Here is a 115,343-nt window from a genome sequence, read left to right on the forward strand (position 1 = left end):
CTCGAACCCGCGCAGGAGACTGATCGCAGTGCGTGAAACGCCCGTCAAAGCGCTTTGACCAGCGGCGCAGCTAGTGCTGACCAGCATTGTGGGATGAGTAATAGCGAAGAAGCCCTGTTGCAGAAATCGCGGCTCAGGTGTAGGCGACGTGGACGCCGTGGATGTGCCCCTCGAAAGGGAAGGGGGCCCGTTCTCGGTAGTCCAGCGAGACCGGCGATCCCAGACATATCCCGATGTCGAAGCAGTCGTTGGCGGTGAACAGCAGCGGAGCGCTGATGGGCACCTGTCCCTGTCCTACCATCTCGCCGTTGACGCGCAGCGCGACGTCGAGCGGGCCCGCGGGCCGCTGCTCGGCGTAGCGGGTTTCTACGACGATCGTCGCGGTTCCCGCGGGCAGCTTCGTCGCCGAGCGGATCTTTGTGCGCTGCAGGATGAACAGGTTGTATTCGTAGCAGAGGTAGCCATCGTCCAGATAACACGTCAGCCCGCCGGAGGCCGCCCCGAGTGCGTACAGCACACCGTTCGCGCTGTCGGGCAGATCGGCCCCGATGGTAACGGTGTTGTTCTTGTTTCCCAATGCGGGCGCGCAGAATTCGGGCATTCGGACGGTGTCGCCGGAGAACTCCCATTCCCGGTAGGGCGGCGCGATGCGTAACTCGGGGTGGTAGACGGGGACCCACAGCCCGCCGCCGATGGGCAGCACCGAGTTCCGGGCGGCCTCGATCGCGAACATCTCCCGCATCTGGAGCAGTTTGTCGGGGTGTTGCTCGGCGAGGTCCGCCGCTTGTGACCAGTCTTCGTCCAGATGGTAGAGCTCCCACGTGTCGTTGTCCGGGGTCCACGTCTCGATGCCCTCGGGCGTACCGGGCACCCACGGCAGCCGAGGACCGCGCGCGGACGCGAGCCAGCCGTCGTGGTAGATCGCCCGGCTGCCCATGATCTCGAAGTACTGGGTCGGCTTCCCGCCGAAGGCGGCACGGTCGACCAGCGTGCTGGCGAAGCTTGCCCCGGCTATCGGAATCTGCGGTTCTCCGTTGACGGTGCGCGGCGGAACGATGCCGATGACGTCGTAGACGGTCGGCACGACGTCGTTGCAGTGCAGGAACACGTCACGAGGCGTCGGGTCGGGGTCGACTTTGGCCGGCCACTTGACCGCCATCGGATTGCGGGTGCCGCCGAGGTGCGATGCCAACAGCTTCATACCCTTGTACGGCGTGCTGCCCGCCCACGCCCATGCCGCGTGGTACTGGTTGTCAACCAGCGGCGACCCCAGCACGTCCAGGCCGCCCAGTTGCTCGAGGGCGTCGATGTGCTGGCGAACGGTGGTCGGAATGCCGTTCTGCGCCAGCAACTCTGCGATGGTGCCGTTCTGTCCCTCGCCGGACGAGCCGTTGTCACCCCAGATGTAGAAGAAGAGCGTGTTGTCGCCGTAGCCGAGCCGGTCGAGCTCGTCGGCGATGCGTCCGACCTGTACGTCGACGTGCTCGGCGTAGCCCGCCGCCACCTCCATGAGCCGACGTTGAAAGGGCTTCTCGTCGTCGGGGATGCTGTCCCACGAGGCCAGCGTGGCGTCGCGCTCGGTGAGTTGGCAGTCCTGCGGGATCCAGCCCTTCGCCTTGGATCGGGCAAAAACCCGCTCTCGGTACGCGTCCCAGCCGTCGTCGAACTTGCCGGCGTAGCGGTCGGCCCACTCCTTCATAATGTGGTGCGGTCCGTGCAGACAGCCGCTGGCCCAGTACATGAAGAACGGCTTGTCGGCGTGGAAGGCCTTGTGCCGCCTCAGCCAGCTTATGGCGTCGTCGGCCAAATCCTCGGACAGGTGGTAGCCCTCTTCCGGTGTCTTCGGGGGAGCGACCACGGTGGTGTTGCGCACCAGATGCGGCTCGTACTGCGACGCCTCACCGGCGAGGAAGCCGTAGAAGTACTCGAATCCCAGTCCGGTGGGCCAGTTTTCGAACGGACCGGCCGCCGTCGTCTCTTCGGCCGGGGTGTTGTGCCACTTGCCGAATGCCGACGTGGCGTAGCCGTACTGCTTGAGCACCTCGGCCATCGTCGCGCTGCTGCGCGGGATCTTGCCGGCGTAGCCGTCCCAGTCATTGGCCAGCTCGGCGATCTGACCGTTGCCGATCTCGTGGTGGTTGCGCCCGGTCAACAGCGACGCCCGGGTGGGCGAGCACATCGCGGTGGTGTGAAACCGATTGTAGGACACACCCTCCGAGCAGATTCTGTCCATGGTTTCGGTGCGGACCTCGCCGCCGAACGTGGTGGGCAGGCCCGGACCTGCGTCGTCAATCAGCACGATCACCACGTTCGGCGCTCCGTCGCCAAGTCGCCGCGGGACGACGCGCTGGGCGTAGGTGGATTCCTGCAGTGTGCGTCCGGCAACACTAGCCGAGGGCACGGGCGCGAACGGCAGGGTCTCACCGCCCGGCAGTTTCGGAGCTACCACATCGTTGGTCATCGTCGTCCCTTCGCGGTGTTCGGGTGCGTTGTCACTGTAGGGAAGTGACATGGCGTCGTGGTGTCAGTCGAGGAAGGGATTGTGTGACGGAAGCGGCTTGATCAGTGGATCGAGCAGTTTTGCCGACTGCTCGGCGTTGAGGACGTCGCCGGGCTGCAATGGGATGATCTCGCGCACCGTCTCGTCGTACTCCCAGACGTCCTCGCCGATCAGCCGACCCCGGTCGTCGTACGGCCAGATCATGTGCTCGGCGGTCTTGACCAGGTAATACCCATTGGGGTCGACAGGCACGCCCTCAGCTGCCAACACGTGGCCAGGCGTCTGCTGGTAGATCAGCGAAGTGGACACGATCATGTGGTCGCTCACGGCCAGCTTTTCGTCCTCGGCGTAGAAGATGCACTGTGCGGATTCGGACCATTCGTGATACACGGCCTTGACGGCCTCGGCGCCGCTGAGAGTGAGGGTCTTGCCCAGCATGTTGAAGTGATAGACGGGCTGTTCGACGGTCATGTCGGGCGCGAAGATCTCTTGATAGCGGCCGGCCATCTCCAGGTAGCGGTGCCGGTTGTAGGCGTGCAACAGATAGAGGTGGCGGGGGTTCTCGATCGTCTCGATCAGGTGCTCCACCGCGCGGTTCGTCTTGGTGATGTCAAATGTGTTCATTTCGGTTCCTTTCATGCTGTCGCGAACATCGTTCGCAGTTCGGATTTCTTGAATTTGCCTGTGGCAGAGCAGGGAAGCGCTTCCATGAACTCGAAGCGATCGGGCAGTTGCCACTTGGCGAACTCCTTGGCGAGGTGTTCGCGCAGTTCTTCAGACGACGCCTTCGCGTTGTCCCGTAGCACCACGACCGCGAGCGGACGCTCGCCCCACCGGTCGTCGGGCACCGCGATCACGGCGGCCTGAGCGACCGAGGGGTGTGACATGAGCTGGTTCTCCAGATCCACTGATGAAATCCACTCACCGCCGGATTTGACGAGATCTTTTGAGCGATCGCAGATGCGGATACAACCGTGCCTATCGATGCGCACCACGTCGCCGGTGCGGAACCAGCCATCGTCGGTGAAGTTCTCGGCACCACGACCGCCGTGGTAGCGGGCCGCAACCCAAGGTCCGCGCACTTCCAGTTCACCCATCGCCGCGTCGTCCCAGGCGATCGTGTCGCCGTCGTCATCGCGGGCGCGGATCTCGAAGAATGGGCTGGCGACGCCCTGGCGCATGCGGTAGCCGTACCGCTCCTCCTGGTCACACGTGTCCCGGTGCTCGGGTTGCCGACAGACCGCTCCCAGGGGTGCGGTTTCGGTCATTCCCCATGCCTGCACGACGGTCAGCCCGTGGCGGTCGAATCCCTCCAACATCGACTGCGGAACCGCCGCACCCCCGACGATCAGCCGGTCCAATTCTGGCAGTTTCCACCGGTCAGGCTCGGCGTCGAGCGCGGCGAGCATGCCCATCCAGACGGTAGGAACGCCAGCTGTCATCGTCACGTGCTCGGTTGCACACAAATCGAGCACGCTCTCGGGATCGAGCCGCGGGCCTGGTAATACCAGCCGAGCTCCGGCGAGTGCCGCGGCGTACGGCAGGCCCCAGGCGTTGGCGTGGAACATCGGTACAACCGGGAGGACGGTGTCCCTGGCCGACACCGCCAGCTGGTCGGGCAGCGCGGCGACAAGGGAATGCAACACCAGGGCGCGGTGGGAGTACACGACACCCTTGGGGCGACCTGTGGTGCCGGAGGTGTAGCACATTGCCGCCGGTTGACGCTCGTCGAGGGCAGGCCATTCGACCGGCTCCGCGTTCGCCAGCAGCGACTCGTAGTCCAGCGTTCCGGCAGGTGCCTCGCCGGTGTGTGTGACGACGACGATATGGGCTAAATCTGTTGTAGCGCAGAAGCTGTCGAATATTTCCAGTAGCGATTCATCGATGACGAGTACTTTGTCTGCGGCGTCGTTGACGATGAAGCCGAGCTCGTCGGGGAAGAGCCGCGGGTTGAGGGTGTGGATGACAGCGCCCATTGCGGGCACTGCGAAATACAGTTCCAAGTGCTCGCTTTGGTTCCACATCAGGGTGGCAACCCGGTCGCCGTCGCCGACGCCCAGCGAGCGCAGCGCGCCTGCGAGTCGGCGAGCGCGTGAAGCGCAATCACCGATGGTGGTCCGACTCACCGCACCGGATGGCCGGCGCGAGATCACCGCTCGATCGGCGTGGAACCGCTCGGCCCGTTCAACGATGCCGGTCAGTGTGAGCTGGTGGTCGTCCATGCTTCCGCTGGCGATGTGGGAGGTCATGAGCTGGCCTTTCTGCGGGTCGACGCTGTGGTGTGCGAGGCGGTGACTTCCGGCGGTGCGGTGTGCGCGGATGCGAGTTCGGCGAGTTCGGCCAGTCCGGCGCGAAGCGCGTCGAGGATCGGCCAGGCGTCGTCGACCAGTTCGCGGTCGACGACGATGCCGAACTCAAGCGAGTCCTGGTAGCTCATCACGGTGATGTTGATGCCGATTCCGTCGAGCACACCGGACACCGGGAATTGGGCGTTCTGGCGGGCGCCACCCAGATACAGCGGAGTCGACGAACCGGGAACGTTCGAAATCATCACGTTCGCAGGCTGATTCAGCCCGCGCACACCCGCCAACCGCGAGGTTGCGCGGGCGGCTTGTGCGAGCAGTGCGGGCGGGATGAAGTGGTTTGCGTCCTGCAACAACGACGCCGGCAACGCGCGGTGACGCTCCTTCGCCGCCCGCATCGCGTTGCTGATGCGGGTCAACCGCTGCAGTGGGTCGGCCTCATCCGTCGGTAGCTCGGTCAGCAGCACTGACACTCGATTGCCGAAGGTGCCCTTCTGCTCCGGGGTCCGCACCGACATCGGCACGAACCCGGCGAGTGGCTCGGCGGGCAGTTCATCGTGCTCGTTCAGCCAGGAGCGCAGTCCCGAGGTGCAGATCGCGATGACGACGTCGTTGACCGTGCAGCCGAATGTGTTCTTGATCGCCTTGACCTCGTGCAGCGACATCGACCCGAACGCAACGCGGCGGTGCGGGGAAACACGCGCCTGGAATCGGGTGCGGGGCGGCGCGATGTCGCTACCGGGTACCGGCAGCGCGTTGGACGAGGCCGGCAATGCGCGTTTGATCGCCCTGCTGGTGCGCGCGACGAGCTTCACGCCAGGCAGGTGCCGGATGGTCGGGACGTCGTCGAGGTGCGGCAGCGCGGTTGGACCTGCGCGCATCACCCGCAGCGGCTGGCACATGAGACCGACCAGCCCGCGGCCGAGCATGTGAAGATCGGAGGGGAACGGCTCGGCGACCACGGGAGGTACCGGATCGCGTTCGCTGTCGGTGCTGTCGTCGAGCAGGATGCTCATGACCTCGGCGCCCGACACCCCGTCGACAGCGGCGTGATGCATCTTGGTCAGCACGGCCACCCGGCCATCGTCGAGTCCCCCGATGACGTAGACCTCCCACAGTGGCCGCGCCCGGTCGAGCTGACGGCCGATGATCCGGGCCACCTGTTCGGCAAGCTGTCGGTCGTTTCCGGGCGCCGGCAGCGCGAGTTCCCGGACGTGATACTCGATGTCGAAGGTCCCATCGTCGACCCAGTACGGGTAGTCGAGGGACAGCGGTACCTGCGCCAGCCGCCAGCGGAACGTGGGCAACAGGTGCAGGCGCCGGCTGATCAGCTCACGGACGAGCGCCGCGTCGAGCGGGCGGCCAGAAACTGTCTGGGCGTCGTAGATTCCGAGAACGCTGACGTGCCCTTGGACCCGATCGTTCTCCATGGCCAGGAACTGAGTGTCGAGGCTGGTCAGTTGTCGCATGCATTAATGGTCTGCGAGAAGACGCCCCCTTTTCTTGTCTGTGATCGCCAACGCTGTGGCCGGCTGTTGTCGAATATCCGCACTGCTTCCGAAGCCGCGGCGCTACCGTGCAGATCATGGAGCCGAGCTGGGACGGTGTCCGAGGTGAAGACGAGCGTCGCTTGTGGGTGACGGTGCTGCGGCCGGCGGCCGCCGAACTCGCTGAGCGCGCCGGGGAGATCGCCGCCGTGGCGAACGAGCACACCAGTGCACGGCTGCCCGAGCTGCTCGCGAGTCCAGAGGCGCTCGAAGTCAACCGCGCGAGCACCGAGGCCAGCATCCGCGACTTCGCCGCGGTGCTCATCGACGGAGCCGATCCGGCCAATGCCGCCGACCTGCCCGCGCCGACTCTCGCCTACGCCCGCGACGGCGCACAACATGGCGTCGAACTGACCACCTTGATGCGCAGCTATCGGCTCGCCCACGCCGTCACCGCGCGCTGCTTCAATGAGATCCTCGATGCGCACGCGGACAACGCCGACGATCGAAGACTGGCCGCGGAGTTGGGCTCGGCGTGGATGTTCGCCTACGTCGACGCCGCCTTATGCCAGGCCGAGCAGGTCTACACCGCCGAACGGGACCGTTGGGTACGCAGCGCGGCGGCCAGCCAAGTCGATACGATCACCACGATCCTCGCCGGCCAACCCATCGACACCGACGTGGCTACGCGCCGGCTGCGCCACGAAGTCCGCCGCTGGCACGTCGCCGCTATCGCCTGGCTCGATACCCACGAGGAGGGAAGCAATACGCAGGCGATGCTCGAAGCGGCCATTCGCGACATCGCCTCCGCGGTCGGCAACCAGAACCCGTTGCTGTATCCCCTGGGCATCCTGTCGGTCGCGGCGTGGGTCAGCTCGCACAGCGAGATTCCGTCAAAGGTGTTGGACGAGTTGCGCATTCGCACCACTGCCGCGCCGGGCGTCCGAGTTGCGATAGGGGAGCCCGGCAGCGGGGTGGCGGGTCTGCGGTCCAGTCACGTCGAAGCGCTCGAAGCGCAACGGATCGCCCGGCTCGCGCGGCGGCCGGTGGGTACGGTGACGCGGTATCAGGCCGTCGCATTGCGCGCTATCGCCACGGTCGACATCGAGCAGTCGCGAACGTTCGTGAGACGCGAACTCGGTCGGCTCGGCGAGGCGGACGAAACCACCCGCCGGCTGGCCGCCACCGTGCGCGCGTTTCTCGACGAGAACTGCAGCCGGGGCCGGACCGCAAAACGGCTGCACGTCCACGAGAACACCGTCGCCTACCGGATCCGACAGGCAGAGGAGCTGCTGGGCCGGTCCGTCGACAAGCGCACGCTCGAACTCCGCGTCGCGCTGGCGCTCGCCGACCTGATCCAGGACCAGACGACGGCCAAGCGATTATCGGTAGCCGAAAACGGCTCGCGCGCAACCCGACTCGGTTCGGCTATGCCGACGTCCTAGTCAACCGACTCCCGATTCAGCATCGCATCGCGGACCCGGCCCGCCCCGGCCCACCGCGCGAGGTCGCCGATGAACAGGGGTGCCACCGCGCCGATGCCCACCAGCATCCGCAGGCCGGCCGATGCGACGGTCGTCTCCGTCTTGCCGCGCTCGACCGCATCGGCTACCGCGCGGGCGACATCCTCCGGTGAGCTGGTGCCGAAATATCGCGGAAGGGATACTCCAGTGTCGGCCAGCATGCCCGCGTCGCGCACCGGTCCGGGGAAGACTGTCGAGACACCGACACCCGAGCCACGAAGTTCGTGCCTGAGAGCCAGCCCGAGTCCACGCAGGCCCCACTTGGTGGCCGTGTACATAGTGCCGTTCCCCGGTGTCGCAATGAGTCCGGCGCCCGAGGAGATGAACACGATGTGGCCGCGGCCGCGCTCGCGCATCGGCTCCATCGCCGCGCGAGCGAGGGCGGCGGGGGCCAACAGATTGACGCGGACCGCGTGTTCTATCTGTGCGTCACTCAACATGCCAAGATCCTCCGGAATGCCCACGCCGGCGTTGGCCACGAGCACGTCCACCGGACCAGCTCGGCTTACCAGATCACGTACTTCGCCGAGGTCGGTGAGATCGGCGGTCAGCGCACGTACGGACGGACCGAGCGATTCGGCCAGCAGGCGCAATTCCGGTTCCCGCCTACCCGTGACCGTGAGACGGCAACCCCGCGAAGCCAATTCGTGGGCAATGGCGTGGCCGATGCCGCCGGTCGCGCCTGTGACCAAGACACTACGTCCGTAGAGCTTCATTGTTGATACCTCATCACTTGGAAGTCACTTCGAAAGTTCCGCGAGCCGGGTGGCCGCCCAGCGGGCCACCGGCGGGGCGGCGCGCGAGAGCAGATACATCAGATGGGCCTCGGCCGCGATGGGCGCGACTGACCGGTCCCTGTCAACCGCACGAAGAATGTTGCGTGCGACACGCTCTGGCGAGTAGCCGCGCTTCTGATATGTCGACGTCAGACGGTTGCGCCGTTGCTCAGCGTCGCCGTCGCCGCGGATAGGACTGTTCTGTGTGATAGCGGTGTTGATGACGCCGGGGCATACGGCAGTGACACCGATGCGGTGCGGTGCCAACTCCATGCGCAACGCCTCAGACAACCCCAGCACTGCGAATTTCGTTGCGCTGTAAGCAGTCAACTGCGGATTGGCCAGCAGACCCGCTGCCGACGACAGATTGACGACGTGACCTCCGCGGCCGGCGTCGATCATCGTCGGCAAGAAGGCGTTGCAGCCGTGCACCACGCCCATCAGGTTGATGCCAACCAACCAGTCCCAATCCTTGACGCTGGTATCAAGGAATTCACCGACCAGACCTACACCGGCGTTGTTGATTAACAGGTCCACCGCACCGTAATGGTCGAGCGTGTCCTGCGCGAAGCTCGACATCGCCTCGGAGTCAGAGACATCGACGCGCCCGGTCAACACCCGGCCACCGAAGCTTCGCACCGTCGCGGCGGTGTCGGCCAGACCGTTGTCGTTGATATCGCATAGGGCCAGGTCGGCGCCGCGTCTTGCACATAGAAGCGCCAGCTCGCGGCCGATGCCGCTGCCTGCGCCGGTGATCACCGCGACTCGGTCGGTGAGATTCGCGGTTCGTAACCGAGGTGAATTTTTGGGCATGCGGAAAACGTACGGCTGGACGATGTGGTGCCGCTCGTGTGAAAGCGCCAACACCGTCCACGCCTGTTGTGCATTCGCGACAGAAGCGCATGGTGCGCCGCTCATTTCAGGAACTGAAAGAGGTGAGCGCCGATCATGCGCATTGCCGCGTGCGCCGAGGCGGCCTGAGATCGGGTGAACCCATGGTCGATCGAGGGCAGACGGTGGTGGGTCACCGCAACCCCCCGGCCGGCCAGGTCGTATGCGGGTGCGTGGGTCGGTGTTGGCTTGTCTCGTGTAGACGAGACGATGAGGCCCCGTTGTGGTGGACGCACAAGGAGTGGCCGGCGTTGAGCTGTCCGACGCCGCGTGTGTGCCGGCGTTCGAGGAGCTGAGGTGGTGAAACGACGGGATCGGCATTCGCTATTGCACGGTCCGTCGCATCGACCCGGAAACGAACACCGCCCCACCTGCGAATTCGCAGGTGGGGCGATGGTTTCAGTCGGGGTGGCTGACGGGACTCGAACCCGCGACAGCCAGGATCACAACCTGGTGCTCTACCAACTGAACTACAGCCACCATCGCCGCTCGCGCGGCCTGTCGATATTAGCCGCTCGGACGCTCTGCGGCCGAATCGATACCCGCAGACTCGCCGTTGGCCGCCCCCAATTGCTCGGCGACCGCGGCGATATCACTGGTCGACGGCCCAGGCGGCGGGACGAAGGCGGTCTGGCGGTAGTACTTCAGCTCGCGGATCGACTCGTGGATGTCGGCCAGCGCACGGTGCGCCAACCCCTTCTCGGGTTGGCCGAAGTAGATCCGCGGATACCAGCGGCGGCACAGTTCCTTGATGGAGCTGACGTCGATCATCCGGTAGTGCAGGAACTCGTCGAGCTTGGGCATGTCCCGCGCGATGAACCCCCGGTCCGTGGCGATCGAGTTGCCGGCCAGGGGAGCGGTCTTGGCCTGCTTCACGTGCGTGCGGATGTAATCGAGGACGAGTTCCTCGGCGGCCGCCAGGTCGACCGTCGACGCGCGCACCTCCTCGGTCAGGCCCGACCGATTGTGCATGTCCTTGACCACGTCGATCATCGACGACAACGCCTCGTCGTCGGCGTGGATCACCACGTCGATGCCGTCACCCAGGATGTTGAGGTCGGCGTCGGTGACGAGCACCGCGATCTCGATCAACCGGTCTTTCGACAGGTCGAGGCCGGTCATCTCACAGTCGATCCACACGAGTTCGTCACGCACAGCGCTCACAGTACTGTTTTCGACCATGACCACCGACTCGAGCGCCCAGCAGATCGCCGCCGGTTATGCCGTCGAGGGTCAGGCACTGGACCTGGGGTCCGTTGTCGTCGATGGCGTCTGCGATCCGGCCGCGCAGGTCCGCATTCCCCTGGCCACCGTCAACCGGCACGGCCTGGTGGCGGGCGCCACCGGTACCGGTAAGACGAAATCGCTGCAGGTGATCGCCGAGCAGCTCTCCGCCGCCGGGGTGCCGTGTCTGATGGCCGACGTAAAGGGGGACCTGTCCGGGCTGTCGCGGCCGGGCGAGCCCGGCGACAAGACCCAGCAGCGGGCCGTCGACACCGGTGACGACTGGGCACCGACGGCCTACCCGGTGGAGTTCCTGTCGCTCGGCACCGACGGCATCGGCGTTCCCGTGCGGGCCACCGTCTCCAGCTTCGGCCCGATCCTGCTGTCAAAGGTATTGGGGCTCAATCAGACTCAGGAGTCCACGCTGGGACTGATCTTCCACTGGGCGGATCAGAAGGGCCTGCCGCTGCTGGATCTCAAGGATCTGCGGGCGGTGATCCAGTACCTGACCAGCGACGAGGGCAAGCCGGAGCTGAAGGCGCTCGGCGCGGTGTCCAAGACCACCGCCGGCGTCATCCTGCGGGCGCTGGTCAATCTCGAGGCCGACGGCGGCGACACGTTCTTCGGTGAGCCCGAGCTGGAGCCCGAGGATCTGATGCGTGTCGATGCGCAGGGCCGCGGCATCATCACCCTGCTCGAGGTCGGTGAGCAGGCCGCGCGGCCGGTGATGTTCTCGACGTTCCTGATGTGGGTGCTCGCGGATCTCTTCACGTCGCTGCCGGAGGTGGGCGATCTCGACAAGCCCAAGCTGGTCTTCTTCTTCGACGAGGCCCACCTGCTGTTCTCCGACGCGTCGAAGGCGTTCCTGGAGCAGGTCGAGCAGACCGTCAAACTGATCCGGTCCAAGGGCGTCGGGGTGTTCTTCTGCACCCAGTTGCCCACCGACGTGCCCAACGCCGTGCTGTCCCAGCTGGGCGCGCGCATTCAGCACGCACTGCGCGCCTTCACGCCCGACGACCAGAAGGCGCTCTCGAAGACGGTGCGCACCTACCCGAAGACCGACGTCTACGACCTGGAGGAGGCGTTGACGTCGCTGGGCATCGGCGAGGCGATCGTCACCGTGCTTTCGGAAAAGGGCGCGCCCACACCCGTGGCGTGGACGCGGATGCGGGCGCCACGGTCGCTGATGGACACCATCGGGCCCGAGGCGATCGGCGCGGCTGCGAAGGCCAGCCCACTGCAGGCCGAGTACGGCCAGACCGTCGACCGCGAGTCCGCCTACGAGCGGCTGTCCGCACGGCTGGAGCCGCCGCCGCCCGCACCGCCGCCCGCCGCGGACCCGCAGCTGCCGCCACCGGTGCCGGTCGATGTCGGGGGAGCCACAGCCGCGGGTGGGGTGAAGAGCCGCGGCGCCGCCGAGCCCGGGATGCTCGAGAAGGTGATGGACAGTCCGGCGTTCAAGAGTGCGATGCGCTCGGCGGGCACCGTCATCGGCCGCGAGATCACCCGCAGCATCTTCGGCACGGGCCGCCGTCGCCGCAGGCGCTAAACCCACCCGCTGCGAAATAGCATTCCGGGTCGTGATTTCTCGTGGATCACGACCCGGAATGCTATTTCGGCGCAGCAGAAGGCGCTAGCCGCCGCCGAGCTTCTTGTAGACGGCGCCGACGATCGGCGTCACGACCGCCCGCGGGGTGTAGCCGGCGGCCACCGACATCGCCTTGCTGGTGACGCCGGGGACGATCCGCATCTTGTTGCGCTCGAGCCCGTCCAGCGACAGCTTGGCGGTGTACTCGGTGGAGATCCACAAGAAGTCGGGAATCAGCTTCTCGACCAGCGACTGTTCGTGCTCGGCGGGCAGCGTCTCGCGCACCGGCCCCGGCGCGAGCAGCGTCACGTGCACCCCGACCCGTTTGAGCTCACTGCGCAGCGACTCGCTGAATGTGTTGACGAACGCCTTGCTGGCCGCATAGGTGGCGTTGTTCGGGATCGGCGAATTGCCCGCGGCGGAACCCGAAATCAGAATGCCGCCGGCCTTGCGCGACACCATGCCAGGAAGCACGGCGAGTACGAGGTCGTGCACGCCGAGCACATTGAGCTGTACCTGAGCCTGCTCCCCGGCGGGATCGAGCGACGCCACCGGACCGAACGTCGCGGTGCCCGCATTCGCGCACAGGATCGAGATGTTGCGGTCCGCCAGCTCCTCACACAGTTTCCCGCGTTCGGCCGGGTCGGCGAGGTCGACCGGACGCACCTCGACGGTCACGCCGTACTGCCCGGTGATCCGGTCCGCCAGCGACCGCAACACCTCTTCGCGACGTGCGGTGATGATCAGGTGGTGCCCGCGGGCAGCGAGCTCGAGGGCGAGCGCCTCGCCGATGTTCTGCGACGCGCCGGTGACGACCGCACGGGCATCCGCGCTGGGAGCGGGTACTGGCATGGGCCGGACTATATCGTGGGCCAGCATGAGCGAACTGCGGTCGTCCGCACCAGCCGCGAGGCGGTCGCAGATCGTGTCGTGGGCGCTGTGGGACTTCGGCTCGACGGGGCTGAACGCGGTCGTGGTGACCTTCGTTTTCTCGATCTATCTGACCAACGCCGTGGGCGACGGGCTGCCCGGTGAGACCACTCCGACGAGCTGGCTCGGGTGGGCGCTGGGCGCCGCCGGCCTGGTGGTCGCCCTGCTGGCGCCGGCGACGGGGGTGTGGGTCGACGCCCCGTGGCGGCGCCGCAACACGCTTGCCGCGCTGAGCGCGACGTCGGTCGCCTTGACGGTGGCGATGAGCGTGGTCCGCGAGGACTACCGCTACCTGGCGCTCGGTCTGCTGCTGGTGGCTGCCGTCTCGGCATGCAACGACCTGGCCGCTGTGCCGTACAACGCGATGCTGCGCCAGCTGTCCACGCCGCAGACGTCGGGCCAGATCTCTGGAATCGGCTTCGGGGCAGGCTATTTCGGCAGCGTCGTCTTGTTGCTCGTCGTCTATTTCGGATTCGTGTCCGGCGATGGCGACCACACCGGTCTGTTGAATCTTCCTGCTGCCGACGGTCAGAACGTCCGTACCGCCATGGTCTTCACGGCGGTCTGGTTCGCACTGTTCGCATGCCCGCTGCTCTTCGCCGTGCCCGTCGCGAAGCCGGAATCCGCGGCGCCTGCGGCGGTCGGGTTCTTCGGCGGATATCGCAAGTTGTGGCACGAGATCCGCAGCGAATGGCGCCGCGATCACAACGTCGTCTACTACCTGATCGCAAGTGCGGTTTTCCGCGACGGGCTCACGGGTGTGTTCGCCTTCGGCGCGGTGCTTGGGGTCAAGGTCTACGGCGTCTCGTCGGGGGATGTTCTGCTGTTCGGGGTGAGCGCCAGCGTCGTCGCCGCCATCGGGGCGATCATGGGGGGTCTGCTGGACGATCGGTTCGGCGCCAAGCCGGTGATCGTCGGCGCGCTGACGTTGATGATCGTGGTCGGCCTGGTTCTCATGGCCTTGTCCGGCGTTCTGGCGTTCTGGATCTGCGGGCTCCTGCTCTGCCTGTTCCTCGGCCCCACGCTGTCCGCCGCGCGCACTCTCATGCTGCGAATGTCGGCAGATGGAAAGGAGGGTGTCGCCTTCGGGCTCTACACCACCACCGGACGGGCGGTGTCGTATCTCGCTCCCGTCATGTTCTCGACGTTCATCGCGATCTTCGGCACCGATCGCGCCGGCATCGGCGGGATCATCGTCGTACTGCTGGCCGGACTACTGGGCATGCTGGCGGTGAAGACGCCGGGCCGGGTGGCCGCCGCCTAACCCACCGCGGTGCAGATCGTCAGCCCTGCGCCGGTGCGCTGCTCCACCGTGACACCGTTGACGGAGATCGAACAGTTCACCTCGCGGCCCACGTTGATGATGCTGATGCTCGCGGAAGCGTTTGCAGGCTCGGGCAATTCGACTTCCTTGCTCCACGGAAGCAGGACGTTGAACTCCGTCTGTAGCAGTCCGCCGTTGTCGACATAGGTGATGTTGATGGCCCGCCCCGACCCGTCGACGGTATAGACCACCGTCTCCGTCGCGCGGGGCTCGGTCGGGCTGGTGGTCGGCGGCGTCGTCGGCCGTGTCGGAATCGGAAGCACCGGGGTCGAGGGGGTGCGCGACGTCGTCGTGGGCGGCCGGGTGGGGGAGGCCTCGGGTAGCGACGGTGGCGGCGCGACGACGGTCTCCTGACGGGCGCTGTTGTCGTAGACGATGACCAATGCGATCACCAGGCCGATGACAGCAAGCACCGCGGCCGTCGCCAGTATCCACAACCAGCGGGGCGGCTTCGACTCGTCGGGCGGCGGCTCGCCCTGGCCCTCGGGCGGGTACTGTCCGCGGCCGTACTCGCCGGTCGCGTACGGGTCATAACCGTACGGCGAATAGGCAGGCAGCTGCTCGGTCGGCGGCGGCGCGGCGGGGGCCTGGTAGGTGGTGCCGTAGGGGGCCTGGCTGGCGTAGGCCGGGTCGTTGTAGCCCGGGTAGGCATTACCCGGCGGTTGCGACGGAGCCGGCCCGTCGCGGTAGCCCGATTGGTCGTCACGCCCGCGGTGCGGTGAATCGGTCATGCCCACCTCATGGCTGCGAGGGTACCTGTGCAGGCGCTCAGCCGACCCCGGCGACCGGTATTGCGCCGGTCACGTGTCACCGTCGCCACGTTTACCGCCTACGACCTCGGTTTACCCTTGGTCCGATGGCTGAGCAGGTTCGCCGCGTCTACGGCGCATCGATGTCGCCGGACGCCACCGCGTTCGCGCATCTCGTCGACGACGGCGGATACCCCCGCGCGGTGCAGCGGTTCCTGCGCGGGTGGCGAGCCAGTAGCTCCCGGGACGTCGAACTGCCCATCGAGGGACCGGTCAACCGCGTCATCCACTCCGCGGACGGTCATTGGCTCGCGTGTGAAGTGGCGCCTGAAGGCGGCAGCCGAAGCCAGATCTGGGTGGTGACAACCGATCCCGACGACCGCGACGCGCGCCGTATCGACACGTGGCCGCCCGGAACACCCGAGGGCACAGCGGAATTGATCAGTTGGGACGGTACCCGGGTCGCGGCGATCCTCACGGGTGACGACGGCGTCGGAAGCTCGTGCCTGATCGATCCCGCCGACGGCACAACCGTGGTGCTCGACCGGCGTTCCGGCGGCAGGCTGGTCGACGCGTGGGCGGGAGTGGCCCTCGTGCGGGTGGGGCCACGCGGCTACCGAGACCTCATCATGCTGCGCGGGCAGACCGAAATCGCCTTGCTGCCCTACGATCCCGGCTCGACCACGGACAACGGGATCATCCTCGACGACCACAGTCCCCGCCGTCTGCGCGCCGGTCTGGAGGGGGAGTCCTACGAGCTGTATCAGCCCGCGAGCGAGTATGGCGTCAACAGCACCGAAGGATATGTGCGTGCACTGATCCGCAGTGAGAACGGTGCCGAGCATGCTCGGCTGCTCGAGGTCACCACCACCCCGGATGGGGTGGCCTACCAGGTGATCGCCGAACGGCCGGGCTACGAACTCGACGAGTTCACCGTAAGCGATGACCTCTCGACGGTGGCGATCCTGTGGAATCTCCACGGCGCCAGTGAATTACAGATCATCGAGCTTGCCGACTACACGGCCTATCCGCCGATCCCGCTGCCCGGAATGGTGGCAAGTCAGCTGAGTATCAGCGCCGGCGGTTCGATGTTGGCGCTGACGGTGGAGAGCCCGTCGATGCCGCCGACGGTCGAACTCGTCGATCCCCGTACGGGCGAATGGGAACACGTCGACCGCGAACCGAGCCTGGGTCCGGTATCGGCCGACCCGACGCTGGAGACCATCACGGCACGTGACGGACTGACGTTCACCGGGTGGCTGTTCCGGCCTCCCGAGGGTGTCGAGCAGATCGGCGCGATGCTGTTTCTGCACGGCGGGCCCGAAGGGCAGGGCAGGCCCGGGTACAACGAGTTCTTCCCGCCACTGCTGGAAGCGGGCATCGCGGTATTCCTACCCAACGTGCGCGGTTCCGGGGGGTTCGGCCGCTCGTTCATGCACGCCGACGACCGGGAGAAACGATTCGCCGCCATCGACGACGTCGCCGATGCCGTGAACTTCCTCGCCGACAACGGTCATGCGCACCGTGAGCGCATCGCGTGCTGTGGCTGGTCCTACGGCGGCTACCTGACCCAGGCGGCACTCACCTTCCATCCGGATCTGTTCGCGGCAGGCATCAGCATCTGCGGCATGAGCGACCTGAATACCTGGTATCGCACCACCGAACCATGGATCGCCGCTGCCGCGTACCCGAAGTACGGCCATCCCGTCAGTGATCGCGACCTGCTCGAGCAGTTGTCGCCGCTGCAACGGGTGGAGGCGTTGACGGCTCCGCTGCTTCTGGTGCACGGCGCCAACGACACCAACGTCCCGCCGGACGAGTCATTGCAGATGTTCACCGCCCTGCGAGAACTCGGGCGCACCGTCGAACACCTGGTCTTTGAGGACGACGGTCACGAAATCGACAAGCGGGAAAACCGCGCCGTGCTGGTCAAGGCGATGCTCGAATGGCTACTCACGGCTTTCGCGGCACGTCAGCCGTCGTAGCCCGATCGTTGCCCAAAGTCAGGTTTGAAGAATTGTCTGCCGGGTAAACACGCTGCGTGCGCACCGATTTGGGGCGCAATTGAAGATGGAGGCGCAGCATGCGAGGCGGTGGGCTACTCGGCGTTTTAGTGCTCATCTGGTTGCTGATCGGCGCGTTTGCGGCGTATCAGCGCGGTTACTTTGAAACTGGCGCAACCAACTGCGCGACAACGGGAAGTATTGCTCTCACCGTGGTCGTCGGCCCGCTCAACTATGCGGGCGTCAATCCGAAGGTAACGGACTGCAACATTCCGCAACCCAGTCAATAGCCCACTGGCAGTTGGCATTTCACAGAATGGAGTCACGATGATCATCCTTGGAGTCATCCTCGCCGTGCTCGGCTGGATCCTCGGTATCAGCGTTCTCACGACGATCGGTGTCATCCTGGTCGTCATCGGTGCCGTCTTCTGGATCCTCGGATCCGTCGGACGTCCCGTCGGTGGCCGCCGAGCCTGGTACTAGCCGCTCACGGTCCCAGTGGCCGAGGTCAACGCAGCAACCGTCATCGCGCGAAGGATGGCACGCTCGTTGACCTCGGCCTTCTTGGTGGCATTGGGCTTCACCGAGTGTGGAGTCGAATTCAGTAGTCCGAACGTCGCGTGCGCCATCATGCGGGCATCGTCTTCGGCTAGCGACGGGTGCAACTGACGCAACACATCGACCCAGATCTCGACGTATTGTCGTTGCGCCTTGCGGACCTGACGTTTGGCCGTCGGAGGCAGATGGGGAAGGTCGCGATCCTGGATACGGATCAGATCCGATTCGCCGAGTGCGAAGTCCAGATGGAAGTCGATCAGTCCGTCCAAGGCCGAACGGGGATCGTCTGCATGTGCGACGACGTCCGTGGCGCCGGCCAACAGTCGAGTGCTGATTCCGACCAGCAGCTCGACCAGCATCGCCTCCTTGTTGGGGAAATGGCGGTAGATCGCCGGTCCGCTGACGCCTGCCGCGGCCCCGATGTCCTCCAGTCGTACCGCCAGGTAGCCGCGTTCGGCGACCAGGCGTTCGGCCGCAGCGATCAGTTGCGACCGCCGGTCGGATTTGGCCCGGCTGCGGCGCGTTGCGGCGATGACAGGCTCCGAAGTGGAGGACATATGCACACTCCAAACGGACTGGTGGACATTTCGGTTAATCGTGACTAACATACCACGAGTTAGTCGTCATTAACTCAACCGAACGGGTTTTCTGCGATGACAACGCGGACGTCGTATCGCGAGGAGCACCTCGAGCTGGTGACTCAACTGCGCGCCAAGCTTGCCGCTGCGGCGCTCGGGGGCCCGGAGCGTGCCAGGGAACGTCATGTCAGCCGGGGCAAGCTGCTTCCGCGCGATCGTGTCGACGGCCTCCTCGACCCGGGCAGCCCATTTCTCGAGCTGAGCCCGCTTGCAGCCAACGGCATGTACGACGACGAATGCCCCGGCGCGGGGATGATCGCCGGTATCGGGCGCGTCTCGGGACGCGAGTGCGTGATCGTGGCGAACGATGCGACCGTCAAGGGCGGTACCTACTACCCGATCACTGTCAAGAAGCACCTCCGCGCCCAGGAGGTCGCCGGGCAGAACCGGCTGCCGTGCATCTATCTGGTCGATTCGGGTGGCGCATTCCTGCCGCGCCAGGACGAGGTGTTCCCCGACCGCGAGCATTTCGGACGGATCTTCTATAACCAGGCCAACCTGTCGGCTGCGGGTATCCCGCAGATCGCGGCGGTGCTGGGTTCGTGTACCGCCGGTGGGGCGTATGTGCCCGCCATGAGCGACGAGGCGGTGATCGTCCGCAACCAGGGCACCATCTTCCTTGGCGGACCACCCCTGGTGAAGGCCGCGACCGGTGAGGTCGTGACCGCCGAAGAACTCGGCGGCGGCGATCTGCACTCCCGAACCAGCGGTGTCACAGACCATTTGGCGCACGACGACCGCGACGCCTTGCGCATCGTCCGGCGCATCATCGGCACACTGGGTCCGCGCGAGAAGCTGCCATGGGATGTCAGGGCGACGGTCGACCCGGTCGCCGATCAGACCGAACTCTATGACGTGGTGCCCATCGATTCCCGCGTACCGTACGACGTCCACGAGGTGATCACCCGCATCGTCGACGGCGGCGAATTCGCCGAGTTCAAGGCCGAATACGGCAACACGCTGGTGACCGGGTTCGCGCATATCCACGGTCATCCGGTCGGCATCATCGCCAACAACGGCGTGCTGTTCAGCGAGTCCGCCGTCAAGGGTGCACATTTCATCGAACTCTGCGACAAGCGCAATACACCGCTGCTGTTCCTGCAGAACATCTCCGGTTTCATGGTCGGCCGCGACTACGAGGCGGGCGGGATCGCCAAGCACGGAGCGAAGATGGTCACCGCGGTCGCGTGCGCCAGGGTGCCGAAGCTAACCGTGGTGATCGGCGGTTCGTACGGTGCGGGTAACTACTCGATGTGTGGGCGCGCGTATTCCCCGCGCTTCCTGTGGATGTGGCCGAATGCCAGGATCTCGGTGATGGGTGGTGAACAGGCGGCCTCGGTGCTCGCGACGGTCCGGGGCGAGATGACTCCCGAAGAGGAGGAGACGTTCAAGGCGCCCATCCGAGCGCAGTACGAGGACCAGGGCAACCCGTACTACTCGACCGCACGATTGTGGGACGACGGCGTCATCGATCCGGCCGACACCAGAACCGTTGTCGGGCTGGCACTTTCAGTCGTCGGCCAGGCTCCGCTCGAGCCGGTCTCCTACGGCGTGTTCCGGATGTGATGACGTGACCGTATTCGACACTGTCCTCATTGCCAACCGTGGCGAGATCGCGGTGCGCGTCATCCGCACATTGCGCGCGATGGGCATCCGCTCGGTCGCGGTTTTCAGCGACGCCGATGCCGGTGCCCGCCACGTCGCGGAGGCCGACGTCGCCGTCAACATCGGACCCGCCGCGGCGAGGGAGAGCTATCTCAACATCGATGCCGTCGTAGCTGCGGCGCGGCGCACCGGTGCTCAGGCGGTTCATCCGGGGTACGGATTCCTCTCGGAGAACGCCCAATTCGCTGCTGCATTGGATGCGGCGGGCATCGTGTTCATCGGTCCACCGGCCGCCGCGATCGAGACCATGGGCGACAAGATCGCCGCGAAGGCCGCGGTGTCGGCCTTCGGAGTCCCGGTGGTGCCCGGTGTGTCCCGCCCGGGCCTGACCGACGCCGATCTGATCGCCGGCGCGGAAGAGGTCGGGTATCCGGTTCTCGTCAAACCGTCTGCCGGAGGCGGCGGCAAAGGGATGCGCGTCGTCCATGAGCCCTCGGAGTTGGCGGCCGCCCTCGCCAGCGCGCGCCGCGAGGCCGGTGCGGCTTTCGGTGACGACACCTTGTTCCTCGAGCGCTTCGTGCTGAACCCGCGACACATCGAGGTTCAGGTGCTGGCCGACGGTTTCGGCAACGTCGTACATCTCGGCGAGCGCGAGTGCAGCCTGCAGCGCAGGCACCAGAAGGTGATCGAAGAAGCGCCCTCGCCGCTGCTGGACGCGGCGACGAGGGAGCGGATCGGTGCCGCGGCCTGCAACACGGCCCGTAGCGTGGACTACACCGGCGCAGGCACAGTCGAATTCATCGTGTCCGCTGACCGGCCCGACGAATTCTTCTTCATGGAGATGAACACCCGGCTGCAGGTGGAGCATCCGGTGACCGAGATGGTCACCGGTATCGACCTCGTCGAGCAGCAGGTGCTCATCGCCGCAGGTCACAAGCTGCCGATCACGCAAGATGACGTCAGCCTGAACGGGCACGCGATCGAGGCGCGGGTGTATGCCGAGGATCCGGGCCGCGGCTTCCTGCCGACGGGCGGCACCGTGCTCGATCTTTCCGAACCCGCCGGATCCGAGGTCCGCGTGGACTCCGGGCTCGCCCGGGGCACGGTCGTCGGAAGCGACTACGACCCGATGCTGTCGAAGGTCATCGCGCACGCGGACGACCGTGCCGGCGCCATCCGCGCCCTCGATACGGCGTTGGCGCAAACCGCGGTCCTGGGTGTCACCACGAACATCGAGTTCCTTCGGTTTCTGCTGGCCGATCCCGACGTCATCGCCGGCGACCTCGACACCGGACTGCTCGACCGTCGCCTGCCCGACTTCACGTCCGCCGAACCGGCTGATCGCGAGCTGATCGCTGCGGCGGCGTACAAGTGGCTGCGCAAGTGGCCGGACCCCGTCACCGATCTGTGGGCGGTGCCGTCGGGATGGCGGATGGGGCAACCTGCGCCGGCGACGTTCCGGTTGCATTCCGGCGACCGAACCGACCACGTGTATCTCACGGGCACGCCGACCGCCGCGACCGCCGAGGTCGAACATGGCGAAACCCATTCGGTAGCAGCGGCTCTGGACGGTGACGTGCTCGCGCTCACCCTGGATGGGTTGCGGACAGAGTTCCGGGTCGCGACCTCCGACGGACAGATCTGGTTGTCCGGCGCCGGACTCACCACCGTGATCGACGAAGTCCGCGAGGCCCCGGTGCGGCCCGACGACGAACTGGGCGGCGATGCCGAACTGACCAGCCCCATGCCGGGTTCGGTTGTCGCGGTCGGTGTTTCCGATGGACAGCAGGTCGACGCGGGAACCGTGGTGGTGACCGTGGAGGCGATGAAGATGGAACACGCCCTCACCGCACCCGTCGACGGCGTGGTGGAACTACTCGTCGCCGTGGGCGACCAGGTCAAGGTGGGTCAGCCGTTGGCGAAGGTCATCGTGGCGGCCACCCCAACGCAGGAGGAAGAGTCATGACGGATTTTCTCGCGACGGGCATGTTGCCCGATCACTATGAGCAGCTTGCCAAGACTGTTCGCGACTTCGCCCAGTCCGTGGTCGCCCCGGTCGCGGCCAAACACGATGAGGAGCATTCCTTCCCGTACGAGGTCGTCGCGGGCATGGCCGACATGGGGTTGTTCGGCCTGCCCTTCCCCGAGGAGTACGGCGGCATGGGCGGCGACTACTTCGCGCTGTGCCTGGCGCTGGAAGAACTCGGCAAGGTCGATCAGAGTGTGGCGATCACGCTGGAGGCCGGCGTTTCGCTGGGCGCCATGCCCGTTTACCGCTTCGGCAACGAGGAGCAGAAGCAGGAGTGGCTGCCGCTGCTGGCGAGCGGTAAGGCGCTCGGGGCGTTCGGCCTGACCGAGGCGGGGGGCGGCACCGACGCGGGCGCGACCAAGACGACGGCGAAACTCGACGACGGGCACTGGGTGATCAACGGCTCAAAGCAGTTCATCACCAACTCGGGTACCGACATCACCAAGCTGGTGACCGTCACCGCGGTGACGGGCGAAACCGACGGCAGGAAAGAGATCTCGTCGATCCTGGTTCCCGTTCCCACACCGGGATTCACCGCCGAGCCGGCCTACAACAAGGTCGGATGGAATGCGTCGGACACCCACCCGCTGAGCTTCGACGACGTTCGCGTGCCGCAGGAAAACCTGCTGGGTGAGCGCGGTCGCGGCTACGCCAACTTCCTGCGCATCCTCGACGAGGGCCGGATCGCCATCGCCGCGTTGTCGGTCGGTGCGGCGCAGGGCTGCGTCGACGAATGCGTGAAGTACTCCAAGGAGAGAGAAGCGTTCGGCCAGAAGATCGGCGCCTACCAGGCGGTCTCGTTCAAGATCGCTCGCATGGAGGCACGCGCGCACGCCGCGCGCACCGCGTACTACGACGCGGCCGCGCTGATGTTGGCGGGCAAGCCGTTCAAGAAGGCCGCGGCCATCGCCAAATTGGTGGCCAGTGAGGCGGCGATGGACAACGCCCGCGATGCGACGCAGGTGTTCGGCGGCTACGGCTTCATGAACGAGTACTCTGTCGCCCGTCATTACCGCGACAGCAAGATTCTCGAAATCGGTGAGGGGACAACGGAAGTGCAGCTGATGCTGATCGCCAGGGAGGCCGGGCTGTGAGCGGAGCGAACGATTCAGCTTCGGTGAGCGACAAACGCGTCGTCGTCCAGCGGGGCCTCTGGTTCGAGGAGTTCGAGACCGGAGTGCTGTACCAGCACCGTCCGGGCCGCACCATCACCGAGGCGGACAACGTCCTGTTCACCACCCTGACCATGAACACCCAGGCGCTGCACCTCGATGCGGCGTTCTCCGATGCTCTACCTCCGTTCAACCAGCGGCTGGTGAATTCGATGTTCACGTTGTCGACTCTGGTGGGTCTGTCGGTCGCGCAGCTGACGCAGGGCACGATCGTCGGGAATCTCGGATTCGGTGAAGTCGCTTTCCCGAAGCCGCTTTTCCACGGCGACACGCTCTACGCCGAGACGGAGGTCACCGACAAGCGGGAATCGAAGAGCAGGCCGGGGGAGGGCATCGTCACCTTCTCGCACATCGGCCGCAACCAGCACGGCGACATCGTCGCGACGGCGTCCCGCAAGACCATGGTGCGCAAGCGGCCTGAGGGGACGGCCTGACATGTCGTTGGGGAACAACGGTCCGGCCTGGCTGTTCTGCCCGGCGGACCGGCCGGAGCGATTCGAAAAGGCTGCCGCCGCAGCCGATGTCGTCATTCTCGACCTCGAGGACGGGGTTGCCGCCAAGGACAGGCCCGCCGCGCGCCAGGCACTGATCGACACGTCGCTGGACCCTGCCCGCACCGTGGTACGGATAAACCCGAGCGCGACGCCCGACCATCAGCTCGATCTTGACGCGCTGTCTCGCACTGACTACAGCGTGGTGATGCTGGCGAAGACCGAATCGCCAAGGCAGGTGCGCGACCTCGCGCCGCGCGAAGTGGTCGTCCTGATCGAGACTCCGCTGGGCGCGATCGAAGTCAACGAGTTGGCGCGGATGGAGAATGCGTTCGCGGTGATGTGGGGGGCCGAGGATCTCTTCGCCGCCACCGGCGGCACCGCCAACCGCTGGCCAGACGGCAGCTACCGCGATGTGGCCAAGCACGTGCGGTCGCAGAGCCTGCTGGCTGCGAAGGCGTTCGGCAAGTTGGCGCTCGATTCTGTGTATATCGACATCAAGGAACTCGACGGGTTGCGGGCCGAGAGCGACGATGCCGTCGCCGTCGGGTTCGACGCCAAGGTCGCCATCCATCCGACGCAGGTCGCGGTGATCCGGTCGGCATACGCACCGACCGATAAAGAGGTCGACTGGGCGCGCCGGGTGCTCGAAACCGCGGGGTCGCAGCGCGGCGTGTTCCAGTTCGAGGGGCAGATGGTCGACATGCCGGTGCTGCGGCGGGCCGAACGCATCATGGCCCTCGCACCGCACAATCCCGCCTAACTCGGGCGACTTGTGTGCGTTTAGGAGCGCTCACCGCGACACATCGCACACAAATCGCAAGGGTCTCGACACGGCTCGCAGTCAGCCCGGTGTCCTCCAATCCGAAGGCATAATGGTGGTTGCCCCAGTGCTGGGGCGAGCAGAGCGCATCGTCGCGTTAGCGCCACACCCCGGCCGCTAGCGAACGAGCCTCCCACCAGGGGTCTTGCTCTGATCGCCTTCGTGCTGAGCACCTCAGTCGCCTGACGGCGTGATCCGCCGCCAGTGACCCTAGGAGGCGGTATGGCAGGGATCGAAGCGACCCCGCGCACGTCAGAGTCACAATCTGGCGTCGAGCTGGATCCGATACAGCTGGTGGCCCCGGATGGGACGGCCACCGCCGAAACCCGGTACCGAAGAGACCTCCCTCCCGAGACGCTGGCCTGGCTCTACGAGTCGATGGTCGTCACCCGCGAACTCGACACCGAGTTCGTCAACCTGCAACGGCAGGGTGAACTGGCGCTGTTCGCATCGTGCCGAGGTCAGGAAGCCGCGCAGATCGGCCCGGCGGCGTGCCTACCCAAAACCGACTGGTTGTTCCCGCAGTACCGCGAGATCGGTGCGTTTCTGCTGCGCGGACTCACTCCGGCGCAGATCGGCGCCGTGTGGCGGGGCAAATGGCACGGCGGCCTGGGTTATACCGAAAAGCGTGTCGCACCCATCTCGATCCCGATCGGCACCCAGGGCCTCCACGCGGTCGGCGCAGCGATGGCGGCGCAACGCCTTGGCGAGGACTCGGTGACTCTGACGTTCATGGGCGACGGCGCGACCAGCGAAGGCGATGCGCACGAGGCGCTGAACTTCGCGGCGGTGTTCGGGGCGCCGTGCGTGTTCGTCGTACAGAACAACCACTGGGCGATCTCGGTTCCGGTCAGCAAGCAGCTGGCCGCGCCGTCCATCGCGCACCGCGCCATCGGATACGGCATGCCCGGCATCCGGGTGGACGGCAACGACGTGCTGGCCTGCTACGCGGTGACGGCCGAGGCCGCCAAGCGCGCCAGGGAGGGCGGCGGCCCGACGCTGATCGAGGCCATCACCTACCGGATGGGACCACACACCACCTCCGACGACCCCACCCGGTACCGCTCCGACGACGAACTCGAGTTCTGGGCGGCACGCGATCCCATTCAGCGCTACCGCACCTACCTGCAGACGGTGGGCGTATGGAGCGAGCGGCTCGAGGAACGTGTCGCCGCCAGGGCGAAGCGATTACGCACCGAGCTGAGGGAGTCGGTCGTCGGCGCCGACGACTTCGCCGTCACGGATGTGTTCGACACCGTCTACCACGACATCACCCCAGATCTGTTGGCGCAGCGCGACCAGGTGCTGGCAGAAATCGCGAAGGAGGCCTGAGCATGACGCAGATCATCGAGCGGCCGACACTCCACGACGACGACGAACCGCCGCGCGGCCCACTGCTGACCCCCATCCCGCCGAGCCCACCGCCTGCTGTGCAGGCACCGACGCTGACCATGGCGCAGGCGATCAACAGGGCGCTGCACGACGCGATGGCGGCCGACGAACGTGTGCTCGTCTTCGGCGAGGACGTCGCCACACTCGGCGGTGTCTTCCGGGTGACCGAGGGGCTGACCGAAAGATTCGGCGAGCAAAGGTGTTTCGACACACCGCTGGCAGAGTCAGCGATCATCGGCATTGCGATCGGCATGGCGATCCGGGGGCTCGTGCCCGTTCCGGAGATCCAGTTCGACGGCTTCGCCGCGCCGGCGTTCGACCAGATCGTCAGTCATCTGGCGAAGTACCGGATGCGGACCCGCGGTGATGTCGAGATGCCGGTGACGGTGCGGATTCCGTCGTTCGGCGGTATCGGCGCGGTCGAGCATCACTCCGAGTCGACGGAGAGCTACTGGCTGCACACCGCGGGGCTGAAGGTGGTGTCGCCGTCGACTCCCTCAGACGCGTATTGGCTGCTGCGACAGTCGATCACCTGCCGCGACCCGATCATCTACCTGGAGCCCAAGCGACGGTACTGGACCCGCGAACCCGTCGACACGGTCACGCCGGGTCTGCCGATCGGGCGAGCGGCGATTCGCCGTAGCGGCGATGACGTCACGGTGGTGACGTACGGCCCGCTGGTCGCGACGGCGATCAGCGCGGCAGAACTGGCCGCCGAGCAGTACGGGTGGAGCATCGAGGTCATCGATCTGCGGTCGCTGAACCCGCTCGACTTCGACACCGTCGCCGAATCCGTCTGCAGGACCGGCCGTGTGGTGGTCATGCACGAAGGTCCAAAAACATTGGGCTTCGGCGCGGAGCTCGCCGCGCGTATCCAGGAGGAACTGTTCTACGACCTCGAGGCACCAGTCCTGCGCGCCACCGGATTCGACACACCGTTCCCGCCGGCGCGACTCGAGAAGCTGTGGCTACCCGGAGTCGACCGGCTGCTGGACTGTGTGGAACGGACGCTGGAGCAGCCATGAGTGAACAAGTGCGGGACTTCTTGGTGCCCGATCTCGGTGAGGGGCTCGAGGACGCGATGATCACCAGCTGGAACGTCGCGGTGGGCGACACCGTCGAACTGAACCAGACCCTGTGCACCGTCGAGACCAACAAGGCCGAAGTCGAGATCCCCAGCCCGTACGCCGGACGCATCACAGAGCTCGGCGGTGCCGAAGGGGAGACGCTGAACGTCGGTGCGGTGCTGGTCCGTATCGCGACGGACGCCTCCGAGTCGGCGCCCACGAAGCGCAAGCCGGTGCTCGTCGGGTACGGCACCGACGACGAGATGGACGACAGCAGGCGGACCGCTCGGCCCGCGTCGACCCGACCGCGGGCGAAGCCGCCGGTGCGAAAGCTGGCGGCAGAGCTGAACGTCGATCTCAACGAGCTGGCGGGCTCCGGCCCCGACGGTGTGATCACCCGTGAGGACGTCCTGTCGTCGGCGGGCCGGTCAGCTCCCAGCCCGGACATGGTGGCGGTGCGCGGTGTGCAGGCGGAGATGGCACATCGAATGTCATTGTCGCGCAGGGAGATACCGGACGCCCATGCAAGTGTGCAGGTCGATGCAACGAGTCTCTTGAGGCTGCGTGACCGAATCCGCGCCCAGGCCGGCGATGACGCGACAATCACGCCCTTCGTTCTCACGTTGCGGCTGTTGACGATTGCGCTGACACGCCATCAGAAACTCAATGCGACGTGGGTCGACACCACCGCGGGCCCGCAGATACATCTCCATTCGGCGGTGCATCTGGGATTCGGTGTGGCCGCACCGCGCGGCCTGCTGGTGCCCGTCGTCAAGGATGCGCAGGACAAAACCACCCGCGAGCTCGCCGACGTGGTCGCCCGGCTGATCCGCGATGCCCGCGCCGGCACGCTGAAACCGACCGAACTGCAAGGCTCCACGTTCACGGTGTCCAACTTCGGCGCGCTGGGGCTCGACGAGGGCGTCCCCGTCATCAACTATCCCGAGGCGGCGATCCTGGGCATGGGTGCACTCAAACCGCGACCCGTTGTGGTGGACGGAGAGGTTGTCGCGCGGCCGACGATGACACTCACGTGTGCGTTCGACCATCGCATCGTTGACGGTGCGCAGGCCGCGGAATTCTTGACCGAACTCCGTGACCTCGTCGAGGCGCCGGAACTGGCGCTCCTCGACCTCTAGATCACCTGCGCTTGGCGGCCTCGAGCCGACGCGCGAATTCCGGCGATTCGATCGACCTGGCCTGCGGACCGAGTTCGGTGTCGACCGCGATGCGGTGCTGGTCGCTGTCGACGAACCCGGGGTTGGCGGTCGCCCGCATCGAGGCCTTCGTCGCGATGACCACCTCGCGTGGCGCGCCGGCCGGACCAGCGGCCAACTCGCGAGCGGCGGCGACCGGATCCTCGGCGACCTTGAGCGCCAGTCCGTGCCGTACCGCCTCATCGGCGTCGAAGCTCATGCCGAACAGCAACGACGCACGCGCGAGCTGGGGGCCGACCGCGCGCTGCAGCATCCACGTGGCGCCGCCGCCGGGGTGGATGCCGAGCTTCTGAAAGCGCGGATCGAAGAGCGCCTTCGGGCCGGCGATGCGCACATCCGCGGCGAGCGCGAGGTTCAGTCCCGCGCCGACCGCAGGGCCGTTGACGGCCGCGATCGTCGGCAGCGCGCAGTTGGCGACGGCCAGGAAGCCGTCGTAGATCACGCGTAGGCCGTCCTCGGTCGCCTCGCCCAGCGCTGTCAGGTTCGCCCCGGCGCAGAACGCCTTGCCCGCGCCGGTGACGATCAGCGCGTGCACGTCGGTGTTGGCCTCGGCGGCGTCGACCGCGGCGCGCAACGCCGCCGAAATCTCGGCGGTGACCGCGTTCCGGCGGTCGGGGTCGTTGATGGTGATGACGGCGACGTTGTGGTCGACGTGGACCAACACGAGTTCAGACACGCGGCTCAGCCTAGTGACCGCCCTCGGACGGGGGTCAGGCGATGGTCAAGGTGACGTTGTTCAGCGACACCGCGACATCGGTGGGCAGGATGTCGACGAAGGTGGGAGCGTCGCGCACGGCGGGTCCGGATGCGATGACGTTGGCCGGAAAGCTGGGGCTGCACGGGAAGTTGTTGCACCGATACCAGAAGCCGGGCGCACTTTGATACGGGAACATGCTCGGCGCCTGATCCACGCGATAGCGACCGGGCTGGATGAATGCCGTCGCCCACCCGTCTCGAGGGTTGGTGGCCACGTTGAAGACGCCATTACTGCCGTAGCTCGGCGGGCTCGCGTACGCCGGGGCGGCAAGCGTAACCGCCACTAATGCGGCGGCCGCTGTCGCCGCGACCTTCGTTTTCACGACGTGGAGTCTATCGAGCAGCGCGCGCTCCGGAAGCGGATCGCGAAGGCGAGCACCCGCTATGCCGCCGCAGCGCCGCTGTTGTCGTTGTTGTTGTTGTTGTTGTTGTTGTTGTCGTTCTTATCGGCGTCGTTCTTGTCTTTGTCGTTGGGCCCGGCGTTCGTTCCGGTACTGCTTCCCGTGCCGGTGCTGGTCGTCGTCCCGGTGGTGGTGCCCGTGCTGGTGCTGGTCGTCGTCCCGGTCTTGGTATCGGTGTCGGTCCCCGTGCCGGTGCCTGTGCGGGTTCCTGTGCCCGTGCCTGACTCGGCGTCGACGTTCGTATTCGTGTCGACGTCGGTGTCTGTGTCGGTGTCGGTGTTCTTGGGGTTGTCGGTGTCGGTGTTCGTAGTGCTGTTCGTCGGGCCCGTCTCGGTGCGGGTTCCCGCGCCCGTCAGCTGGTTCTGCGAAAGGTCCGTCTGTTGGCCGCTGCCTTGACCGTCGCCCTGCGGTTCCGGTCCTGAGTCGGTGGTGCCGACGGTGCCGTCGTCTCCAGTGCCGTCATCGCCACCATCGCCGTCGGGCACCGTGTCAAGGCCGTCACCCGTGATCGACATCTGCCGCGCGTTGAGGCCGTCCAGATTCGAGTCGGTCGTCGTGCCGACGATCTCGTCGGGCGGCGCGGACTGTCTGGCCACCGAAACGGGTTGTGCCGCCTTCGGAAGGAACGGCGAGAAGATCGCCGCGATGGTTTCCAGGATCGCGCCGGGAAGTTTGACCAACGCCGTCAGCATGTCGCCGATCGACGGAATGAACCGGCCGGGGCGGTACGCGCTCGGGTCCGAGGGAATCGGATTGCCGCCGTAGTAGCCGGCGTCGACCGCCCATTTCAACAGCGGCGCAGTGATGTTCGCGATGTAGTCACCGAAGATGCCGCGGATCAGCGTGGTCAGCGGCAGCTCCCTGGCCGTGTAGGTGACATACGTCGTGTTACCCCGCGTCGTGACGTACGCGCTGATCCGGTCGCCGACCGGCGAAATGCACCTGGCGTCGGGACACGCGAGCACGGCGCCGTTGTCGGTGAGCGCGCAGGTGTTCGCAGAGCATGTGACATTCGGGGTGCCATCTGCGTTCACGGGCAGATCGACATCGTCCTGGCTCAGGCGCGTCGTGAACCATGAGGCCAGCGAGTTGAGAGCGGAGAACGGGTTGAGCACGTAGCCGGGCGCGTTCGAGTTGTAGTCGTACTCGTAGCCGGTGTTGACGACTCGCAATGCGCCCGTCTGACTCGGCGTGGGGTACGGGTTCACCCCGATGAGGGCGAACAACGGATAACGGGTGCCGAAACCGCCGTCTGGCCGGGCGACGTCGTTGTCGAGGATGAACACGGTCCTGCTCAGATCAGTGTCGTTCCTCAGCAGCAGCAAACTCGTGTTCGCGGCGCCCCAGCCCGACGCGATGACGGCGTTGTCCTCACCGGCGTTGGCGTCGAGGGCCGCCTGGATGCCGGTCGGGCCGTCCCAGAAGTTGACGTGGACGATGTCGTCGAGATCGGGCCCGGTGTAGGTCGGGTCATCGCGGAACTTTCGTCCGTAGAAGTCCTCGACACCCGCTCCGCTCGGGTGCGTTGAACTGCCCACGACGATGAGGGCGGTCAGATCGACGAGGGATGCGGAGATGGAGGCGGGCTGCGTGGCCGCAACGCATGCGACGCTGGTGGCCATCCCGATAGCGGCGGCCCCAAACGCGACCTTGACCGCGGGCTTTCTCTGTGGCCCGGCCATGCTTTGCCTCTCGCGAAAGGATTTCCAGCAAACCCTAACTTTGACGGGCATGCTACGCGAGATGGCAGGGTGACGTAAGCGCCCCGGACCAACTCGAACCCTGCGGCCGCCGTGTTGCGCAAAGCTTTGCCCAATCGGGTCGATCGTGAGCGTGCTTCGGCAGTCGTGGATCAGAACGTGTGTCTGAGCCATTAGCAGGAGTCGAAGTCGGCAAAGCATGGTCGGCTGAACGTTCCTCGCTTGCTTTCCAATAACACTCGGGCATTCGGCATACCGCAACGGGAGCGTCCTGTGCCTGGTGTGACGGGTGGGGCGGTAGATCAGTCTGGCAAGCCGTTTGGCTGACCAACATTGCGAATAACGGATTCCCCCACCCCTCGCGGAGTAGTACGGATCTGTCGGAGGCGTCAATATCAAAAAAGGGAAAGACGTCCAGCTCGGAAGTACCGTCGATGTCGGGGCGCGTTCGCTGGGCGCTCCGATGTTCAGTCCCGACGGCACCCATGTGCTGCTCTACACCGGCGGGACCGCGCTCACCAAGATCACTGTTATACCCATTTAACGCCTACGACTTAACAGACAAATCCACGCTTCCTGCTTCTGGTTTCGCTTCGGCAATTTTCCATCGCCTTGCGCCGACGCACCAGGTTGCCGTGCTCGATGTACGAGCGTGCGCGGCTTGAGGCGCGACTTGGAGTGGGTGTCGATTCATGTTGCCGAGGTTGGCTTTGTCTCAGACGACCACATCTCCGTCATCAACGACGCCAGGAGAAGGCTCGCGACACTCCACCCTCGACCCCACAAGGGACTACCAACCCACCGGCGCACCAAAGGCCCAAACGGAAAAAACCGCAGACCTAAAGTAGGTCCACGGTTATTCCGATGTCTTGCGACATCACAAAGCGCCCCCGACAGGATTCGAACCTGCAACCTACGGAGTAGAAATCCGCTGCGCTATCCGTTGCGCCACGGGGGCAAGATCACATCACGCGACCCAGAAACTACACCCTCGCCAAATTCCCGCAAACCGATGGATGGGTCAGCTTTTATTCTGGGATCGATGGCGAGACATCACACGAAGGACAAAGGCGATCTAGGCATCGGCAAAGCCCACGCCGACTTGGTGAGCAAAGGTTTCACGGTCTTGTTCCCCGCAACGGAACATGCGCCGTTCGATCTTGTTGCATATGCGGCAGGAGAGTTCCACCGCCTTCAGGTGAAGTACCGGTCCGCACGCGCGGGTGCCGTCAGCGTTATGTTCCGGTCTATGTGGGCCGATCGTAATGGGACGCATACGACGCGGATGGATAAGGGGGCAATCGATACGGTTTGCATCTACTGCCCCGAGACCGACGAGTGCTACTACGTTCGGCCGGACGCACATGGCGCGTCGGTCGCGCTTCGGATTTCGCCGAGCAGAAATGGTCAGCAAGCAGGAGTTCTGCATGCGACAGCGTTCCGCGAACTGCCAAAACCAGGTGTCCGCGACAGCCACTAAAGGCACTTCGCACCACCGCGCAGCGGACTAGCGTGGTGAGGGCACGAAGGTGGCGGGACCGGAAGGAGAGCGACGACCTATGAGCGATGTGCCGGACCTCGATGCGGACGGGCTCCCGGAGGAACTCAGCGCATTCGATCAGATCCTGCATCGCGGTGAGGCCAACCCGCGCACCCGCTCGGGGATCATGACCCTGGAGGTCCTCGACACCAACCCGGACTGGGAGAAGTTCAGGCGTCGGTTCGACTACGCCTCGCGCAAGGTGCTCCGGCTGCGGCAGAAGGTCGTCACGCCGACGCTGCCGACCGTCGCGCCCCGGTGGGTGATCGATCCCGATTTCAACCTGGACTTCCACGTCCGCCGTATCCGGATCTCCGAACCGGGAACTCTGCGCCAGGTATTGGATCTCGCGGACGTTTTGGCGCAATCCCCGCTCGACATATCCCGTCCGCTGTGGACCGCGACGCTCATCGAAGGACTGGAGGGCGGGCGCGCAGCGATCATGATGCACCTCAGCCACGCCGTCACCGACGGTGTCGGAGCTGTCGAGATGTTCGCCAACATCTACGACCTGGAACGCGATCCTCCGCCGCAGCCCATTCCGCCGCTGCCGATCCCGCAGGATCTGTCGCCCAATGACCTGATGCGCCAAGGGATCAGCCGCCTGCCCGGCACGATCGCCGGCCGGGTGCGCGGTGTCGTGTCCGGCGCCGCACACGTGGTGGGGGAGGCGATCCGCGACCCGATCTCGCGCATGGGCAGCATCATCGACTATGCAATGTCGGGGGCTCGGGTGATGGGACCGGTCGCTGAGCCGTCACCCGTGCTGCGTCGACGCAGCCTGTCTTCGCGCAGCGAGGCCATCGACATCGAGTTCGGACACCTGCATCGCGCGGCGAAGGCCGCCGGCGGCTCCATCAACGACGCGTACCTGGCCGGCCTGTGCGGCGCGCTGCGTCTCTACCACGACGCCAAGGGCGTTCCCATCGACGCGTTGCCGATGGCGGTTCCGGTCAACCTGCGGTCGGAAGCGGATCCCGCCGGTGGAAACCGGTTCGCCGGCGTCAATCTCGCCGCGCCGATCGGGCTGGCGGATCCCGAGGTGCGGATCAAAGACATCCGATCGCAGATGACGAGCAAGCGTGAAGAACGCGCGATCGACATGGTCGGCGCCATCGCCCCCGTCGTCAGCCTGCTGCCCGATTCGGTGCTCGAGTCGATGGCAGCATCGATCGTCAACTCGGATGTGCAGGCCAGTAACGTGCCCGTCTACGCCGGCGACACATTCATCGCCGGCGCTAAGATCCTGCGGCAGTATGGAATTGGTCCGCTGCCGGGAGTTGCGATGATGGTGGTGCTGATCTCGCGGTCCGGGTACTGCACCATCACCACTCGCTACGATCGCGCCGCCATCGATGACCCAGACCTATGGGCGCGCTGCCTGCTAGCGGGTTTCAACGAAGTGTTGGCTCTGGGCGGCGACGGGCGCGCTGAACCGGCGTCGTTCTCGGTAGAGACGTCCGAACCCGTCCACATATCACCGAACGGAAGTGCGCTGCAATGACTTCGGGAAACGGTCAGGCTTCGCAAGCCATCCGCAGGACCATGCGGCTGCCGGGCTCGGTCGCCGAGATCCAGGCGAGCCCGCCCGGGCCCGAGGTCGGCGCGTTCTTCGATCTCGACGGCACCCTGGTCGCCGGCTTCACCGGTGTGATCATGACGCAGGACCGACTGCGTCGGCGCCAGATGTCGGTGGGCGAGTTCATCGGGATGGTGCAGGCCGGCCTGAACCATCAACTCGGCCGTTCCGAGTTCGAGGATCTCATCGGCAAAGGTGCCCGCATGCTGCGCGGAAACTCCCTGGCGGACATCGACGAATTGGCCGAGCGACTGTTCGTGCAGAAGATCGTCTCGCGCATCTACCCCGAGATGCGTGAACTCGTCCGGGCCCACATGGCGCGCGGCCACACCGTGGTGCTCAGTTCGTCGGCGTTGACGGTGCAGGTCGAACCCGTCGCGCGGTTCCTCGGCATCGAGAACGTGCTGAGCAACAAGTTCGAGACCGATGAGAACGGCCTGCTCACCGGCGAGGTGCTCACTCCGATCATCTGGGGCCCCGGAAAGGCCAGAGCGGTGCAGGAGTTCGCCGCCAAGAACGGCGTCGACCTGTCGAAGAGCTACTTCTATGCCGACGGCGACGAGGACGTCGCCCTGATGTATCTGGTCGGAAATCCGCGGCCCACCAACCCGGCGGGCAAGCTCGCGGCCGTCGCCGCCAAGCGTGGTTGGCCGATATTGCGATTCAGCAGCCGCAGCGGCAGCAGCCCGGTGTCCCAGCTGCGCACCGCGGCGGGCATCGCGACGATGATGCCGGTCGCCGCCGGCGCGATCGGCATCGGGCTGCTGACCCGCAGCAAGCGCACCGGTGTCAACTTCTTCACGTCGACGTTCGGCCGCACGCTTCTCGGGGCCATCGGCGTCGAGCTCAATGTGCTCGGCAAGGAGAACTTGACCGCCCAGCGGCCTGCGGTGTTCATCTTCAATCACCGAAACCAAGCGGACCCGCTCATCGCGGGCCGATTGGTGGAAACCAATTTCACGTCGGTCGGTAAGAAGGAATTGGAGAAGGACCCGATCGTCGGCACCATGGGCAGGATCCTGGATGCCGCGTTCATCGACCGCGACGATTCGGAGAAGGCCGTCGAGGGCCTCAAGAAGGTCGAGGAACTGGCACGCAAGGGTTTGTCGATCCTCATCGCGCCCGAGGGCACCCGGCTGGATACCACCGAGGTCGGCCCGTTCAAGAAAGGCCCGTTCCGGATCGCGATGTCGGTGGGAATTCCCATCGTTCCCATCGTGATTCGCAATGCCGAGGTCATCGCTGCCCGCGACTCGAGCACCTTCAATCCGGGAATCGTCGACGTGGTGGTCTATCCGCCGATCCCGGTGGATGACTGGACGCACGAGAACCTGCCCGAACGCATTGCCGAGGTGCGCCAGCTCTACCTCGACACGTTGAAGGACTGGCCGCAGGACGAGTTGCCGACACCGGACCTGTACAAGCGCAACGCCCCCAAGAAGGCGGCCAAGAAGGCGTCACAGAAGAAGGCGTCACAGAAGAAGGCGGCAGCGAAGAACACCGCAGCGAAGAAGACGTCAAAGAAGGCGACCGCCAGCAAGGCGTCCACCAACAAATCAACGACCAAGAAAGCGGCGGCGACGAAGGCCCCTGCCGAGAAGGCAGCCGCGAAAAAGGCTGTGCAGAAGGGTCGGCCGTGAAAATCTCCACGGATTACTACGCGCCGTTCACCGCGACTGACGACGCGCTCGTGCTGGCGTCGGTGTCGTCGCCCGCCGAAGAGGAACTGCTCAACGACTGGTTGGAGCAGCAGCGCCGAGAGCATCCGGACTCCAAGGTCGACGTTCTGCGACTGCCACACGACGATCCTCCGCCCGCGGTCCTGGCCCAGCTTGTGGCGGAACTGGAGGCCGACGAGGACCGGTCGGTCGTACCGGTGCGGGTGTTCTGGGTGCCGGGCGGCCTCCCGACACGCTCGAAAGTCGTTGCGCTGCTGTCGGGTCGCGACACCTACCGGCCGCCGGAGATCATTCAGCGACGGATTCTTCGCCGGGACCCGGCCCGCGCAAGGGTGGTCGCCGGTGAGCCCGCGAAGGTGTCAGAGCTTCGCCAGCAGTGGGCCGACACGACGGTGGCCGAGAACTCGCGCGAGTTCGCGCGATTCGTCATCCGCCGCGCCGTCCTCGCGATCGAACGGGTCGAGCTCCGGTTGCTCGGACCGGAATACAAATCTCCGCGACTGATCAAGCCCGAGATACTGGCATCGTCGCGGTTTCGTGAAGGCCTGGAACAGATTCCGGATGCAACCGTCGCCAAAGCGGGGGAGATGCTCGATGAACTCTCCACCGGATGGAGTCGGTTCTCGGTAGATCTCATCCCGTCCCTGGGCCGCGCCATATTCAGTCGCGGGTTCGATCCGAACATCGACTATGACCGTGACGAGGTCGAGGCGATGCGCCGCAACCTGGAGAACCATCCGGCGGTGCTGCTGTTCTCGCACAGGTCATATCTCGACGGTGTGATCGTGCCGGTGGCGATGCAGGAGAACCGGTTACCCCCGGTTCATACGTTCGCGGGCATCAATCTGTCCTTCGGGTTCATGGGTCCGTTGATGCGCCATTCGGGCGTCATCTTCCTGCGCCGCAAACTCGACGACCCGTTGTATAAGTATGTCTTACGGCAGTTCGTCGGTTACATCGTCGAGAAGCGGTTCAACCTCAGCTGGTCGATCGAAGGCACGCGGTCGCGAACCGGCAAGATGTTGCCACCCAAGCTGGGTCTACTCGCCTACGTCGCCGATGCGTATCTCGACGGCCGCAGCGACGACATCCTGTTGCAGCCGGTATCGATCAGCTTTGACCAGCTACACGAGACCGCCGAGTACGCCGCCTATGCCCAGGGTGGTGAGAAGACGCCCGAGGGTCTGTCGTGGCTCGTCAATTACATTCGGGCGCAAGGGGAGCGCAACTACGGCAAGATCTACGTCCGGTTCCCCGAGGCCGTGTCGATGCGTGAGTACCTCGGCGAACCCCACGGCCCGATGGTCGAGGACGAGGCCGCCAAGCGGCTCGCGATGCAGAAGATGGCGTTCGAGGTGTCGTGGCGGATCCTGCGCGCGACCCCGGTCAACGCGACCGCGCTGGTGTCTGCGCTCTTGCTGACCGCGCGCGGCGTCGCACTCACGGTCGATCAGCTGCACCACACGCTGCAGGATTCACTGGATTACCTGGAGCGCAAGCAGACTCCGATGACCAACAGCGCGCTGCGACTGCGCACGACCGACGGCGTGCGCGCCGCGCTCGATGCGTTGTCCAACGGCCATCCGGTCACATGCGTCGACAGTGGCCGGGAACCCGTGTGGCGGATCAAGCCGAGCGACGAGCACGAAGCGGCGTTCTACCGCAACACCCTCATCGACGCGTTTCTGGAAACCTCGATCGTGGAACTGGCCCTCGTGTACGCCGCGCGATCGGAAGGAGATCGCTTGGAGGCGTTCTGGAATCAGGCGCTGCGGCTGCGCGATCTGCTCAAGTTCGACTTCTACTTCGCCGACTCCGCCGCCTTCCGCGAACACCTCATGGAGGAGTTGTCGTGGTTCGACGACTGGGAGGGTGCCGTCGCTGCAGGCAGCGCGACGATCGACCAACTGCTCCGCGCGAAGCGGCCGATGATTGCGGGCGCGTTGCTGCGCCCGTTCTTCGAGGCCTACGAGATCGTGGCGGATGTGCTGCGCGATGCACCAGCCGAGATCGATGAGAAGGACCTGACCAAACGGGCGTTGGGTCTCGGCAACCAGTACGTCGCGCAGGGCCGCGTCCGCAACAACGAGTCGGTGTCCGCGTTGCTGTTCGCGACGGCCCGTCAGGTCGTCGCCGACCAGAACCTGCTCACGCCCGCGGCCGATCTGACCGAACGGCGCACTGCGTTCCGCGACGAACTACGCGGCATCCTGCTCGATATGGACAAGGTCGATCAGATCTCCCGCGACCAGTTCTTCCAGCGCGAAGCGCTGCGCCGAAAAGCCCGCAGGGAATCGGCCTAGCCTCGACCACACCGATTTCGGGCGGTCAGCTGCTGCCCCATACGCTGGACCCATGACGACGACTGCCTCTGGCCTGCGCAGCAGCGCGGTGTGGCCGGTGCTCGTCGGGGTGGCGGTGTTGGCCGGCGCGGTTGCGGCAGGGCTGGCTGCGTTGTCGATCACAGATGCGTTGACGGCGACCGGGCTGCCCGATCCCGGCCCGGTCACCACCTATGGCCTGCCGTTTGTGCGCGCGGCGGGCGAGATCGCGGCCGTCGTCGCCGTCGGATCCTTCCTGCTTGCCGCGTTCCTGGTGCCGCCGCAGACCAACGGTGTGCTCGATGCGGGTGGCTACCGTGCGCTGCGACTCGGCACCGTCGCCTCCGGAGTGTGGACCGTCTGTGCCGCGCTCCTGGTACCGCTGACCGTGTCCGACATCACCGGCCAGCCGCTGACGTCGCGCCTCGATCCGATGGCGATCTGGTCGGTGGCGAGCCTGGTCGACATCGCCGGCGCGTGGCGATGGACCGCGTTTCTGGCCGCCGCCGTGACCATCGCCAGCATCCCGGTGCTGCGCTGGTCGCCCACACCGCTGCTGTTCGCCGGTTCCCTGATCACCCTGCTGCCGCTTGCGCTCACCGGACATTCGTCCTCGGGTGGTTCGCACGACCTGGCCACCAACAGTCTGCTCATCCATCTCGTGGCCGGTGCGCTGTGGGCGGGTGGCCTGCTGGCGCTGCTGGTGCACGCGCTGCGTGGCGGCGAACATGGCTACCTGGCCGCGCGCCGGTTCTCGGTGGTCGCGTTGTGGTGCTTTGTTGCCATGGCGCTCAGCGGTGTCGTCAACGCGCTCGTTCGGGTGCGCCCGGCGGACCTGCTGGACACCACCTATGGATGGTTGATCCTGGGCAAGGCGGCGGCGTTGTGCGTGCTCGGGGTGATCGGCTGGCTGCAACGACGTCGCGGTGTCGCGGCCCTGAAAGCGGATCCCGGCGCGCGCGGCGCGCTGATCAGGCTGGCGCTCGTCGAGGCTGTCGTCTTCGGGCTGACGTTCGGTATCGCCGTCGCGTTGGGCAGGACACCACCTCCACCCCCGCCGGTCTTCAATCCCTCGATCCCGGCGATCGAGATCGGCTACGACCTTGCCGGGCCCCCGACGGTCGCGCGCCTGTTGTTCGACTGGCGCTTCGACCTGATATTCGGCACGGCCGCAATCGTATTCGCGATCATGTATGTGCTCGGCGTGATCCGGCTGCGACGCCGCGGCGACGCATGGCCCGTCGGCCGGACCGTGGCGTGGCTCCTGGGATGTCTGGTACTGCTGCTGGCCACATCTTCGGGGGTCGGTCGATACATGCCTGCCATGTTCAGCATGCACATGGCAGCGCACATGCTCCTGTCGATGCTCGCACCGATCCTGCTGGTGCTCGGCGCTCCGGTCACGCTCGCGCTGAGGGCATTACCCGCCGCAGGTCGCGGCGATCCGCCCGGTCCGAGGGAGTGGCTGCTCGCCGCCCTGCATTCCCGGGTGTCGCGCGTGCTGACCAATCCGTTGGTCGCGACGGTCATCTTCGTCGTCGGGTTCTACGGCCTGTACTTCGGCGGGATCTTCGATGCAGCGGTCGACAGTCATCCGGCGCACCTCGCCATGAATCTGCACTTCCTGCTGTCCGGCTATCTGTTCTATTGGGTCGTGATCGGGGTGGATCCGACACCGCGCCCGATCCCTCCGCTGGGCAAGGTCGGAATGGTGTTCGCGTCGTTGCCCTTCCACGCCTTCTTCGGCGTCGTGTTGATGAGCACCAACACCGTTCTGGGAGAACCGTTCTACAAGTCTTTGCAGCTGTACTGGCACACCGACCTGCTGGGTGATCAGCGGTTGGGCGGTGGAATGGCTTGGGCCGCAGGGGAGGTACCGCTCGTCATCGTGATGATCGCGCTGCTGATCCAGTGGCGCCGCACTGACGAACGCACCGCCAAACGGCTTGACCGCGCTGCCGACCGTGACGACGAGGCCGACCTCGCGGCGTACAACAGGATGCTCGCCGAACTCGCCCGCCGGGACGAGCGCTAGACCGCCCGCGCCTCGATCGCTGCCGGCCAGCTGCCGTAATCGCTGATATCGGGCCCGGTGGCGGCCGAGGCATCGCAACCGAAACCGGTGCGCCAGGTGCCGTCGTCGAACTCGACCTTGCCGAGCTGCATCGGCGGCGGCAACGCGTCGAGAAACCGCCCGAGCGCGCTCGGGGACAGCAGCCATCGATGACCCATCAGCGACGCGCCGGATGTGCCATCGGGCACACGGGTGACCGCCGGTTTGGCCGGCTCGGTCGGCAGGACGGTCATCCGGTACCGCGGTGCGGTTCTGATCTCGCCGGCCCACCGCGCACCGAGGTCCGTGAGTTGGTGCGCCAGCGGCCCGCCGCGCAGGTGCGCGCCGAACACCACCAGCTCCAGATCCTCGCTCATGCCGTTCAACTTACGGCGAGCGGTCATGGGACGGCGGCTGTCCACAACCGCCGATTCATCCACAGCCGTCGGCGCCCGGGCGGGTTCTCCGGATCGGCTGTCAGTGATCCGACGGCCAATGGGGGTGTCACCGACGAGCCGCGTCCCGGCTCGTCGCCACCAATGAAAGGAAGCATCATGTTCGAGACGCCCTTCCATATCGTCGGCAACGTCGTCACCGATCCGATCCACCGCCAGGTCGGCGAGCAGGAGATGGTCAGATTCCGCGTCGCCAGCAATTCACGCCGTCGCACCGCCGAAGGAACATGGGAGCCCGGTAACTCGTTGTTTGTCACGGTGACCTGCTGGGGGCGCGCGGTGGCCGGTGCCAGCGCCGCCCTGGTCAAGGGCGATCCGGTGATCGTGGTCGGCCACGTCTACACCAGTGAGTACGAGGACCGGGACGGCAACCGTCGCTCATCGGTCGAGGTACGGGCGACATCCGTCGGCCCCGACCTGGCCCGCTGCGACGCACGAATCGACCGCAAGCAACGGGCCGAAGCGCGGGTCACCAGCCTCGGCGACGAGGCTATCGCCAACGACGAAGCCGCCGACAGCGCTGCTGACAACGACGACGAAGCGGACCAGTCCGGCGAGGCGCTGCCACTGACGGCGTAGGCGCAGGTACACGGTCGAATCAGCCGCTGGAACACACAGTCGGCTCGGCCGAGGGGGCCACGCCTAGGATGGTCGGCGGCGATAGACGCGGATACACGCGGATACACCCGATAGACGACTGAACCATCTTGGAAAGGCAACACCACGGCATGGCCGAATTCATCTATTCGATGCGGAAGGTCCGCAAGGCGCACGGCGACAAGGTCATCCTTGACGACGTCAGTCTGAACTTCCTTCCAGGCGCGAAGATCGGCGTTGTCGGTCCGAACGGGGCGGGCAAGTCGAGCGTCTTGCGGATCATGGCCGGACTCGACACCCCCAACAACGGTGATGCGCTGCTTCAGCCAGGCGCGACCGTCGGGATTCTGCAGCAGGAACCGCCGCTGGATGAGACCAAGACGGTCCGCCAGAACGTGGAGGACGGCGTCGCGATCAAGGCGAAGCTCAACCGCTACAACGAGGTCGCCGAGCTGATGGCCACTGACTACTCCGACGAGCTGATGGAGGAGATGGGCAAGCTCCAGGAGGAGCTCGACGCCGCCGACGCGTGGGACATCGACTCCCAGCTGGAACAGGCGATGGACGCGCTGCGCTGCCCGCCTGCCGACGAGCCCGTCACCCACCTTTCGGGTGGTGAGCGTCGCCGCGTCGCGCTGTGCAAGCTGCTGCTGTCCAAGCCCGACCTGCTGCTACTGGACGAGCCGACCAACCACCTCGACGCCGAGAGCGTCCTCTGGCTGGAACAGCACCTCGCCGAGTACAAGGGCGCCATCCTGGCGGTCACCCACGACCGCTACTTCCTGGACAACGTCGCCGAGTGGATCCTCGAGCTGGATCGCGGACGCGCTTACCCGTACGAGGGCAACTACTCCACCTACTTGGAGAAGAAGGCCGAGCGCGTCGCCGTGCAGGGCCGCAAGGACGCCAAGCTGCAGAAGCGGCTGCAGGAGGAGCTGGCCTGGGTCCGGTCCGGCGCCAAGGCGCGCCAGGCGAAAAGCAAGGCCCGCTTGCAGCGCTACGAGGAGATGGCCGCAGAAGCGGAGAAGACGCGCAAGCTCGACTTCGAGGAGATCCAGATCCCGACGGGCCCGCGGCTGGGCAGTGTCGTCGTCGAGGTCGAGCATCTCGACAAGGGATTCGAGGGACGCACCCTCATCAAGGACCTGTCGTTCACGCTGCCGCGCAACGGCATCGTCGGCGTCATCGGCCCCAACGGTGTCGGTAAGACCACGCTGTTCAAGACCATCGTCGGCCTCGAGCAGCCCGACAGCGGCACCGTGAAGATCGGCGAGACGGTCAAGCTGAGCTACGTCGACCAGAGCCGCGCGGGCATCGACCCCAAGAAGACGGTGTGGGAGGTCGTCTCGGACGGGCTGGACTACATCGAGGTCGGCCAGAACGAGATCCCGTCGAGGGCCTACGTCTCGGCGTTCGGCTTCAAGGGTCCCGACCAGCAGAAACCTGCGGGTGTGTTGTCCGGCGGTGAGCGCAACCGGCTCAACCTGGCGCTCACCCTCAAGGAGGGCGGCAATCTCATCCTGCTCGACGAGCCCACCAACGACCTCGACGTGGAGACCTTGTCTTCGTTGGAGAACGCGCTGGAGAACTTCCCCGGCTGCGCCGTGGTGATCTCCCACGACCGCTGGTTCCTCGACCGCACTTGCACCCACATCCTGGCGTGGGAGGGCGACGACGACAACGAGGCCAAATGGTTCTGGTTCGAGGGCAACTTCGCCGGCTACGAAGAGAACAAGGTGGAGCGCCTCGGAGTCGAGGCGGCGCGTCCGCACAGGGTGACCCACCGAAAGCTCACACGCGACTAGTGTCGATCAGCGGACCACGACGTCACCTCCGGTTTCGGGGCGACGCCGACAGCCAACGACGGATGGTCCGCAGGTAGGGCGAGGAGCGTGGCATGTCGGTTAATCCGGGAGCCGTGGGGAGACCAGCTGACCCTGCCGCCGGAGCAGCGGCACCTCAGCTGAGCCCGGACCAGGTCGCGCGGCTCGCCCATGCGTACTTGGACACATACCGCGGGCCACACGACGCGCCCGCCGCCGATTCGTCGGTGACTCTGCCGGTGGACATGTCCACGCGCCAGATGATCGGGCCGGCCATGATCACCTCGCATCACCGCTTGGGCCGGCGTCGGCCGATCGGTGACACCCGTGTCGAGGTCTACGGCGCCGATGATCCGGCGGGATTCGGTCCGGCATTGCAGATCGTCACCGACTACACGCCGATGGTGATGGACTCGGTGACGGTGCTGCTGCACCGATTCGGCGTGTCTTACACCGCGATCATGAACCCGGTCTTCCGGGTGCAGCGCGGCCCGACCGGCGAGCTGCTCGACATGCGGCCGCACGCGGACGTCGGGGGATCCCAGGAGGGCGTCGACGAGAGCTGGATCCACGTCCAGCTCGCGCAGGCAGCCGACAGCAAGGCGCTCACTCAGGTCGCGCAATTGCTGCCAGGCGTGTTGGCTGACGCGCGACAGGTCGCCATCGACTCCAACGCGATGGTGGCGACCATGCGCGGTCTGGCGCACGAACTCGACCACGACCCCGAAGGTCGATTCCCCAGTCGTGACCGCAGAGACGTTGCGGCGCTGCTCCGTTGGCTCGCTGACGGGCACTTCATCCTGCTCGGGTATCAACGGTGCCCGGTCAGCAACGGACGCTCGTCCGTCGACCTGTCGAGCCGGCTCGGCGTCCTCCGGCTACGCCAGGACGTGCTGCCGCAGCTGACCCACAACAACGACCTACTCGTGCTCGCGCAGGCCACCATCCCCAGTTATCTTCGCTACGGCGCGTATCCCTACATCGTCGTTGTCCGTGAGAACCCGGGCACCATGGCCATCGAACACCGCTTCGTCGGCCTGTTCACCGTCGCCGCCACCAATGCGAACGTGCTTGAAATACCGCTGATTTCACGACGTGTGCGCGACGCCTTGGCGCTGGCCCATCGCGACCCCAGCCACCCCGGACAGTTGCTGCTGGACGTCATCCAGACCATTCCGCGTTCGGAGTTGTTCGCGCTGTCCGCGCAGGAACTGCTCGACATGGTCAAGGCGGTGATCGATCTCGGGTCGCGGCGCCGCACACTGCTGTTCATGCGGGCCGATTCGCTCGCCCACTTCGTCTCGTGTCTCGTCTATCTGCCACGTGACCGCTACACCACCGCCGTCCGGCTCGAGATGCAGGACATCCTGGTTCGCGAACTCGGCGGGGTGAGTATCGAATACACCGCTCGTGTCAGTGAATCACCCTGGGCTGTCGTGCATTTCACGGTGCGTATGCCCGACGATTCCCGCCCGGAGAACATCGACACGTCGCTCGCCAATGAGAGCCGGATCCAGAACCTGCTCACCGAGGCGGCGAGGACCTGGGGCGATCGGTTGATCGGGGCCGTCAAGTCCGGCTCCATCGACCAGGTCAAGGCCGAGCACTACGCGGGGGCGTTTCCTCCGGCGTACAAGCAGGCTATCGCACCGTTGGATGCGATCCACGACATCGGCATCATCGAAGAGCTGCAGGATGATTCGGTCAAGCCGGTCCTTGTCGACACCGCCGAGGAGGGCATCGCCCAACTCACCCTCTATCTGGGTGGACACTCCGCGTCGCTTTCCGACCTGCTTCCGATGCTGCAGTCGATGGGTGTCGTGGTGCTGGAAGAGCGGCCGTTCACCGTCATCCGCCCCGACGGGCTGCCGGTGTGGATCTATCAGTTCAAGATCTCCCCTCACAAGTCCATTCCGGAGGTGCCTGCCGGTCCGGAACGCGAAGCGACCGAGGCGCGTTTTGCCGATGCGCTGACCGCGATCTGGAACGGGCACGCGGAGATCGATCGATTCAACGAGTTGGTCCTGCGCGCCGGCCTCACCTGGCAGCAGGTGGCGGTGCTGCGGAGTTATGCGAAATACCTGAGGCAGGCCGGATTCCCGTACAGCCAGGCCCACATCGAAACCGTCATCAACGACAACGCCGGTACCGCGCGGTCGCTGATCGAATTGTTCGAGGCACTGTTCTATCCGTCCGCTCCGACCGAGGATGAGCCGAGACGCCGCGACGCCCAAGCGGCCGCCGCGGCCGTCGCCGCCGACATCGACGCACTGGTCAGCCTGGACACCGACCGCGTTCTTCGCGCGTTCGCGTCGATGATCCAAGCCACTCTTCGCACCAACTACTTCATCACCCGGCAGGACTCCGCGCGAGCGCAGAACGTGCTGTCGTTCAAGCTCAATCCCGGCCTGATCGACGAACTTCCGTTGCCTCGGCCGAAATTCGAGATCTTCGTCTACTCGCCGCGGGTCGAGGGCGTACATCTGCGATTCGGATATGTGGCCCGCGGCGGCCTGCGCTGGTCGGACCGTAGGGAAGACTTCCGCACCGAGATCCTGGGACTCGTCAAGGCGCAGGCGGTGAAGAACGCCGTCATCGTGCCGGTGGGCGCCAAGGGCGGGTTCGTGGTGAAGAATCCGCCGTTGCCGACCGGCGACGCCGCCGCCGACCGCGATGCACAGCGCAACGAGGGCGTGGCCTGCTACAAACTGTTCATTTCGGGCCTGCTGGACATCACCGACAACGTCGACAAGGCCACCGGGGCCGTGGTGACCCCGCCCGACGTGGTGCGGCGCGACGGCGAGGACGCCTATCTGGTGGTTGCGGCCGACAAGGGCACCGCGACATTCTCGGACATCGCCAACGAGGTGGCGAAGTCGTACGGGTTCTGGCTCGGGGACGCGTTCGCATCCGGCGGATCGGTGGGTTACGACCACAAGGCGATGGGGATCACCGCCAAAGGTGCGTGGGAGTCCGTCAAGCGGCACTTCCGGGAGATGGGCGTCGACACCCAGACCGAGGACTTCACCGTCGTCGGTGTCGGCGACATGAGCGGTGACGTGTTCGGCAACGGAATGTTGCTGTCCAAGCACATTCGGCTGCTCGCCGCGTTCGACCACCGCCACATCTTCATCGACCCCAACCCCGACGCGGCCAGGTCATGGGACGAACGCAAGCGACTCTTCGAGCTTCCGCGCTCCAGCTGGGAGGACTACGACCCGTCGCTGATCAGCGAGGGCGGCGGCGTCTACAGCAGACAGCAGAAGGCCATCCCGATCAGCCCGCAGGCCCGAGCCGCATTGGGCATCGAGGACGGCGTCGAGGAACTCACACCGCCCGCTCTGATGAAGGCGATCCTGAAGGCGCCGGCCGATCTGCTCTTCAACGGCGGCATCGGCACCTACATCAAGGCTGAGAGCGAGTCCGACGCCGACGTCGGCGATCGCGCCAACGATCCCGTGCGAATCAACGGTAATCAGGTGCGCGCCAAGGTGATCGGCGAGGGCGGAAACCTCGGCGTCACGTCGCTGGGGCGTATCGAGTTCGACCTTGCCGGCGGGCGGATCAACACCGACGCGCTGGACAACTCCGCGGGAGTCGACTGCTCCGACCACGAGGTCAACATCAAGATCCTGATCGACTCGCTCGTCACCGCGGGCAAGGTCCGCCCCGAGGACCGCACCGAACTGCTGCTGTCGATGACCGACGAGGTCGGGCGTCTTGTCCTGCAGGACAACAAGGATCAGAACGACCTGATGGGGACCAGTCGCGCGAACGCGGCCAGCCTGTTGCCCGTCCATGCGCGCATGATCAAGGATTTCGTCGCGGACCGCGGCCTCAACCGCGAACTCGAGGCGCTGCCTTCGGAGAAGGAGATCGCGCGCCGCGCCGAGAGCGGGATCGGTTTGACCTCACCGGAACTCGCGACGCTGATGGCTCACGTCAAGCTGGCCCTCAAGGACGACGTGCTGGCCAGTGACCTGCCTGACCAGGAGGTGTTCGCGTCGCGACTGCCTGCGTACTTCCCGGCCGAGCTCCGTGACAGGTTCAGCAGCGAAATCCGCTCGCACCAACTGCGTCGCGAGATCGTGACCACGATGCTGGTGAACGACCTCGTCGACACCAGCGGCATCACCTATGCCTACCGCGTGACGGAGGACGTCGGGGTGGGGCCGGTGGACGCGGTGCGCAGCTATGCCGCCACCGACGCGATCTTCCGCATCAGCGACGTGCTGCGCCAGATCCGTGCGGCTGACGTGTCGGTCGCGGTGTCGGATCGCATGACGTTGGATCTGCGTCGGCTCATCGATCGTGCCGGGCGCTGGCTACTCAACTACCGGCCACAGCCCCTCGCCGTCGGCGCCGAGATCAACCGGTTCGCAGCCAAAGTCGCGGCCTTGACACCGCGGATGTCGGAGTGGCTGCGCGGCGACGACAAGGCGATCGTCGCCAAGGAGGCCGGCGAGTTCAGCTCGCACGGTGCCTCGAGCGATCTGGCGTATATGGTCGCCACCGGGCTCTACCAGTACAGCCTGCTCGACGTCATCGACATCGCCGACATCGTGGACCGTGAACCGGCCGAGGTCGCCGACACCTACTTCGCGCTGATGGATCACTTCAACACCGACGGCCTGCTCACCGCGGTATCGCGACTCGAACGCGAGGACCGCTGGCATTCGTTGGCGCGCCTGGCGATTCGCGACGACATCTACGGGTCGCTCCGGGCGCTGTGCTTCGACGTGCTTGCGGTGGGTGAGCCCGACGAGAGCGGCGAGGAGAAGATCGCCGAATGGGAGCTGACCAACAGCTCCCGCGTCACGCGTGCGCGACGGACACTCGCCGAGATCTACGAGGGCGGAAGCCTCGATCTGGCGACGCTGTCGGTGGCAGCCCGCCAGATTCGCAGCATGACACGGACGAGTGGAACGGGGACCTGATGGTGACAGTTGGTTTTGTGGCGCCGGTGCATGTCCGCTGGTCGGACATCGACATGTACCAACACATCAACCACGCCACGATGGTCACCCTCCTCGAAGAGGCCCGGATCCCGTTCCTGCGTGAGCCGTTCGGCCCCGAGATCGAGACCATCGGCCTGCTCATCGCCGACGTGCACATCACCTACAAGGCGCAGCTGCGGCTCATCGATTCGCCCTTACAGGTGACGATGTGGTCGAAGCGCGTGCGGTCCGTCGACTTCACCATCGGATACGAGGTGCGGTCGGTCGGTGCGCCACCCGATTCGAAGCCGGCGGTGATCGCTGAGACCCAGCTGGCCGCCGTGCACATCAAGGAGCAACGACTGCACCGGCTTTCGGAGAGCCAACGCGCCTACTTGCAGCAGTGGCTCAGATGACGCAGCCGGAGCGAGGTCTCTGGGTTGACGGCCCCGCCGACCGCAAAGACCTCGCGACGTTCGTCGAGCGGGCACTAAGACTGGACGACGCAGCGGTGATCCGGTTGCGGGAACGCGAAGGCGGGCTGATCGTGGCCTGGGTGTCAACGGGGTTCGACGTATTGGCCAGCCGCGTAGTGGTCGGTCGGGTCAAACCCGCCGACCTGTCGGCGGGTGCCGATGCGTTGGCCGCCGGCCTTTCCTCGATGAGCGCCGAGGGCTACGTCGACCCTGGTTTCGGCATGGACTCGGCGTGGCGCGGCGGATTACCGCCCGACTCGGGGTTCGAGCATCTCGACGATGTTCCTGCGGGAGTAATGCTTGATCTGGCGCAGCGCGGTATCGCACTCGCGAAGGAGCATTCCAGCTCGTTCGGTCCGCCCGCGTCACTGCTGGATCAAGAGGTGGTGGCGGTCAGCGCGGGCGACACTAGTGTCGGGATTCCGATGCGTTGTGTATTCGCCTTGACCGCAATGGGTTTCCTTCCGCAGTCGGCGGAGGGGTTGGCCGCCGACGAGATCGTTCGCGTGCGTGTGCAGCCTGCGTGGTTGCGCGTCGACGCCCGCTTCGGTTCGGTGTACCGGCGGCGCGGCGACCCCGCCCTGGTCCTCCGCTAGACCAGCCAGGCGGCGGCGTCGGGCGGTAGCTTGCCGTCGACCAGTTCGGCGCTGGCCAGCAGCACCTCGCCCTCGGGCAGCGGGATCGCGCGTGTGCCGGCGTTGAGCACGCACACCAGTCCGCCGCTGCGCCGGAACGCCAGAGTGTCTGAGGGGGAGTCGAGCCATTCGATGGATTTGCCGTCGAATTCGCTTTGGCCCCGACGCAATTCGATCGCGGTCCGGTAGAACGACAGCGTGGATGCCGGGTCGTTGATCTGCTTCTCGACCGTCAACGCCGCCCAATCCGCAGGCAACGGCAACCAGGTGTCCGGATTGTCCGAGAAGCCGAACGGCGGCGCGTCACCCTGCCACGGCACGGGCACCCGGGCCGCGTCGCGTCCGCGTCGGGTGCGGCCCGAGCGTTCCCACACCGGGTCGCGCAGCGCCTCGTCGGGCAGATCGACGTTCGGCAAGCCGAGTTCTTCACCGTTGTAGACGAACACCGCACCGGGCAGCGCGAGCATCGCCAGCATCATCGCCCGAGCCCTGGCCAGGCCGACCGCACCGCCGCCGTAGCGGGTGGGTTCGCGGTCGACGTCGTGGTTGGCCAGCGTCCAGGTGGGCGTCGCATCCACCAGTTCCGCTGCTTCCATCGAGTTGGAGATGGCGCCGCGGATGTCGTCGGCGTCGAACTTCGCGCGCAGCAGCCGGAAATTGAACCCGAGATGAAGTTCGTCGGGGCGGACATACCGCGCGAACTGTTCGTTGTCGTAGACCCACACCTCGCCGATCGCGACGGCGTCCGGATAGTCGTTGAACACCCTGCGGATCTGCCGGTGGATGTCGTGGACGCCGTCGTTGTTGAACCTCGGGTCGTCGTCCATGTCGGCCAGCAGCACCTCGCCCCTGATGACCTCCATGTCGGGGAGTCCCGGTGGCTTGGCCATACCGTGCGCGACGTCGATGCGGAAGCCGTCAATGCCGCGCTTCAGCCAGAACCGCAGCGTCTTCTCGAGATCGTCGAACACCTCGGGGTTGTCCCAGTTCAGGTCGGGTTGCTCGGCATCGAACAGGTGCAGGTACCACTGGCCGGGGTTGCCGTCGGGCTCGATGACGCGCGTCCACGCAGGACCCCCGAAGATCGACACCCAGTTGTTCGGCGGGTGGATGCCGCCTGGGCCGGTGCCGTCGCGGAAGATGTAGCGCTCACGCTGATCGCTGCCGGGGCCTGCGGCCAGGGCCGCCTGAAACCACGGGTGCGCCGAACTGGTGTGGTTGGGCACCAGGTCCATCGTCACCTTGATGCCCGCTGCGTGGGCGGCGTCGGTCAGCCGGTCCAGTGCCTCGATGCCGCCGAACATCGGGTCGACATCGCGAGGGTCCGCCACGTCATAGCCGTGGTCGGCCATCGGCGACACCATGACCGGGTTGAGCCAGATCGCGTCGACGCCGAGCGCCGTGAGGTAGTCCAGCTTGGCGGTCACCCCGTCGAGGTCACCCAGTCCGTCGCCGTTGCTGTCGAAAAACGATCGTGGATAGACCTGATAGAAGAGCGCGCGCGACCACCAGGGGGCCGACATCAGCAGGGCGTTTTCAGAAGAGCGGCCACACGGCCGAAACTAACACCGTGGCGCTAGAAGGGTGAGTTCACCATCGAGTGCGCGGCCATCTCCAGGTACGCCAACAGCTCGGCACGATGCTCGTCGTCGAGTGTCTCCGAGTCGATCTCGGCGACGGCCGTGCGCATACAGCGCAGCCACGCATCGCGTTCGATGTAGCCGATCACGAACGGTGCGTGCCGCATGCGCAGCCGTGGATGTCCACGCTGATCGGAGTAGGTCCGCGGGCCGCCCCAGTACTGCTCGAGGAACATCCGCAGCCGCTCCTCGGCGGCGTCGAGCTCGTCCTCGGGGTAGAGGGGAAGCAGGATCTCGTCCTCGCGCACCAGCTGATAGAAGCGCGACACGATGGCGTTGAAGGTCTCATGGCCACCGACTTCGTCGTAGAACGACCGCTGCGGCTGTGTCACGCCACCATTGTGTCTTGTCGCCGGTCGCGGCCGATCGGCCGGGCACGTCACCCGATGTTCATTGGACTGACCAGGGAACACGTGCAGAATTGTCGTGCGATTGACAGGAATCCATGGTGAACTGTCGTGCGGAGGACGTATGGCGCATCGCAAGAAAGGCCCGTCCAGACGGACCGGCCAGCGGCTGCAAGGTGCCGCAGCGGGTGTTTCCGGGCCCGCGGTATCGCATGCGCAGTCGCGCGTCCTGCACAGTGTCGACACCCATCCGCCCAGTACCGGCGAAGGCTCGATCTGGGGCCGGCGGCGGGTCCTCCTGCTGAACTCCACGTACGAACCGTTGACCGCTCTGCCCATGCGGCGGGCGGTCATCATGCTGATGTGCGGCAAAGCCGACGTCGTGCACGACGACCCAGGCGGCCCCGTCATCCACTCCGCGACCCGCTCGATCGTCGTGCCGACGGTGATCCGGCTGCGGTCCTTCGTGCGGGTGCCCTATCGGGCGCGCATCCCGATGACCAGGGCCGCCCTGATGCACCGCGACCGCTTCCGCTGCGCCTACTGCGGTGGCAAGGCCGACACCGTCGACCACGTGGTGCCCCGCAGCCGGGGCGGCGACCACTCCTGGGAGAACTGCGTCGCGGCCTGCTCGACGTGCAATCACCGCAAGGCGGACCGTTTGCTCACCGAGCTGGGCTGGGCGCTGCGCGCCGTCCCGGTGCCCCCCAAGGGCCAGCATTGGCGGCTGCTGTCGAGCGTGAAGGAACTCGACCCGGCCTGGATGCGGTATCTGGGTGAGGGTGCGGCCTGACGCGTGACTAATACGGTTTGCGCGTGAGCACAGCACTTACCCATGCCCTCATCGGAGGGGTTCCGCTGGCCGTACTGCTGGTGTTGATCTTCTTGATCTACGTGGTCGGCCCGAAGCGCAAGAATCCGCACCCGGCGACGTACAAGTTGTCCGAGCCGTGGACGCACGAACCGATCCTGTGGTCGGCCGACGAGCCCGCCGACCACGGTCATGGCGGCCATGGTTCGCACCCCATCACGGTAGGAGGCGGCGCAAGTGGCAAGTGGTGAAGTCGCAACGACGTCTACGCAAGTAGCGGAACTGCCGCGCGGCTGGGTCGTGACGAGCAGCGGACGGCTCTCCGGCGTCACCGAGCCCGGTGAGCTGTCAGTGACGTACCCCTTCCCGACGATGGAGCTGGTGGTCCTCGACGACGCGCTCAAGTTCGGCTCACGGGCCGCCAAGGCGCGTTTCGCGGTCTATCTGGGGGACCTCGGCGAGGACACCGCCGCGACGGCCCGCCAGATCCTGGCCAAGGTGCCGACACCCGACAACGCCGTGCTGTTGGCGGTTTCGCCGAATCAGCGTGCGATCGAGGTCGTGTACGGCAGCGACGTCAAGGGCCGCGGCATCGAGGAGTCCGCACCCAAGGGGGTGGCCGCCGCCGCTGAGCTCTTCAAGCAGGGCGAGGTGATCCCCGGGCTGGTCAAGGCCATCGAGGTGATGAGCGCCGGCGTCAGGCCTGGGGCGTCGCACTAGCCGACGTCGGCCGTCAGCATCCCGCGGATCTCGATGTAGCGCTCGAGGAACCTGCGTTCGTCGAGGCGTTTTCGCCGCATCCAGCCGGTGACCTCGTCGTTGCACTTGCTGGTGTTGCACTTCGCGCACGCAGGCACGACATTGTCGACCGTGTACCGGCCGCCGCGCGAGATCGCCATGACGCAGTCGCGTTGCAGCGCGCCGTCGTTCGCACCGCAGTAGGCGCACCCGTTCCACGCCTCTTTGAGCGCCGCCCACTGCTCAGCGGTCAGGTCATGCTCGACGGCGGCCATCCGCCGCTTGCGCTTGCGCGCCGCCCGTGCTCGTCGACTGCGATTGACCGCCACACGGAAAATCATGCAGCGCTAGCCTGCACAAACTCCCGCAGAACGACGGCGTGTCGCCCGCAGAGGATTACGTGACGTCGAATTTCCTTGCACGCAGCGACCGCTCCACGCCGGCGCGACCCTCGAGCACCAGCCGGCGCAGCGGCGGTGGCACATCCGGATCGGACAGGAACCTGTCGGCGGCGTCCAGGCCGTCCTGGCTGATGTCCCACGACGGGTACAACCCGACGACGACGGTCTGGGCGACCTCGCTCGACCGCCGTTGCCAGACGCCGGAGATGGCGTCGAAGTACTTGTCCCGGAAGGGCTTCAGCAGTTCCTCTTGGCCCGGGCGGACGAAGCCGGCGATGATCGAGCGCGCGGTGGCGTTGGCCAGCGTGTCGTCCTCGATGACCTCCTGCCAGTCCGCCTCCTTCACCGCCAACTGCGGGCGCGCCGCGGCGGCCTGCGCGGCGTGCCGTCCACCCGCGGCAGTCGGATCGCGTTCGGCCTCAGCGTCGATGAACGGCGTCTCCGGTCCGTCGGCGTCGATCACCCCGGCAGTCGCGAGCGCGGTGACGATGCGCCACCGCAAATCGGTGTCGATCACCAAACCCGGCATGTTCACCGCCGCTGGCTCGTTGTCCAGCAGTGTCGACAGCACGGCGACGTGGTTCGGTGACAGCACCGATGCGCACAGCGCGTTCACGAACGCCAGTTGGTGGTCTGAGCCCGGCTGAGATTCACGCGCCAGATCCAGCAGCGCGTCTCCGAACGCCGGCCAGCCGTTCTCGGCCGCCCACGTCGGGTCGGCGTAGGAGGCGAGCGCGGTCTGCGCCTGCAGCAGCAGGCGTTGCGCCACACCCACTTCCGATTCGGCGTGCACACCGCTGATGACCAGTGCGACGAAATCGCGGGCCTTCAGTTCGGCGTCGCGCGTCATCTCCCATGCCGCCGACCACGCGAGCGTGCGGGGCAGCGGATCGGCGATGTCCGCGATACGGGTCAGCACCGTCTGCAACGACTGCGGGTCGAGCCGCAGCGAGCAGTAGGTCAGGTCGTCGTCGTTGACGAGGATGAGCTGGCCGCGCGAAACACCCTGCAATGGAGGAACTTCGGTGGTATCGCCGTCGACGTCGAGCTCTTCGCGGTGGGTCCGCACCAGCTTTCCGTTGCCGTCGTCGTCATAGATCCCGACCGCGAGACGGTGCACACGCGTCTCCCCGGCGCCCGGCTGCGCCCCGCTCTGCGAGATCGCGAAGCGCGTGAAACGACCCTCGGCGTCGACGTCGAACTCTGGGCGAAGCGTGTTGAGCCCGGTGGTCTTCAGCCACTGCCTGCCCCAGCCGGACAGATCGCGTCCGGAGGCCTTCTCCAGCGCGCCGAGCAGATCCCCGAACGTCGCATTCGCAAAAGCGTGGTCGCGGAAGTAATCCCGCAGCCCCGACAGGAACTCCTCCAGCCCGACGTACGCGACGAGCTGTTTGAGCACACTGGCACCCTTGGCGTAGGTGATGCCGTCGAAGTTCACCTCGACGGCGGCCAGGTCGGGGATGTCAGCGGCCACCGGATGCGTCGACGGCAGCTGGTCCTGCCGGTACGCCCACGACTTCTCGACGTTCGCGAACGTGGTCCACGCCTGCTTGTATTCCGTCGCCTCGTCCTGGCACAGCACCGACGCGAACGTTGCGAACGACTCGTTGAGCCACAGGTCATCCCACCACTGCATGGTGACCAGGTCGCCGAACCACATGTGGGCCATCTCGTGCAGCACCGTCTCCGCGCGGCGCTCGTACGACGCCCGGGTCACCTTGCTGCGAAAGACGTAGTCCTCCAGGAAGGTCACCGCGCCGGCGTTCTCCATCGCGCCCGCGTTGAACTCCGGCACGAAGAGCTGGTCGTACTTGCCGAAGGCGTACGGCACTCCGAAGTTCTTGTGGTAGAAGGCAAATCCCTGCTTCGTCTCGGTGAACAGTCGCTCGGCGTCCATGAACTCGGCCAGCGATGCGCGGCAGAACAGGCCCAGCGGAATGTCGCCGTGCTCGTCGCTGTAGTTGTCGTCCCAGCGTGTGTACGGGCCGGCGATCAGCGCCACCAGATAGGTGCTCATCCGTGGCGTGATGACGAAACTGTGCTTCTTGGCGTCACCCGCATCCTCGACGCCCGCGGTGGCGCCGTTGGAGACGACCTCCCAGTGCGGTGGCGCGGTGACCGTCACCTCGAACGTCGCCTTGAGGTCGGGCTGGTCGAAGCACGCGAACATCCGCTTCGCGTCGGCGGTCTCGAACTGCGAATACAGGTAGACCTCGTCGTCGACCGGGTCGACGAACCGGTGCAGGCCCTCGCCGGTGTTCGAGTAGCGGCAGTCGGCGTCGACGGCGAGGACGTTGTGACCGGCCAGGCCCGTCAGCGGAATGCCGGTCGACTCGTCGTACCCCGACACGTCGATGTCGCGGCCGTTGAGGACCGCGCTGCGGATCCGGTCGGCGGCGATGTCGATGTAGGTGTCGGCACCGTCCAGCGCGTCGAACTCGACGGTCGTCAGCGATCGGAAGGTGGTCTCGCCGGGCTTGCCGGCGCCGTCGGTCAGATCGAGTTCGATGCGGTAGTTGTCGACGGTGACGAGGGCGGCGCGTTCGACCGCCTGGTCGCGAGTGAGGTTGGGAAGTGCCACGAGTCCAACCTAGTGGTCGGGCCCGTTGGGAGGCGCGTCAGAACCCCGGTATCCCCAGCCTGCTGAGCCCGCTGAGCCCGGTGAGCCCATTGAGTCCTTCGAGGATGGTGCCGTTGCCGATCTGCGTCATCATCGACGGGCAGTACGCCGAGATGGCGATGCCGGTGAAGAAAGCAGCGACGTCAGGGTTGATGCCGTGGTTGGACACGGTGGAGTACACCGACGCCAGGTTCTTCCCCGGTTCGACGAGCATCGGGCAGATCGACTGACCCAGCTTCTCGGTGCTCACCGGATCGCCGTAGCTGATGCCGGCGTCGTTCAATGCGTTGAGGAAGCTGGTGTCGACGGGTTCGGCGGACGCCGGTGCCGCGAGGCTCAATGCCGTGGCGACGCCGACCAGTGTCATGGTGGCCGTGCGTTTCGCTTTTATCACAGGTGCAACACTGATTGACAACCGTCACATCGACAACACCGTTGTGTAACGGTTTGCACACTATGCGTGTCCTCTGCGCCATTCCTTGGAAAAGCATGGCAGCGGGAACACCCGCGCAGGGTGCAAGGTTGTGGGAAGAGTCGTCTGAACTACCACCCGAGAGGTTTTTCATGGCCGAGAAGTCTGTCGCCGATTTCTGGTTCGACCCGCTGTGCCCGTGGTGCTGGATCACCTCGCGCTGGATCCTCGAGGTCGAGAAGGTGCGCGATATCGAGGTGAACTTCCACGTAATGAGCCTCGCCGTGCTCAACGAGAACAGGGAAGACCTGCCCGAGCAGTACCGCGAAGGCCTCAAGCAGGCATGGAAGCCGGTTCGCGTGGCCATCGCCGCCGAGCAGGCGAAGGGCAGCGAGATCCTCGCGCCGCTGTACACCGCGATGGGCACGCGCATCCACAACCAGGACAACAAGGACTTCGACGCCGTCATCAAGGAGTCGTTGGAGGAGGTCGGGCTTCCGGCCGAACTGGCCGAGGCGGCCGACACCGACAAGTACGACGAGGCGCTGCGCAAGAGCCACCACGCGGGCATGGATGCCGTCGGCGACGACGTCGGCACCCCGACGATCCACGTCAACGGCGTCGCCTTCTTCGGCCCGGTGCTGTCGAAGATCCCGCGCGGCGAAGAGGCGGGCAAGCTGTGGGACGCCTCGGTGACGTTCGCGTCGTATCCGCACTTCTGGGAGCTCAAGCGCAGCCGCACCGAGCCGCCGACTTTCGACTGACTTCGTCGACCGTGCACTGACCGGTCGTGACGCTCTGCCAGAATGGCCGCCATGCGCGTCTACCTGGGAGCCGACCACGCGGGCTTCGAGTTCAAGCAGCGGATCATCGAGCACCTGAAGTCGAAGGGGTACGAGCCCATCGACTGCGGCGCGTACACGTACGACGCTGACGACGACTACCCGGCGTTCTGCATCGCCGCCGCGGAGAAGACCGTCGCCGACCCGGACAGCCTCGGTATCGTGCTGGGCGGCTCGGGTAACGGTGAGCAGATCGCGGCCAACAAGGTGCCCGGCGTGCGGTGCGCGCTGGCCTGGAGTGTCGAGACGGCGAAACTCGCGCGTGAGCACAACAACGCGCAGGTGATCGGCATCGGTGGACGCATGCACACCGAAGAGCAGATGCTCGAGATCGTCGACGCGTTCCTGTCCACGCCGTGGTCGAAAGCCGAACGCCACCAACGGCGTATCGACATCCTCTCCGAGTACGAGCGCACGCACATCGCGCCGCCCGTGCCGGGCGCACCGAGCTAGGGATGCCCGAAGGGCACACCCTGCACCGGCTGGCCCGGCTGCATCAGCGTCGGTTCGGGCGCGCACCGGTGCTGGTGTCCAGCCCCCAGGGGCGATTCGCTGAAGGGGCGGCCGCCGTCAACGGCCGCATCCTGAAGAAGACCAGCGCGTGGGGTAAGCATCTGTTCCACCACTACGACGGCGGCCGCGTCGTGCACGTGCATCTCGGGCTGTACGGCACGTTCACCGAATTTCCTGTCCCGCCGCCCCTGCCCGTCGGACAGGTGCGCATGCGGATGGTTGGCGCCGAGTACGGAACCGACCTGCGCGGGCCGACGGTGTGTGAGGTGATCACCGAGCCCGAGATCGGCGATATCGTTTCCCGGCTGGGTCCGGACCCGCTGCGCCGCGACGCGGACGGCACGCTGGCTTGGGTCCGAATTCGTAAGTCTCGCAGGGTGATCGGTGCACTGTTGATGGACCAGACGGTGATCGCCGGAGTCGGGAACGTGTACCGCTGCGAACTGCTCTACCGACACGGCGTCGACCCTTACCGGCCGGGCACACACATCGATGAGGACGAGTTCAAAGCGATGTGGACCGATCTCGTCGAACTGATGAAGGTCGGCTTGCGGCGGGGCAAGATCGTCGTCGTCCGCCCGGAGGACGACCACGGGCCGCCGTCGTATGCGCCCGGCCGGCCGCGGACTTACGTGTATCGGCGGGCCGGGGACCCGTGCCGGGTGTGCGGTACGGAGATCCGCACCGCAGTGTTGGAGGGACGCAACTTGTTCTGGTGTCCGACCTGCCAGAGCTGAGGATTCACTCTGCGTCTAGGCCGCATTCTGAGTCGAAACTTGGGCCTGGGCGCAGAGTCAACGGGCGACGGGCTCAGAAGCCGCCGAAGTCGCCTCCGAAATCGCCGCCACCCCAATCGCCGCCGCCGTCGCCTCCCCAGCCGCCACCGTCGCCGCCGCCGTCGCCTCCCCAGCCGCCGCCACCGTCTTGACCCTGATCGAAGCCCTGGTCGTATCCCTGGGCGAAGCCCTGGTCGTATCCGCTGCCGTGCATGCCGGAGAACAGTGCGTCGAACAGCAGCACCGACCCGACTCCCCACGCGCCCGCGACGAGCGCCGGCTTCCACCACGGCTCGGAGTACCAGCCCGCGGGCACTGGCCGACCGGCCACCCGACCGCCGGGGTAGTAGTTCGGGGTGCGCTCCGACGGGGTCGGCGACGCCTCGATTTCGCGGCCCTCGAAGTTGACCCGCCGATCCTCGGTCACCGTGCCCGCGGCGCGTTGGCCCGTCAGCGTCTCCAGCTCGGGCCCCGGGTCCATGCCCATCGCGACGCGGGCCGCGCGGACGTAGTAAAGGCCTTCGAGCGCGCTCTCTTTGGCGAGCAACGCCTGCTTGGCGGTGGTGGCCTGCTCGATCTGCGAACCCGCGGCCGTATAGCGCTCGGACGCGTCGGCGAGGGCCTGCTTGGATGCGTCGTCGGTGCCGGTCAGGTTGATCACCTGGCCGCCGAGACGTTCGATCACGCGGCGAGCGTCCGCCTTCGCATCGTCGAGTGTGGCGGCGTTGCGTCGATCGGAGGCCTTCATCGCCCCGTACACGACCACGCCGAGCGCCACGACCACCAGGACAACGAGGACGAGCAGAACGCCGTTCATGACGCTCAGCCTACCGACAGGAAACGCGAAGATCGGCACACGAACAGACAGGCGGTTACGCCGAGAGCGGAGGCTGCAGCGCGAGAATTTCGCGGAGATGCCAGGCGAAGTCGCCGTCGGCGCCCTTGTCGGGATGGCTGAAGTATTCGGTGTGAGCCGATCCACGCTTGAAGCGTTCGGGCTCGTTGCCGGTCACCGGGATGTCGCGAATGCCGGATCCGAACAGGGGACCCAACTCGCCGCCGAACCAGTCGCCGCTTCGGCTGCCCCGAGTGACCGGAAACCACAGGTTCGTCCAGCGGGTGGTTTGAAAGAGCTCGTTGTCGCACGCGACGACTACCCCACGGCGTAGCAGTCCGTCGAACAGCTCCCGTCGGTAGGCGCTTTCGGAGGTTTTGAAGCCGCTCAGCAGCGGCATCCGCGTCAACAGCAGGTCGGCGTAGACCAAGGGTGCGCCGATGGTGACGAAATCAGTTATGTGCCAAAGTTTCTGAGCCTGAGCCCGCCACAGCTTCAGCGCGTCATAGGCGATATAGGTGCCGACGCCGTGGGCGACGACCACGATTCGCGTGTATCCCTCCTCATGCAGGTCGCGTAGAAGGTTCACCAGGCCACCGCGAATGGCCCGTCGCGCCGCATATGAAGACGGCGACGGGTCCAGGTAGCGGGCACTGTCGACCAGTGGCGCCGTCCTCTTGTTGACCAACGCGCGCGCGAGCATTCGGTAGAGACCGAACCAGAAGATCAGCACGATGGCGCTGGTGACCAGACCGATGATCCACACCGGAACATCGGAATTCAGCGCGTAGCCGGCGATGAACAGCACGGGGATCACCGAGAGCATCGCCAACACAGTTGTCCACACCAGTCGCCATGCCCCGAACAGGGCATCGGGGACGTTGCTTGGTCGACGAACCAACAGCCGCAGCGCCGTCGGGGCAACGCCGGCGTACTTGCCCGCGGTCATGAGGTACGGCCAGTGGTACTCGAAGAATTCGACGCCCCCTTGTCCGGGTCCGCGTTTCGGAGCGGTGAAGCGGCGCGCTTCGTATGTGTCGGTGATCTCCGCAGGTTGCGGGTGGTAATCCCACTTTTCGTGCAGTGCCGTCCTGACGAACCCGTCGAACGTTTCCATTGGACGTTTCTCACCCATCCCGTGGACGAGCACCACCGCTGTGCGCACTTGTTCCTCGGCTGCCATGTCACCTTTCGGAATCTCGTGTCGCGACGGACGTCGCTGCATTCTCAACCACATCGCGCGCCCGCGCCGGAAATCTCAACCAGGCGTGGTCAGGAATTGGGGTGGCCCCGCTCGTCGCACGGCGCCAGGTGATCTTGTTCGAAGGTCGCCAGCGAGCGCTCCATCTCGGTCGGCTTGATGCTGCCGCTCCAGTTCCCATAGGGATGGTCGAGGGCGAAGACAACGATCAGTCCCGCCGCGACGAGCGCCGCCACCAAGCCGATTGGTATCGCTTGAATCAGAGCCGACTCTCGCCGGTCGGCCTGCACGCACATGTAGGCGAGAATCGCTATCGCGCCGATGCCTAACACGATCCAAAGGGGCAGCGGTACTGACGGGGTGGCTTCCGCGAGCCGCTCGCGGCGTCCTTCGCGACGCTGGGCCTGCTCGTCGAACCATTGCGCGTAGGCGACCTCCTGTTTGGCGCCGACGGGATTCGCAGCGGTGAAGTCGTGTGCCATCGTGTTCACCCAGGACTGCACCACCTGCGACGAGGTGCCGTTTCGCATCGCGGGCCACTCATCTGAGATGACCGCTCGCGCATAGCAATTCAGGTCACCGTGTAGACGCTCGCCCGGCTCGCCACCGAGCACTTCGGCGATGACGTGGAGTTCGGCGACGGCGATGGCTTCGCGGCTCGCGCCCTCGCGGGCGTGTTGGTAGGTCTGCAGAGAGAAGAGGATGACGAAGGCGAGCATGACCGCGAACATCGTGCCGAGGACGGACATGTAGGTGTCCGCGCGGGACGAATCGACGAACCAGCCGTTGTCGGGCATGCGACTTCGCACGAACAGGCGTGTGGCGACTGCGGCTGCGATGGCCGCCGCAATGATGAGCGGCGCGATCCAGAGCAGCATCGCCGCACCTTAACCACCGCGACGATCGACCGTATGCAGATCGGAGAAGCCCGAGTCCCGCTTACTCCACCCGTAGGCCGGTGACCGCAAAGCGCTCGACCTCGGCGTGATGGCCACCGGTCCACGCCGCCAGCGTGACGACCCCAGGCGCTGCGCCGTTCATCGGTAGCCGAGCCGACCACGGTCGCTTGTCGCCGCCGGTCATCAGACAGGAGAACTCGCCGAGCACCCGGCGCGCGGGCCCCTGCAACACCGCCAGGTGCACGCATTCGTCGACGCCGGTGATGATGCCGCCGGCATCAATGGCTGAGCCCGCGACGATGCTGCCGTAGGCGGGTGTGTCGAGGGTCAACATGGCGTCGCGTGTCCCGACGACTTCCCAGGGCGCATCGGGGCTGTCGCCGAAGCGGGCGAGGTGGACCGCCGCCGCGGTTCGCTCCTTCCCGTCTGATATCTCGTAGCCGACGTCGACCCACGCCTCGTTGCCCTCATCGGTGACGTGTAAGGCCCTGTTGATCTCGGTGAACCCGAGGAAGTCCTGGGTGAATCTGACCGCGGTCTCGGCAGCCTCGCCGTGCCAGGGATTCTCAGCGCGTGCCGCGCCGTCGATGAGCCATCGCTCCGCTTCCTGCTGGGAGGCGAACGGCCACAGCGGGGGGTACGGAAATGCGGTGGGCTGAGCGGTCGACGGGGGGCCAACGCAGGCCGTCAGCGTCAGCAAGATCACTAATGCCGTGGTGAAGCATCGACGCATCAGAGCCAGAGTATCGACGGCGGTCCGGTCGGGCCCAACGGCACCGAGACAGAACGCCTCGATCATCGGACACAGGTTCACCGAGGCGTTGGTTGGCGACGGGAATCGCATCTTGACGCAGCCCATACCGCCATGGCATTGTGACGTACGCAACTGTAACATAACTTATGTTTCAGTCGGATCTGTGGCCGAACGTGGGAGAAAACAATGTCGACGAGTCTGTTGAGCGAGGCCGAGGTGGCCGTCGCGGACGTGAATGTCTTCGATCCGCAGTGGTGGGTGGACGGTCCCCCGCACGAGCTGTTCAAGCGGATGCGCGACGCAGCACCCGTGCACTGGAACCCGCTGCCCGACGGCACCGGCTGCTGGGCGCTGTTCCGGCACGCCGACATCTCGACCGTCAGCCATGACTCGGAGACCTTCTCCAGCGCCAAGGGCGGCGTGTTCATCAACCCTGATCAGCTGGTGAACCTGGACGTGATCAGCAACATGCTGCTGTATATGGACCCGCCCACGCACACCCGCTACCGCAAGATCGTGGCCAAGGTGTTCACCCCTGCCTCGGTGGCGAAGCTCGAAGAGGGCGTCCGCGCGCGGGTCGCCAAGACCATCGACAACGTCATCGAAGCCGGCAAGGCGGATTTCGCCGCGGACATCGCGGTGCCGATCCCGCTGCACATTCTGATGGAGCTGATGGGCGCGCCCGAGGAGGATCTGCCCAAGTTCTATGACTGGACCGAGCGCATCGAGCAGGGCATCCGGGCGACGGAGTCCAACACCGGGGCCGTGGTCTTCGGTGAGATGGCCGGCTATCTGGCCCAGCAGGTGATGCAGCAGATGGAAGCTGCCGTCGAGGACTCCCTGGTGATGCGGCTGCGCAACGCCGAGGTCGACGGGGAGAAGCTCAACGACCTGGAGATCGTCATGTTCTTCGGGCTGCTGACCTTCGCGGGCAACGACACCACGCGCAACACCGCCGCCGCCGGGCTGCGCACGCTCATCGAGCATCCCGACGCGCTGAATGAGCTCTACGACGACCCGAGCCTGATTCCCAACGCCATCGAGGAACTGCTGCTGGACGTCTGTGGTGCAGTGGTTCGCCCGCACCGCCACGCGTGACGTCGAGCTCGGCGGCAAGCAGATCAACGCCGGTGACAAGGTCGTCATGTGGTATGGCAGCGGATCGCGCGACGAGGCCGTGTTCGAGAACGCGGACACCTTCGACATCCACCGCCCCAAGCCCGACCACATGGCGTTCGGCGGCGGCCGGCACTTCTGTCTGGGCGCGAGCCTGGCGCGGCTGGAACTGCGTGTCATCTTCGAAGAGGTCCTGGGCCGGATGAAGGATCTGCGGCTCGACGGCACCCCCGAACTCGTGCCGTCGAACTGGGCCTACGGACTGTCGTCGTTGCCGGTCGCCTTCACGCCCGGCCCGCGCACAGTGAGCAGCTGATGAAGGCTCTCGTGGATCCCACTAAATGCGCAGGTATCGGATTGTGCGAAGCCACCGCGCCCAGCGTGTTCGAGGTCGGTGACGACGGCCTGGGACGCGTCGTGGTCGACGAGGTATCCGCTGACGATGTGCCGGCCGTGCAGGAAGCCATCGGCAACTGCCCGGCGCGGGCGCTGGCCCTGGCGGACTGATATCCAAGCGGACCGATATCGACCCCGGCGCCACCTCCGGCTACCAGGGCGACTGCGCGCACCTTTTGCCTATCCTGGGACGCGAGTCGCCGGACGGAGTGGTAGTTCATGCACAAATTGGTGGAGCGGAAGGACTACTTTTCGGCAGCCATCGAACTCCTGGCCGAAGCCGACCACGGCGGGTTGAAGATGGCGCCGCTGTGTCGCCGGCTCGAGGTGACGACGGGGTCGTTTTACAACTACTTCGGCAGCTGGGCTGGATTCAAGACGGCGTTTCTGGAGTTCTGGCTCAACGACCGGACCTTGAACCTGGCGGAGATCGCCCGTAGGCAAGAGGACCCGCAGCGTTCGTTGACCACCCTGATCGATTTCGCCTGCGCATTCCCTCATCGCGCCGAGGCGGCCATCCGGGCCTGGTCGCACAGCGATCAGGAAGTTCGCCAGATTCAGACCGTCGTCGACCAGCAGCGCTACCAGGTCACCTACGACACGGTGCTCCGGCTGATCGACGATCCCCGAGAGGCCGAAACCCTGGCTCGGATGGCGCTTTTCACGCTGACGGGCTACCAGCAGACCCAGCCGTTGCCCGAGGTCGAACACCTGCGCACGTCGCTGAACCTGGTGCTCGCCGAACTCCTCAACGCCCGGCGCCCGGCCGATCGTGAACACCCCGCGTCGGCGGCATCGCAGCCCACGTCGCCGTGAGGACCGCCAGTCGCCCAAGCTTGCGCGAGGCGGTCGTTGGAGCGGGCGACGGGAATCGAACCCGCGTAGCTAGTTTGGAAGACTAGGGCTCTACCATTGAGCTACGCCCGCGTATGTTGCACCAGGCACTGTACCGGCGCCGACGGAATCAAATCCAATTAAGGGCATCGCGTGTCCAGGCCGTAGTATCTCGCGTGGTCGTTCTGCGTTTTGGAGGCGGCCATCGGCGCGGGGTGTAGCGCAGCTTGGTAGCGCATCCGCTTTGGGAGCGGAAGGCCGCAGGTTCAAATCCTGTCACCCCGACTGCACCCGTCCATAGACCAGAGCAACAAGGAGCACGATCGTGAAGAGCACCGTCGAGAAGTTGAGCCCGACCAGGGTTCGCATCAACGTGGAGGTGCCCTTCACCGAACTCGAGCCCGAGTTCGATCGCGCCTTCAAGCAGTTGGCCAGCCAGGTGCGGCTGCCCGGCTTCCGGCCCGGCAAGGCGCCGCGCAAGCTGCTCGAGGCCCGCTTCGGCCGCGAGGCGATGCTGGACCAGGTCGTCAGCGACGCTCTGCCCGGTCGCTACAGCGAGGCGGTCTCCAGCTCGGACCTCCGTCCGATCGGTCAGCCCGAGATCGAGGTCACCAAGAAGGAGTACGGCGAGGACCTGGAGTTCACCGCTGAGGTCGACGTCCGGCCCGACCTCGAGCTCCCGGAGCTCGATGCGCTGAAGATCACAGTCGACGCCATCGAGGTCACCGACGAAGAGGTCGACGCCGAGCTGGAGTCCCTCCGGGCGCGCTTCGGCACGCTGACCGGTGTGGACCGCGCCGCCCAGAACGGCGACTTCGTCTCGATCGACCTGTCGGCCACCGTCGACGGCAAAGAGATCCCCGAAGCCAACACCGAGGGCCTGTCGCACGAGGTCGGCTCCGGTCAGCTGATCGAGGGCCTCGACGAGGCGATCGTCGGCCTCAAGGAGGGGGAGACGCGCGTCTTCACCACCAAGCTCGTCGCGGGTGAGCACGCCGGCGAGGACGCCCAGGTGACCGTCACCGTCAAGTCGGTCAAGGAGCGCGAGCTGCCCGAGCCTGATGACGAATTCGCCCAACTGGCAAGCGAATTCGACACCATCGAGGAGCTCAAGAACAGCCTCACCGAGCAGGTGAAGCGGCTCAAGCGCGTACAGCAGGCCGAGCTGATCCGGGACAAGGTGCTGGAGACGCTGCTCGAGCAAGTCGACGTGCCGCTGCCCGAGAACATCGTGCAGGCGCAGGTGGACGAGGCGCTGCACAACGCCATCCACGGTCTGGACCACGACGAGGAGCGGTTCGCCGAGGCGCTCGAGGCGCAGGGCAGCAGCCGCGAGAAGTTCGACGAGGAGAACCGCACCAACGCGGAGAAGGCCGTCAAGACCCAGCTGCTCGTGGATGCGATCGCCGACAAGCTCGACATCCAGGTCGGACAGAACGACATCACCCAGCGGCTGATCCTGATGTCGCAGCAGTACGGCATGGAGCCGCAACAGCTGCTCGCCGCGCTGCAGGAGAACAACCAGCTTGCGGCGTTGTTCGCGGACGTGCGCCGTGGGCTGGCCGTGGCTGAGATCGTCGAGAACGCCACCGTCACCGACTCGAACGGCGAAGTGGTGGACACCTCGGAGTTCTTCTCGCGGACGGGTCCGGCGGCGGCCACTTCCGAAGCGGACGAGGCTGCAGCCGATGACGCAGCCGACGCCGACGACGATGAAGCCTCCGATGAGGAAACCGCCGACGCCCAGTGACGCTGTGAGCGAAAGCGCCCCGTCCAGGGAGTGCGCGCCGCTGCAGGTTGGTTAGTGTCGGTGAGTGTTAGGCCTTGAAAGAAAGCAGGTATCCAGTCGTGACTGACATGCGTGGTGCATCGCCCGGTCTCAACCTCGTCGACTCTGTCTACGAGCGGTTGCTGTCCGAGCGCATCATCTTCCTGGGATCACAGGTCGACGACGACATCGCCAACAGGCTGTGCGCACAGATTCTGCTGCTGTCCGCCGAAGACCCCAGCAAGGACATCCACCTCTACATCAACTCGCCGGGCGGCTCGATCAGCGCAGGCATGGCGATCTACGACACGATGGTGCTCGCGCCGTGCGACATCGCCACGTACGCGATGGGCATGGCCGCGTCGATGGGTGAGTTCCTCCTCGCCGCGGGCACCAAGGGCAAGCGCTACGCCCTGCCGCACGCGCGGATCCTGATGCACCAGCCGCTGGGCGGGGTCACCGGCAGCGCCGCCGATATCGCGATCCAGGCCGAGCAGTTCGCGGTCATCAAAAAGGAGATGTTCCGGCTGAACGCCGAGTTCACCGGTCAGACCATCGAGCGGATCGAGGCCGACTCCGACCGCGACCGTTGGTTCACCGCGCAGGAGGCCCTCGAGTACGGCTTCGTCGACCACATCATCACCAGCGCCAGCGTCAACGGCTCAGGACCAGGAGCAGGACTAGACAAATGACCGACCATACAGATCCGCGCTTGGCGCCCCAGGCCCGTTACATCCTGCCGTCGTTCATCGAGCACTCGAGCTTCGGCGTCAAAGAGTCCAACCCGTACAACAAGCTCTTCGAGGAACGCATCATCTTTCTCGGCGTGCAGGTCGACGACGCCTCGGCGAACGACATCATGGCCCAGCTCCTGGTGCTCGAGTCGCTCGATCCCGACCGCGACATCACCATGTACATCAACTCGCCGGGTGGCTCGTTCACGTCGCTGATGGCGATCTACGACACCATGCAGTACGTCCGCGCTGACATTCAGACCGTCTGCCTCGGGCAGGCTGCGTCGGCCGCTGCCGTGCTGCTGGCTGCCGGCACGCCCGGAAAGCGGCTCGCGCTGCCGAACGCCCGCATTCTGATCCACCAGCCCGCGCTGTCCGGCGTCATCCAGGGCCAGTTCTCCGACCTGGAGATTCAGGCCAAGGAGATCGAGCGGATGCGCACGTTGATGGAGACGACGCTGGCCCATCACACCGGCAAGGACGCTGCGCAGATTCGCAAGGACACCGATCGCGACAAGATCCTGACGGCCGAGGAGGCCAAGGAGTACGGCGTGATCGACACGGTGCTCGAGTACCGCAAGCTCTCGGCGCAGACCGCCTGACCTGACTGTTGCCCTCGCGGCAATGCCTCTGAAACCGCGTCTCCGCGGCCGTCGTCCATGGCAAGCTGTCGAAACTGACGGGCACGTGGACAAGGGAGGGTCATGAAGGTGGGGCTTCGGCTCGGCGTCGCGGCACTGGCATTGGCCGGCGGCATCTTGGGGCAGTTGGGATCGTCGGCGGTCAGCATCGCCCAACCGCCACCGCCTCCACCGCCCCCACCACCGGCATGCCCGTACGCGATGTACTGGGACGTCTACACCCTCCAGTGCGTCCCGGTCGAAGCGACGGTCTACGTGAACCCGCCGAACCCGGTGGTCGGGCCCGCAGGCCCCGTTGGGGTCGGCGGCGTCGTCGGGCCAGTGGGGCCTGGTCCGGTTGGGCCGGGACCGGTGGGTCCGGGACCCGTCGGGCCGCCCCGCCGATAGGACGCGTTCGGTAGCTGTTCGGTTGTGAGTAACCGCTTTGCGGCGGGTACTTTGGTTGCGGATGGCTCCCGAACCGGTAACGGCGGCGACACGCCAGGGCCGCGCCAGCGCGTTCCAGCGGTTACGGGGGCTGTTAGGCGATATGTTCTGCGCACACAGATGAATACCAACTACGCGATTCGGCTTTATCGGTCGCCTCGCGCCGGAACAAGCGGGTAGCGTCGGGTCCAACACCCGGGGTGAATCGACTAAAGACCTTTTGCTAACAGGAAAGTAGGACCTCACCAGATGGCGCGCATCGGAGACGGCGGTGACCTGCTGAAGTGCTCGTTCTGTGGAAAGAGCCAGAAGCAGGTCAAGAAGCTCATTGCGGGTCCGGGCGTCTATATCTGCGATGAATGCATCGATCTCTGCAACGAGATCATCGAAGAGGAACTGGCCGATGCCGACGACGTAAAACTCGACGAGCTGCCGAAGCCCGCGGAGATCCGCGAATTCCTCGAGGGCTACGTCATCGGCCAGGACACCGCCAAGCGCACGCTGGCCGTGGCCGTCTACAACCACTACAAGCGCATTCAGGCCGGCGAGAAGATGCGCGATTCGCGCGCCGAGCCGGTCGAACTGTCCAAGTCCAACATCCTGATGCTCGGCCCCACCGGCTGCGGCAAGACCTACCTCGCGCAGACGCTGGCGAAGATGCTGAACGTCCCGTTCGCCATCGCGGACGCCACCGCGCTGACGGAGGCCGGCTACGTCGGCGAGGACGTCGAGAACATTCTGCTCAAGCTGATTCAGGCCGCCGACTATGACGTCAAGCGCGCCGAGACCGGCATCATCTACATCGACGAGGTCGACAAGATCGCCCGCAAGAGCGAGAACCCGTCGATCACCCGTGACGTCTCCGGTGAGGGCGTGCAGCAGGCGCTGCTCAAGATCCTGGAGGGCACCCAGGCATCGGTGCCTCCGCAGGGCGGGCGCAAGCATCCGCACCAGGAGTTCATCCAAATCGACACCACCAACGTGCTGTTCATCGTCGCGGGCGCATTCGCCGGGCTGGAGAAGATCGTCTCCGACCGCGTGGGCAAGCGCGGCCTTGGCTTCGGCGCCGAGGTGCATTCCAAGGCCGAGATTGACACCCAGGACCACTTCGCCGAGGTCATGCCGGAGGACCTGATCAAGTTCGGGCTGATCCCGGAGTTCATCGGTCGTCTGCCGGTCGTCGCCTCGGTGACGAACCTCGACAAGGACTCGCTCGTCACGATCCTGTCCCAACCGAAGAACGCCCTCGTCAAGCAGTACACGCGGCTGTTCGAGATGGACGGCGTCGAGCTGGAGTTCGAGGGCGCGGCGCTGGAGGCGATCGCCGATCAGGCCATCCATCGCGGCACCGGAGCCCGCGGCCTGCGCGCCATCATGGAAGAGGTCCTGCTGCCGGTGATGTACGACATCCCCAGCCGCGACGACGTCGCCAAGGTGGTCGTCACCAAGGAGACCGTCGAGGACAACGTGCTCCCGACGATCGTCCCCCGCAAGCCGGCTCGCACCGAGCGGCGCGACAAGAGCGCATAGCCCTCAGGGCCGCAGCGTACTGGCCAGCGAGCTGATGAGGCACCAGGTCAGGTAACCGACTATCGCGACGTATTGCAGCGTGTCAACCATGGCTCCACCGTGGTCCGGAAGTTCGACAGAGGCACGCGTAGCCGACTACGCCACCCGACCGGTTCGGCATTGGGCGCTGGCATAGGCGGCCGGCCGAACGGATCTGCACACGAGCTCATCGCTTCACCTCCTCACGCTGGGCGATGACCTCGTCGACCAGTGCCGCGATCTCGGCCACGCCGTCGCGTCGGGCGAAGGCCGTCTCGAGGTTCCGCGCCGCACGGAGATAACGACCGTCGCCGAGCACCTTGCGGACCGCGGCGCGGATCGCGCCGGGGCCCGGTGTTCCTGTCTTGAGGTTGACACCCGCGCCGGTCCACGCGACGCGCGCGGCGACTTCCGGCTTGTCCTCGGTGTTGCCCGCCACGACCAGCGGAACACCCATCGACAACGCCCGCTGCACCGCGCCGTACCCTCCGTTGGTGACCATGACGTCGACCCTGGGCAGCAGGAGGTCATGCGGGATGTATTCCGCGACATAGGTATTGGCCGGCAGTGGCACCTTGAGCTGGGACACGTCGCGGCCGCCGGTGGTGGCCACCACGATGACGTCCTCACCGCCGAGCGCGTCGATGGTCGGTTCGATCAGCCGGCCGAGGTCCGCGTTGTCGATGGTGCCCTGCGTGACATGCACGACCGGTCGATCACCGTCGAGTTGCGACCACCACGGCGGACGGCGGAATCCTCGCGACGGGCCCGGGTGTACCGCGCCGACGTAGCGCACGTTGGCAGGCAGATCGCTTCGCGGATAGTCGAATTCGGGCACCGTCGGCGCGATGTAGCGGTCGGCGAGCTTGCCGGAGTCCAGGACGAACGTGGGCAGCTGCCGACTGTTCAAGCGGTCGAGCAGATGGTTGGCGACATTCTGTGTCTCGCGCAACAGCACCTTGTGCGACAGTGCTGTCAGCGACCGGTTGCGCAGCCGTCCCAGCATGGTCGACGACGGCGCCAGTCCCATACCGAAGGGGGCGGTGTCGCGGCTGCTCAGTACCAGCGGCATCGTGCTGTAGCTGAGCATCGGCGGTCGGGCCGCGGGGTCGCCGAGCAGGAACGGCAGGGTTCCGAAGAAACCTGCGTCAAAAAGGATCGCGTCGAAGCGTGTCTGGGCCATGAGCTCCGACAGCGCGCGTGTCTGCAGCGGCATCGGCTGCAGGAAGATGCGCACGATGTCGAAGTTGACTCGCTTGATGCCCGACGTGTCGGTCCGGCCGGGCAGATCGATGTCGAGGCGGGTCATGTCGAAGTCGGCCTCGGGCGGGATCGCGACAGGAGTGGCTCCGATCGCCCGGATCTTGCGGGCGTGCGTGGCCGCGGTCAGGACTGTGACGCGGTCACCACGGTCGACAAGACCGTGCGCGACATTGAGCAGCGGCCCGATGTGGCCGGTGGGCGACAGCGAGGCGATGAGGATTTCTGGCATACCTCGATGCTCTTGATCCTCGGGCCCGCAAGCTTGGAGGTTTCGTGGAGATCGGGTGGAGATCGCAGGTAGACGCTAGTGGGTGACCCTGTCCGGGCGGGTGTAGACGTTCATCGAATCGCCGCGCAGGAATGCCACCAGGGTCAGCCCCGACTGGCTGGCGAGGTCGACGGCCAGTGACGACGGCGCGGACACCGCGGCGAGCACCGGAATGCCGGCCATCACGGCCTTCTGAGTGAGCTCGAACGACGCGCGCCCGCTGACCAGAAGGACGGTCGCGGTCAGGGGTATCCGGTCGTTCTCCAGCGCCCAACCGATGACTTTGTCGACGGCGTTGTGCCGGCCGATGTCCTCACGCACCACCAGTGTGGTGCCGTCGACGTCGAACAGCGCGGCGCCGTGCAGTCCGCCGGTACTGGCGAACACCTTCTGTTCGTCGCGCAGGCGGTCGGGGAGCGCGGACAGTGTTTCGGCGGCGACGGTCGAGGGATCGTCGCCGGGACCGTGCTTGCTGATCGTGCGCACCGCCTCGAGCGAGGCCTTCCCGCACACCCCGCATGACGACGTCGTATAGAAGTTGCGTGTGACATCGACATCAGGCATCGGGACACTTTGGGCCAGGGTCACGTCAAGCACGTTGTAGGTGTTGACCTGGTCCGGGCCGGCGCCCTTGCAGTAGCGCACGGTGAGTACGTCGTCGCGGCGGGCGATGACGCCCTCGGTGAGCAGGAAGCCTTGGGCGAGTTCGACGTCCGAACCCGGGGTGCGCATCGTGACGGTGAGCGGAGTGCCGTTGACCCGGATCTCCAGCGGTTCCTCGACGACAAGGGTCTCCGGTCGTGCGACGGCCTGTTCGGCCGTGACATGTTGCACCCGGCGTCGCGCCGTCACACGCCCCACTAGGTGACCACCCGATCTTCGTCCCGCACACCCGAGGAACGCTCCAGCCGGATGACCACAGCCTTCGACACCGGCGTATTCGACCGCTCCGCAACATGATCGAGGGGAACCAGCGCGTTGGTCTCCGGGTAGTACGCCGCCGCGTTGCCGACGGGCGTCTCGTAGGGCACCACCATGAAGTCCTTGGCCCGCCGCTCCTGGATTTCGCCGTCGCCGCTTGGGAATTCCGATACCAGGTCGACGCGGTCGCCCTCGCGGAGCCCGAATCGGTCGATGTCCGCCTTGTTCACGAACACGACGCGACGGCCGCCCTTCACGCCGCGGTAGCGGTCGTCGAGGCCGTAGATCGTGGTGTTGTACTGGTCGTGGCTGCGCAGCGTCTGCAGGATCACCCTGCCTTCGGGGATCGGCACCCACTGCAGCGGGTTCACGGCGAAGTTGGCTTTCCCTGTGCTGGTGGGGAAGATGCGGGAATCGCGCGGGCCGTGCGGCAACTGGAAGCCGTCGGGCGCACGCACCTTGGCGTTGTAGTCGTCGCAGCCGGGGACCACGGCGGCGATGGCGTCGCGGATCTTGTCGTAGTCGTCGTTGAACGCCTCCCAGGGCACCGGGTGGTCGGGCCCGAGCAGAGTGCGCGACAGCTGGCAGATGATCGCGACCTCGCTGCGCACCTGGTCGCTGGGCGGGTGCAGGCTGCCGCGCGACAGGTGCACCATCGACATCGAATCCTCAACGGACACTCGCTGTTTGATGCCTCGCTGGAGGTCGCGGTCGGTGCGCCCGAGGGAAGGCAGGATCAACGCGGTGCGGCCGTGGACGACATGGCTGCGGTTGAGCTTCGTGGACACCTGCACGGTCAGGGAGCAGTTGCGCAATGCGGCCTCGGTGACCGCGGTGTCGGGTGTCGCGGTGGCGAAGTTGCCGCCCATGCCCATGAAGACCTTGGCCCGCCCGTCGCGCATGGCGCGGATGGCGTCGACAGTGTCGACTCCGTGTTTGCGAGGGCTGACGATGCCGAAGTGGTTGTCGAGCGCGGCGAGGAAGGCGTCGGGCATCTTCTCCCAGATGCCCATCGTGCGGTCGCCTTGGACGTTGGAATGTCCTCGCACAGGGCACAATCCGGCGCCGGGCTTACCGATCATGCCGCGCATCAGCAGCACGTTGGTGATCTCGGAGATCATCGGCACGGCGTGGCGGTGCTGGGTGAGTCCCATGGCCCAGCATGCGATCGTGCGCTCGGAGTCGATCAGCATCTGCGCGACCTTCTCCAGTTGCGCGCGCTCGATGCCGGTCGCTTCCAGCACGGTGTCGAGGTCGACGGCGCGTGTTTGAGCTTCGTACTCTTCGAAGTTCGCGCAGTACTTGGCGATGAAGTCGCGGTCGACGATTTGGACTCCCGGACCGGCCTTGTCCTGGGCCTCCAGCAACAGCCGGCCGAGTCCGGCGAACAGCGCCATGTCGCCGCCGAGGCGGATCTGGACGAACTCGTCGGCGATCGGGATGCCGTGGCCGACGACACCGTGCACCTTCTGGGGGTCCTTGAATCGGATCAGCCCCGCCTCGGGCAGCGGGTTGACGGCAATGATCTTGGCGCCGTTCTCCTTTGCCTTCTCGAGCACCGAAAGCATGCGGGGATGGTTGGTGCCGGGATTCTGACCGGCGATGATGATGAGGTCGGCGTTGGAGACGTCCTCGACGGTGACCGAACCCTTGCCGACGCCGATCGCTTCGATCAACGCGGCGCCGGAGGACTCGTGGCACATGTTGGAACAGTCGGGCAGGTTGTTCGTGCCGAAGCTGCGGACCATCAGCTGGTAGAGGAACGCCGCCTCGTTGCTGGTGCGTCCGGAGGTGTAGAAGATGGCCTCGTTGGGGTTGTCGAGGGCTCGTAGCTCGTCGGCGATCAGACGGTAGGCGTCGTCCCAGTCGATCGGCCGGTAGTGGTCGTCACCGGGACGGAGCACCATCGGGTGGGTGAGCCGTCCTTGCTGGGACAGCCAGTACTCGGGTCGGCCGTCGAGGTCGGCGATGGAATGCCGCGCGAAGAAATCGGGAGTGACGACGCGCTTGGTCGCTTCCTCGGCGACTGCCTTGGCGCCGTTCTCGCAGAACTCGGCGAACTTGCGGCCACCGTGTTCCTCGGGCCATGCGCAGCCGGGGCAGTCGAACCCGTGGCGTTGATTGAGCCGCAAGAGTGATGCGCCGGTCCGCCACGCTCCCATGGATTTGAGCCCGCGTTGCAGCGACACCAGCACGGCCTTGACCCCGGCAGCCTCGCGCTCGGGGCCGGTCGTGACGACCGCATGCTCGTCGTAGCTTGCATCGAAATCGCGGGTGACGTCGCGTCGTCTGCCTAACTGCATATGCCCAGCCTAGGTCGTCGTTGAACCGAGACGTCGGCGGTTGCTTCGCCGACACCACAGGTCTACCCGAGCAGTGCTGCGGGCATGCGATGCGACTTCCGTGTCGGTTGGCTTCGCTACCAGTCGATGAGTGCAGGGAGGTCGCGGAGCTTCGGATCGGGCGGTGGTTCGTGACCTTCGTCGGCCGACTCTCGGCCGTACTGGTCGGGGATTGTGCCCCAACCGAAGTAGACCAATGGTTGGCGCGGCGTGCCGCCGAGCTCTGTCGACGGATCGATGGGTTGGTCGCCGACCGTGCAGAGATGTGTCCAGCCGTCGCCGAAATCAAACTCGAAAGCGAAACGGTCGCCTGCGGCGATAGTGCTCAGCTTGGTGGCGTGTGCGTCGAGCATGTCATCGGCATCGTCCAACTCGGGCAGGCCGATCAGCCGGCCGTCGGCCGTGGTGAATTGATAGAGGTGCGACAGGTCCCACCGAGCGAAAGTGGTATTGATCGCGTCAGCGAGCTGCGCGAACGTGTGCGAGCTCGATACTGCAAGCATTCGTCCAGGTCGTGGCCACAAGTACTCGCCGCGTCCGCCGACGAGATCAACACGGATCGACCACCATGTGCGGGCCATGGTCCAGATCCAAGCACGCGACGCGGAGCGCTCTCTATGGTCCGCGTTCGGGATTTTCATTTGGCTCTTCTGGTGGGCGGAGGAGGAGTTCGGGGCGGTGGTAGTAGTTGATGCGGGTTTGGCCGGTGTCCAGGTCGGGTGGAGGGATCCATTCGACCTCGCCGCGGTCGTTGATGGTGTTGGTCCAGCCGCCGTCTTTGTCGACGAGGCGGTTGTCGGGCCCGCAGGCCAGCGCGAGGTCGTTGACGTTGGTGTTGCCGCCGTCGGCCCAGTCGGCGCGGGCGTGGTGGACCTGGGTGCCGTAGGCGGGCACGGGGCAGCAGGGTTTGGTGCAGCCGCCGTCGCGGCCGATGAGCATGATCCGCTGCGCGGCGGTGGCCGTGCGCTTGGCGCGAAACAGGTCGAGGGCTTGGCCGGTGGCGCCGTCGAAGATCGCGAGCCAGTGGTTGGCTCGCCCGGCGAGGCGAATCAGGTCGGTGATCGGCAGGGTGGTGCCGCCGCCGGTGGTGCCCACCCCGGCGCGGGACTCGAGGTCTTGCAGGGTGGTGCGGATGATGATGGTGGCCGGCAGCCCATTGTGTTGGCCGAGGTCGCCGGATTCCATCAGGTGGCGGCCCAGCGCGACGAGGGCGTCATGGCGGCGTTGGGCCAAGGTGCGGTGATCGGTGTCGATCTGCTCTTGAGTCGGGGTGCCGGTCAGACACGGGCTTTCATCGTCGGGATTGCACATGCCCGGTGCCGACCATTTGGCCAGGATGGGTTCGTAGATGGCCCACCCCTCTGGGGTGAAGGTGCCTTGGAAGGAGATGGTGCCGTCGCGGTGTTGGGGGCCGATGGTGAAGCCGCGTTTGCGGGCGCGTTCGGTGTCGTCGGGTTCGGGGCCGTCCTGGTCGAGCAGGAACAGCAGTTTGTCGGCGACCTTCTTCAGTTCGGTGGGCCCGACGCCGGTGGCGGTGGCTACGAGCTGGTGTTCGATCTGCTCGCGGGTGGTGGTGTCGACGAAAGAGGGTAGGTGGTGCATGGCGTCGCGAATCTTGTCCACGTGCTCGCCGTTGATGCGCCCGGCGGCTTGGGCGGCGGCGGTGGCCGGCAGCACCGGCGCCAACGGTTGACCGGTCAAGGCTTGTCTGGGTCCGAGCTCAACGGCGGCGTTCAGGCGGCGCCCGGCCTCGGTGGTGGTGATGCGCCACCGGATCGCCAGTACCTCTTTCCACGACTTGGCGCCGAGTTCTTTGGGGGTGGTTTCCGCTTGTAGCCGGGCCAGGGCGCGATGCCATTGGGTGGGTAGTTGGCAGTTCAGGGTTTCCAGCTCGTCGAGCACCGCGAGCAGTTCGCGATGGGTCAGGGAATCCAGGTCGCAGGCGGCCAGTGAGTCGTGGGCGGTGCGCAGCGCGGTCAGGGCTACCTGCACCGGCGTCGCCAACATAATTCGAACATACATTCGACTACCGACAGGCCAGCCCGGGAATGTGACCACTGGAACCCAAGTGACACAACGGATTCAAGTGAACTGAGTAGCCACCCGCCGGGCGACTTTGTCGCTCAGGTTGGCACATAGATATGTCTCAGGACATGGACCTATGTGTAAGCGATGTCCCGAGACACCAGGATCGGCACATTGATATTGCGCGGCGGCCGAGTGGAACCGCCGAGAGGTGTCGAGACTCGTGGACCACATTGGCGTCCCGAGACGCTGTGGATCGAGCAAACGCATTCTGTCGTTGACGGGCGCGTAACAATCCTGGAACGCGAGGTTCCTACTGTTGGCCGGTCATCGTCCGCAAAGGGTGCGGACTCGCGGCGATAGGAACTTCATTGAGCGGAAATGCAGTGCGGCTGCAGGCGATCGTCAACGTCGAGGCCTACGAGCCGCCGGCGGTGAGCTTCGACCCCGGCGAGGAGCCGGGCGAGATCTTCGGATCGAACGTGTTCACCAAGGCCGAGATGCAGACGCGGCTGCCCAAGTCGGTCTACAAGTCGGTCATCGCCACGATCGAGAAGGGCGTCAAGCTGGACCCCGCAGTCGCCGACACGGTCGCCGTCGCCATGAAGGACTGGGCGCTGGAGAAGGGCGCCACGCACTACGCGCACGTCTTCTATCCCATGACCGGGTTGACCGCCGAGAAGCACGACAGCTTCCTCGAACCGATCTCTGACGGGCAGACACTGGCCGAATTCGCAGGCAAGACCCTGATTCAGGGTGAGCCCGACGCGTCAAGCTTCCCGTCCGGCGGCCTCCGCAGCACCTTCGAGGCACGCGGCTACACCGGGTGGGACGTCACCAGCCCCGCCTACATCCTGGAGAACCCGAACGGCAACACGCTGTGCATCCCCACGGTGTTCGTGTCGATGACCGGTGAGGCTCTCGACTTCAAGACGCCGCTGCTGCGCAGCCAGCAGGCGATGGGCACGCACGCCGCGCGGATTCTGAAGCTATTCGGCCACACCGACTTTGAAAACGTCGTCTCATTCTGCGGCCCCGAGCAGGAGTACTTCCTGGTCGACCGGCACTTCTTCCTCGCCCGCCCGGACCTGATCAATGCCGGCCGCACCTTGTTCGGCGCCAAGCCGCCCAAGGGCCAGGAGTTCGACGACCATTACTTTGGTGCAGTGCCTGAGCGGGTGCTGGGCTTCATGATGGATACCGAGCGGGAGCTGTTCAAACTCGGCATCCCGGCCAAGACTCGGCACAACGAGGTCGCGCCCGCGCAGTTCGAGGTCGCGCCGATGTTCGAGCGCGCCAACATCGCCTCCGATCACCAGCAGCTGCTGATGACGGTGTTCAAGACGATCGCTCACAAGCACGGCATGGAGTGCCTGTTCCACGAGAAACCGTTCGCCGGAGTCAACGGTTCGGGTAAGCACGTCAACTTCTCGGTGGGTAACTCCCAGTTCGGCAGCCTGCTGGTGCCCGGTGACACCCCGCACGAGAACGCGCAGTTCCTGGTCTTCTGCGCGGCGGTGATCCGGGCGGTGCACAAGTTCGGCGGCCTGCTACGGGTTTCGGTGGCCTCGGCCACCAACGATCACCGGTTGGGTGCCAATGAGGCTCCGCCGGCAATCATCTCGATCTTCCTCGGCGAGCAGCTCGCCGACGTCTTCGAGCAGATCGCCAAGGGGGCCGCGACCTCCTCGAAGGGCAAGGGCGTCATGCACATCGGCGTCGACACCCTGCCGGCGCTGCCCACGGACCCCGGTGACCGCAACCGCACCAGCCCGTTTGCGTTCACTGGCAACCGGTTCGAGTTCCGCGCGCCGGGCTCGGGTCAGACGGTCGCGGTGCCGATGATCATCATCAACACGATCATGGCCGACTCGCTGGACTACATGGCGACCCTGCTGGAGAAGGCCGTCGCTGACGGCGAGGACTTCGACTCGGCGGTGCAGAAGCTGCTGACCGACATCATCACCGAGCACGGCGCGGTGGTGTTCAACGGCGACGGCTACTCGGAGAACTGGCAGATCGAAGCGGCCGCGCGTGGTCTGCCCAACCTGAAGACCACGCCGGATGCGATCCCCGAGCTGATCAAGCCGGAGTCCATCGCGCTTTTCGAGAAGTACGGGGTTTTCAACGAGCGCGAGCTCTACAGCCGCTACGAGGTGCGGCTCGAGCAGTACGTGCTGACCATCGCGGTGGAGGCCAAGCTGGCCCTGGAGATCGGTTCGACCGTGATCCTGCCGGCCGCGATCCGGTACCAGACCGAACTCGCCCAGAACGTCGCGGCCTTGAAGGCGGCCGGCGTCGAGGCGGACACCACGCTACTGGAAAGAGTCTCTGCGCCGATCGCCGATCTAACCAAGGCGCTGAGCGATCTCAAGGCCGCGATGGGCACACACGTCGACGGGGCAGTCGAGGAGGCGCTGCACTACCGCGACACCATCCTGTCGGCGATGGCCACGGTGCGGGAGGCCGCCGACACGCTGGAAGGCGTTGTGGCCGACGATCTTTGGCCGCTACCCACCTATCAGGAAATGCTCTACATCCTCTGAGTTAGCAGTTCAGCGGGCATTTACTGCGCATCGGGCCGCACTCGGGCCGCAGTAAGTGCCTCGCTCAACATCTGGGCCGCAGCACTGCGGGTACGGTCCTCAGCCTTCGGCCACAGATGCGCGAGTACGTGTTTAGCGTCAACGACGCTGACCCGTGGCGCATTGCCCGTTGCACAGTCACCACGTCGCACCCGGCAGCGATGAGACCCGATGCGTAGAAGTGCCGCAGGTCATGCAGTTTGAAACTCACCTTGGCTTTGGTGCGTGTTTTGTTCCACAGGTACCACGCTGAGTTCTGATGAAGCGGGTTCTCGCCGTCGCCGGGGAACATCCAACGGTCGGGATCATCGCCGGGTATGTGAAGGCGCACATGCTCAGACAGAATTGTTACTAGTTCTTCTGGAATGTAGACGGTGCGTTCACTGCCGTACTTGGGTGGCCGGATATCCACGCCACCACCGTTCACCAACTGGGCCTGTCGCTGAACATGTACCTCGCGGCGCATAAAGTCAATGTCCGAAACCTTAAGTCCCGCAGCTTCTCCCAGACGCAGGCCACCAAACGCGCACAGCGCCACAAACGCGGTGAAACCTTCTGGCGCATGGTGCAGAGCATCGCCAACCTGAGCAGTAGTCGGAATGACATTGCCGGTCTGGTCTATATCGTTCAGCGCACCGGTACCACGGTCGTCAAGAGCGCTGACGCGGCGTTCGACTATGACGCTGTGCAGGTTCGTGCGACTGCCCGTGTTTCGTTCGGTTTCGCCAACCCTGCTGGCGTGGTTCGTCTATACGACGCGGCTTAGTCATGGCAGCACTACCCACCGCTGCCGACCTCACAACCTTGGTGGCACCGCGCCTTCAGATTGAACCCGTCAGGGCAGCAGCGGAATTGGAATTGATTGCCGCTCTGGCCAAGGGCTACACTCGCGGGAACGGGTTTTACGACGACGGAACGGTCGAAGCTGATCTTCGGGCCGTGATCCTCTCCGCGACGGCTAGGTTTCATCACAACCCCTCCCAGATCCGGCATTCGGTGACAAAAGGTCCACAATCAGCCAGCTTTGATAGTTGGAATGGCTGGTCTCTGTCGGAACTGTTTGTGCTCAACAGATACCGCGTTCGCGCTAGGTAAGCAATGCGCCGCTGGGGCTCGGGAAGTCCACCAGTGTGCGCAGGGGTGGTTTTCTCGGAAGGAAATACCACCCCAACACGGACCCTCATTCGTTACTGCGCAACCAGACGAGTGGGGGTCTGCTCTATCGTCTGGCGATCATCCCTCAGCCACTTCGCTGGTCCGGCCCTTTGTGAGATCGGCTATCCGCTCCGCCGACGGCAAAATCTCGTCTGGTACATCTGAAATGATATGCGTCAGTACCATTTCGGCTTGTCGCAACGAATTCATCACGCACTCGGTATAACTCACCGTGGCCACGTGTCGCTTCGCTCGTCCCCGCGCACCCGCCTCACAGTAATTCGCTATCGCAGCGAATCCAACCTGCGATGAGATTACGTTGCGGAAGTCGTCTCCAGGGGCCCTCAAAGGGTTTTCGTTGGGATACGCATCGATGAAGTCGACGCCAACGTTGTTGGAGTAATCCCATAGCCCGTGAGCCCCCAGCACCGTCAACGGCATCGGGATTTCGCGATCCATCATTTCAACCACGGTAAGGATCAACTTTGTCCGTGGAAATGAGAGTCCATGGTCAGGCAAGGGCAGCCTAGTCGTTACAGCGGGTGGCGGGTTGGCGTCGAAGGCCTCGATAGTGCGGAAGGCCTCTTCGAGGACATCACGTAGTGCTGGCAGCGTGTGTGGTTTCGGGAAGTGGTCGTAACCGAAAGCTTTGGGGTCAGCCTTGCGAACTTCGGCTGACACCATCGAAAGCAAATCGTTCGCCATGTCGATGAAACCCGAAAACAGCCCGTGCACAAAAATTAACAACGGTTCTGTGCGGCTTTCGGCCTCCTCCCGCGAACGGATCGTCTCGAAGCGGGACACCAGCAAGTTGCTGAGCACAAGACCGGGCCCCAGCAGTGCAAGTGTCGCCAACACGTTGAGCCAAAAATTGTGGAAGTCGACTGACGAGCCACGCCAGATCGCTGCGGCACTGTAAGAACACCGCCGGTAGTCAGACTCAAAGGGAGGAAGTCTTTGCGGCGAGCTGCAATCCACTTAGTGATCTTGCTGCCTACGGACATAGCGATCAGTTTCCCTCATTCGCCCAATGGCAACGCCCCCGCCCTCGCGCATCGTCCCGGTCCGCTCAGGGCCGAAGTAGCGTGTAGCGCATGGTGGAACCTTCGATCGGTGCAGCGAAAGCGATTGAGTCGGTGGGTAAGGGTGTCTCCGAAGCGACGGGGAACGTGCTGACCCGCATGTTTGGCCCGGCAGGGGACGAAATCGGAGAGTATCTTCGCCGCAACCTCCATTACCGGCTGAACAACGCAGAGAAGATCGCCGAAAAGGCGGAGCGCAAGCTTGAGAAACAGGCTCGCAAGAATGGCACGGTTGCGCCGAGGCTCGCATGGACATTGCTTGAAGAGGGAACCTACAGCGACGACGAACTGATGACGGACTACCTAGGTGGCGTACTGGCTGCGGGGATCACACCAAGCGGCAGGGATGACCGGGGAGTCTCGTGGTCGAAGATGATTACTTCGATGAGCGCCTTGCAGCTTCGTGCGCACTTTATTTTCTATCGAGAGTGGGCGCTTGCGTTGCACGGGAAAACCGATATCGACCTAAGGACGGACGACGGCATCACCAAGGCGGTCATGTACGTGAACGACGAAGAGCTGACCCCAATCCTCGCTGAAGTCGTTCCTGACCTCTCCCAGGATGCGGTAGTTACGGATGTCCTCACCGGACTGTTGCGGTTTGACTTGATTGGTGACGGATATCTGATCGGCAACCCGAAGGAAATGGATAGGCCATTCCCAGAAGGTCTGCCTTTCCCAGAGGTTTTCCGCGTTCACCCAACGATCACCGGTCTTACTCTGTTCGGCTGGGGGTGCGGGCTAGCCGACATTCACCCTTTGGAGTTCACTCGGACGACCGAATTTTTGGACGTAGATGTACCGATTGCTCGTCCGAGCGTCTTCCTGCCCGACGCGGGGACCGACTGACTCTCCTACCAATCTCGGGCCGCAGTGGGGCCGCAGTTGGTGCCGTTTGGCAGTCTTGATTGTTCGTGATATTGCCTGTCCAGGCGCTATTTCTCCACGGTTTCCAACAACGTCACATCACCGTAAAAGGCCAGTTGAACGATGCTCTACATTTTGTGAGTCGTCGCCGAGTGTGGGGGAGGTCCATCCCTATATGGGATCTGGTGACTCGCATTCCCGCACTCGGCGATCCCTCGTTCGGTGCTCAGGCTAGGGCTAGGAACAGCTTTTCGAGTTCCGCTTCGCTCATCGGTGCGGCTCCGTTGGCGGCAGAACCGGTCACACATTCCCTGAGACCGGTGGCGACGATCTTGAATCCGGCGCGGTCGAGTGCCTTCGACACCGCAGCCAACTGGGTGACGACGTCCTTGCACTCCCGGCCGTCCTCGATCATCGAGATGACCCCAGCCAGTTGTCCTTGTGCGCGTCGCAGCCGGTTCAGCACCGCGGCGATGCTGTCCTCGTCACCAACCATTGCACTGTCCTTCTTTCGATGAGACTCGGTTAACTTCATAGTACCCTCCGGGGTATGTGGGGAGGTTAGGTCAGGCCGTTGCGGCCCTCATGGGTGACGTGCGAGTGAGCCGCCGCAGCGGACAGAACCCACTGTGGCTGCAGGCGAAATACATCGCCGCGGCGACCGCTGTGATCGCTGCTGCGCCCAACCCCACCGCGAGGTGGATCTCCTGAGCCAGGATCACCGAGGACATCGCCAGTACGAACCAGCCGAAGGCCTTGCGAAGAGTGTCGGGATTGACCATCGCCGTCAGCCGGGCACCTATCAGCGCTCCCGCGACCGCCGCGGCGGCGACCATGAGCGCCAACGTCCAGTCGATCTGCACGCTGGACAGGTAGCCAGCAAGGCCCGCAAAGGATTTCATCGCGATCACGATCAACGAGGTGCCCACGGCGACGGGCATCGGCAATCCGCCGAGGAGCGCCAGCGCAGGCACCACCAAGAAGCCACCGCCCGCTCCGACAAGGCCGGTCACCAGCCCGACCACGAGACCTTCGCCAACGACCTTGACGATGGGAATGCGGTGAGCCTCAACGGAGTCGGCGTTGTCTCTCCGCCCGCGCAGCATGGCGATCGCGGTGGCGATCATCATGACGGCGAAGCCGATGAGCAGGACGGTCCCGGGTATGAACCGGGCCAGCACGCCGCCGACGTAGGCGCCGGCCATGCCTGCCGCTCCGAAGATCAGGCCGGTGCGCCACTGCACCCGGCCGGCGCGTGCGTGTGAGATAGCGCCGATCGCACTGGTGACGCCGACCACCAATAGAGATGTGGCGATGGCTTGTTTGGCGTCCATACCTGCGACGTAAGCGAGCAGCGGGACGGTAAGGATCGATCCGCCGCCGCCGAGCAGGCCCAACGCGATGCCGACGAACACCGCGAGTGCAACGGTCAGGGCGATCATGATCGCTACTTCGCTTTCCGGTCGCCTGCGGATCCGACCAGCTGCGACACAACCGTCGAGGCGTCGCATCTGGCGCCGCGGTTGTACGGCAGCTTCGACAGCGCCATTCCCATTGCGCAGGTGTTCGTCAGCGACGCGAAGGTCAATCCGCCCCCGATCGCCGCGGCGACCCACTTGAGTTTCGGCGCGCCGATGCTGGCAAGAATGCTGGTCAGCACGATTGAACCAGCGACGAGGCGGACCTGGCGCTCGAGATCCCACCGCGGTGCGCCGCGGTTGACGGCGAAGCCCTTGGCTTCCCAGGCGACGATCCCGCCGTCGAGGATGTGCACATTTCCCAGCCCGGCTGCCCGCAGAGTCTCTTCGGCCTGCGCTGCCCGCTGCCCGGAACGACAGACCAGTACCACCTCTTCGTCGAGGTGTTTGGTGATCTCGTCCCGGTGTTCGCGCAACAGGTCCAGGGGAACGTTGTAGGCGCCGGCGATGTGCGCAGTCTCAAATTCACCAGGGGTTCGGACGTCGAGAACTCGCGGCGGCGCATCCGAACTGAGGCGTTCGCTGAGGTCCTGCGAATCGATCATGGTGGGAGCGGTCATGGTGATCGGGTCCTTTCGGATGGGCCGGCGGTGACGAAAGCCTCTAGAGACTTCGATACCACTGGGGGTATGTTGAGAACACTAGAGAAACATACCCCCATGGGTATTGTCAAGACGGGAATAACATACCCCATAGGGTACTTGACATACCCGTAGGGGTATATGCCAGGATGGCAAGACCCGACCTGAACGAAAGGACCCAGGCCATGAAATTCATCCAGTACTACTTGGACTGCCTGTCGCACGCGTCGTACCTGGTGGCCGACGAAACCACTGGGCGCGCAGTCGTTGTCGACCCGCAGCGCGATATCGCCGAGTATCTGGCGGACGCCAAGGAACTCGGATTGACGATCGAACTGGTCATCGAAACCCACTTCCACGCCGACTTCCTGTCCGGCCACCTGGAACTGGCGAAGGCGACCGGGGCCAAGATCGTCTACTCGTCGGTCGCGGAGACCGAGTTCGAGTCGATGGGGGTCGCCGACGGCGAACGGTATTCGCTCGGCGACGTCACGCTGGAGTTTCGCCATACCCCGGGACACACCCCGGAATCGCTGAGCATCGTGGTCTACGAACATGCCGATGACGAGACCCCGTACGGCGTCCTGACCGGCGACGCGCTCTTCATCGGCGACGTCGGTCGCCCCGACCTCCTGGCATCGATCGGCTTCACCCGCGAGGAACTGGCCGACAAGCTGTACGACTCGCTGCACGACAAGCTGATGACGCTTCCCGACGCCACCCGGGTGTACCCGGCGCACGGCGCGGGATCGGCGTGCGGCAAGAACCTGTCGACCGATCTGTGGTCGACGATGGGGGACCAGAAGGCGACGAACTACGCGCTGCGGGCACCCGACAAGGCGACGTTCATGAACCTCGTCACCGAGGGCCAGCCGCCCGCGCCCGGGTACTTCGTCTACGACGCAATCCTCAACCGCAAGGACCGCGAATTGCTCGACGAGACCAAGATACCGACGGCGATGACCTACGAACAGGTCCGCAAGGCGATCGACGGCGGAGCGGTCTTGGTCGACGGACGCACCCCCGAAGAATTCGCGCAGGGCCACTTGCGTGGCGCGATCAACATCGGACTCGAAGGTCGCTACGCCGAATTCGCCGGATCGGTTTTGCCGTCCGACGTCGACGTGGTCCTGTTCACCGAGCCCGGCCAAGAGCTGGAAGGCAAGAACCGGCTCGCCCGAATCGGATTCGACCGGGTGATCGGCTACCTGGCCGAGCCGTATCAGGCGATGTTCGCCCATCAGGAAGACGTCCAGGTGGCCTCTCGGTTGACCGCGAAGGCGTTCGACGAGCGGGCATCTGAGCTCACCGACCTGCAGATCGTCGACGTCCGCAACCCGGGCGAGGTCGAGGCCGGAACCATCCCGAACGCGGTCCCGATTCCAGTGGGGCAGTTGCCCACCCGAGTGGACGAGCTCGATCCCACCAAGCCGACTGTCGTGTACTGCGCAGGCGGATACCGGTCCTCGGTCGCGGCAAGCCTGTTGAGGCAGAAAGGTTTCACCGACGTGAGCGACATCCTCGGCGGCTACGGCGCCTGGGAAGAAGCCATTCAGAGCGCCTGAGTAGTCCGAGGGAGAAGATCATGACCACCACAGCCAAACACCAGATCCTCATCGTCGGCGGCGGAACGGCCGGCATCACCGTCGCGGCCCGGATGCTCCGCAAGGGCTACACCGATGTCGCGGTGATCGAACCGTCGAGCACGCACTACTACCAGCCGCTGTGGACGCTGGTGGGCGGTGGGCAGGCGAAGGCCTCGTCCACTGAGCGTCCCGAGTCCTCGGTCATACCGAAAGGTGCGACATGGATCAAGAACGCGGCCAACGCCTTTGATCCGGAGAACAACACGGTCATGTGCGCGGACGGAGCCACCTACGGCTATGACGTGCTCGTCGTGTGTCCCGGCATCCAACTCGACTGGAAGAGCACCGAGGGGCTGGAGGACGCCCTGGGCCGCGACGGTGTGTCGTCGAACTACCGGTTCGACCTCGCGCCGCGCACTTGGGACTTCATTCGCACCCTGACATCCGGCACCGCGGTGTTCACCGTTCCGTCCGGCGCGATCAAGTGCGCCGGGGCTCCGCAGAAGATCGCGTACCTGGCATCGGACTATTGGCGAAAGAAGGGAGTGCTCAACGACATCGACGTCCATCTCGTCATGCCGGGACCACGCCCCTTCGGTATTCCCGCGATCGCCGACAGCCTCGACAAAGTCATCGCCGACTACGGAATCACGCTGCACAGCAGTTCCGAGCTGACCTCTGTCGACGCCGCGTCGCACAAGGCCGGCATCACCAGCGTCGGCCCGGGCGGCACCGACACGATGCTTCGTTACGACGTGTTGCACGCCGTACCGCGCCAGTCGGCGCCGGACTGGATCAAGTCCAGTCCACTGTCGACCGGCGATGCGGCGGGTTATGTTGAGATCGACAAGCACACGATGCAACACGTGCGCTATCCCAACGTCTTCAGCCTCGGTGACGCCGGATCGTCGCCGAACTCGAAGACCGGGGCTGCGATTCGCAAGCAGGCCCCCGTCGTCGTCGAAAACATCGACTCGTTCCTGAAGAACGAACCGTTGCGGGCTTCTTACAACGGCTACTCGTCGTGCCCGATCATCACGTCGTCACACGCGATGCTGCTGGCGGAGTTCGACTACGACCTGAACCTGGAACCGACATTCCCGCTGCTCGACCCCACGAAACCGCATCGGGCTTACTGGTACCTGAAGAAGTACGGACTCCCGTTCATGTACTGGAATCTGATGCTCAAGGGGCTGGCCTAGCAATTCGACTTCGCCAATCAAAGAAAGGCACTGCAATGACAATCAAGAACCTCTCCGCCACCGACTTCGAGTCCACGATCACCGACAACCCGATCGTGTTGATCGACTTCTGGGCCTCCTGGTGCGGACCGTGCCGATCCTTCGCCCCGGTCTTCGACCGCTCGGCGCAATCGCACCCCGACGTGGTGCACGCCAAGGTCGACACCGAAGCGCAGCAGCAATTGGCCGCGGCGTTGGAGATCCAATCGATCCCGACCATCATGGCCTTCCGTGACGGCGTGCTCGTCTACCGCCAGCCTGGTGCCCTGCCTGCGGCCGCGCTCGAGGACCTGATCACCCGGGTCAAGGCGCTCGACATGGCCGAGGTCCACGCCAAGATCGCCGCGGCGAAGTCCTGACCGCATTCACCAGGAAGGACGATCCAATGTGCTACCCCGAGCGGTGCCCCCGCTGCGGCAAAACCGGCTGGGCCGGCTGCGGTCAACACGTCGACGACGTGATGAGCTCGGTGCCCCCGGCTCAACGCTGCACCTGCGACAACGATTCGCCGCCCAAGCCGACAGCCACCATCACCACGCCATCTCACCGCCGACCAAGATAGAGGGACCGCCATGACCACCATCGAAACCCCCGCGCCCGTGACCCCCATGCCGCGCATCGGTGATCCGGCACCGGCCTTCACCGCCCAGACCACCCAGGGCGAAATCAACTTCCCTGCCGACTACGCCGGCAAGTGGGTCATCTTCTTCTCCCACCCGGCCGACTTCACCCCGGTCTGCACCAGCGAGTTCATGACGTTCGCCACGATGCAGGAGCAGTTCGCGGCCTACCACACCGAACTCGTCGGCCTGTCGGTCGACGGTCTCTACAGCCACATCGCCTGGTTGCGGACCATCAAGGAGAAGATCTCCTACCGCGACATGAGGGACGTCGAGGTCACCTTCCCGCTGATCGAGGACGTCTCGATGGAGGTTGCCCGCAAGTACGGGATGATCATGCCGGGCGAGGATTCGACGAAGGCCGTCCGCGCGGTGTTCGTCATCGATCCCAAGGGCACGATCCGCGCCGTCATCTACTACCCGCTGAGCCTGGGCCGAAACTTCGACGAGTTGTTGCGCGTCATCCAGGCCCTGCAGACAGCCGACCACTTCTCGGTCGCGACACCGGCCGACTGGCGCCCCGGCGACCGGGTCATCGTGCCGCCTGCCGGCTCTTGTGGAACTGCCAAGGAGCGGATGGACGGCCACGTCGACGGCGTCGAGTGCGAGGACTGGTTCTTCTGCACCAAGGAGATCTCCGCGCAGGAAGTCGAGGCCGCCATTCGCGCTGACCAATAGGGCACGCTGGACAGTGAATACCCCCATGGGTAACGTGGGCAGAGTCGGTGAAAGGAGGCGAACATGGCACTTGCCATATCGACCAAACTGCGGGCGTCGTTCGACGACGCGGTAGAGATGACCCGAAAAGCCCTGTCTGACCAAGGGTTTGGAGTTCTGACCGAGATCGATGTCAAGGCCACGTTGAAACAAAAGCTGGGCGAAGACATGGAGAACTATCTGATCCTCGGGGCGTGCAACCCGCCATTGGCACACCGCGCGGTCAACGTGGATCGAAAGATCGGGTTGCTGTTGCCGTGCAACGTGGTGGTCCGCTCGGATCCTGCCCATGACGGCACCGTGATCGTCGACGCGATGGACCCCCAGATCATGGTTCAGGTGGCTGACGAGCCGGGCCTGCGTGAGGTTGCCGACGACGCGGCCGCAAAGCTGCATGCCGCGATCGACGCGCTGTCCCAAACGGCGTCCGCGAAATAGCTGGAGCCCCGCGATGTGCGGGCGAAGGTATAAAAAGTGAGCATCGGGATCGCCCTCGCGCTGGGCGCCGTGATCGGTGTGTTGCTGGGCTTGCTCGGCGGTGGCGGATCCATCCTTGCGGTACCGGCACTGGTCTACATATTGGGTCTTGGTGTCGAACATGCGATTCCGATGTCCCTGATCGTGATCGGCATCGCCTCCGCGGTCGGTGCGCTACCCAAGGTCCGCGCTCAGCAGGTGCAGTGGCGACTGGCGGGAATCTTCGCGGCTGCCGGTATCCCGGCCACGTTCATCGGCACCGCGGTCGGCAAGCACCTGCCGCAGTCGGTCCTACTGATCGGCTTTGCGTCGGTGATGGTGGTGGCCGGAATTCGGATGCTGCAGGAAACGGGGGACACCGGAACCGCCTGCAGTGTGGGTGACTCCGGAATCAACTGGCGCCGTTGCGCCCCGCGGTCGATCCCCGCCGGATTCGTCGTGGGTCTGTTGACAGGGCTGTTCGGTGTCGGGGGCGGCTTTCTGATCATCCCGGCGTTGGTGCTGATGCTCGGTGTGGAGATGCCGATCGCCATCGGCACCTCGCTGATCATCATCGTCGCCAATTCCGCAGCCGGCGTGATTTCCCATCTGGGCGGCGGCGGCATCGACTGGTCGATCACCGCCGCGTTCGTCGGCACCGCGATCGTCGGTTCACTCGTCGCCGGTCACTACGGCACCACGCTCGAAACGGCCAGACTCCAGCGCTGGTTCGCCTACCTCGTCTTCGTCGTGGCGGGCTACGTGCTGCTGGACACCATCGTTCTTCGCTGAGACCTCTGAAAAGGATCCCATGAACATATCCATCATCGAAACCTCTGGGCTGGGCGACCGCAGCTATCTGGTCGACCATGGTGACACGGCCGTCGTCATCGACCCCCAGCGGGACATCGACCGAGTCCTGTCGCTGGCCCGGGACCGCGGGGTGTCGATCACTCACGTGGTGGAGACCCATATCCACAATGACTACGTCACGGGCGGATTGGAGTTGGCGCGGACCGTCGGGGCGGAGTACGTCGTTCCCGCCGGGGACGACGTCGCCTACGACCGTCGGCCGGCGCGCGACGGAGACGTCATCGATGCCGGACCAATTCAGTTGCAGGTCTTGCACACTCCCGGACACACCCATCACCACGTCAGCTACGTGTTGCGAGACGCGAGAGAGACCGTCCACGGTGTGTTCACTGGCGGGTCGATGCTGCATGGCACCACTGGTCGGACCGATCTGCTCGGCACCGAACATACCGAAGCGCTGACCCATGCGCAGTACCACTCGGTGCGTCGCCTCGCAGATGAGCTGCCAGCCGACACGAGGGTGTTCCCGACTCATGGTTTCGGCAGTTTCTGTTCCGCCACCCCGGCGAGTGGCGATGACTCCACCATTGGGGACGAGCTCGTCACCAATCCGGCGCTGACCCAGGACGAGCAGACTTACGTCACCGAACTGCTCGCCGGACTATCCGACTACCCCGCCTACTACGCGCACATGGGAGTCATCAACAAGGCCGGGCCGCCGCCCGTTGACCTGTCGCTTCCCCAACCGGTGAATCCCGACGAACTGCTCGCCCGCATCGAGGCTGGAGAGTGGGTTGTCGACCTTCGGAACCGTACTGCGTTCGCCGCCGGCCACCTCGCGGGCACCCGCGGCTTCGAACTGTCGGAATCCTTCGTCACCTACCTGGGCTGGCTGTACGACTGGGGCGAACCGCTTACCTTGATTGGTGAGAACACCGACCAGATCGCCGAGGCCAGAAGGGAACTCGTGCGCATCGGTATCGACAAGCTCGACGGAGCAGCGGTCGGGGAAGTCGGCAGCCTCAGTGCTGGCACCAAGCTGCGCTCCTACCGCGTCGGCTCCTTTGCCGACCTCGCCGAAGCCCTCGAATCGCAGGACCTCACCATCCTCGACGTCCGTCAGCAACAGGAGTACGAAAGCAGCCACATCCCCGGCGCGGTGAACATCCCTCTGCACAAGCTCATCGAGCGGATGTCCGATGTGCCCGACGGCGAGGTTTGGGTGCACTGCGCATCGGGCTACCGGTCCTCGATCGCGGCCTCCTTGATCGACCGGCCGGGGCGGACCGTTGTGCTCGTCGACGACGAGTACGAGAACGCCGAGAAGCTCCAGATGACCGGCTGATCTCAGGACGATGTCGACATGTTGGTGTTGACCATCTGCGAGGAGATGCAAATCTTCCGCCGCGAACGTGCGCAAAATGCGGCCCGCGAGCGGCGTGTCGTGCGCCGACACGCACTCGCGGGAAAGTGGTCGGCCTACTGGTTTTGCGGGAAGCCCAGCTCGATTCCTCCGTGGCTGGGGTCGAGCCAACGGCTGGTGATCGCCTTCTGGCGGGTGAAGAACTGCACACCGTCCATCCCGTGCGCGTGGCTGTCGCCGAACAGCGACGCCTTCCATCCGCCGAAGCTGTAGTAGGCCATCGGGACTGGGATGGGCACATTGATGCCCACCATCCCGACCTGAACCTCGTTCTGGAAGCGGCGTGCGGCCCCGCCGTCGTTGGTGAAGATCGCGGTGCCATTGCCGTATGGATTGGAGTTCACCAAGTCCAGCGCCTCGTCGTAGCTTTCTACCCGGATCACCGACAGCACCGGGCCAAAGATCTCGTCGGTGTAAATGCTCATCTCGGGCGTGACGTTATCGATCAGCGTGGGGCCGAGCCAGAATCCGTCCTCCGCCCCGTCGGCCTTCACACTGCGGCCGTCGACCACGATCTTGGCACCGTCCGCCTCACCCGCGTCGATGTACGACGCGACCTTGTCGCGGTGTGCCTTGGTGACCAACGGTCCCATGTCGGAATCCTTTGTACCGTCGCCGGTCTTGATGTCCGCGGCGCGTTCGGCGATCTTGGCGACGAGGTCGCCGGCGATCGGTCCGACGGCCACACAGGCGGAGATCGCCATGCACCGCTCACCGGCAGAACCGAATCCGGCGTTGACCATCGCATCGGCGGCGAGGTCGAGGTCGGCGTCGGGGAGGATCACTGCGTGGTTCTTCGCCCCGCCGAGGGCCTGCACGCGCTTGTCGCGGGCGGTGCCGGTGGCGTAGACATACTTTGCGATCGGCGTGGAGCCGACGAAGGACACTGACTTGACCGTCGGATTCGTCAGGAGTTCGTCGACGGCGGTCTTGTCGCCCTGCAGCACGTTGAACACACCGGGCGGCAACCCGGCTTCGGCCCACAGTTCGGCGAGCCACAGCGATGCGCTCGGATCCTTCTCCGACGGTTTGAGCACGACGGTGTTGCCAGTCGCGATCGCGATGGGGAAGAACCACATCGGCACCATCGCGGGGAAGTTGAACGGGCTGATCACACCCACCACGCCCAGCGGCTGACGGACCGAATACACGTCGACCTTGGTCGACGCGTTTTCGGTGAAGCCACCCTTGAGCAGATGCGGAATACCACAAGCGAATTCGACGACCTCCTGGCCGCGGCTGACCTCACCGAGTGCATCGGAGACGACCTTTCCGTGCTCGCTGGTGATGATCTCGGCCAGTTCCTGCTTGCGCGCGTTGAGTAGTTCGCGGAAGTTGAACAGGACCTGCGTGCGCTTGGCCAACGACGTGTCACGCCATGCAGGGAACGCGGCGGCTGCGGCGTCGATCACCGTGCGGGCGTCCTCGACGGAGGCCAGCGCGACCTCGCCCGTCACGACGCCGGTGGCCGGGTTGGTCACCGGGGCCGTCGCGGGGCCGGCACCGGCGAAAGCCGCGTTGTTTATCCAGTGGCTGATTGTCTTGCTCATGTCTACTTTCTGTACGTCGTAGTCGGTCATGGTGTTCAGTTGGTAACGCGAGACCCGCCGATCGATGCGCGGTCGACCATCTTGACCTCGACAGGCAGCCCGCTGTTCAGCGACTCGACGCCGGCCTCGCACACCGCGGCGGCGGCATAACCGTCCCACGCGCACGGACCGTCGACATTCAGCCCTGAGTGCACGGCGTCGACCCAGCGCTGGAACTCCGTGTCATAGGCCTGGCCGAAGCGCTCCCGGAAGCCCGGCGTGATCTGGCCGCCCCAGTGACCCGGGGCGCTCTTGCGAATGAGCCCGACATCGAGACCGATGATGGCGCTGCCCTTTTCGGCCACCACCTCGGTCCGCACCTCGTAGGCCACACCCGTCGTGACGAACAGTTCGACGTCGACGTGCTTGCTGGACGTGGTGCGCATGATCGCGATCTGCGGGTCGGCAAGGCCCTGCGGCGCACCGGGGTTCGCTGCCGGTTTGATGATCTGGATCGACGCGACCTCCTCATCGAACAGGAAGCGGATGACGTCGACTTCGTGCACCAGCGAGTCGCGCACCACCATCGCGCTGTCGAACGTCGGCGGCACCGCGGGATTGCGGTGCGTGCAGTGCAACACCAACGGGCGGCCGAGTTCGCCGCCGTCCAGAAGCGCCTTCAGTTGGGCGTATTCGTGGTCGAACCGGCGCATGAAGCCAACCTGGATCAACCGCTTACCGAGTTCGGCCTCCCGCTTCACCACCGCCAGCGACGTCTCGATATCCGTCGTCAACGGCTTCTCGCACAACACCGGCTTGCCGTGTTCCAGGCAGGCAAGCAACTGCTTCTCGTGCGTCGGGCCCGGAGTGGCGAGGACGACGGCGTCGACGCCCGGGTCGGCGATCGCATCGAGCGGGTCGACGATGGCGCGGCAGCCCGGGATCGTCGCCGCGATCTGCTCGGCCTTCTCGGTGACGTAGTCGTTGACGACGGCGACCCTGGCTCCCGAGATTCTGGCGCTGAGTCGAGCGACGTGGTCGGCGCCCATCACGCCCACGCCGAGAACGGCCACACGTAAGTCGGTCACGAGTTCTCCTAGCTGAATCGGACGGCCGGTACGCCGCATGAACCGAGATAGGACCGGGTGCGCTTGGCGATCGGCAGGGGAGCGCCGACCTCGCAGGGGTACATGTCCTGCTCGACGATCGCGAACACGTCGATACCGAGTCGCTCGATCTCGGTCAGCAGCGGCGGCATCTCCGGAATGCCAAGCGGCGGTTCGGTCATCGCGCCGAGCTTGACGGCCTCACCGAACGGCAGATCCTCGGCCTCGACCTTCGCGCGCACCTCGGGATCGACCTGCTTGAGGTGTAGATACCCGATACGGTCCGGCGCACGGCGGATGATCGCGATGTTGTCGCCGCCGCAGTAGCTGATGTGGCCGGTGTCCAGGCACAGGTTGACGAACGCACCGTCGGTGCCGTCGAGGAACCGGTAGACGTTCTCCTCGGTATCGACGTGGCTGTCGGCGTGCGGGTGGTATTGCGCACGGACGCCATACTTCTCGAACATCGCCTTGCCGAGCTCGTTCATGCCCTCGGTCTTTTTGCGCCACTGGGAGGTCGTGAGGTGGCGGTCCTCGAGCACGGCTCCAGTTGCGGGGTCACGCCACATTTCGGGGATGACGACGACGTGCTTACCGCCGACGGCGGCGGTCAGTTTGGCGACGTCCTCGACCTGCGTCCATACGGCGTCCCACGAATCGTCCTGATGCAGGTGCTCGAACACCGTGCCCGCCGACAACTTCAGGTTGCGCGCGTTCAGTTCGTCGGACAGCTGCTGGGGATCGGTCGGCAGGTACCCGTAGGGGCCGAGTTCGATCCAGCGATAGCCGGATTCCGCGACCTCGTCGAGGAAGCGGGTGTACGGGGTCTGGCCGGGATCGTCCGGGAACCAGACGCCCCAGGAGTCAGGGGCGGAACCGACAAGAATTGTGCTCACGAGGTCCTTCAGGAATCGGAGGGGCGGATCAGAGGACGCTGAATCTTCTTCCAGTCCGCATAGGTCTGGTACGCGGCCTGCGTGGATTCCAGCATCGACACCTCGGACACCGGTACATCCCACCAGGATTCGCTGTCCGGAGCGCTCACGAGCGGATCCGTTTCGACATGGATCACGGTGGTGCGGTCACTCGCCTTGGCGACCTTTACGGCGTCGACGAAATCCGACGCGGTGGTGGCTTTGATGACGTCGACGCCGAGGCTGGCGGCGTTGGCCGCGAGGTCGACCGGCAGCTTGTCGCCGTCGAGACGACCGCTGCCGCTGCGGTAGCGGTAGGCGGTCCCGAAACGCTGCGATCCCAACGCCTCCGACAGCGAACCGATCGATGCGAAGCCGTGGTTCTGCACCAGGATGACGATGAGCTTGACGCCCTCCTGCACCGCGGTGACCAGTTCGGTGGCCATCATCAGATAGGAGCCGTCGCCGACGAGGACGAACACGTCGCGGCTTTCATCGGCCATCCGCACACCGAGGCCGCCTGCGATCTCGTAGCCCATGCAGGAGTAGCCGTACTCGACGTGGTATCCCTTGGGATCTCTTGTCCGCCAGAGCTTGTGCAGATCGCCGGGCATCGAGCCGGCTGCGCAGACCACGACGTCGCGTGGATCGCTCAACGTGTTCGCCAAGCCGATGACCTGACTCTGGTTGAGCGGAGCACCGTCCTCGACCGCGTAGGCGGCCGACACGGTGTCGTCCCACTCCTCGGCGAGCGCCGCGGTCCGGCTGCGGTAATCGTCAGAGACCCGGTAGTCGCCGAGCGCTGCGTCCAGCGCCTCGATCCCCTCTCGGGCATCGGCCACCACGCTGACGCCGCCCTGTTTCACCGAGTCCAACGACGCCACGTTGATGTTGACGAACTTGACGTCCGGGTTGTTGAACGCGGTGCGCGATGCCGACGTGAAATCGCTGTACCGCGTGCCGATTCCAATCACGACGTCGGCTTCGGTGGCCAGCGCGTTGGCGGCGGTGGTGCCCGTCGACCCGACGGCGCCGACGCACTGCGGGTGGTTGTACGGCAGTGCACCCTTGCCGGCCTGACTCATACCGACGGGAATGCCGGTCTTTTCGCACAGCGCAGCCAGCGCCTCGGTGGCACCGGAGTAGACGACGCCGCCACCCGCGACGATGAGCGGCTTGCGCGCCGTGCGGATGATCTCGGTCGCCCGTGCGATGACCGACTTCTCGGGTAGCGGTCGCGCGATGTGCCACGTGCGTTCGGCGAACAGCGATTCCGGCCAGTCATGCGCTTCTGCCTGTACGTCCTGGGGGAGAGCGATGGTCGCGGCGCCGGTCTCGGCGGGGTCGGTGAGCACCCGCATTGCGCCGAGTAGGGCGGCGGGCAACTGCTCGGGCCGCCACACCCGGTCGAAGTAGCGGGACAGAGGCTTGAACGCGTCGTTGACCGTCACATCGCCGGAGGACGGCAACTCCAACTCCTGCAGTACCGGTGCGCTGACGCGGGTGGCGAACGTATCGGCGGGGAGCAGCAGCACCGGCAGGCGGTTGATCGTCGCGAGTGCTGCGCCGGTGAGCATGTTCGTCGCTCCGGGGCCGATGCTGGCGGTGACCGCCCATGTCTGCAACCGGTCCTTCTGCCGTGCGTAGGCCACCGCGCTGTGCACCATGGCCTGCTCGTTGCGGCCAAGGACGTATTTCAGTCCCGGCTCTCTGCCTGCTTCGACGGCCTCGACCTCGTCCTGAAGGAGGGCCTGGCCGAGGCCCGCGACGTTGCCGTGTCCGAAGATGCCGAAGGCGCCCGCGAAGAATTTGGTGCGTTTACCGTCGCGCTCGACGTACTGATTGGCGAGGAACCGAATGGTCGCCTGCGCCACGGTCAGTCGGACGGTGCCCTCGGGGTCCGGGGTTTTCTCGGCGGGCTTGGGTGCGGTGGAAACCACGGGTCACGCTCCTGTTTCGTGCAGAGGGAGGCGGGGATCGACGGGCTGGTCGGGCCAGGTGCCGCGGAGCCAGGCGTGTTCGGGATCGTCGACGATCTTCCAGGCGCGTTCGGCGCCAGGTCCGGCCATGACGTTGAGGTAGTACATGTGATAGCCCGGCGCTGCCACCGAAGGACCGTGATATCCGTGGGGCACCAGCACCACGTCGCCGGTGCGTACCTCTTCGAGTACCTCGATCGGACGGTCGGGCGTTCCGTAGACGCGGTGGTATCCGAAGCCGCGTGATCCGTCGGGGCCGCCCGCGATCTCGAAGTAGTAGATCTCTTCGAGTGACGTTTCGGTGGGTGTCGTCTCGTCGTGCTTGTGCGCGGGATAGCTCGACCAGTTGCCGCCGGGGGTGATGACTTCGCACGCGATCAGCGAGTCAGCCTCGAAAACTCCTGCCGTGCCGAAGTTGTGGACCTGGCGGCTGCAGTTGCCGGTGCCGCGCAGTTCGACGGGAACGTCGGGGGCGGCGACGCGGCGGTTGGGGAACGAGTTCGTCGCGCGGGCGCCGCAGATCGCGAACCGCCCTTTGCCGTTGATCACGTATGTCCGGTCGAGGCCGATGTAGACCATGTCGGACGGGCCGTCGAACACCGATGCGCGTGGCGCCAGTTCGAACGTCTCGCCGTCGCATTCGACCGTCCCGCCGCCGGCCAGCGGCAGAATCATCACCTCGGTGCCAGTGGTGCTGAGTTCTACGCTGTCGTCGAGTTCTATTACCTGCAGCGAGGTTTCGGTCCACCCGGCTGATTCAGGCGTGATGTCGACTGTGTAAGGCGGGGTGGCGCTGCGCGCGGGGATGTATAGCTTGCTGTGCATTTCTACCTTCCTCCCGTCGTCCCCCCGCGCTGCGCGCGGGTGGTGCCCCCAGTGCTGGCGCCTGCCCGCACCATCGATACCGCGGTGGCGACGGCGGAGCTGACGTCGTCGTCCGGCGGATAAAGCAGCGTGCGCCCGACGATGAGCCCACGCACCGACGGCAGCGCGAGTGCCTTCTCAAAGCTCGCGAACGCCTCGTCGGGGTCGGTCGGATCGCCCCCCAGCAGCAGCGTGGGCAACGTCGTCGCCTCCATGACGCGGTCCATCTCGTCGACCACCGGCAGCTTCAGCCAGGTGTACGCGGATGTCGAGCCGATGCCCTGGCTGATGTGGACCGACTTGATGACGGCGTCAGGTGACAGGTCGTTGCGGACCTTCCCGTCGATGCGTGACGACATGAACGGCTCGAGCATCGCGATCAGACCGCGGGCGGCCAGTTCGTCCACCGCGCGTGCACATGCCGCCATGGTCGCGACGGTCCCCGCATCGTCGAGATCGATGCGGCACAACATCTTTCCGCCGTTCATCTTCGCCGCCGCGGTGGATGCCGCCGTGGCGGCCGTCATCCGATCGTCGAGTTCGAACGACGCGCCTGCCAGCCCTCCGCGATTGAGCGATGAGAAGACGACCTTGTCGTCGAGGGCGCCGAGCAGCACCAGGTCATCGAGAATGTCGGCGGTGGCGAGAACGCCGTCGACCCCGGGATCGGCGAGGGCGGCACGCAACCGGTCGAGCAGGTCGGTTCTGCTGTTCATCGCGGTCGGCCGCTTGCCGACGGCGAGTGCGCCGCGGGCGGGGTGGTCGGCGGCGACGATCATCAGGCGACCGTTGCCCCTGATCGTCTGGCGTGTCACGCGGTCCTGCCAGGCGCGGGAGATGGCGCCGGGATCGGTTGCGCGGAGTTCGGTGATCGCCGCGTAGTCGGCGCACAGTGCCTGCGATGCTGACCTAGGCATTGGCGGCCTCCGCTGCGGTCCGCTCGGCGAGTTCGGCCACCTCGGCGGCGGTCGGCATCGCGGTCGAGCACTCCAACCGGGACGCGACGATTGCGCCCGCGGCGTTGGCGTAGCGCAGTGTCTTCTCCAGGGTCCAGCCGTGCAACAGGCCGTGGCAGAGGCTGCCGCCGAACGCATCTCCGGCTCCGAGCCCGTTGACGACGTCGACCTGGTTGGGCGGAACCGTCACCGAGCTCTGCCTGGTCTTTCCGAGGACACCGCGGGGCCCCTGCTTGACGATGGCCAGCTCGACGCCGAGGTCCAGCAGCGCGTCGGCCGCCTTGCCCGGGTCGGATTCGCCGACGGCGATCTCACATTCCTCGCGGTTGCCCACCGCGACGGTGACATGCGCGAGCGCACGTCGTACCTGTTCGGTGGCCGCGGCGGGGGAGTCCCAGAACATCGGGCGGTAGTCGAGATCGAGGACGGTCAGCGGCGCCCGGTTGCGGGCTTCCCAGGCAGTGAAATGTGCGCTGCGGCTTGGCTCTTCGGAGAGCCCCGTGACGGTCGACCAGTACAGCCGTGCCGACTGAACGGCGTCGACGTCGATGTCGTCGGCGCTGATCTGGAGGTCGGGTGCGGTGGGGCGACGATAGAAGTACAGCGGGAAGTCGTCGGGCGGGAAGATCTCGCAGAACGTGACGGGGGTCGGATACTCGTCGTTGGTGACCACGAAGCGGTTGTCGACGCCCAGCCTCGCGAGTTCGGCGCTGACGAACTTGCCGAACGGGTCGGCGCCCACGCCGGAGATCAGAGCCGACCGGTTGCCCAGCCGCGCGGCGGCGACGGCGACGTTCGCGGCGCTGCCGCCGAGGAACTTGCCGAAGGTCTCCACGTCCTCCAGACCCACGCCGACCTGCAGGGGATAGACGTCGACACCGCAGCGCCCGATGGCGAGGACGTCATGTGGCGGTGTAGTCGTCAAGGTCGGCTCTCCACGAGGTAGGTGCGGCTGTCTATGACTGTGCCCGCCACCACTCGACCATGTCAATAGTTTGTCCTGACATTCTATCTTTCGATCATAGAATGCTAGGATTCAGCTACTGTTTGTCTGGTCATCACGAGATCGGAGACGACGTGCCCCTGGCGGTGGAGCTCGACAGGTCAAGCCCTGTCCCTCTCTACTATCAGCTCGCGCAGGCGATCGAGGCGGCGATACGCGATGGCGAACTCGCACCCGGCGACCGCTTCGAGAACGAGCTGGCTTTGGCGAAGCGATTGACCCTGTCGCGGCCGACGACGAGGCGTGCGATTCAGGAACTCGTCGACAAGGGTCTGCTCGTCCGCAAGCGCGGGGTCGGGACGCAGGTCGTGCAGAGTCCGGTGCACCGGCGCGTCGAGCTGACAAGCCTTTTCGACGACCTCGCGCGCGCCGGGCAGGAGCCGACCACCCAGTTGTTGGACTACACGGTCGGGCGGCCCGACGAAGAAGTCGCGCGTGAACTCAACATCGCCGAGGACCGCGAGGTGGTGTCCATTCACCGGCTGCGGTGCGCGAACGGCGAGCCGCTCGCGGTGATGATCAACCACCTGCCCGTCGAGATCGCGCCGGATGCCAGCGAGCTGGAAAGCGCGGGGTTGTATCAGTCCTTGCGGTCGCGCGGAGTGCACATCCGGCTGGCGCGCCAGCGAATCGGAGCGCGTGGCGCGACGCGGCCGGAGGCGCGACTGCTCGACGAGAAGGCCGGCGCGCCGCTGCTGACCATGACTCGTACCGCGTTCGACGACTCCGGCAGTGCCGTCGAGTACGGCACGCATTGCTACCGCGCATCGCGCTACTACTTCGACACCACACTGGTCGACCGCTGACCCCCCAGCTCGGCCTAGGAACTGAACGCGGATCGGAACGCTTCCAGTGCGGCAACGCTGTCGCCCGAGGCCCACGCCTCCATCCCGACGGTGCCGGTGAAGCCGATGTCGCGCAGTACCTTCGCGATGGCGGGGTAGTTGATCTCGCCGGTTCCCGGCTCGCACCGTCCCGGGACGTCGGCGACCTGGATCTCGCCGATGGCGTCACCGCAACGGCGGATGAGCTCGATGAGATTCCCCTCGCCGATCTGGGCGTGGTAGAGGTCGAGCATCATCTTCACGTTCGGATGCGCGACGCCCTCGACCAGTGCCAACGTGTCCTTCGCGCGGGCGAGCGGGACGCCGGGGTGGTCGACGATGGTGTTGAGGTTCTCGACGCAGAACTGCACGCCCGCGACGGCGCCGAGCTCACCGATGCGCTCCAGGGTGCGCAGCGCGGTCGGCCACATCTCGCCGGTCGCGCGATACCGAGGCCGCGCAGCCTTGCCGTCGATCAGCTCGGCGGTGTGCAGGTTCAAGCGCGAAACACCAAGTGTTTCCGCGGCTTTGACTGACAACTCGGCGGTGCGCACCACCTCGTGGGCGCTCGCCAGATCGATCAGGTCGCCGTGCAGATATCCCGTCATCGAGGTGAACTTCGCCCTGGTGGCCGCGAGCGCTTTCAGGTCCTTGTCGTGCCAGCTCCAGATCTCGACGGCGAAGCCCATGTCGTGGATGCGACGCACACGATCGATGAGCGGTAGCTCGGTGAACACCATCTCGGAGCAGACCGCAAGCTCGAAGTCCGTCATCGCGGCATCGCCTCCTTCGCTGACGGCACCCTAACATTTGACATGCAGTCCTAATGTCAGGACAAAGTATTGACTTTCCGCTGTGAGCCGTATTACATCGACCATGAGGCGTGCTGTGTCGCACGCGGACGACGAGCGTGAAGCTCCGAGAGTGCTCGCGCGAAGAGCGGAGGAGAGATGGGGTTCAGTCGGCTCGCGGCGGTCACCGGGGTGACGGTGCTCGTACTGGGAATCGCGTCGTGTTCATCGACCGGCGGAAAGCCGCGGGAGAGCGGCGGGGGAATGGGCGGTGGCACCGTCGACACGCCCCGCGCGACGATCGCGATGATCACCCACGAAGTGCCGGGTGACTCGTTCTGGGACCTGATTCGCAAGGGTGCGGAGACCGCGGCGCGGAAGGACAACATCGAGCTGCGCTATTCGAACGACCCCGAGGCGCCCAACCAGGCCAACCTCGTGCAGACCGCGATCGACAGCGGCGTCGACGGCATCGCGCTCACGCTGGCCAAGCCCGACGCGATGCGCGCCGCCGTCGCGGCCGCTGAGGCCAAGGGCATCCCCGTCGTCGCGTTCAACGCCGGCGGCGACGCCTGGCAACAGATGGGCGTCAAGGAGTTCTTCGGCCAGGACGAGTTCATCGCGGGCCAGGCCGCCGGCGACCGGTTGAAGCAGGACGGCGCGAAGAAGGTGCTGTGCGTCATCCAGGAACAGGGACACGTCGGACTCGAATCCCGCTGTGCCGGCGTGAAGAGCACCTTCCCCGCGACCGAGAACCTCAACGTCAACGGCAAGGACATGCCGTCGGTCGAATCGACGATCACCGCGAAACTGCAGCAGGACCGAAGCATTGACTACGTGGTGACGCTGGGCGCACCGTTCGCGTTGACCGCGGTGCAGTCGGCGAAGAACGCGGGCAGCAGCGCCAGGATCGGCACCTTCGACACCAACGCGGCGCTCGTCGACGCGATCAAGGCCGGCGATGTGCAATGGGCGGTCGATCAGCAGCCGTTCCTGCAGGGCTACCTGTCGATCGACTCGCTGTGGCTGTACCTGAACAACGGCAATGTGATCGGCGGCGGTAAAGAGACGCTGACCGGGCCGGCGTTCATCGACCAGTCGAACATCGACGCGGTGGCCGAGTACGCGAAGGGCGGGACGCGCTGATGTGGGCCCACGCCCGAAGGGCAGGGGACGCTTGCGCGAAGAAGGAAGTGGCCTGATGAGTACCGGTACAGAAGTCGACCTGGGCGAACGCAAGGTTATCCGCGACGAACGCGTCAAAGAGCGAAACCGCGTACAGCGACTGCTGATTCGCCCTGAGATGGGTGCACTGATCGGTGCGGTCGTCATCTTCATCTTCTTCTTCATCATGGCCCCGCCGTTCCGGTCGGCCGAGTCGCTGGCGACCGTGCTGTACGGCAGCTCGACCATCGGCATCATGGCGTGCGCGGTCGCCCTGCTGATGATCGGCGGAGAGTTCGACCTGTCGGCGGGTGTCGCAGTCACCACCGGTTCACTCGCGGCGTCCATGCTGGCCTGGAATTTCCACCTGAACCTCTGGGCCGGTGCAGGATTGGCGCTCATCCTGTCGCTCGGTGTCGGATTCTTCAACGGATACATGGTGATGAAGACCAAGATCCCGAGCTTCCTCATCACACTCGGCACCCTGCTGATGCTGACCGGGGCGAACATCGCGGTGACCAAGTGGGTCGCGGGGGCCGTCGCCACGCCGAGCGTCAGCGATATGGAGGGCTGGGACTCCGCGCGTGCGGTGTTCGCGTCGACGCTGACGATCTTCGGTGTGCCGGTGCGTATCACGGTCCTGTGGTGGCTGTTGTTCACTCTGATCGCGACCTATGTGTTGTTCAAGACGCGGATCGGCAACTGGATCTTCGCCGTCGGCGGAGACGCGGAGAGTGCGCGCGCGGTCGGTGTGCCGGTGACGGCCGTCAAGATCGGGCTCTTCATGTTCGTCGGGTTCGCCGCGTGGTTCTCCGGCATGCATCTTCTGTTCTCCTACAACACCGTTCAGTCCGGGCAGGGTGTGGGCCAGGAGTTCATCTACATCATCGCCGCGGTCATCGGCGGATGTCTGCTCACGGGCGGGTACGGCACGGCCATCGGCGCCGCGATCGGTGCGTTCATCTTCGGGATGGTGCAGCAGGGCATCGTCTATGCGGGCTGGGAACCGGACTGGTTCAAGTTCTTCATGGGCGTGATGCTGCTGTTCGCGGTGATCGCCAACAACGCATTCCGCAACTACGCCGCGAAGAGGTGACCCATGACCGCAACTGTTGATCAAGCCGTCGAAGAAGCGCCGTCCGGAGGCAAGGTGCCGCTGGTCGAGCTCAAGAACGTCGGCAAGATGTACGGCAACATCACTGCGCTGAAAGACATCTCGCTGCGTGTCCATGCGGGTGAAGTGACGGGCATTCTCGGTGACAACGGCGCAGGTAAGTCGACATTGATCAAGATCATCGCCGGCTATCACCCGCCGAGCGAGGGTGAGCTTCTCGTCGACGGTGAGCCCGCCCGCTTCGCGTCGCCCAAAGATGCGTTGGCCAAGGGCATCGCCACCGTGTATCAGAACCTGGCCGTCGTGCCGCTGATGCCGGTGTGGCGCAACTTCTTCCTCGGCCAGGAGATCCGGAAGAAGTCCTTCCCGTTCTCGCTGGACTCGAACGCGATGCGAGCCACCACGCTGAGCGAACTGTCGAAGATGGGCATCGATCTGCCCGACGTCGATGTGCCGATCGGCTCGCTGTCCGGCGGTCAACGCCAGTGTGTGGCGATCGCGCGGGCGGTGTTCTTCGGGGCGCGGGTGCTGATTCTCGACGAGCCGACCGCCGCGCTCGGCGTCAAGCAGTCGGGGGTGGTGCTGAAGTACATCAGCGCTGCCAAGGAGGCCGGTTTCGGCGTGGTGTTCATCACACACAACCCGCACCACGCGCACATGGTCGGTGACCACTTTGTGCTGCTCAACCGCGGTCGACAGAAGCTGGACTGCACGTATGACGACATCACGCTCGAACACCTGACGCAGGAGATGGCGGGGGGCGACGAACTCGAGGCCCTGTCCCACGAACTGCGAGGTAAAGGGGCATAACCAGGCGCCCGGAGGGCCTGCACTGTTCCACCGATGTTCACCCGCACGGCCGCGTGGTCGATGGCCGGGTTCTGAGTTTGCCTGCACAATGGTTGGGTGCATACCGAACCCGAACCGAAGCGCCACGCGCCCGTCTGGCGTGACCCGCTGTCTGCGGGGTGGCGTGCGCACCGGGGGCTGCTGCTGCTCCGTCTGCGGTGGCACGAGCGGCGCGTAGCGCCCGAGCGCCCCCAGTAGTTCACAACCCCAGTAGTCGCACCGTCTCCGTCCGCATCTCCACCTTGCGCACCTTCCCGGTCACCGTCATCGGGAACGCGTCGACGACGTGGACATACCGCGGGATCTTGTAGTGCGCGAGCTTTCCCGATGCGAATGCCCGCACAGCCTCGGCATCCAGCGCGGTGCGGCCCGGTCGCATCTTGATCCACGCGCAGATCTCTTCGCCGTACTTCTCGTCGGGGACGCCGATCACCTGGGCGTCGTCGATGTCGGGGTGGGTGTAGAGAAACTCCTCCACCTCGCGCGGATACACGTTCTCACCGCCGCGGATCACCATGTCCTTGATGCGGCCGATGATCATGCAGTAGCCGTCATCCCGCATCACCGCCAGATCGCCGGTGTGCATCCAGCCCTCGTCGTCGATGGCCTCGCGGGTCCGCTCGTCGTCGTTCCAGTAGCCCAACATCACCGAATACCCCCGGGTGCAAAACTCGCCCGGCTCACCACGTTTCACGGTTTTGCCGCTGTCGGGGTCGACAACCCTGATCTCCACGTGCGGATGCACCCGTCCCACCGTGGCCGTGCGGCGGTCCAGGTCGTCGTCGATCAGCGTCTGGCAGGACACCGGTGAGGTCTCCGTCATGCCGTAGGCGATCGACAACTCGGGAATGTTCAGCTCGCTGCCGCACCGCTTCATCAGCTCCATCGGGCAGGTGGCCCCTGCCATGATCCCGGTGCGCAGCGAGGACAGGTCGCGCTCAGCCAGATCCGGGTGTCCGAGCATCGCGATGAACATCGTCGGCACGCCGTAAACGGCTGTGCAGCGTTCCTTTTCGATCGCCTCCAGGGTCGCGCCTGGGTCGAAGCCTGCCGAGGGGATCACCATCGTGGCACCGTGGGTGGTACAGCCCAGGTTGCCCATCACCATGCCGAAGCAGTGGTAGAAGGGCACCGGTATGCACAGCCGCTCGCCGGGGCCGAGCTTGATGAGCTCGGTGACGAAGAAGCCGTTGTTGAGGATGTTCCGGTGGGACAGCGTCGCACCTTTCGGTGAACCTGTTGTGCCCGAGGTGTATTGGATGTTGATCGGGTCGCTCGGTTGCAGGCTCTCCATCCGCGAGCGCAGATCGGCCGCAGACACTTTGTCGGCGCGACCGCACAAGCGGTCCCAGTCGGCGGTGTCCAGGAACACGACCTCGGTCACGTCGGGGATCTCGGGGCGTACCTCGTCGACCATGCTGCGGTAGTCGGAGGCCTTGAACGTCGTCGCCGACACCAGCATCCGCGTGCCCGACTGACGTAGCACGTAGGCCAACTCGTGGGTGCGGTAGGCGGGGTTGACCGCAACCAGTATCGCGCCGATCTTGGCTGTCGCGTACTGAAGAATCGTCCACTCGGGGCAATTGGGTGCCCAGATGCCGACGCGGTCGCCGCGTTGGATATCGCTGGCCATCAGAGCCCGTGCCACGCGGTCGATCTCGTCGTTCAGCTCGGTGTACGTCCAGCGCCCGCCGCTTGATGCGTCGACGAGGGCCTCCGCGTCGGGGTACGTCGACGCGGTGTGCTCGAAGTTCGCGCCGATCGTCTCGTCGAGCAGGGGAGTGTCGGTGGGGCCGACCGCATACGATCCGGCCCCGTCGATAAACGCGGTCATCGTCGGCTCCTTGTCAATGAGGGATCACAGGCCCGCGCGATCGGCGAGCAGTCGGCGATGGTGCCTGCTGCCGCCGAAGAGGGCCTTGGTGGTGGTGGCACGCCGAAAGAACAAGTGCACGTCGTGCTCCCACGTGAAAGCGATGCCGCCGTGGGCCTGGATGGCAGAACCGGCGCACAGGGCAAAGGTGTCTGCAGCCTGCGCTTTCGCCAGCGGGCCGACGATCTGCAATTCATGGTCGTCCGATGCGCTCATCGCGGCGTACATCACCGCCGCACGGGTGGCGTCGATCTCGATCATCATGTCTGCGCAGATGTGCTTCACTGCTTGGAACGAGCCGATTGGGCGACCGAATTGCATGCGGTTGCAGGCATATTCGACGGTCATTGCGAGACACGCCTCGGCGCCGCCCAGCATCTCTGCGGCCAGTAGCACCCGCGCGATGTCCAGCGTCCGTTCGATGTCGTCGGCCGAGCCCGCCGTCAGCACCTCGGCGGGAGCCTGCGTCAGCTCCACCCTGGCGACGGGCCGGGTGATGTCGAACGACGGCAGGCTCACGACAGTGACCCCGGGATCGTCGGCCGCCACCACGTGGAGCATGACCTCACCGTCGGTGACCGCAGGCACGATGAACAGGTCGGCGATATGGCCGTGCAGGACGGGACCACACACTCCGGTGAGTACGGTGCGGCCACCATCGCGGTGGGCGTGCACCGGCGCCGCGGACGGGTCGCAGTCGCGGGGTCCGGCAACGGCGAGCGCACCGATCTGCTCACCGCGCAGCAGTCCCTTCAGCAGTCTGGTCCGCTGCTCCTCGTCGCCGGTGCGCAGCACCGCCTCGATGGCGAAGGTGGTGGCCGCCAACGGAACCGGTGTCAACGCCCGGCCCAGTTCGCCGAACGCGATCGCGGCTCCCACCAATGTGGCGCCTGCACCGCCGTACTCGACCGGCACGTGCAGGCCCGGCAGTTCCATCTCGGTGCACAGTCGCTGCCACACCGTCGGGTCGTGGCCGGCGGCGTCACGCACATGCGCGAGCGGTGCGACGTCCTGCAGAAAGCCGCTCAATGAGGCGCGGAAGTCGTCTTGTTCTGTGCTGTAACGGAAATCCATGTCAACGCTCCCCGCCTACCCCGGCATACGGACTCGGCTCCTTTGGCAGACCCAACAGCCGCTCGGCGATCACGTTGCGCTGGATTTGCGAACTGCCCGCGTAGATCGTCGCGGCGCGGGCATAGAGCAATTCGTCCATCCAGCGCGCCGCGGAGTTCGGGGTTCCGGGTTCGGGGATTATCAGCGCTGCACCGTTGCCGAAACCCTGAGGGCCGAGCGTCTCTAGTCCGAGGATCTCGGCAGCGAGTTCGGTGTGCCGCCTGAAGTACTCGCTCCACATGACCTTGCTGATCGCCGCGTCGGCGCCGGGTGGCCGCCCGTCCACCAGTAGCGTCAACCCGCGATAGCCCTGATAGCGCATGATCTGAACCCGGGAGTAGCACCACGCCAACTCGTCGCGGATGTGCGGGTCCGTGTGCAGACCGCGGTCCTTGGCGAGTTCGTGCAGCAGCTCCAGGTCGCGGCCGAAATCGATGGCCGCCGTGGTGACCTGCGAACCCCGTTCGAAGGCGAGCAGCGTCATCGCCGTCGACCACCCGCCGCCCACACCGCCGAGCACGTTGTCGACCGGTGCCCGCGCATCGGTGAGGAACACCTCGCTGAACGAGGCGTGCCCGGCGGCGTTGACGATCGGCCGGACCTCAACGCCGGGCTGGTCCATCGGAGTGAGGATCAGCGAGAGCCCCTTGTGTTTGGGCGCGTTGGGGTCCGTCCTGGCGAGGACGAATATCCAGTTGGCTGTGGGGCCCGCGGACGTCCAGATCTTCTGCCCGTTGATCACCCACTCGTCGCCGTCGAGCACGGCCCTGGTCCGTACCGAGGCCAGGTCCGAGCCGGCCTCGGGCTCGGAGAAGCCCTGGCACCAGCGATCCTCGCCGGACAGGATGCGCGGGAGGAAATGCTTTTTCTGTTCCTCGGAGCCGAGCGCAATCAGCGTGTTGCCAAGCAGTTGGATTCCCAGCAAGTCGTTCTCCAAAGGCTCGGGCGCGCCCGCGCGGGCGAACTCCTCGGCCAGTACCACCTGTTCGATGACGGACAGGCCGGCGCCGCCGTACTCCTTCGGCCACGACACCGCGACCAGCCCGCGGTTGGCAAGGGTGCGGCGCCACTGGTGCGCGAACGTTCGACGCTCGTCGGGCGGCAGCGCCCCGCCTCCCGACCAGCCGGCGGGGAGGTGCTCTGCCAGGAGCGCCTGGATGCGGGTGCGGAACGCTTCCGCTTCGGGCGGGTAGTCGGCGTCCATCGCGTCAGGGCCGCTTCTTGGCTGCGGGCAGGATCTCCGGGGCGATGCGCCAGTCGTCGAGCCCGTACTCGACCGTTCCGTACGACAGCGCTCCGCCGGTCACCTCGGCCCAGTGCGCGTGATTGAGCTGATGGATCTTGAAACAGGCCTCGAGCGCCGTCGAGAAACCCATCGCATCGACGGTCTGGTTCACCGATTCCTTGATGAGCAGCGCCGCGACCGTCGGTAGTTTGGCGATGCGCCGGGCGAACTCGAGCGTGCAATCCGCCAATTCGTCGTTTGGAAAGACCTTGCTCACCATGCCGATGGCGTGTGCTTCGTCGGCGCCCAGCGAGTCGCCGGTGAGCAGGAGTTCCTTGGCCTTGCGTGGCCCGAACTCCCAGGGATGGCCGAAGTACTCCACACCGCACATGCCGAGCCGGGTGCCGACGACGTCGGCGAAGACGGTGTCCTCGCCCGCGACGATGAGGTCACAGCACCAGGCCAGCATCAGGCCCGCGGAAAGCACCATTCCGTGCACCTCGGCGACGGTGATCTTGCGCAGATTGCGCCATCGCTTGGTGTTCTCGAAGAAGTAGTGCCACTCCTGCCGGTTGCGGGACTCCACGCCGCCGTAAGTCCCGCCGTTGCACTGGTAGGTGGGATGTTGGTCGGGCCCGGGCGTCCGTTCGCGGACGTCGGTGGGGGAGCCGAGGTCGTGTCCCGCGGAAAAGGACGGGCCTACCGCCCGGAGGAGCACCACCCGGACTTCGTCGTCCATTTCGGCCAGTTCGAAGGCCGTGCCCAACTCCACGAGCATTCCGCGGTTCTGCGCGTTGCGTTGTTTCGGGCGATTGAGCGTGATGACGGCGATCTGGCCCTTGTCGATGACCTCGTAGCCGATGTAGTCGAAATCCGGCACGAATGGCTCCCTTCCAGGAGTGAACTAGCCGCACGGTGCTTGTTCGCGGTGTGCGAGGTCACGGGTGGATGACGGGGCTGAGATTACGCGGCCAGAGACCAATATGTCCATAAGCAATACGCGAAGCAAGAATCTACAAATGAAGAAACCACCAAGAAAACTGGTTCTTGCGCCGGAGGATGTATCTTGCTAGTACTGTGTTGTACATCGCAGCCGGCGATATCGCGGAGTGCCAAGGGACGGGCTCGTCCCCGCCGATGTGATCGAGCGCTGCCACGACGTGAGAAGGGTTGAGATGGAGATCGGAATTTTCCTCATGCCGGCGCACCCGCCGGAGCGGAGCCTGTACGACGCCACCCAATGGGACCTGGACGTCATCGAGCTCGCCGACCAACTCGGTTACGTCGAGGCCTGGGTGGGAGAGCACTTCACCGTGCCGTGGGAGCCGATCTGTGCACCCGACCTATTGCTGGCGCAGGCGCTGCTCCGCACGAAGAACATCAAGTTGGCACCCGGCGCTCACCTGTTGCCGTACCACCACCCGGTGGAGCTGGCGCACCGCGTCGCGTACTTCGACCATCTCGCCCAGGGCCGGTTCATGCTCGGCGTCGGCGCCAGCGGCATCCCGGGTGACTGGGCGTTGTTCGACGTGGACGGACACAACGGCGAACACCGCGAAATGACGCGCGAAGCCCTGGAGATCATGTTGCGCGTGTGGACCGACGACGGGCCCTGGGAACATCGCGGAAAGTACTGGAACGCCAACGGGATTGCGCCGATGTACGACGGCTTGATGCGCCGTCACATCAAACCCTTCCAGGCGCCCCACCCGCCCATCGGGGTCACCGGCTTCAGCGCGGGCTCAGAAACGCTGAAGCTCGCAGGCGAACGTGGCTACATACCGATGAGCCTCGACCTCAACACCGACTACGTGGCGACGCACTGGGATGCCGTGCTCGAAGGGGCAGAACGCAGCGGCCGCACTCCCGACCGTCGCGAGTGGCGGCTCGTGCGTGAAGTCGTCGTGGCGGAAACGGACGAAAAGGCGTTCCGCTACGCCGTCGACGGCATGCTTGGACGCAACATGCGCGAGTACGTCCTACCGACCTTCAAGACGATGGGTATGACGAAGTTCTACAAGCACGACCCTTCCGTACCCGATGCCGACGTCACGCCGGAGTACCTGGCCGAGAACACGTTTGTCGTCGGATCGGTCGAGACGGTGGTGGACAAGCTGGAGGCCACCTACGACCAGGTCGGCGGGTTCGGCCATCTGTTGATCCTCGGATTCGACTACATCGACAACCCGGGTCCGTGGAAGGAGTCGATGCGGTTGCTGGCAGAGGAGGTCATGCCCCGGCTCAACGCGCGCATTGCGAAGAAGCCGGCGGCCGCGGTCGTCTGAGAGCAGGAAAGGGCAGCTGGCATGGAGGCTCATCAGATCACCGTCCGATACTCGGATGGCGCGCAGAAGACGATGCCGGTGCAGCCGGATCAGTCGATCCTGGAGGCCGCCGAGGAGCACGGCGTCGCCATCGTCAACGAGTGCCAGAGCGGCATCTGCGGTACATGCGTCGCGACCTGCGTCTCCGGCGACTACGAGATGGGGCGCACCGAAGGGCTGTCCGACGTGGAGCGGGCAGCGCGAAAGATCCTGACGTGCCAGACCTTTGCCGAGTCGGACTGCCAGATCGACCTGGAGTACCCGGTGGACGACAACGCGGCACGGCTGGTCACCGGGCACGGTGTGGTGAGCGCGGTGAACAAGGTGTCGGCCACGACGGCGATTCTGCGCGTTGACGTCTCGGGCATGGCCGACTCGATCGTCTACAAGGCCGGCCAGTTCGCCCAGTTGCAGGTTCCCGGCACCAACGCGTGGCGTAACTATTCCTACGCGCATCCCAGCGACGGCCGCGACGAACTGGAGTTCATCATCCGGCTGCTGCCCCACGGGGTCATGTCGGACTACTTGCGCGACCGGGTGAAGCCGGGGGACCGTATCGCGTTGCGGTGCAGCAAGGGTGGCTTCTATCTGCGCCCCGTCGTGCGGCCGGTGATCCTTGTCGCGGGTGGTACGGGCCTGTCGGCGATCCTGGCGATGGCGCAGAGCCTCGACTCCGAGGTCGGGCAGCCGGTCCACCTGCTGTACGGTGTCACCAGCTACGAAGATCTGTGCAAGCTCGACGAGATCGAAGCGCTCAGCAAGCGCATCCCCGGCTTGACGTCGCACCTCATCGTGTCGCAACCCGCGCCGGAGTGGGACGGGCCCGTCGGACTGGTCACCGACCTGCTTGACGCGGGAATGCTGGATGACGGCGACGCCGATATCTACCTGTGCGGTCCGGCGGCGATGGTCGAAGCCACCCGGAACTGGCTGGACAACAACGGTATTCACCGCATCGGGCTGTACTACGAGAAGTTCGTACCCAGCGGCGCCGTGCGACGGCGAACACCTCCTTACCTGGACTACGCACAACTCGATCTGGCCGATGTGCGCCGATGCGGCCGAGGGACCGCGGTTGTCGTCGGCGGCAGTATCGCGGGGATTGCCGCGGCCAAGGTGCTCACCGAGTCGTTCGAGCGGGTGATCGTCCTGGAGAAGGACGGCAGGCACTCGCGCCGGGAGGGTAGACCCGGTGCGGCGCAGGGCTGGCATCTACACCACCTGCTCACGGCCGGACAGATCGAGTTGGAGCGGATCTTCCCCGGCATCGTCGAGGACATGGTGCGTGAGGGCGCGTTCAAGGTCGACATGGCCGATCAGTACCGCATCCGATTGGGCGGCACCTGGAAGAAGCCCGGCACCAGCGATATTCAGATCGTCTGTGCAGGACGCCCGCTGCTCGAATGGTGCGTGCGACGCCGGTTGGACGACGAGCCCCGCATCGAATTCCGCTACGAGTCCGAGGTCGGCGACCTCGTCTATGACCGCGCCAGCAACACCGTCATCGGTGTCGCCGTGAACCACGACGGTGAACTCGAGGTGGTGCCGGCAGAATTCGTGCTCGACGCCTCCGGCAAGAACACCCGCATCCCGGAGTTCCTGGACCGCATCGGGATCGGTGCACCCGAGGTCGAGCAGGACATCATCAACTGCTTCTACTCCACCATGCAGCACCATGTGCCTCCGGAGCGGCAGTGGCAGGACAAGGTGATGGTGATCTGTTACGCCTACCGCCCGTATGAGGACACCTACGCCGCGCAGTACTACACCGACAGCTCGCGCACCATTTTGTCCACATCGCTTGTCGCATACAACTGCTACTCGCCGCCGCGTACCGCGCAGGAGTTCCGTAAGTTCGCCGACCTGATGCCGTCACCTGTCGTGGGGGAGAACATCGACGGACTGGAACCGGCCTCACCGATCTACAACTTCCGCTACCCCAACATGCTTCGGCTGCGGTACGAGAAGAAGCGGAACCTCCCGCGCGCATTGCTGGTGGTGGGCGACGCCTACACCAGCGCCGATCCGGTGTCGGGTCTCGGTATGAGCCTGGCGCTCAAGGAAGTACGCGAGATGCAGCTACTGCTGGCGAAGTGCGGCGCAGGGCATCCGGATCTGCCGCGTCGCTACTACCGCAAGATCAGCAAGATGGCAGATACGGCCTGGTTCGTGATCCGCGAGCAGAACCTGCGCTTCGACTGGATCAAGGACGTGCGTGCCAAGCGCCCGTTCTACTTCGGTGCCCTCACCTGGTACATGGATCGCGTTCTGGAGTTGGTGCACGACGACCTCGACACGTATCGCGAATTCCTCGCGGTCGTCCACCTGGTCAAGCCCCCTGCGGCCCTGATGAAACCGAAGGTCGCCGGGCGGGTGCTCGGTAAGTGGGCGCGCACGAGATTGTCGGGGCAGAAGACGCTGATTGCACGCAACTACGAGGACCGCACGGTGCCCGCTGTCGATCACCTGGCCCAAACCGACGAAATGGCAGTCGGTTTGGCCGGCACTCCCACACACTGAACGCGAGAAGAGAGGCGACCACGATGGGCCAGATTCACCGGATGCTCGACTGCCGGGGCACGCGGATCCACGCTGTCGAGGAGGGCGAGGGTCCGCTCGTGGTGTTGATCCACGGGTTCCCGGAGTCCTGGTACTCGTGGCGGCATCAGCTGCCAGCGCTTGCCGAGGCCGGCTACCGCGCGGTCGCCATCGACCAGCGTGGGTACGGGCGTTCGTCGAAGTACCGGGTGCAGAAGGCGTACCGCATCAAGGAACTCGCCGGCGACATTCTCGGGGTCATCGACGCCTACGGTGAGAAGCAGGCCGTCGTGGTCGGACATGACTGGGGTGCGCCGGTGGCCTGGACCTTCGCCTGGCTTCATCCGGATCGATGTGCGGGCGTGGCGGGACTCAGCTGTCCGTTCGCCGGGCGCGGCGTGATTGCGTTGCCAGGCAGCCCGTTCGGGGAGCGACGCCCCAATGACTACCACCTCGAGATCGCCGGGCCGGGCAAAGTCTGGTACCAGGACTATTTCTCGGCGCAGGACGGCATCATCGCCGAGATCGAGGAGGATCTGCGCGGCTGGCTGGTCGGGCTCACTTACACGGTGTCCGGTGACGGCATGATCGCTGCCACGCGCGCGGCCGAGGCGGCGGGCGTTGACCTGGCGGCCATGGATCCGTTGGACGTGATCCGGGCCGGGCCGCTGTGCATGGACGAGGGTGCGCGGCTCAAGGACGCATTCGTCTATCCGGAGAAGTTGCCCGACTGGTTCACCGAAGAGGACGTCGATTTCTACACAGGCGAATTCGAGCGGTCCGGGTTCGGCGGACCGCTGAGCTTCTATCACAACATCGACAACGACTGGCACGACCTGGCCGACCAGGAAGGCAAACCGCTGACCCCGCCGGCGGTGTTCATCGGCGGGCAGTACGACGTGGGCACCACGTGGGGGCTCGAGGCCATCGCACGTGCCGACGAAGTGATGCCGAACTACACCGGCACCCACATGGTCGACAATGTCGGGCACTGGATTCAGCAGGAGGAGCCCAAGGAGATCAACCGGCTGCTGCTCGATTTCCTGCACGGGCTGCGCTAGCAGGGATGCCCGATCCGCATGCAGCCGATACCCGCACAGTCTCTTGACGACGCAGAGTTGCGCCGGGTATTCGGATGCTTCCCGTCCGGGGTGATCGCGGTCGGCGCGGTCGTCGACGGAGAGCCGGTCGGGATGGCGGCGAGCTCGTTCACCTCGGTCTCGGTCACCCCGCCACTGGTGTCGATATGCGTGCAGAACAGCTCGGCGACGTGGCCGCGGCTGCGGGACCGCGACAGGCTGGGTGTAAGTGTGCTCGCCGAAAACCACGGCGGGGCCTGCCTGAGCCTGTCGCGCAAGGTGGGGGACAGGTTCGCCGGGGTGCGCTGGACGCAACTGCCCAGCGGGGGCCTGTTCATCCACGGGGCCACTGCCTGGTTGGAGTGCCGCCGTCACGCCGAGATTCCGGCGGGTGACCACACGATCGTGCTGCTGGAGATCTGCGCTGTCGTCGCCGACCCGGACACACCACCACTTGTCTTCCATGGCAGTCGATTTCGCCGGCTCGCCGTCGCGGGGGCATCAGAGGAGCAGAGATGAGAACCAACGATGTCCGAGTGAGGCGCGCGGTCAAGGCGTTTGCGGGGGGTCGTCCCGTCGTCGTCACCGACAAAACTGCGCAGGGTGAGCAGGGCTATGTTGTTTTCGCGGCAGGGCAGGCCACCCCGAAGCTGCTCGCCTTCACCGTTCGGCACACCTCGGGATACGTCCGCATCGCACTGCCTGGCGAGGAGTGCGAACGGCTCAACCTGCCGCCCATGTGCGCACGCGACGGCGACCGATTCGGCGCCGCTGACCGCGTGACCGTGGATTGGCACGGAACGGGTACCGGCATCTCAGCGACAGACCGTGCGCGGACCATCGCGGCGCTCGCGGCGCCGGGGGCGCAGGCCTCCGACTTCCGGCGCCCGGGCCATGTGATTCCGGTGGCGGCCAGCGCCGGCGGCGTTCTCGAACGGCCGAGACCGGCGGAGGCGGCGGTCGATCTGGCCCGGCTGGCCGGCCTGCGCCCGGCAGGCGCCTTGTGCGAAATCGTCTCCCGCGAACATCCCGACGCGATGGCGCGCGGCACGGAGTTGATCGAGTTCGCCGCCACACACGGTCTGAGCATCGTGTCGATCGACGATCTGGCGCAGTATCGACTGCGCACCGAGCCGCAGGCCATCCGGTCCGCGGAGGCGGTCGTGCCCACCAAGGCCGGT

Annotated in this window: 102 protein-coding genes, 4 tRNA genes and 2 pseudogenes (1 of these 108 cut by a window edge); 60 read left to right on the plus strand and 48 right to left on the minus strand. The window is 65.4% G+C overall.

The genetic code is table 11. From position 1 onward, the window contains the following. Positions 1–133: 133 nt before the first annotated feature. The 4 genes from H7J93_RS06990 to H7J93_RS07005 all read right to left on the minus strand — a co-directional run bounded on the left by H7J93_RS06990 (position 134) and on the right by H7J93_RS07005 (position 6,272). Entirely contained in the window at positions 134–2,461 is a 2,328-nt protein-coding gene (locus H7J93_RS06990) for an arylsulfatase (protein ID WP_267305949.1), read from the minus strand. A 63-nt stretch (positions 2,462–2,524) separates the two neighbouring features. Further along, positions 2,525–3,124 carry a hypothetical protein gene (locus tag H7J93_RS06995; protein ID WP_267305560.1) on the minus strand — a complete coding sequence of 200 codons (600 nt, stop codon included), beginning with the start codon at positions 3,122–3,124 and terminating at the stop codon, positions 2,525–2,527. 11 nt (positions 3,125–3,135) lie between these two features. Next, complete coding sequence (locus H7J93_RS07000; protein ID WP_267305561.1) at positions 3,136–4,749, minus strand: long-chain fatty acid--CoA ligase; 1,614 nt, start codon at positions 4,747–4,749, stop codon at positions 3,136–3,138. Then, a complete protein-coding gene (locus tag H7J93_RS07005) occupies positions 4,746–6,272 on the minus strand; it encodes a WS/DGAT/MGAT family O-acyltransferase (RefSeq protein WP_267305562.1) in 1,527 nt (508 codons plus the stop codon). The genes H7J93_RS07000 and H7J93_RS07005 overlap by 4 nt, the downstream gene beginning before the upstream one ends. 116 nt (positions 6,273–6,388) lie before the next feature. On the opposite strand from H7J93_RS07005, the gene H7J93_RS07010 reads away from it, so the two are divergent. Then, positions 6,389–7,735, plus strand: a complete 1,347-nt coding sequence (locus tag H7J93_RS07010; protein ID WP_267305563.1) for a PucR family transcriptional regulator — start codon at positions 6,389–6,391, stop codon at positions 7,733–7,735. On the opposite strand, the gene H7J93_RS07015 is transcribed toward H7J93_RS07010, so the two are convergent. From H7J93_RS07015 to orn, 4 genes are all read right to left on the minus strand, one after another. Further along, entirely contained in the window at positions 7,732–8,529 is a 798-nt protein-coding gene (locus H7J93_RS07015) for an SDR family NAD(P)-dependent oxidoreductase (RefSeq protein ID WP_267305564.1), read from the minus strand. The genes H7J93_RS07010 and H7J93_RS07015 overlap by 4 nt on opposite strands. Before the next feature lie 24 nt (positions 8,530–8,553). Further along, the gene (locus H7J93_RS07020; RefSeq protein WP_267305565.1) at positions 8,554–9,402 is read right to left on the minus strand and encodes an SDR family NAD(P)-dependent oxidoreductase; all 849 of its coding nucleotides are present in this window, start codon (positions 9,400–9,402) and stop codon (positions 8,554–8,556) included. A 485-nt stretch (positions 9,403–9,887) separates the two neighbouring features. After that, a tRNA-His gene (locus H7J93_RS07025) sits at positions 9,888–9,960 on the minus strand. A gap of 27 nt (positions 9,961–9,987) precedes the next feature. After that, positions 9,988–10,635 carry an oligoribonuclease gene (gene orn / locus H7J93_RS07030; RefSeq protein WP_267305566.1) on the minus strand — a complete coding sequence of 216 codons (648 nt, stop codon included), beginning with the start codon at positions 10,633–10,635 and terminating at the stop codon, positions 9,988–9,990. Between the two features lie 25 nt (positions 10,636–10,660). On the opposite strand from orn, the gene H7J93_RS07035 reads away from it, so the two are divergent. After that, entirely contained in the window at positions 10,661–12,253 is a 1,593-nt protein-coding gene (locus tag H7J93_RS07035) for a helicase HerA-like domain-containing protein (protein ID WP_267305567.1), read from the plus strand. Between the two features lie 84 nt (positions 12,254–12,337). On the opposite strand, the gene cmrA is transcribed toward H7J93_RS07035, so the two are convergent. Beyond that, positions 12,338–13,144 carry a mycolate reductase gene (cmrA, locus tag H7J93_RS07040; protein ID WP_267305568.1) on the minus strand — a complete coding sequence of 269 codons (807 nt, stop codon included), beginning with the start codon at positions 13,142–13,144 and terminating at the stop codon, positions 12,338–12,340. A gap of 25 nt (positions 13,145–13,169) precedes the next feature. Between cmrA and H7J93_RS07045 the strand changes: the two genes are divergently transcribed. Beyond that, positions 13,170–14,486 carry an MFS transporter gene (locus H7J93_RS07045; RefSeq protein WP_267305569.1) on the plus strand — a complete coding sequence of 439 codons (1,317 nt, stop codon included), beginning with the start codon at positions 13,170–13,172 and terminating at the stop codon, positions 14,484–14,486. Here the strand turns inward: H7J93_RS07045 and H7J93_RS07050 are convergent. Next, positions 14,483–15,277, minus strand: a complete 795-nt coding sequence (locus tag H7J93_RS07050) for an MmpS family transport accessory protein (RefSeq protein ID WP_267305570.1) — start codon at positions 15,275–15,277, stop codon at positions 14,483–14,485. The two genes, H7J93_RS07045 and H7J93_RS07050, sit on opposite strands and share 4 nt — an antisense overlap. Positions 15,278–15,402: 125 nt before the next feature. Between H7J93_RS07050 and H7J93_RS07055 the strand changes: the two genes are divergently transcribed. The 3 genes from H7J93_RS07055 to H7J93_RS07065 all read left to right on the plus strand — a co-directional run bounded on the left by H7J93_RS07055 (position 15,403) and on the right by H7J93_RS07065 (position 17,781). Continuing rightward, positions 15,403–17,280 carry an alpha/beta hydrolase family protein gene (locus tag H7J93_RS07055; RefSeq protein ID WP_267305571.1) on the plus strand — a complete coding sequence of 626 codons (1,878 nt, stop codon included), beginning with the start codon at positions 15,403–15,405 and terminating at the stop codon, positions 17,278–17,280. Positions 17,281–17,378: 98 nt separating this feature from the next. Beyond that, positions 17,379–17,588, plus strand: a complete 210-nt coding sequence (locus H7J93_RS07060) for a hypothetical protein (protein ID WP_083153336.1) — start codon at positions 17,379–17,381, stop codon at positions 17,586–17,588. A gap of 37 nt (positions 17,589–17,625) precedes the next feature. After that, positions 17,626–17,781, plus strand: a complete 156-nt coding sequence (locus H7J93_RS07065) for a DUF6131 family protein (RefSeq protein WP_165761883.1) — start codon at positions 17,626–17,628, stop codon at positions 17,779–17,781. On the opposite strand, the gene H7J93_RS07070 is transcribed toward H7J93_RS07065, so the two are convergent. Beyond that, positions 17,778–18,413, minus strand: a complete 636-nt coding sequence (locus tag H7J93_RS07070) for an SACE_7040 family transcriptional regulator (protein WP_267305572.1) — start codon at positions 18,411–18,413, stop codon at positions 17,778–17,780. The genes H7J93_RS07065 and H7J93_RS07070 overlap by 4 nt on opposite strands. Positions 18,414–18,509: 96 nt before the next feature. Here H7J93_RS07070 and H7J93_RS07075 point away from each other — a divergent pair, with 96 nt between their 5' ends. From H7J93_RS07075 to H7J93_RS07115, 8 genes are all read left to right on the plus strand, one after another. Beyond that, positions 18,510–20,060 (plus strand): carboxyl transferase domain-containing protein, encoded by a 1,551-nt coding sequence (locus H7J93_RS07075; RefSeq protein ID WP_267305573.1) that lies wholly within the window; start codon positions 18,510–18,512, stop codon positions 20,058–20,060. A gap of 4 nt (positions 20,061–20,064) precedes the next feature. Next, positions 20,065–22,065: an acetyl/propionyl/methylcrotonyl-CoA carboxylase subunit alpha gene (locus H7J93_RS07080; RefSeq protein ID WP_267305574.1), complete on the plus strand. Its 2,001-nt coding sequence runs from the start codon at positions 20,065–20,067 to the stop codon at positions 22,063–22,065. After that, positions 22,062–23,222, plus strand: a complete 1,161-nt coding sequence (locus H7J93_RS07085; RefSeq protein ID WP_267305575.1) for an acyl-CoA dehydrogenase family protein — start codon at positions 22,062–22,064, stop codon at positions 23,220–23,222. The genes H7J93_RS07080 and H7J93_RS07085 overlap by 4 nt, the downstream gene beginning before the upstream one ends. Positions 23,223–23,245: 23 nt before the next feature. Beyond that, complete coding sequence (locus tag H7J93_RS07090) at positions 23,246–23,734, plus strand: MaoC family dehydratase (RefSeq protein ID WP_267305576.1); 489 nt, start codon at positions 23,246–23,248, stop codon at positions 23,732–23,734. Between the two features lies 1 nt (position 23,735). Further along, a complete protein-coding gene (locus H7J93_RS07095) occupies positions 23,736–24,554 on the plus strand; it encodes an HpcH/HpaI aldolase/citrate lyase family protein (protein WP_267305577.1) in 819 nt (272 codons plus the stop codon). Between the two features lie 282 nt (positions 24,555–24,836). Then, complete coding sequence (pdhA, locus tag H7J93_RS07105; RefSeq protein WP_267305578.1) at positions 24,837–25,946, plus strand: pyruvate dehydrogenase (acetyl-transferring) E1 component subunit alpha; 1,110 nt, start codon at positions 24,837–24,839, stop codon at positions 25,944–25,946. 2 nt (positions 25,947–25,948) lie between these two features. Next, positions 25,949–27,031: an alpha-ketoacid dehydrogenase subunit beta gene (locus tag H7J93_RS07110; protein ID WP_372507804.1), complete on the plus strand. Its 1,083-nt coding sequence runs from the start codon at positions 25,949–25,951 to the stop codon at positions 27,029–27,031. Further along, on the plus strand, positions 27,028–28,212 hold the full coding sequence (locus H7J93_RS07115) for a dihydrolipoamide acetyltransferase family protein (protein WP_267305579.1): 1,185 nt from the start codon (positions 27,028–27,030) through the stop codon (positions 28,210–28,212). Before H7J93_RS07110 ends, H7J93_RS07115 begins: the two co-directional genes overlap by 4 nt. A gap of 1 nt (position 28,213) precedes the next feature. Here H7J93_RS07115 and H7J93_RS07120 read toward each other — a convergent pair whose 3' ends face one another. From H7J93_RS07120 to H7J93_RS07135, 4 genes are all read right to left on the minus strand, one after another. Continuing rightward, the gene (locus H7J93_RS07120; RefSeq protein WP_267305580.1) at positions 28,214–28,966 is read right to left on the minus strand and encodes an enoyl-CoA hydratase; all 753 of its coding nucleotides are present in this window, start codon (positions 28,964–28,966) and stop codon (positions 28,214–28,216) included. Positions 28,967–29,000: 34 nt separating this feature from the next. Continuing rightward, positions 29,001–29,369, minus strand: coding sequence for a hypothetical protein (locus H7J93_RS07125; RefSeq protein ID WP_267305581.1), 369 nt, complete (start codon positions 29,367–29,369; stop codon positions 29,001–29,003). 59 nt (positions 29,370–29,428) lie between these two features. Next, a complete protein-coding gene (locus H7J93_RS07130; protein WP_267305582.1) occupies positions 29,429–31,129 on the minus strand; it encodes an alpha/beta hydrolase family protein in 1,701 nt (566 codons plus the stop codon). A 903-nt stretch (positions 31,130–32,032) separates the two neighbouring features. Continuing rightward, positions 32,033–32,105 (minus strand) — tRNA-Arg (locus H7J93_RS07135). A gap of 84 nt (positions 32,106–32,189) precedes the next feature. Here H7J93_RS07135 and H7J93_RS07140 point away from each other — a divergent pair. The 5 genes from H7J93_RS07140 (at position 32,190) to H7J93_RS07160 (ending at position 40,301) form a co-directional block, all read left to right on the plus strand. Beyond that, positions 32,190–32,627, plus strand: a complete 438-nt coding sequence (locus H7J93_RS07140; RefSeq protein WP_267305583.1) for a group I intron-associated PD-(D/E)XK endonuclease — start codon at positions 32,190–32,192, stop codon at positions 32,625–32,627. 79 nt (positions 32,628–32,706) lie between these two features. Further along, entirely contained in the window at positions 32,707–34,191 is a 1,485-nt protein-coding gene (locus H7J93_RS07145; protein WP_267305584.1) for a wax ester/triacylglycerol synthase family O-acyltransferase, read from the plus strand. Continuing rightward, complete coding sequence (locus tag H7J93_RS07150; protein WP_267305585.1) at positions 34,188–35,906, plus strand: HAD-IB family hydrolase/lysophospholipid acyltransferase family protein; 1,719 nt, start codon at positions 34,188–34,190, stop codon at positions 35,904–35,906. The genes H7J93_RS07145 and H7J93_RS07150 overlap by 4 nt, the downstream gene beginning before the upstream one ends. Next, positions 35,903–38,248 (plus strand): glycerol-3-phosphate 1-O-acyltransferase, encoded by a 2,346-nt coding sequence (locus H7J93_RS07155; RefSeq protein ID WP_267305586.1) that lies wholly within the window; start codon positions 35,903–35,905, stop codon positions 38,246–38,248. The genes H7J93_RS07150 and H7J93_RS07155 overlap by 4 nt, the downstream gene beginning before the upstream one ends. A 52-nt stretch (positions 38,249–38,300) precedes the next feature. Then, positions 38,301–40,301 (plus strand): bifunctional copper resistance protein CopD/cytochrome c oxidase assembly protein, encoded by a 2,001-nt coding sequence (locus H7J93_RS07160; protein ID WP_267305587.1) that lies wholly within the window; start codon positions 38,301–38,303, stop codon positions 40,299–40,301. Here H7J93_RS07160 and H7J93_RS07165 read toward each other — a convergent pair. Next, positions 40,298–40,681 (minus strand): annotated as a pseudogene (locus tag H7J93_RS07165) (allophanate hydrolase-related protein); the annotation flags it as partial. The gene H7J93_RS07160 and the pseudogene H7J93_RS07165 sit on opposite strands and share 4 nt — an antisense overlap. A 192-nt stretch (positions 40,682–40,873) precedes the next feature. On the opposite strand from H7J93_RS07165, the gene ssb reads away from it, so the two are divergent. From ssb to H7J93_RS07190, 5 genes are all read left to right on the plus strand, one after another. Beyond that, positions 40,874–41,353, plus strand: coding sequence for a single-stranded DNA-binding protein (ssb, locus tag H7J93_RS07170; protein WP_267305588.1), 480 nt, complete (start codon positions 40,874–40,876; stop codon positions 41,351–41,353). A gap of 149 nt (positions 41,354–41,502) precedes the next feature. Beyond that, the gene (gene ettA / locus H7J93_RS07175) at positions 41,503–43,176 is read left to right on the plus strand and encodes an energy-dependent translational throttle protein EttA (protein ID WP_267305589.1); all 1,674 of its coding nucleotides are present in this window, start codon (positions 41,503–41,505) and stop codon (positions 43,174–43,176) included. Positions 43,177–43,268: 92 nt separating this feature from the next. Beyond that, positions 43,269–48,131, plus strand: coding sequence for an NAD-glutamate dehydrogenase (locus tag H7J93_RS07180; RefSeq protein ID WP_267305590.1), 4,863 nt, complete (start codon positions 43,269–43,271; stop codon positions 48,129–48,131). After that, on the plus strand, positions 48,131–48,547 hold the full coding sequence (locus tag H7J93_RS07185; RefSeq protein WP_267305591.1) for an acyl-CoA thioesterase: 417 nt from the start codon (positions 48,131–48,133) through the stop codon (positions 48,545–48,547). The genes H7J93_RS07180 and H7J93_RS07185 overlap by 1 nt, the downstream gene beginning before the upstream one ends. Next, positions 48,544–49,203, plus strand: a complete 660-nt coding sequence (locus H7J93_RS07190; RefSeq protein ID WP_267305592.1) for a DUF8010 domain-containing protein — start codon at positions 48,544–48,546, stop codon at positions 49,201–49,203. The genes H7J93_RS07185 and H7J93_RS07190 overlap by 4 nt, the downstream gene beginning before the upstream one ends. On the opposite strand, the gene H7J93_RS07195 is transcribed toward H7J93_RS07190, so the two are convergent. Beyond that, positions 49,200–50,765 (minus strand): glycoside hydrolase family 13 protein, encoded by a 1,566-nt coding sequence (locus H7J93_RS07195; protein ID WP_267305593.1) that lies wholly within the window; start codon positions 50,763–50,765, stop codon positions 49,200–49,202. The two genes, H7J93_RS07190 and H7J93_RS07195, sit on opposite strands and share 4 nt — an antisense overlap. Positions 50,766–50,818: 53 nt before the next feature. Beyond that, entirely contained in the window at positions 50,819–51,214 is a 396-nt protein-coding gene (locus H7J93_RS07200) for a globin (protein WP_267305594.1), read from the minus strand. 139 nt (positions 51,215–51,353) lie between these two features. On the opposite strand from H7J93_RS07200, the gene H7J93_RS07205 reads away from it, so the two are divergent. The 3 genes from H7J93_RS07205 to H7J93_RS07215 are packed head-to-tail and all read left to right on the plus strand — an operon-like array spanning position 51,354 to position 52,760. Continuing rightward, positions 51,354–52,022 carry an HNH endonuclease gene (locus H7J93_RS07205; protein WP_267305595.1) on the plus strand — a complete coding sequence of 223 codons (669 nt, stop codon included), beginning with the start codon at positions 51,354–51,356 and terminating at the stop codon, positions 52,020–52,022. A 23-nt stretch (positions 52,023–52,045) separates the two neighbouring features. Further along, positions 52,046–52,291, plus strand: coding sequence for an aa3-type cytochrome oxidase subunit CtaJ (gene ctaJ, locus H7J93_RS07210; RefSeq protein ID WP_267305596.1), 246 nt, complete (start codon positions 52,046–52,048; stop codon positions 52,289–52,291). After that, a complete protein-coding gene (locus tag H7J93_RS07215; RefSeq protein ID WP_267305597.1) occupies positions 52,278–52,760 on the plus strand; it encodes a DUF5130 domain-containing protein in 483 nt (160 codons plus the stop codon). The genes ctaJ and H7J93_RS07215 overlap by 14 nt, the downstream gene beginning before the upstream one ends. On the opposite strand, the gene H7J93_RS07220 is transcribed toward H7J93_RS07215, so the two are convergent. The 3 genes from H7J93_RS07220 to H7J93_RS07230 all read right to left on the minus strand — a co-directional run bounded on the left by H7J93_RS07220 (position 52,757) and on the right by H7J93_RS07230 (position 56,166). Beyond that, a complete protein-coding gene (locus H7J93_RS07220) occupies positions 52,757–53,107 on the minus strand; it encodes an HNH endonuclease (protein ID WP_267305598.1) in 351 nt (116 codons plus the stop codon). The two genes, H7J93_RS07215 and H7J93_RS07220, sit on opposite strands and share 4 nt — an antisense overlap. Before the next feature lie 67 nt (positions 53,108–53,174). Next, positions 53,175–55,760, minus strand: coding sequence for an aminopeptidase N (pepN, locus tag H7J93_RS07225; RefSeq protein ID WP_267305599.1), 2,586 nt, complete (start codon positions 55,758–55,760; stop codon positions 53,175–53,177). A gap of 37 nt (positions 55,761–55,797) precedes the next feature. Beyond that, the gene (locus tag H7J93_RS07230) at positions 55,798–56,166 is read right to left on the minus strand and encodes a DUF732 domain-containing protein (protein ID WP_267305600.1); all 369 of its coding nucleotides are present in this window, start codon (positions 56,164–56,166) and stop codon (positions 55,798–55,800) included. A 197-nt stretch (positions 56,167–56,363) separates the two neighbouring features. Here H7J93_RS07230 and H7J93_RS07235 point away from each other — a divergent pair, with 197 nt between their 5' ends. From H7J93_RS07235 to H7J93_RS07245, 3 genes are read left to right on the plus strand one after another with little or no spacing between them, the layout of a single operon-like run. After that, positions 56,364–56,975, plus strand: coding sequence for a mycothiol-dependent nitroreductase Rv2466c family protein (locus H7J93_RS07235; protein ID WP_267305601.1), 612 nt, complete (start codon positions 56,364–56,366; stop codon positions 56,973–56,975). Positions 56,976–57,026: 51 nt separating this feature from the next. Next, positions 57,027–57,506: a ribose-5-phosphate isomerase gene (locus H7J93_RS07240; protein WP_267305602.1), complete on the plus strand. Its 480-nt coding sequence runs from the start codon at positions 57,027–57,029 to the stop codon at positions 57,504–57,506. 2 nt (positions 57,507–57,508) lie between these two features. Then, positions 57,509–58,303 carry an Fpg/Nei family DNA glycosylase gene (locus tag H7J93_RS07245; RefSeq protein WP_267305603.1) on the plus strand — a complete coding sequence of 265 codons (795 nt, stop codon included), beginning with the start codon at positions 57,509–57,511 and terminating at the stop codon, positions 58,301–58,303. Between the two features lie 73 nt (positions 58,304–58,376). On the opposite strand, the gene H7J93_RS07250 is transcribed toward H7J93_RS07245, so the two are convergent. The 4 genes from H7J93_RS07250 to H7J93_RS07265 form a co-directional block, all read right to left on the minus strand. Beyond that, the gene (locus H7J93_RS07250; protein ID WP_267305604.1) at positions 58,377–59,159 is read right to left on the minus strand and encodes a DUF1542 domain-containing protein; all 783 of its coding nucleotides are present in this window, start codon (positions 59,157–59,159) and stop codon (positions 58,377–58,379) included. A gap of 55 nt (positions 59,160–59,214) precedes the next feature. Beyond that, on the minus strand, positions 59,215–60,360 hold the full coding sequence (locus H7J93_RS07255; RefSeq protein WP_267305605.1) for a hypothetical protein: 1,146 nt from the start codon (positions 60,358–60,360) through the stop codon (positions 59,215–59,217). A gap of 89 nt (positions 60,361–60,449) precedes the next feature. Then, positions 60,450–61,256, minus strand: coding sequence for a bestrophin-like domain (locus tag H7J93_RS07260; protein ID WP_267305606.1), 807 nt, complete (start codon positions 61,254–61,256; stop codon positions 60,450–60,452). A gap of 61 nt (positions 61,257–61,317) precedes the next feature. Then, complete coding sequence (locus tag H7J93_RS07265) at positions 61,318–62,136, minus strand: hypothetical protein (protein ID WP_267305607.1); 819 nt, start codon at positions 62,134–62,136, stop codon at positions 61,318–61,320. An 81-nt stretch (positions 62,137–62,217) separates the two neighbouring features. Between H7J93_RS07265 and H7J93_RS07270 the strand changes: the two genes are divergently transcribed. The 4 genes from H7J93_RS07270 to H7J93_RS07285 all read left to right on the plus strand — a co-directional run bounded on the left by H7J93_RS07270 (position 62,218) and on the right by H7J93_RS07285 (position 64,359). Continuing rightward, positions 62,218–63,129 (plus strand): cytochrome P450, encoded by a 912-nt coding sequence (locus tag H7J93_RS07270; RefSeq protein WP_267305608.1) that lies wholly within the window; start codon positions 62,218–62,220, stop codon positions 63,127–63,129. Then, a complete protein-coding gene (locus H7J93_RS07275) occupies positions 63,095–63,463 on the plus strand; it encodes a cytochrome P450 (RefSeq protein ID WP_267305609.1) in 369 nt (122 codons plus the stop codon). Before H7J93_RS07270 ends, H7J93_RS07275 begins: the two co-directional genes overlap by 35 nt. Next, positions 63,463–63,654, plus strand: a complete 192-nt coding sequence (locus H7J93_RS07280) for a ferredoxin (RefSeq protein WP_267305610.1) — start codon at positions 63,463–63,465, stop codon at positions 63,652–63,654. The genes H7J93_RS07275 and H7J93_RS07280 overlap by 1 nt, the downstream gene beginning before the upstream one ends. A 108-nt stretch (positions 63,655–63,762) precedes the next feature. Beyond that, the gene (locus H7J93_RS07285) at positions 63,763–64,359 is read left to right on the plus strand and encodes a TetR/AcrR family transcriptional regulator (RefSeq protein WP_267305611.1); all 597 of its coding nucleotides are present in this window, start codon (positions 63,763–63,765) and stop codon (positions 64,357–64,359) included. A gap of 37 nt (positions 64,360–64,396) precedes the next feature. Here the strand turns inward: H7J93_RS07285 and H7J93_RS07290 are convergent. Beyond that, a tRNA-Gly gene (locus H7J93_RS07290) sits at positions 64,397–64,470 on the minus strand. Positions 64,471–64,588: 118 nt separating this feature from the next. On the opposite strand from H7J93_RS07290, the gene H7J93_RS07295 reads away from it, so the two are divergent. From H7J93_RS07295 to clpX, 6 genes are all read left to right on the plus strand, one after another. Then, positions 64,589–64,662, plus strand: a tRNA-Pro gene (locus tag H7J93_RS07295). Positions 64,663–64,702: 40 nt separating this feature from the next. Next, positions 64,703–66,127: a trigger factor gene (tig, locus tag H7J93_RS07300; protein WP_267305612.1), complete on the plus strand. Its 1,425-nt coding sequence runs from the start codon at positions 64,703–64,705 to the stop codon at positions 66,125–66,127. 107 nt (positions 66,128–66,234) lie between these two features. After that, the gene (locus H7J93_RS07305; protein WP_083150212.1) at positions 66,235–66,837 is read left to right on the plus strand and encodes an ATP-dependent Clp protease proteolytic subunit; all 603 of its coding nucleotides are present in this window, start codon (positions 66,235–66,237) and stop codon (positions 66,835–66,837) included. Further along, a complete protein-coding gene (locus H7J93_RS07310; RefSeq protein WP_267305613.1) occupies positions 66,834–67,481 on the plus strand; it encodes an ATP-dependent Clp protease proteolytic subunit in 648 nt (215 codons plus the stop codon). The genes H7J93_RS07305 and H7J93_RS07310 overlap by 4 nt, the downstream gene beginning before the upstream one ends. 102 nt (positions 67,482–67,583) lie before the next feature. Then, complete coding sequence (locus tag H7J93_RS07315; protein WP_267305614.1) at positions 67,584–67,907, plus strand: hypothetical protein; 324 nt, start codon at positions 67,584–67,586, stop codon at positions 67,905–67,907. 288 nt (positions 67,908–68,195) lie between these two features. After that, positions 68,196–69,476, plus strand: a complete 1,281-nt coding sequence (gene clpX / locus H7J93_RS07320) for an ATP-dependent Clp protease ATP-binding subunit ClpX (RefSeq protein ID WP_267305615.1) — start codon at positions 68,196–68,198, stop codon at positions 69,474–69,476. 205 nt (positions 69,477–69,681) lie between these two features. Here the strand turns inward: clpX and H7J93_RS07325 are convergent, their stop codons facing one another. From H7J93_RS07325 to H7J93_RS07345, 5 genes are all read right to left on the minus strand, one after another. Continuing rightward, on the minus strand, positions 69,682–70,986 hold the full coding sequence (locus H7J93_RS07325; protein ID WP_267305616.1) for a nucleotide disphospho-sugar-binding domain-containing protein: 1,305 nt from the start codon (positions 70,984–70,986) through the stop codon (positions 69,682–69,684). A gap of 75 nt (positions 70,987–71,061) precedes the next feature. After that, positions 71,062–71,886 (minus strand): formate dehydrogenase accessory sulfurtransferase FdhD, encoded by an 825-nt coding sequence (gene fdhD, locus H7J93_RS07330; protein ID WP_267305617.1) that lies wholly within the window; start codon positions 71,884–71,886, stop codon positions 71,062–71,064. Then, the gene (locus tag H7J93_RS07335; RefSeq protein WP_267305618.1) at positions 71,886–74,249 is read right to left on the minus strand and encodes an FdhF/YdeP family oxidoreductase; all 2,364 of its coding nucleotides are present in this window, start codon (positions 74,247–74,249) and stop codon (positions 71,886–71,888) included. The genes fdhD and H7J93_RS07335 overlap by 1 nt, the downstream gene beginning before the upstream one ends. A gap of 116 nt (positions 74,250–74,365) precedes the next feature. Beyond that, positions 74,366–74,791: an IS1096 element passenger TnpR family protein gene (locus H7J93_RS07340; protein WP_267305619.1), complete on the minus strand. Its 426-nt coding sequence runs from the start codon at positions 74,789–74,791 to the stop codon at positions 74,366–74,368. Between the two features lie 112 nt (positions 74,792–74,903). Beyond that, positions 74,904–76,310, minus strand: a complete 1,407-nt coding sequence (locus H7J93_RS07345; RefSeq protein ID WP_267305620.1) for an HNH endonuclease signature motif containing protein — start codon at positions 76,308–76,310, stop codon at positions 74,904–74,906. A gap of 374 nt (positions 76,311–76,684) precedes the next feature. On the opposite strand from H7J93_RS07345, the gene H7J93_RS07350 reads away from it, so the two are divergent. Beyond that, entirely contained in the window at positions 76,685–78,859 is a 2,175-nt protein-coding gene (locus H7J93_RS07350; protein WP_267305621.1) for a glutamine synthetase III family protein, read from the plus strand. 64 nt (positions 78,860–78,923) lie between these two features. Here the strand turns inward: H7J93_RS07350 and H7J93_RS29390 are convergent, their stop codons facing one another. Next, positions 78,924–79,436, minus strand: a complete 513-nt coding sequence (locus H7J93_RS29390; protein ID WP_372507805.1) for a tyrosine-type recombinase/integrase — start codon at positions 79,434–79,436, stop codon at positions 78,924–78,926. On the opposite strand from H7J93_RS29390, the gene H7J93_RS07355 reads away from it, so the two are divergent. Beyond that, entirely contained in the window at positions 79,347–79,664 is a 318-nt protein-coding gene (locus H7J93_RS07355) for a hypothetical protein (RefSeq protein ID WP_267305622.1), read from the plus strand. The genes H7J93_RS29390 and H7J93_RS07355 overlap by 90 nt on opposite strands. 467 nt (positions 79,665–80,131) lie before the next feature. Here H7J93_RS07355 and H7J93_RS07360 read toward each other — a convergent pair whose 3' ends face one another. Next, entirely contained in the window at positions 80,132–81,031 is a 900-nt protein-coding gene (locus tag H7J93_RS07360) for a hypothetical protein (protein WP_267305623.1), read from the minus strand. Positions 81,032–81,147: 116 nt separating this feature from the next. On the opposite strand from H7J93_RS07360, the gene H7J93_RS07365 reads away from it, so the two are divergent. Continuing rightward, a complete protein-coding gene (locus H7J93_RS07365) occupies positions 81,148–81,984 on the plus strand; it encodes a hypothetical protein (protein ID WP_267305624.1) in 837 nt (278 codons plus the stop codon). Positions 81,985–82,228: 244 nt separating this feature from the next. On the opposite strand, the gene H7J93_RS07370 is transcribed toward H7J93_RS07365, so the two are convergent. The 3 genes from H7J93_RS07370 to H7J93_RS07380 all read right to left on the minus strand — a co-directional run bounded on the left by H7J93_RS07370 (position 82,229) and on the right by H7J93_RS07380 (position 84,040). Continuing rightward, a complete protein-coding gene (locus H7J93_RS07370; RefSeq protein ID WP_267305625.1) occupies positions 82,229–82,498 on the minus strand; it encodes a metal-sensitive transcriptional regulator in 270 nt (89 codons plus the stop codon). A gap of 70 nt (positions 82,499–82,568) precedes the next feature. Continuing rightward, positions 82,569–83,444: a sulfite exporter TauE/SafE family protein gene (locus H7J93_RS07375; protein WP_267305626.1), complete on the minus strand. Its 876-nt coding sequence runs from the start codon at positions 83,442–83,444 to the stop codon at positions 82,569–82,571. A 5-nt stretch (positions 83,445–83,449) separates the two neighbouring features. After that, positions 83,450–84,040 (minus strand): rhodanese-like domain-containing protein, encoded by a 591-nt coding sequence (locus H7J93_RS07380; RefSeq protein WP_267305627.1) that lies wholly within the window; start codon positions 84,038–84,040, stop codon positions 83,450–83,452. 206 nt (positions 84,041–84,246) lie between these two features. On the opposite strand from H7J93_RS07380, the gene H7J93_RS07385 reads away from it, so the two are divergent. From H7J93_RS07385 to H7J93_RS07415, 8 genes are all read left to right on the plus strand, one after another. Then, positions 84,247–85,626 (plus strand): rhodanese-like domain-containing protein, encoded by a 1,380-nt coding sequence (locus tag H7J93_RS07385; protein WP_267305628.1) that lies wholly within the window; start codon positions 84,247–84,249, stop codon positions 85,624–85,626. Between the two features lie 20 nt (positions 85,627–85,646). Then, a complete protein-coding gene (locus H7J93_RS07390; RefSeq protein ID WP_267305629.1) occupies positions 85,647–86,849 on the plus strand; it encodes an NAD(P)/FAD-dependent oxidoreductase in 1,203 nt (400 codons plus the stop codon). Positions 86,850–86,884: 35 nt separating this feature from the next. Continuing rightward, positions 86,885–87,247 carry a thioredoxin gene (trxA, locus tag H7J93_RS07395; protein WP_267305630.1) on the plus strand — a complete coding sequence of 121 codons (363 nt, stop codon included), beginning with the start codon at positions 86,885–86,887 and terminating at the stop codon, positions 87,245–87,247. A 26-nt stretch (positions 87,248–87,273) separates the two neighbouring features. Beyond that, complete coding sequence (locus H7J93_RS29540; RefSeq protein WP_499892178.1) at positions 87,274–87,450, plus strand: DUF8730 family Cys-rich protein; 177 nt, start codon at positions 87,274–87,276, stop codon at positions 87,448–87,450. A gap of 10 nt (positions 87,451–87,460) precedes the next feature. Continuing rightward, positions 87,461–88,186 carry a peroxiredoxin gene (locus tag H7J93_RS07400; protein ID WP_267305631.1) on the plus strand — a complete coding sequence of 242 codons (726 nt, stop codon included), beginning with the start codon at positions 87,461–87,463 and terminating at the stop codon, positions 88,184–88,186. Between the two features lie 63 nt (positions 88,187–88,249). Continuing rightward, entirely contained in the window at positions 88,250–88,663 is a 414-nt protein-coding gene (locus H7J93_RS07405) for a DUF302 domain-containing protein (RefSeq protein WP_267305632.1), read from the plus strand. Positions 88,664–88,699: 36 nt separating this feature from the next. After that, on the plus strand, positions 88,700–89,473 hold the full coding sequence (locus H7J93_RS07410) for a sulfite exporter TauE/SafE family protein (RefSeq protein ID WP_267305633.1): 774 nt from the start codon (positions 88,700–88,702) through the stop codon (positions 89,471–89,473). Positions 89,474–89,492: 19 nt separating this feature from the next. Then, positions 89,493–90,839: an MBL fold metallo-hydrolase gene (locus H7J93_RS07415; protein ID WP_267305634.1), complete on the plus strand. Its 1,347-nt coding sequence runs from the start codon at positions 89,493–89,495 to the stop codon at positions 90,837–90,839. A 134-nt stretch (positions 90,840–90,973) separates the two neighbouring features. Here H7J93_RS07415 and H7J93_RS07420 read toward each other — a convergent pair whose 3' ends face one another. From H7J93_RS07420 to iolC, 7 genes and pseudogenes are all read right to left on the minus strand, one after another. Then, positions 90,974–92,467 (minus strand): CoA-acylating methylmalonate-semialdehyde dehydrogenase, encoded by a 1,494-nt coding sequence (locus tag H7J93_RS07420; RefSeq protein ID WP_267305635.1) that lies wholly within the window; start codon positions 92,465–92,467, stop codon positions 90,974–90,976. 35 nt (positions 92,468–92,502) lie between these two features. Then, complete coding sequence (locus H7J93_RS07425; protein ID WP_267305636.1) at positions 92,503–93,534, minus strand: Gfo/Idh/MocA family protein; 1,032 nt, start codon at positions 93,532–93,534, stop codon at positions 92,503–92,505. Between the two features lie 8 nt (positions 93,535–93,542). Next, entirely contained in the window at positions 93,543–94,448 is a 906-nt protein-coding gene (locus H7J93_RS07430) for a sugar phosphate isomerase/epimerase family protein (RefSeq protein WP_267305637.1), read from the minus strand. Positions 94,449–94,456: 8 nt separating this feature from the next. Beyond that, positions 94,457–96,406: a 3D-(3,5/4)-trihydroxycyclohexane-1,2-dione acylhydrolase (decyclizing) gene (gene iolD / locus H7J93_RS07435; RefSeq protein WP_267305638.1), complete on the minus strand. Its 1,950-nt coding sequence runs from the start codon at positions 96,404–96,406 to the stop codon at positions 94,457–94,459. Between the two features lie 3 nt (positions 96,407–96,409). Beyond that, positions 96,410–97,270: a 5-deoxy-glucuronate isomerase gene (iolB, locus tag H7J93_RS07440; RefSeq protein ID WP_267305639.1), complete on the minus strand. Its 861-nt coding sequence runs from the start codon at positions 97,268–97,270 to the stop codon at positions 96,410–96,412. Between the two features lie 65 nt (positions 97,271–97,335). Beyond that, positions 97,336–98,226: pseudogene (locus tag H7J93_RS07445) on the minus strand (Cgl0159 family (beta/alpha)8-fold protein); the annotation flags it as partial. Beyond that, positions 98,219–99,190, minus strand: a complete 972-nt coding sequence (gene iolC, locus H7J93_RS07450; protein ID WP_267305641.1) for a 5-dehydro-2-deoxygluconokinase — start codon at positions 99,188–99,190, stop codon at positions 98,219–98,221. The pseudogene H7J93_RS07445 and the gene iolC, both read right to left, overlap by 8 nt. 101 nt (positions 99,191–99,291) lie before the next feature. Here iolC and H7J93_RS07455 point away from each other — a divergent pair, with 101 nt between their 5' ends. Next, positions 99,292–100,074, plus strand: coding sequence for a GntR family transcriptional regulator (locus H7J93_RS07455; protein WP_276021447.1), 783 nt, complete (start codon positions 99,292–99,294; stop codon positions 100,072–100,074). A gap of 14 nt (positions 100,075–100,088) precedes the next feature. Here the strand turns inward: H7J93_RS07455 and H7J93_RS07460 are convergent, their stop codons facing one another. Next, positions 100,089–100,865 (minus strand): TIM barrel protein, encoded by a 777-nt coding sequence (locus H7J93_RS07460; protein WP_267305642.1) that lies wholly within the window; start codon positions 100,863–100,865, stop codon positions 100,089–100,091. A gap of 177 nt (positions 100,866–101,042) precedes the next feature. Between H7J93_RS07460 and H7J93_RS07465 the strand changes: the two genes are divergently transcribed. The 3 genes from H7J93_RS07465 to H7J93_RS07475 are packed head-to-tail and all read left to right on the plus strand — an operon-like array spanning position 101,043 to position 103,971. Further along, complete coding sequence (locus H7J93_RS07465; protein ID WP_267305643.1) at positions 101,043–102,029, plus strand: substrate-binding domain-containing protein; 987 nt, start codon at positions 101,043–101,045, stop codon at positions 102,027–102,029. A 55-nt stretch (positions 102,030–102,084) separates the two neighbouring features. Continuing rightward, a complete protein-coding gene (locus tag H7J93_RS07470) occupies positions 102,085–103,143 on the plus strand; it encodes an ABC transporter permease (RefSeq protein WP_267305644.1) in 1,059 nt (352 codons plus the stop codon). Positions 103,144–103,146: 3 nt separating this feature from the next. Next, entirely contained in the window at positions 103,147–103,971 is an 825-nt protein-coding gene (locus tag H7J93_RS07475; RefSeq protein WP_267305645.1) for an ATP-binding cassette domain-containing protein, read from the plus strand. 238 nt (positions 103,972–104,209) lie between these two features. On the opposite strand, the gene H7J93_RS07480 is transcribed toward H7J93_RS07475, so the two are convergent. Genes H7J93_RS07480 through H7J93_RS07495 form a run of 4 tightly spaced genes read right to left on the minus strand, consistent with a single transcriptional unit; the run spans position 104,210 to position 109,101 of the window. After that, positions 104,210–105,844 (minus strand): AMP-binding protein, encoded by a 1,635-nt coding sequence (locus tag H7J93_RS07480; RefSeq protein ID WP_267305646.1) that lies wholly within the window; start codon positions 105,842–105,844, stop codon positions 104,210–104,212. Positions 105,845–105,868: 24 nt separating this feature from the next. Beyond that, positions 105,869–106,957, minus strand: coding sequence for an acyl-CoA dehydrogenase family protein (locus H7J93_RS07485; protein WP_267305647.1), 1,089 nt, complete (start codon positions 106,955–106,957; stop codon positions 105,869–105,871). A gap of 1 nt (position 106,958) precedes the next feature. Next, a complete protein-coding gene (locus H7J93_RS07490; protein ID WP_267305648.1) occupies positions 106,959–108,200 on the minus strand; it encodes an acyl-CoA dehydrogenase in 1,242 nt (413 codons plus the stop codon). 4 nt (positions 108,201–108,204) lie between these two features. Then, complete coding sequence (locus H7J93_RS07495; RefSeq protein WP_267305649.1) at positions 108,205–109,101, minus strand: enoyl-CoA hydratase; 897 nt, start codon at positions 109,099–109,101, stop codon at positions 108,205–108,207. A 295-nt stretch (positions 109,102–109,396) separates the two neighbouring features. On the opposite strand from H7J93_RS07495, the gene H7J93_RS07500 reads away from it, so the two are divergent. The 5 genes in view from H7J93_RS07500 to H7J93_RS07520 are tightly spaced (at most 23 nt apart) and all read left to right on the plus strand, a layout consistent with a single transcriptional unit that may run on beyond the window. Then, complete coding sequence (locus H7J93_RS07500) at positions 109,397–110,506, plus strand: LLM class flavin-dependent oxidoreductase (RefSeq protein WP_267305650.1); 1,110 nt, start codon at positions 109,397–109,399, stop codon at positions 110,504–110,506. Positions 110,507–110,527: 21 nt separating this feature from the next. After that, positions 110,528–113,065, plus strand: a complete 2,538-nt coding sequence (locus H7J93_RS07505) for an FAD-binding oxidoreductase (RefSeq protein WP_267305651.1) — start codon at positions 110,528–110,530, stop codon at positions 113,063–113,065. A gap of 23 nt (positions 113,066–113,088) precedes the next feature. Next, on the plus strand, positions 113,089–114,144 hold the full coding sequence (locus H7J93_RS07510; protein ID WP_267305652.1) for an alpha/beta fold hydrolase: 1,056 nt from the start codon (positions 113,089–113,091) through the stop codon (positions 114,142–114,144). Positions 114,145–114,162: 18 nt separating this feature from the next. After that, a complete protein-coding gene (locus tag H7J93_RS07515; protein WP_267305653.1) occupies positions 114,163–114,681 on the plus strand; it encodes a flavin reductase family protein in 519 nt (172 codons plus the stop codon). After that, positions 114,678–115,343: the 5' portion of a 3,4-dihydroxy-2-butanone-4-phosphate synthase gene (locus H7J93_RS07520; protein WP_267305654.1), read on the plus strand. 444 nt of this gene lie beyond the right edge of the window; only the first 666 of its 1,110 coding nucleotides appear in the window; it begins with the start codon at positions 114,678–114,680; the stop codon falls past the right edge of the window. The genes H7J93_RS07515 and H7J93_RS07520 overlap by 4 nt, the downstream gene beginning before the upstream one ends.

Origin of the sequence: Mycobacterium barrassiae (genome assembly GCF_025822765.1) — a bacterium.
In the GTDB taxonomy this organism is placed as follows: domain Bacteria; phylum Actinomycetota; class Actinomycetes; order Mycobacteriales; family Mycobacteriaceae; genus Mycobacterium; species Mycobacterium barrassiae.

Excerpts from the sequence above, each read along its gene's own strand:
- H7J93_RS06990 (WP_267305949.1), bottom strand. The coding sequence starts at position 2,461 with ATGACCAACGATGTGGTAGCTCCGAAACTGCCGGGCGGTGAGACCCTG.
- H7J93_RS06995 (WP_267305560.1), bottom strand. The coding sequence starts at position 3,124 with ATGAACACATTTGACATCACCAAGACGAACCGCGCGGTGGAGCACCTG.
- H7J93_RS07000 (WP_267305561.1), bottom strand. The coding sequence starts at position 4,749 with ATGACCTCCCACATCGCCAGCGGAAGCATGGACGACCACCAGCTCACA.
- H7J93_RS07005 (WP_267305562.1), bottom strand. The coding sequence starts at position 6,272 with ATGCGACAACTGACCAGCCTCGACACTCAGTTCCTGGCCATGGAGAAC.
- H7J93_RS07010 (WP_267305563.1), top strand. The coding sequence starts at position 6,389 with ATGGAGCCGAGCTGGGACGGTGTCCGAGGTGAAGACGAGCGTCGCTTG.
- H7J93_RS07015 (WP_267305564.1), bottom strand. The coding sequence starts at position 8,529 with ATGAAGCTCTACGGACGTAGTGTCTTGGTCACAGGCGCGACCGGCGGC.
- H7J93_RS07020 (WP_267305565.1), bottom strand. The coding sequence starts at position 9,402 with ATGCCCAAAAATTCACCTCGGTTACGAACCGCGAATCTCACCGACCGA.
- H7J93_RS07035 (WP_267305567.1), top strand. The coding sequence starts at position 10,661 with ATGACCACCGACTCGAGCGCCCAGCAGATCGCCGCCGGTTATGCCGTC.
- cmrA (WP_267305568.1), bottom strand. The coding sequence starts at position 13,144 with ATGCCAGTACCCGCTCCCAGCGCGGATGCCCGTGCGGTCGTCACCGGC.
- H7J93_RS07045 (WP_267305569.1), top strand. The coding sequence starts at position 13,170 with ATGAGCGAACTGCGGTCGTCCGCACCAGCCGCGAGGCGGTCGCAGATC.
- H7J93_RS07050 (WP_267305570.1), bottom strand. The coding sequence starts at position 15,277 with ATGACCGATTCACCGCACCGCGGGCGTGACGACCAATCGGGCTACCGC.
- H7J93_RS07055 (WP_267305571.1), top strand. The coding sequence starts at position 15,403 with ATGGCTGAGCAGGTTCGCCGCGTCTACGGCGCATCGATGTCGCCGGAC.
- H7J93_RS07060 (WP_083153336.1), top strand. The coding sequence starts at position 17,379 with ATGCGAGGCGGTGGGCTACTCGGCGTTTTAGTGCTCATCTGGTTGCTG.
- H7J93_RS07065 (WP_165761883.1), top strand. The coding sequence starts at position 17,626 with ATGATCATCCTTGGAGTCATCCTCGCCGTGCTCGGCTGGATCCTCGGT.
- H7J93_RS07070 (WP_267305572.1), bottom strand. The coding sequence starts at position 18,413 with ATGTCCTCCACTTCGGAGCCTGTCATCGCCGCAACGCGCCGCAGCCGG.
- H7J93_RS07075 (WP_267305573.1), top strand. The coding sequence starts at position 18,510 with ATGACAACGCGGACGTCGTATCGCGAGGAGCACCTCGAGCTGGTGACT.
- H7J93_RS07085 (WP_267305575.1), top strand. The coding sequence starts at position 22,062 with ATGACGGATTTTCTCGCGACGGGCATGTTGCCCGATCACTATGAGCAG.
- H7J93_RS07095 (WP_267305577.1), top strand. The coding sequence starts at position 23,736 with ATGTCGTTGGGGAACAACGGTCCGGCCTGGCTGTTCTGCCCGGCGGAC.
- pdhA (WP_267305578.1), top strand. The coding sequence starts at position 24,837 with ATGGCAGGGATCGAAGCGACCCCGCGCACGTCAGAGTCACAATCTGGC.
- H7J93_RS07110 (WP_372507804.1), top strand. The coding sequence starts at position 25,949 with ATGACGCAGATCATCGAGCGGCCGACACTCCACGACGACGACGAACCG.
- H7J93_RS07115 (WP_267305579.1), top strand. The coding sequence starts at position 27,028 with ATGAGTGAACAAGTGCGGGACTTCTTGGTGCCCGATCTCGGTGAGGGG.
- H7J93_RS07130 (WP_267305582.1), bottom strand. The coding sequence starts at position 31,129 with ATGGCCGGGCCACAGAGAAAGCCCGCGGTCAAGGTCGCGTTTGGGGCC.
- H7J93_RS07140 (WP_267305583.1), top strand. The coding sequence starts at position 32,190 with ATGGCGAGACATCACACGAAGGACAAAGGCGATCTAGGCATCGGCAAA.
- H7J93_RS07145 (WP_267305584.1), top strand. The coding sequence starts at position 32,707 with ATGAGCGATGTGCCGGACCTCGATGCGGACGGGCTCCCGGAGGAACTC.
- H7J93_RS07150 (WP_267305585.1), top strand. The coding sequence starts at position 34,188 with ATGACTTCGGGAAACGGTCAGGCTTCGCAAGCCATCCGCAGGACCATG.
- H7J93_RS07160 (WP_267305587.1), top strand. The coding sequence starts at position 38,301 with ATGACGACGACTGCCTCTGGCCTGCGCAGCAGCGCGGTGTGGCCGGTG.
- ssb (WP_267305588.1), top strand. The coding sequence starts at position 40,874 with ATGTTCGAGACGCCCTTCCATATCGTCGGCAACGTCGTCACCGATCCG.
- ettA (WP_267305589.1), top strand. The coding sequence starts at position 41,503 with ATGGCCGAATTCATCTATTCGATGCGGAAGGTCCGCAAGGCGCACGGC.
- H7J93_RS07180 (WP_267305590.1), top strand. The coding sequence starts at position 43,269 with ATGTCGGTTAATCCGGGAGCCGTGGGGAGACCAGCTGACCCTGCCGCC.
- H7J93_RS07185 (WP_267305591.1), top strand. The coding sequence starts at position 48,131 with ATGGTGACAGTTGGTTTTGTGGCGCCGGTGCATGTCCGCTGGTCGGAC.
- H7J93_RS07190 (WP_267305592.1), top strand. The coding sequence starts at position 48,544 with ATGACGCAGCCGGAGCGAGGTCTCTGGGTTGACGGCCCCGCCGACCGC.
- H7J93_RS07195 (WP_267305593.1), bottom strand. The coding sequence starts at position 50,765 with ATGTCGGCCCCCTGGTGGTCGCGCGCGCTCTTCTATCAGGTCTATCCA.
- H7J93_RS07205 (WP_267305595.1), top strand. The coding sequence starts at position 51,354 with ATGGCGCATCGCAAGAAAGGCCCGTCCAGACGGACCGGCCAGCGGCTG.
- H7J93_RS07230 (WP_267305600.1), bottom strand. The coding sequence starts at position 56,166 with ATGACACTGGTCGGCGTCGCCACGGCATTGAGCCTCGCGGCACCGGCG.
- H7J93_RS07235 (WP_267305601.1), top strand. The coding sequence starts at position 56,364 with ATGGCCGAGAAGTCTGTCGCCGATTTCTGGTTCGACCCGCTGTGCCCG.
- H7J93_RS07240 (WP_267305602.1), top strand. The coding sequence starts at position 57,027 with ATGCGCGTCTACCTGGGAGCCGACCACGCGGGCTTCGAGTTCAAGCAG.
- H7J93_RS07245 (WP_267305603.1), top strand. The coding sequence starts at position 57,509 with ATGCCCGAAGGGCACACCCTGCACCGGCTGGCCCGGCTGCATCAGCGT.
- H7J93_RS07250 (WP_267305604.1), bottom strand. The coding sequence starts at position 59,159 with ATGAACGGCGTTCTGCTCGTCCTCGTTGTCCTGGTGGTCGTGGCGCTC.
- H7J93_RS07255 (WP_267305605.1), bottom strand. The coding sequence starts at position 60,360 with ATGGCAGCCGAGGAACAAGTGCGCACAGCGGTGGTGCTCGTCCACGGG.
- H7J93_RS07260 (WP_267305606.1), bottom strand. The coding sequence starts at position 61,256 with ATGCTGCTCTGGATCGCGCCGCTCATCATTGCGGCGGCCATCGCAGCC.
- H7J93_RS07265 (WP_267305607.1), bottom strand. The coding sequence starts at position 62,136 with ATGGGCTGCGTCAAGATGCGATTCCCGTCGCCAACCAACGCCTCGGTG.
- H7J93_RS07270 (WP_267305608.1), top strand. The coding sequence starts at position 62,218 with ATGTCGACGAGTCTGTTGAGCGAGGCCGAGGTGGCCGTCGCGGACGTG.
- H7J93_RS07280 (WP_267305610.1), top strand. The coding sequence starts at position 63,463 with ATGAAGGCTCTCGTGGATCCCACTAAATGCGCAGGTATCGGATTGTGC.
- H7J93_RS07285 (WP_267305611.1), top strand. The coding sequence starts at position 63,763 with ATGCACAAATTGGTGGAGCGGAAGGACTACTTTTCGGCAGCCATCGAA.
- H7J93_RS07305 (WP_083150212.1), top strand. The coding sequence starts at position 66,235 with ATGCGTGGTGCATCGCCCGGTCTCAACCTCGTCGACTCTGTCTACGAG.
- H7J93_RS07310 (WP_267305613.1), top strand. The coding sequence starts at position 66,834 with ATGACCGACCATACAGATCCGCGCTTGGCGCCCCAGGCCCGTTACATC.
- H7J93_RS07315 (WP_267305614.1), top strand. The coding sequence starts at position 67,584 with ATGAAGGTGGGGCTTCGGCTCGGCGTCGCGGCACTGGCATTGGCCGGC.
- clpX (WP_267305615.1), top strand. The coding sequence starts at position 68,196 with ATGGCGCGCATCGGAGACGGCGGTGACCTGCTGAAGTGCTCGTTCTGT.
- H7J93_RS07325 (WP_267305616.1), bottom strand. The coding sequence starts at position 70,986 with ATGCCAGAAATCCTCATCGCCTCGCTGTCGCCCACCGGCCACATCGGG.
- H7J93_RS07335 (WP_267305618.1), bottom strand. The coding sequence starts at position 74,249 with ATGCAGTTAGGCAGACGACGCGACGTCACCCGCGATTTCGATGCAAGC.
- H7J93_RS07340 (WP_267305619.1), bottom strand. The coding sequence starts at position 74,791 with ATGCTTGCAGTATCGAGCTCGCACACGTTCGCGCAGCTCGCTGACGCG.
- H7J93_RS07345 (WP_267305620.1), bottom strand. The coding sequence starts at position 76,310 with ATGTATGTTCGAATTATGTTGGCGACGCCGGTGCAGGTAGCCCTGACC.
- H7J93_RS07355 (WP_267305622.1), top strand. The coding sequence starts at position 79,347 with ATGTACCTCGCGGCGCATAAAGTCAATGTCCGAAACCTTAAGTCCCGC.
- H7J93_RS07365 (WP_267305624.1), top strand. The coding sequence starts at position 81,148 with ATGGTGGAACCTTCGATCGGTGCAGCGAAAGCGATTGAGTCGGTGGGT.
- H7J93_RS07370 (WP_267305625.1), bottom strand. The coding sequence starts at position 82,498 with ATGGTTGGTGACGAGGACAGCATCGCCGCGGTGCTGAACCGGCTGCGA.
- H7J93_RS07375 (WP_267305626.1), bottom strand. The coding sequence starts at position 83,444 with ATGATCGCCCTGACCGTTGCACTCGCGGTGTTCGTCGGCATCGCGTTG.
- H7J93_RS07380 (WP_267305627.1), bottom strand. The coding sequence starts at position 84,040 with ATGACCGCTCCCACCATGATCGATTCGCAGGACCTCAGCGAACGCCTC.
- H7J93_RS07385 (WP_267305628.1), top strand. The coding sequence starts at position 84,247 with ATGAAATTCATCCAGTACTACTTGGACTGCCTGTCGCACGCGTCGTAC.
- H7J93_RS07390 (WP_267305629.1), top strand. The coding sequence starts at position 85,647 with ATGACCACCACAGCCAAACACCAGATCCTCATCGTCGGCGGCGGAACG.
- trxA (WP_267305630.1), top strand. The coding sequence starts at position 86,885 with ATGACAATCAAGAACCTCTCCGCCACCGACTTCGAGTCCACGATCACC.
- H7J93_RS29540 (WP_499892178.1), top strand. The coding sequence starts at position 87,274 with ATGTGCTACCCCGAGCGGTGCCCCCGCTGCGGCAAAACCGGCTGGGCC.
- H7J93_RS07400 (WP_267305631.1), top strand. The coding sequence starts at position 87,461 with ATGACCACCATCGAAACCCCCGCGCCCGTGACCCCCATGCCGCGCATC.
- H7J93_RS07405 (WP_267305632.1), top strand. The coding sequence starts at position 88,250 with ATGGCACTTGCCATATCGACCAAACTGCGGGCGTCGTTCGACGACGCG.
- H7J93_RS07415 (WP_267305634.1), top strand. The coding sequence starts at position 89,493 with ATGAACATATCCATCATCGAAACCTCTGGGCTGGGCGACCGCAGCTAT.
- H7J93_RS07420 (WP_267305635.1), bottom strand. The coding sequence starts at position 92,467 with ATGAGCAAGACAATCAGCCACTGGATAAACAACGCGGCTTTCGCCGGT.
- iolB (WP_267305639.1), bottom strand. The coding sequence starts at position 97,270 with ATGCACAGCAAGCTATACATCCCCGCGCGCAGCGCCACCCCGCCTTAC.
- H7J93_RS07455 (WP_276021447.1), top strand. The coding sequence starts at position 99,292 with ATGCTAGGATTCAGCTACTGTTTGTCTGGTCATCACGAGATCGGAGAC.
- H7J93_RS07460 (WP_267305642.1), bottom strand. The coding sequence starts at position 100,865 with ATGACGGACTTCGAGCTTGCGGTCTGCTCCGAGATGGTGTTCACCGAG.
- H7J93_RS07465 (WP_267305643.1), top strand. The coding sequence starts at position 101,043 with ATGGGGTTCAGTCGGCTCGCGGCGGTCACCGGGGTGACGGTGCTCGTA.
- H7J93_RS07470 (WP_267305644.1), top strand. The coding sequence starts at position 102,085 with ATGAGTACCGGTACAGAAGTCGACCTGGGCGAACGCAAGGTTATCCGC.
- H7J93_RS07475 (WP_267305645.1), top strand. The coding sequence starts at position 103,147 with ATGACCGCAACTGTTGATCAAGCCGTCGAAGAAGCGCCGTCCGGAGGC.
- H7J93_RS07480 (WP_267305646.1), bottom strand. The coding sequence starts at position 105,844 with ATGACCGCGTTTATCGACGGGGCCGGATCGTATGCGGTCGGCCCCACC.
- H7J93_RS07485 (WP_267305647.1), bottom strand. The coding sequence starts at position 106,957 with ATGGATTTCCGTTACAGCACAGAACAAGACGACTTCCGCGCCTCATTG.
- H7J93_RS07490 (WP_267305648.1), bottom strand. The coding sequence starts at position 108,200 with ATGGACGCCGACTACCCGCCCGAAGCGGAAGCGTTCCGCACCCGCATC.
- H7J93_RS07500 (WP_267305650.1), top strand. The coding sequence starts at position 109,397 with ATGGAGATCGGAATTTTCCTCATGCCGGCGCACCCGCCGGAGCGGAGC.
- H7J93_RS07505 (WP_267305651.1), top strand. The coding sequence starts at position 110,528 with ATGGAGGCTCATCAGATCACCGTCCGATACTCGGATGGCGCGCAGAAG.
- H7J93_RS07510 (WP_267305652.1), top strand. The coding sequence starts at position 113,089 with ATGGGCCAGATTCACCGGATGCTCGACTGCCGGGGCACGCGGATCCAC.
- H7J93_RS07515 (WP_267305653.1), top strand. The coding sequence starts at position 114,163 with ATGCAGCCGATACCCGCACAGTCTCTTGACGACGCAGAGTTGCGCCGG.